The sequence below is a fragment of the Photobacterium gaetbulicola genome, assembly GCF_003025515.1.
GTDB lineage: Bacteria > Pseudomonadota > Gammaproteobacteria > Enterobacterales > Vibrionaceae > Photobacterium > Photobacterium gaetbulicola.
The window spans coordinates 115,344-230,686 of sequence record NZ_PYME01000005.1; the positions used below are offsets into that span (position 1 = coordinate 115,344).

The following is a 115,343-nucleotide window of genomic DNA, read 5'->3' on the forward strand; positions in this document are numbered from 1 at the left end:
TTACCGCGGTACAAGCCGCCGCAAGGGCATTCTGCCCAGCATTGGGCTCAATCCCAGCGTGAGCGGGTTTGCCCGTAAAATGAAGATCAAACTTTGAACTACAGAGGAAATGCTGGGGGTCACAGACTAAGGTCCCGCTTGGCACATTCATGCCAATATGGGCCGCAAAGAAATAATCCACATCGTCGAGCCAGCCACTCTCGGCAATGGCCTTACCCGCGCGGCACCCTTCTTCTGCCGGCTGAAACAGTAATTTTATCTTACCGTTGAGCTGATCTTTGTTTTGTGCCAATACTTCGGCAATACCCAAGCCGATCGAAGCGTGAGCATCGTGTCCACAGGCATGCGCCACACCCGGTGCCAGTGAAGCAAAACCCAGGAACCGAGGGCGGTGGGCGTCCTCTTCGCTTTCCATCACTTCAACGGCATCGATATCAAAACGCAACGCAATAACAGGGCCTGGCCGCCCCGTATCGAGCACCGCGCCAACACCGGTGATACCATCCATGTGGGCCAGATAGGTAATATCCGCTCCCCAACTGATCGCTCGCTCTTGAGCCTGTGCAACCAGCACTTCATCGCGCCCCATAATCGAGGAGCGAAGGATGATCTCATCGCTGAAATGCAGCGAGTAGCCTAAGTTTTCAAGATGGCTAGCGATACGGCTCGTGGTAAAAAATTCCCGCCACGCGGCTTCCGGGTAGCGATGAAACTCCCGGCGATGATTCATTAAGCGCTGAGACAGCGTCTGTTCATCGAAATGCAAGTTACTTAACACCTATTGTTCCTAATAATCTTTTACAGGGCGCGGCTTCAATAGCCTGTCAGCTCCATAAATCCTTGTCCTGTATGGCTTCCTGTAACCCTTATCGGCCCTTCCCAATAAGAGAAGATGAACGGGAGCCACTGCTCCTTCCGGACCACATCCACTTTAAGTTTTATCCCTTTTGACGGCACATCTATCTGCCATGCAACAGGATGCGTTTTTCCCCCTTGGGTTGAGAATGTAACCGGCAGCAACTGAATATCTTCAGCTTCCAGTACATCAATACGGCCATCGGCCCAACTTAGCGAGCCAAAATAATACGGACGGGTATCTTTTTCTCTGATCTGATACAGCATTAATGCACTTCCATCATCAAGATGGATAGCGAACCAGTCCCAACCCAGCTGATTATCAGCCAGTCCGCGGCTACTCCACTCACGGTCAAACCAGGCCTCACCGGTGACCTCAAAACGCTGTCCGTCTAATTCGATTCGCCCGTCAATTTGCAAGAAGGGGGCACTGAAATAGTAAGATGCAATATCTTTGGTCGCATGCTTCTTACTATAGCCCTGCTCGCCTTGCAGCACGATATTACCGGTTTGCTGGATCGCCAGCTTGCCGGCCATACCGCTGTCATCGGCGAACGACAACACTCCTGGGAATGGGGAGTCAGAGAAAGATCGCCACTCCCAGTTATCCAGCCATGCCCGGAAGGGTTGGCCTAACACACCCGCTTGGCCGATCCCGCCCCGGGCAAAGCGCTCGGCAGACCACACTTTATCTTCTCCAGTCACCACTAAGTGGGCCATATACCGTTGCGGGTTCTCCCAACCGTGCCCCTCGCCAGACAACGAACGGGAACGGAACAAGGTCCATTGAAAGCCAAACTCTTCGCCATCTTCTGCTTTAAGGTTAGCCGTCAGGTACCACCATTCTGTTCTGAATTCTGGGTGGGGTAAATGATCACGCGGAAACTCAAACTGATAACCAGGCACGACCTGGGCAAATTGGTCACTGTCTGGCCCCACCATCATGGAGACGGAACGGTTTACCTGGGCTTCTTCTGGCTCGCAGCTCAACAGTCCCAGCACCGCAACAATAGCGACAAGAGAGACTATCAAATACCCGCGCAGGAAATTTCTCCCCTTCATCAGAACGACTCCCTTAATGACATGATTGCAGACTGCTTCACCAGCCGCCATACCGGCCACGCCCCGGCCAGCAGCAACACGACCAATGCCGAGCCCAGGGAGAACAGATAGTTGGTTGGGAAATACTCGATTGGCATTGTCCAGCCGAAGGAGTACTTCAAGACAACATCAATAAGTAACTGAGCCAAAACAAGGCCAAGCGGCAAAGCTATCAATGCCGTGAGCAAACCAATCAAGAGCAATTGCCCTCCCCCCAGCAACGCCAGCTCCCGACCGGTCATGCCCATACAGCGCAACAAGGCAAACTGGCGTAGGCGTGACGTTTCCCCTGCCACGGTGGCAAAGAACAACCCGCACACGGCCACCACCAAGGTCAGCTTGCCCAGTGTTGCCGTGACGATAAATGTACGATCGAACACATTCATTGCCTGGAGCATCAAGTCATTGTTGTTGCGGATTCTTTCCGGCGGCAACCGGAATGTTTCACCAAGAGAGCGGATAATAGTCTCTGCCTGGGTATGATCATTAAGGTGTACCGCAAGGCTCACTTGCCCCTTGTGAGGCCAAATCGCCTTCCAGCGCTTCTGGGACATAATGACTTGTCCATAGGGATTGCCGTAGTCATAAAACACACCGGCGACAAGCCACTGCTTGTTTAATGGCGGAGGCAGGTCGAGTACCTGCCCCGGCTTGATATTTTGTTTCAGGGCCATCGACTCACTCACTAGTATGGCCCGCTCATGATGCAATTTCTGCCAGTATTCTGGCATTGCGACTTTAACCGCAAGAGCTTGTTTTTCGTCATCGGTTCCGCCAACGCTGACAACCTGCAAGGTGCCAGACTCGGATGGTAACATCTTGCGCCACTGCCACCACACTTGTTTCACTTCATCTTGGTTTTCTAGCCACTGGGTCATCCTCGGAGCCATATTGACCGCCGGGCGAATATAGATATCAGCAGCCAGACGCTGTTCTAACCAGGTTTGAGTGGTATTCCTAAAACTGCCGACCATGGTTTCCATGCCGATGTTCGATGCCAGTGCCAGCATGAATGCCATTGCGGCAACGCCTCGATAACTCAGACTGGCCGCCGCGTCGGAAAAGAACCAGCGCAGGCGAGCTGAGCGAACCACAATCCCCAGCACACGGAACAGCTGCCACAACAAGAAAGGCATCGCCAGTGCCGAGGCAATCAGTATGCAAGCGATTAGGACAAAACCGGCTTTTTGACCATGTGGCAATTGATAGGCCGCAATAGCCGCCCCGACGAACATGCACGAGAACACCGCCTGAAAGGCAAACTCTCGCCCGCTGAACCTAACCAGCGACATGCGAGTGGCCAAACGCGCAGGCTGACTGTTAATCAGCCGCACCAAAGGCCAGCCACAGGCTAACAGACACCCGCCGACAGCGATCAGGATAGAGGCCGCTCCCCACTCCCATTGCCAACGAACGGCCAAGCTCACATTGGCCCCGTAGAGATCGTTCAAGGTTTGGGCCACCGATGGCAGCAGTTTCTCTGCCAGCAGCAGACCCAACAGGTTCCCCCCGATCAAACCGACGACAATCCACACCACCAGCTCCAGGCTCAGTGCCTTTATCAATTGCCCCGAAGAAACCCCCGCTTGGCGCATCAACCCAACCAATGGCTGCCGCTGGGAAAAGGACAGTGACATTGCCTGATAGAAAATAAACAGGCCGACCACAAAAGCCAACATGCCCATAGCCAGCAAGTTCAAGTGGAACGCATCCGTGAGCGGCTCTAGGCCAGCAGTCTCTTGTTTTTCCAGCTTGAGCGCGGTGGGCAGCTTGTCTTCTAGGCTGCTGACCGTTTTCGGATCCAAGTCGCCACAAAGAATCGAGCTAAGCCCTGAGCTAGGCTGCAATTGCCTGAGCAAGGCCATATCTGCAATTAACCGCGGTCCCTTGATACGCTCTTCACTGACGACTTGGAGCGGGCCGATGGACTTTCCAGACTCCAGTTGCAAAATCTGGCCATCCTTGAATCCCATATAGTTGGCGAGCTGCTCACCCACCAGCACCGGATAAGGCGGCTGCATCAGGGACAGGATCTGTTGCTGGTTCTCGCTGCCCGGTACGGTATTGTGGCGGAAGCTGGAAAACAACGCGATAGGATCGAGGCCGACAAGCTCTAGACTGCGCCCGTTGTCAAGCGTAATTCGCAGCTCATCCATCGGCACGCACTGGCTAAAACCGTCACGACGAAGTTGAACATAAAACCCCTGCGGGACTTTTAACGCCGGCTGGCTGTGACGGATGCGATAGGGAAAAGGATTGGAAAAAAGGAGTTCACCATCGCGGTAGCTTTCACGCGCTTGCTGATTGACGCCCATGACCCCAACCAAGAGGGCAATACCTAATGTCAGTCCCAACCAAACCAGGACAATTTGAAGAGGGTGACGCTTATAATGCCCCCAAAGCGCTTTAGCTACGGGGCTTGACATGTAACAGTCCTCCCTGCAGGCGAATGCAGCCGTTCATATGTGCGGCCACCTGTTTACTGTGGGTAACCAGCAGCAAAGTACAATCCAATTGTTTGGTCAGGTTGATAAGCAAATTAATCACCGCAGCGGCATTTCGCTCATCCAGGCTACCGGTCGGTTCATCCGCCAATAGAATTTGTGGCTCCATGTAAAGCGCCCGGGCAATCGCCGCGCGCTGTTGCTGGCCTCCCGACATTTCTTCCGGGTAACGCCCCAGCAGCGGCATCAAATCCAAGGCGGCGATAATTTGTCGCCACAGCGCAGGGTTTTCTTCCAGCCCCTTGAGCTGGCGGCAGAAACGAATATTGTCTGCCGTCGTGAGGGTCGGTAGCAAATTGAATTGCTGAAAAACTAACCCTATATTGTTACGACGGAAAGCCGTTCTCTCTCGCTCCGAGATAGTATGGATAGGCTTATCACCAAGCCATACCTCGCCGGAATCAACACTATCTAGCCCAGCAATCAGGTTAAGCAGGGTACTTTTTCCCGAGCCACTCTCACCCATCAGCGCCAGTTGCTCACCTTGCTTTAATTCCAGCTCAGCACCTTGCAAAACCGAATGGTATTCATCACCATCCATATATCCTTTGCAAAGGTTGACCAGTCGTAACATTATAATCCCCAGTTATAGGAAGTGTTTGCCCTGAAATTTACAGCAAACCAATTGTTCTATAAAGGCCTTTAATGAACATAGAGATAAAACACACCTATTACGTTACATCCGCTCTACATTTCCTTTAAAGCCCCTACATGCCCCTCACAAAATAGCGCCGCACAACCGCGATTGCTGTTGTATATTTTTATTGTATACCTTTGTTTGATAGCCAGTCTTTGATTCCACCTCATTTAACTGGCCAATTACCCGCTACACGGAGCAGTAGTATATGGATAAAACAATTTTAGTTGTTGGCGCATCGGGTTACATCGGCAGTCACCTTGTGCCCGAACTGGCCTGTGCAGGCTATAGGGTCAAAGCCACATGCCGCAACTTGAAATTGTTAGAAAAGCGCGGCTGGCAAAATCTTGATAATGTCAGTTTACACCAACTCGATCTCACCGAGCCAGCTGACCTAGCCCCCCTGCTGGAAGGAGTCGAAAGTGTTTTCTTTCTCGTCCATGGCATGAACCACGGCCACGACTTTATTGACATTGAACTGCAGGCTGCGAAAAATTTCAGCGCCGCCCTTAAACAATCAGATGTCGAGCGAGTGATCTATTTGGGCGCTTTGCAACCTTCAGACGGCAAACCTTCCGAACACCTTTTAGCCCGCAAGGCGACAGGAGAAATTCTAAGAGAAAGCGGTAAACCAATTACCGAGCTGCGTGCGGGGATCATCGTTGGCCCCGGCTCTGCTGCCTTTGAAGTGATGCGCGATTTTGCCTTGCATTTCCCCATCCTTGTTACCCCAAAATGGGTCTACTCCAAGAGCTCACCGATCGCACTGCGCAACCTGCTGCATTACCTGATTGAGCTACTCAACTTCCAGCCGACCCGCCACCAAATAATGGATGTCGCTGGCCCGAAAAATATCAGCTATGCCAAACAGCTTCGTACGATTGGCTTTCAGGCCGGGAGAAAAGTCAGGATCTTGCCCCTGCCCTTTCTGACCCCAAGGTTCGCCGCCCGCTGGCTTCGCTTGGTAACATCCGTACCCACCAATATCGCAAAAGCCTTAATCGGCGGACTAGGCCATGATTTAAGGGCCAACGGCTCTGCGCTGCAATCGCTGATCCCCCAGCATCTGCTGAGCTATGACGAAGCCGTGGAAGAAAGCCTGGCGCACGAGAACGAAGTTGTCCGTAGTGATATCTGGGGGTTTGACCCAGACGCGCTCGCTCGCTGGCAACCCGGTTTTGGTTATTACCCCAAACAAGCTGGATACCATTTGAAAACCAACGCCACTGCCGAACAACTCTGGCGGCAAATTCTGCGGATGGGCGGGAAAGAGGGCTATTTTTATGCCAATTATCTGTGGTGGATCAGAGAGTGGATGGATTGGGTTATCGGTGGCGAAGGGCTGAACCGCTACCGCCGGGATCCCGACCATCTGAAGCTGGGAGATAAAATTGACTCCTGGAAGGTGATCAGTATCGAGCCTAACCGCTTTTTGTCGCTGCTATTTGGTATGAAGGCTCCGGGACTTGGCCGCTTGGAATTTACCATTGAAGATAAGGGGGATCACCGCGAAATCGACATTCGCGCCTGGTGGCACCCAGCAGGTTTCTCCGGCTTGCTCTACTGGTTTGCGATGATGCCCGCTCACCTCTTTATCTTCCGGGGGATGACCCATGCCTTAGTGGAACGCTGCCATGCAAAGGCACAGGAAGGGAAAACCGAGACGATATAATCAAACCTGTGGCTATAGCAAAGACAAAAACGGGAACCATTCGGTTCCCGTTTTCTCGTGTAAATCAAGCTGATTACTGCTGGGCTGGCAACTCAGGCAAATGCGTGCCGGCATTTCGTGGAAACAGCTTGTACTCGCCATGGTATTTCACTATCGATTTGTAATCTGTCACTTTGTACAGCAACAGACCTTGAGCATACGCCAGATCAATAAACTGACGGGTATCGCCACGAACAAACAGTGACAGCGGCTTAACCATTTCCCCGCTATCATCAAAGGCGGCAGCGTACTGGGCCGAGCAGACCACCAACGAGGCCTGGCCATCAGTATGGTGGGTCACCTTGCGGTTCACTTCATATTCAGTCGTCACCAGCCAATCATGCTCCTCCAGCAGCCCATAAAGAGCTTTGAGCTGAGAGTCATGCAGCGTGTGGGCATGTAGTGTACCCGTTACTTCGCCGTCTTGAGGGATCCCCTCGTAGCAGGATTTGATCTGTTCAAACTGGCTCTTGAGCTGAGCGTTCTTGCCCATACTGCGCGCCTGCTTCTGCCAATCAACCAGCGTTTTGGCAACCACATGATCATAACGCTGCTGCTTGATGACCTTAGTCACCCAGGCATTAAGATACAGCGTCTCGCTCACTGGGTTCTTCGGCGTCTTCCCGGCTTGCTGAGAATCCATCAGCTCTTGTAGCCCCTGCGAGACAACCTTATAAATTTCTTGATAAAACGTAGCCATCGATAACCTTTATGCTTCTCGTGAAAGGAACCAATAAAACAAAGCTGAAAGCACTGCACAGGCAGCCATTGTCAGTGCCATAGGCCACGGCGTGTTGTTGTGCATCAGGGCAACCAGTCCGCCAACCACGGTACCGGTACCAAAGCGCAAGGTTCCCGCCAGTGATGACGCCGTGCCCGCCATATGCGGATAGCGAGCAAGCAGACATGCCATGGTATTACTGCCGATAATTGAGATGGTTCCTACAAACAGCATGACAGGGATCACTACCCCCCACAAGCCCAAGCCGAGCAGCTGGCCACAAACCAAGCCAATACCGGCGATTAACTGTACAGTCAGGCCAAAACGTAACATCCAGTGCGAGCCGCGTTTTTTCACCAAGCGGCCATTGATGCTGGTCATCAGAATCAAGCACACCACATTGAGGCCGAACAATAGACCGAAGTACTCGGTGCTGACTTGGTAGATATCAATATAGACAAACGAGCCAACGGTCAGGAAGGTGAACATACCGGCAAATGAAAAACCGCTACAGAAAACCAGACCGACCACCACAGGGTTGATCAGCATTTTTGCATAATTACGTAGGGTCGAACCAAGATGAAACGGCAGCCGTTTTTCCTTGGGTAAGGTCTCAGGGATCCTGGCCGTTACGGCAAAACCGATCACAACCGCAAACAGGGCCAGAACCCAGAAAATCGAGCGCCAGCCAAACCATACCGCCAGAAAGCCACCCAGCATCGGGGCGATCAAAGGTGCCACCGTCATCACCAGGGTAATGAACGACATCATGCGAGCAAAATCTTCACGCTCGAACATATCCCGCACCAAGGCTTGGATAATAACCGCCGCCGCGGCACCAGCGAAACCTTGCGCAGCGCGGATCCATGTCAGTTCTAGAATATCCGCTGACACCGCACAGAATACAGCAGCAATGGCGAAAGAAATAATGCCAACAATCAAAATGGGTTTTCGACCAAAGCTATCTGCTAGTGGGCCATGAATAAGCTGACCAAAGGCAAAGCCAGCCGTATAGGCCGTCAAGGTCGCCTGTACCAAGCCAGGATTGACCATAAGATCTTTTGCAATTGTCGGCATCGCTGGGAGATACATGTCTATCGCCAACGGTGTCAGTGCGCCAATTGCCCCCAGAATAAGAATGAGTTGAATACTTAGTTTTTGGCTGTCTGTCGCAGTCATGTGTTCTCAATGTGCTGGAAAAAGTCAAAGACTTTTATTGTACGATGAATTAACTGAATACACTCTTTCCCTCCAGGAAAGAGTGCGTTTCTATCATGTCTTTTTGCAGTTAATGCGGGAAAAGTAGAAAAAGGAAACAGAGGGATATCTCGCATAGCCCTCTTGTAACAGGCGTGAGTAGAAGCGTTACTTGGTAAAAGAGGCCACTTCTTCCGGCGTCAGTGCCCGGTATTCACCCGGCGCAAGCTCCTCATCCAGCTCCACGCTACCAATCTGCTCACGGTGCAAGGCCTCAACCTTATTGCCTACCGCAGCAAACATACGCTTCACCTGATGGTACTTGCCTTCAGAAATCGTGATCAATGCCGCTTTCTCATCCAAGATCTCCAGCTTAGCCGGACGGGTCAGCTCTTTCTCACCGCGTAATTGCACACCTTGGGCAAATTGCTCGACCGTTTCAGGCGCGATAGGGTCGGCCGTTTCAACATAGTATATCTTCTCGCAGACATGACGAGGAGAAGTAATACGATGAGACCACTGGCCATCGTCGGTCAATAGGACCAAACCGGTTGTATCACCATCGAGCCGGCCAGCGACATGCAGCTTTTCTGGACTCACGACATCCAGCAGAATAAACACCGTTGGATTAAAATCATCGACATGGGAGCAAACAAAACCCGACGGTTTGTTCAGCATAAAGTAACGCGGACCATCAAAACACAATGAACGACCGTCGAACTGAACATCGCAATCATCGCTGACTTTCTGGGCGCCGTTCTTAACAACCTCACCGTTAACTTCAATTAGTTTGTTTTTTAATAGTTTACCGGCTTCTTTACGGGTAATTCCAAGTGTTGTGCTAAGAAACTTATCAAGCCTCATGGTTGGCTCCAGATGGTACAAAAACGCGTATCATACCAAGTCTGGCGCCCTTGGGCATTATCCCTTTCATGATATGGGCTAAAATAGAAGCAACTGAGCAACGAATCCATGAAGACTCCCCTTCGTGGTAAACAATTTCCCAAAAGTTCAGTGCAAAATCCCAGAACGTAACTAACCTCAAAGTCTCAAACATTTTTCAATGTATCTTTTAAAATCAGTAGACGTATTCAGGCAATAGTTACGTATAACAAGTATCATCTACGCATTGGTTATACCGATTAGCTGTAAAGGTTACGATATGAACATCTCACTTGTTGCGCCAAGTATTTCATCAATGGACATGCTGCTTACATTGGTTGAGGAGCTTTTTGAATATGAAGTACTGCCGAAAAAAAAAGAACAAACTCAGCAGGCTATCCAACACCTGCTCACGAATCCTGAGTTAGGTCAGGCTTGGTTTATCGAAGTCGACATCGATGGCGAAAAGCTCATCGCCGGCCACATCATTATCAGCTATAGCTTCAGCTTAGAGCACGGCGGACGCATCGGCTTGATCGACCAGTTCTACCTCAGACCTGAATGGCGCCAGCAAGGGATCGGTACTGCCTTGATCCCGCAAATTGAAGCCCATGCGGCTTCCGCCGGTGTGCATGCCCTTTCGCTTGAAGTGAATATCGGTAACAAGGGAGCACGCAAGTTCTATGAAAAACATGACTTTGTACCGCGCCGACAGTTCTGCATGATGACCAAGATCATCTCCCCTGAAGCAGTGCCGCTCAACATCGCTTCATAGCCAACTGCCCATTTCTACCCGCACCCGCTGACAAGGCTTTTGTCAGCGGGTGTTTTCATTGCCCCTACACACCTGTAAACTTATACAGTTACCCATAGCATCCCTGATATTTTCGCCTATATGTATACGCTTCGCCCATACCAGCAAGACAGTGTCAATGCGACCATCCACTACTTTAGAAAGAACAGCACACCAGCCGTGCTGGCCCTTCCCACAGGGGCAGGCAAGAGCTTGGTGGTGGCAGAGCTAGCTCGCATCGCCCGCGGCCGAGTACTGGTACTGACCCATGTCAAAGAGCTGGTTGAGCAAAACCACAGTAAGTATGAAAGCTATGGCCTCAAAGCTTCCATTTTCTCAGCCGGCCTAGGACGAAAAGAAACCGACCGGCAAGTCGTGTTTGCCTCTGTTCAGTCAATGGTCAACAGCCTTGACCAATTTGCCAATGAGTTTTCATTGCTGGTCATTGACGAGTGCCACCGTGTCCCTGACGACGAAAACAGTGCCTATCGCCGGGTGATTTCACACGTGCAAAAAATCAACCCCGGCATAAAAATCCTCGGGCTGACCGCCACCCCCTATCGCCTGGGGATGGGCTGGATTTACAAATACCACACCCGAGGGCAAGTCCGCACCGAGCAAGAACGTTTTTTCCGAGACTGTATTTTCGAGTTACCTATCCGCTACTTGCTGGATGAAGGCTTTCTGACTGAACCGAAAATGATGGATATGGCGGTAATGGGCTATGATTTCTCGCAGCTGAAACCTGGCAATAACGGCCGCTATAAAGAAGCCGACCTCGATAGCGTGATTGAGCAGTCCGGCCGCGCGACACCAATGATCATCAGTCAAGTCATTGACTACGCTAAAGACCGTCGCGGAGTGATGATCTTTGCCTCCACCGTCAACCATGCCAAGGAAATCATGGGCTACCTTGAAGGTGAAAACGCCGCATTGGTTATTGGTGACACGCCGCTTGATGAACGTGACCGGATTATCGAACAGTTCAAGAAACAAGAAATAAAGTACCTGGTCAACGTATCGGTGTTAACCACCGGTTTTGACGCACCGCATGTCGACCTAATTGCAATTCTGCGCCCGACAGAATCGATCAGCCTCTACCAACAGATTGTCGGCCGGGGGCTGCGCCTGTTCGAAGGCAAGAAAGACTGCCTGGTGCTGGAGTATGCAGGCAATTGTTATGATCTCTACCAACCGGAAGTCGGCGATCCCAAACCCAACAGCGACAGTGAAGTCATTATGGTGCCCTGTCCTGCATGTGGTTTCAAAAATAGCTTTTGGGGTAAGCTCGATCCGGCCGGTTTCCTGATCGAACACTATGGCCGCCGTTGCCAAGGCTATTTTGAAGACGATGACTCCGGCGAGCGAGAAGAATGCGGTTATCGCTTTCGAGCCAAGTACTGTGAAGAATGCGGTGCCGATAATGACATCGCAGCAAGGCGCTGCAATGTCTGCGATGCGGTAATGGTTGATCCTGACAAGAAACTGCGCGATGCCTTAAAGCTCAAGGATGCAATGATCATGAACTGCCATGACCTGCGCCTTGAGCCGGGCAAGAACAAATTTGGCAAACCTCAGCTCAAGGTGGTTTACATCAGTGATGAGGGAGCCGAGATCAGTGAAGTATGGCCGCTATCAACCAAGGGGCAAAAAGACAGCTTCATGAAGAAATTCGTCAATCCTCATCTGGCTGATCGTCACCGTCCTTTCACCGAGACCGCTCCGACCAAAGTGGCCAACAACGAGCACCGCTTCCGGCCACCAGAAATCGTTATTGCCCGCAAGAGCGGACGCTTCTGGGCAATACGCGACAAACTGTTCGATTTAGAACAGTACCAAAAGGACTAATTGCTTTACGTACCACAGTAGAAAAGCCGCACGACAACAAAGCTGTATGCGGCTATTTATATCAAATCAGCCTCGCTTAGAACGCGTAATCGAGGTTAATACCCCAGTTACGGCCCGGCTGTGTACGGCGATCGATGCCCTGTGTGGATGCCGTCGCACCTTCAAGATCCTGGTACTGCCAGTACTTCTCATCAAAGGCGTTGAACAGGCCAGCGCGTAACGTGAGATCCTGGGTCGGACGGTAGTAACCGGTCAAATCAACAACCGTATAGCTTGGTGCTTTCAGGTTATCAGCCTCTTCCCACTCATCTTTTGCCGCAACGGCAGTGACCGTTAATGCGGTCCCCCAAGCATCAGATGGTGCGTCATAACCAACGCCTACAACCGTGGTAAATGGCGCGATAGTATCCAGCGTGTTGCCAGTCTCACGATCTTCACCGTCAAGGTATGCCATCGACAAACGGGCATAGGAGCCCATCGGCGCACCAAAGGCCTCATCTAGCCATAAGCTACCTTTAAATTCCGAACCGTAGATGCGCGCTTTGCCGATATTTTCATTACGGGTAACTTCAACACTGCCATCCATCGTTGTTTTGCTCGAAATAAAGTTTTTGTAGTCGTTGTAGAAAACAGCCAACTCTACAGAGCCCAGATGATTATTGGCACGGATACCAACTTCATAGGACTGGCTCTCTTCCGGTTTCAGATCTGGGTTTGCCTCGATCCGATAGCCAAACATCGAATTATCTTTGTCATAATACATTTCGTAGATAGTTGGCGAGCGAAAGCCCTCGCTGTACTGGGCGTAAGTGCTCAGATTGTTATTCCAGTGATAAACTGCGCCCAAGCGCGATGTTAGAGCATCACTGTTATGCTGCTCTAGACCCGATGAACTATCCGGTGTCGCTTTGTAGTCGTCGTAACGCAGGCCTGCAGTCACAACCATGCGGTCGTCCATAAAGAACATTTGGTCTTGAACGAACACCGCGCGCTGTTCTGATTCGGAGCTTGGTACTTCTTCACTTCCCGGTGTGCTCACACCGGTATCCAAGTTGTAGTCAGTGTAGGACAACTTGAACTTGTCATTTGAGGCTGTCGCTCCGTAAGTGAACTCATGGCGACTCGTTGCTAGCTCAATCGCTTTTTGCATCTGCAAATCAAACTGCAGGCTTTCGTCCTTACCAGAACGGGCGCGATTTCGGTTACCCTTTGCCTCTGTATGATCGAAGCTATTGTGCTCGGACTCACTTTCCGTCCAGTTCAGGCTCCACCCAAGCGTTTCGAAAGCGGTAAAATCAGCCTGCCACTCATGTTCAAAACCTAAACGGTAGCGATTGTCTTTATCCTTACCATGAACATTGGTGTAGATATAACCCGGCATGCCACCGTCACGGCCTTCGCCAGATAAAATATCGCCTTTTGCATCACGAGTGTAATACTCGCCAGTCACGCCGATACGGTGGGCAGCGTTGATTTGGTAAAACACCTTCGCCAATATATTGTGAGATTCAATCTTGTATGGATCGGCAGCCCCACGCTCAGGACCAAGAATATCAGCACCATCACCATGGGTTTCAGTTTCATTACCGTCGCGGTAGGTATAAATCAGCATGGTGTCGAGGTCGCCGGTACGATTGGCTACTTCAACCGTTGCTTTGTACTCGTCATTCGCGCTGGCATAGCCCGTTTTCAAACCAACATGGGTATCATCACCCGCCCCGAGTAAATCCTCTGGATTCTTGGTACGCATCAGCACGGTGCCGCCGAGGGCATCACTACCATAAAGTGTCGAGGTCGGGCCTTTGTTCACCTCTATCGCCGTGAGCGTATCAACTTCAAAGGTATTGGCGTTTTTGCGCATTACATCCGCTCCAGGGTTGTAAGAGGACGGTTGCTCGACCCCATCGACTAACACCTTCACTCGACTACCGCTCATCCCCCGGACAGTAAAATCCTCCATGCCAAAGCGGCCCTGGCCGTTGACCTGGACACCAGGCTCATATTTCAACGCCTGCTTAATGTCCGTTGACAAATTCTGCTCGATATCCTCGGAAGAGACCTTAGATACTGATGATGGAATATTTTTGATGCTTTGTTCTGAACGCGTACCAGAAACCACGACCTCATCAAAAACGGAAAAGTCATCTTGAGCATGAAGAGAAGGTGAAAGCGCAAGAACCACTGAACTTGCCACTAAAGTAAGCTTATAACTCATATTCCCTGCTTATTATTTTCTAGGTGGTAATGAAACTGGCAGGGATTATTACAAATACAAACGATAATTACTATCATTATCATATAAATTTTTCCTAGGGTTGCTTCTCAGTCTCACCATATTGCTTTTTATCATTAAAACGATGCTTTATCATTCATGTCTGACTTATAAGCAAGGCAGCGTCTTTTCAGGCTAATTGCCTAATTTTTAAGTCATTGATTGAAAGCTGTGTTTTTTCACTTGCCGCTTGATTGGAACGCTGCTAATATTCGCGCTCGTTTTTACGACATTGAGTAAGGTCGCATTACTCAGTGAATTTAATTGAAAGAGTATTTAAGATGAAATTTGAAGCAGTAGTACGTACTGACCTAGGTAAAGGTGCGAGCCGCCGCCTACGTCACGCAGGTAAATTCCCAGCAATCGTTTACGGTGGTGAAGCAGCTCCAGTATCTATCGAGCTAAACCACGATGAAGTGATCAACCAGATGGACAAGCCTGAGTTCTACGAAGGTATCGTTCTAGTGATCGACGGTCAAGAAGTTGCTGTTAAGCCTCAAGACATCCAGCGTCACGCGTTCAAGCCAAAAGTTGAGCACATGGACTTCAAACGCGTTTAATCGCATTTGATTCATACTCAATGAAATAAAGCGCCTTTATGGCGCTTTTTTTGTATCTGGAGGATTATTGGATATGACACAGCGCGTTAGCAAAACTCAACAAACTGGGAGAAAGTCACCTAAAACAACTCCTGCTGCGGCGATGCACCTGAACCGCGATCGTCTTGACGATTTTGCTGGGCTTTAGCACGCATTACCCTTCGGTAACGCTGCTTACAAAGTCTGATCACATTGCGCTTTTGTTCATTGGTCAGTTGCTGCCAATAAAACCGTTCATCCCTGCTGCGAAAGCAACCTTTGCAATAACCGCGGTTATTGGCCTGACAGACCCCGACACATGGACTGGGAATGGTAAAAAAGTCTAATTGTTCCATCCTCTTCCCATCGCTGACAAACACTATCTATTAATGATAATAATCCCTTGTACTCATTTTCCCAAATTGATGGCCAAGCGACCAAATAGCAAACCAGCGAGATTTCCCACCAATAATGAATAGTCATTCAATGGCTTGTACTTTTGATAATAATTTTGCTAGTCTTTTGTGGTTATCCGGATCGATAACATCACATTATTTGCAGTCACCACTCTTTTCCACGACTGCTGTTCAACCAGGAGGGAACCATGGATTTCTTTGTACCATCGGCAACTAGCCCGCAGCAAGCAGAAGCAGTATTCAACTCGATTGCCAACCACGTTTCAGCACCAGAGCAAGACCAACGCGTTTACAAGCTTGTTTGGCAACATGAAGGGGCTGAATGTTCTTGTGAAATCGGTAAGCCGCTTCCCGACGTGTTCAGAACGGATGAGACTGTTCTGGCTATTTTTGAATGTGACGACATGTATAAGATCTGCACCCCGAACCGAGGCGCGATCAAGTTTGATCCTATCCACGCCATGAAGTCTTCTGTTTCTAGTGTTGAATACTTCAGCTGATCCCAGCGTTCACCAAGTACAAGCATAAAAAAACCGCATCAATATGCGGTTTTTTGTTTGTGCTATACCGTTACCCCGGCTTCAGTAAAACTGGCCATGTTGTTGTAAAACTCGGCAGCAGCCCGAAGCAGCGGCACCGCTAATACCGCTCCAGTCCCCTCCCCTAGCCGAAGAGACAGATCAAGCAGCGGCTCTGCATCTAGATGCTCAAGCGCAATACGATGCCCCGACTCATGGGATTGGTGGGCAAAAATCAAATAATCACGGCAATTGGGATCAATCTTTGTAGCCACTAATGCTGCCACCGTCACGATGAAGCCGTCAACCAGTACAGGGGTACGATGCTTTGCCGCGGCGAGGAAACCACCGACCATTTGCACGATTTCAAAGCCCCCCAGCTCAGCGAGGAGATCAAGCGGCTGCGACGAGTCGCATCGAGCGACGCCCTGGCTGACCAAGCGCTTTTTCTTTTCCAGTTGCCCTGTTGTTACGCCGGTACCAAAACCAACACAGCGTTCTGCAGGCTCACCGGTAACCGCGGCTAATAGCGCCGATGCGCTGCTGGTATTACCGATGCCCATTTCCCCAAACATAACCAGGTTGCAACCCTGATTGATCACATCCTCGACTAGGTTTTGCCCCCACACTATTCCTTCCTGTACTTGCTGCTGCGTCATCGCTGGCTCAGTGGCCAAATTACCCGTCCTTTCCCCAAGCCGGCGCTGAATCAATAGCGGAGATCCCAACTCAACAGGTAGCAAGATGCCACAGTCGATCACCTTTATTGCCACCTCATTGGCACGGCAAAAACAATTGACCGCCGCACCACCAGCCAAAAAGTTCAACACCATTTGCTGGGTGACAGCACTCGGGGCGATACTCACCCCTTCCTCCGCAATGCCATGATCGCCGGCAAACACCAGAACCGTCGGCTTTTCTAGCGTAATTTCAACCAACGCATCCGCTTTGCCCTGGCTTTGGATAAGCGCTAACTGGTGAGCGAGCTTCTCCAACTGCCCCAGAGCCCCCAATGGCTTGGTTTTCTGATCGATACGCTCTTGGATCTGTGCGCTGAAACGGGTGTCAAACATGTGCTCTATCCTTGCTGTAAATCTAAAATAGTCCCAACTGCGGTGCAGTAATATCATCAAAGTGCTTGCCAATAAAAGGTAAAATACCGTCAGCGACAGGCCTTAGTTGCTTATCGATGTAATGTTCGTAATCAATTGGGCTTTGCTGTGCTTCGACAGGCTCCGGGCCATTGATGGTAATCACATATTCAATCCAACCACCGCTTTGGTATTGCAGTGGACGGCCCTGACGCTGGTTCACCTCATCGGCCATCCGCGCAGCCCTGACATGAGGGGGAACATTTTTCTGGTACTCCGACAGGTTACGCCGTAACCGCTTGCGATAAACCAATGCATTATCGTGTTTACCAGCCCGGGTTTCTTCCACGTACTGCCTGACGTACTCTTCCACTTCTTCATCATGAAACACACGGTGATAGAGCGATTGCTGGAAAATTTGGGCCAAGCGGGTCCAGTCGGTACGGACGGTTTCCAACCCTTTGTAGACCATTTCCTCTTGGCCATTGTTAATCACCAGACCGGCATAGCGCTTTTTGCTCCCCGTTTCCTGACCACGGATCGTCGGCATCAAAAACTTGTGGTAATGCGTTTCATATTCCAACTCTAGCGCCGATTCGACCTTATATTCACTCAGCAAGTGTTGACTCCACCACTGGTTGATATAGCCCACCAGTTCGCGGCCTATTTCATCCGCTTTCTCAGCAGAATGGGCGTGCTTGAGCGAAACAAAGGTCGAGTCGGTATCTCCGTAAATCACCTCGTAGCCCCTGTTTTCTATCAGTTCGCGGGTGGTTTTCATGATCTCGTGGCCACGCATGGTAATGGACGAGGCCAAGCGATGATCGAAGAAACGGCAGCCCGACGAACCCAAAACGCCGTAAAACGAGTTCATGATAATCTTGATGGCCTGAGAAAAGGCCTTTTCGCCCTCTCGCTTGGCTTGATCCCTCGCCGCCCACAATGACTCGATCATTTTCGGTAAAAAATGCTTGGTACGGTGAAAGCGCCCACCACGAAATCCGGCAATGGCTTGGTTATCCTGCCTGCCTTCTTCGAGCAGCAAGCCTTCTACCAATCCGAGCGGATCAATGCGAAAAGTTCGAATTATCGACGGATATAGCGACTTAAAGTCCAGCACCAGCACCGATTCGTACAAACCGGGCTTAGAGTCCATCACATAGCCGCCCGGGCTCGCTATCCAGTTTTCACTATCCAAACTCGGAGCCACATAACCTGCACGATGAAGCTGAGGCAAATAGAGGTTGGTAAACGCAGCCACCGACCCACCGACCCTGTCCAGCTCTACCCCAGTCAGGCAACTTCGCTCAATAGCAAAGTCGAGCAGGTGGGTATGGTCAAAAATGCGTGATACCAGCTTGCAGTCTTGTAAGTTGTACTTGGCTAACGAGACTTTATCCTGACGAAACATCTGGTTGATTTCCGCCATCCGATCATGGACATTGTTGATCTCTTTGCCTTCCCCCAGCAATTCACGCGACACTGACTCCAAGGACCAGGAGCGGAAGTTGTAGGTGGCGGTCTTCAGGGTGTCGATACCATCCAAAACAACGCGACCGGGTACGGTAATAAAGCCTTGATTCGGGTTCTGGGTGGATTGGCGCCAGTGAGGGGGCTGCTTTCCCCTACCCATACGCAGGGTTATCGCATTCCACTCTGCCCGCTTGAGCAGCAGACGAAAATCAAAATCAATGACATTCCAGCCAATAATAATGTCGGGATCGTATTCGAGAAACCAGGCTTCAAGGGCGAGCAGCAAAGCCTTCTCGGACTCTACCCACTGGATCCATTCATGATCATTCTCGTCACACGAGGCATCGCCCACCATGATCACCCGGCTATCTTTTTCGCAATGTAAACCAACCGAATACAACACCCCTTTCTCGGAGCACTCGATATCCAGTGAAACGACTAATAGCTGGGGTTTGTACTCCGCCGCTTTCGCTTTGACCTGATGATACTCATCAAAGCCTGCTTTCGCTGTACGTTCACCGGTAAAGGCGATACCGCCACAAATAAAGCGCTCCATCAGAAAGCGATCGGCCAAGCGAATATCAGACTCAAAGGCCTCAATGCCGACCGCAGAAAGGATCTGAGGTAACTGCAGGCTGTCTTTAATAGAGTGAGAATAACAAGCCGACATGGCTTCATGCTGAAAGTTTTTTAATGGCAGCGGTTTCCAATCAACCCGTATGCCTGCCTTATGAAGTTCAGCCTGGGCCGGTGCTTGATCTTGCTGACGAACAAAGCTCACCGGTTTATCATTGCTGATCACTAAACGGACAGGGCCAGTGTCGGTGCTTACCCAAAGCACAATCTCCGTTTGGCCGCGAACATCACGGCTCTGCCTTGTTAGTACAAAGCCTTTTGACTGAGTTTGCAAAAACACCTCGTTAATTTGCCAGGCTTAACCAATCTTACGTTCAATCTTACCAAATTCAGCAACAATCCACTGACCAAAGTCATTGATCATGAACAACACCGCTTTTTTCGGTACTTGCGTACCGGAGACAAGAAGAAACAGCCGCTCAATCGCCACCCCATGTTGCGGGTAAAAAGAAAGAAATAGCTCGGCCGCTTGCTCAAGCGATAAAGCCAGCTTTCCAGAGCGGTGGAAAACCAGCGAATAACAGGACCAAATCATTTTTTTTGCAACATCACGGCAGAAAGACAAATAGTGGGACACCACCCTTGTTGCCATTATTTTTCGGCGGTACTCGTCGAGCTGTAAAGGCAGATCATCATTCATCGATCTACCGATCTCCCAGCTAGGCTCAAAGCAACCAAACCGGCTGGAAAGATCGTCGCCAAACACACAGACACAACAGTGTTTCAGCCAAAACCCCCACTTGAAAATTGTTGAGATATCAAGCACCTCATCTTTGGTCAACACGGTGAGCTGTACGGCGGTGATTTGTGGCCACTGTTGCTCAACTCGACTGACTATGCTGCTAAGTATTGCATGCTCCGACACAGTCAAGGACTCAGCCACAACCAAAGTCACATTGAGATCCGAACGACCTGCTACCGCCTGCTTTCTTACAACACTACCGGCAACATACACACTGTGCACTGCCGTAATACTTCGACTAAGCTGGAAGACCAATTGGTCAATAATCTTAGCGAACTCAGGCTGAAAGGCCGCAGGGCAATCCAAAGCAGGTAAAGCTTTAGTCACAGATATTCCTCTTAATTTCTTCTGGCGTTGAAATTATACCAAAACGCCATCCATCATTATCTATCCCCAACACCAACTGAACAATAATCACGCAGCAAATGACAGATTATTGTCAGTCGCTAGACACTTTGCGACAACAAAATGACCAAGCATTGAAATGTGTACAATTTTGCACATTTCAATGTAATTAAACATGAAACTATTATAGTATTCGCGTACTTTTTGACTTCGACTCAACATAATGAATATAAAGAATCAATTTTTTATTTTTGTTTGTATGATAATCATAGGCTTAGTTACCTTCTTTGCCTACGTTAATGCCTATGCGCTAGAAAAGTCAGAAGACACGGCTAAAGTATTGCTGTCATCCATTACCGCTGATTTAATTGCTTTTGAAAGCCAATTATCTGTAACGGCACAATTATATCCCGACTGCAGCGAAGAGAGCCGCAATGCCCTCGAAACAATGACATTAAACTATAGTGTTATTAAAGAGGTTATTTTCATCCGAAACAATTCCACCATCTGTAGCGACCGCAGTGCAACCCTAACCAAGGAGGAGGTTGCTGACTTCGAGATTGAAAAGCTTCCCGCCGGGGAGAAATATGCTATCTATCAGATTTACGACAAGAAAAATGAAAAAACAGCCATTTTCTTTATGGTATATATAGAGTCTGGCTGGTATCAAATTCATTTTGATAAACACGTCCTCGAGTTATGGCTAAAAGAAATTGCCAGCCACCATAATGTTTATGCCTACTTGTATAACAACAAGCGCAAGTACTTATCCAATATTAACGATATAAATAGCTCTGATTCAATATTTTACAAAGCATATGAAGAGTCTACAGAATTCCCTATCGGGATCTCGGTTGGATATACCAAGGCATTATTATTCAGTCTTATCGTCACTTTTCTACCGACGGGGATTTTATTAATTCTTGCCAATGCCATTGGTGTGTGTATTCTTGCACACTACTTTTTCTTTAAACGGGTTCCGCTATATACCGAAATCCAGAGAGGGATCTATAACCGGGAGTTTTATGCCGAATACCAGCCTATTGTCTCTGCCATCTCCGGACAATGGATTGGCGCTGAGTTGCTGGTCAGATGGCTGCACCCGAAAAAACAAACAGTCATGCCTGCTGAGTTTATCCCGGCAGCAGAGCAATCCGGACAAATAAACGAGATCACCTTGCAACTTTTCGAGCAAGCGGCACAGGACAAGAAATCAATGTTAGCCATCGATAAACCGTTTTATTTATCGATCAATGTGACCGCGTCGATGATTGCCTCGCCACACTTTGTCCAAGCCATTACGGCAATCATTGAGCGCCACCCTCTGTTGCAAAGTGGAATCGTTATGGAGTTTTCTGAGCGAGAAAACTTTTCCAACACGGATGTCTCACTGCTACAAAGTGGTATGCAGGCGCTACGGGATCAAGGAATAAAGTGGGCGCTGGATGACTTTGGGACAGGATATGCCGGGCTCTCTACTCTGCAAGCACTCAGTTTTGACATCATTAAGATAGACCGCGCGTTCGTTGCCGCCTCTGCGACAGACTCTGTGACCAAGTCGATTCTGGGCAATATTGCCCAAATTGGCCACAATCTCAATTGCAATTTGATTGCAGAAGGGGTTGAAACGGTTGAACAGTCCGAGCATGTCAAAGCTCTGGGCATCCAAAGCTGCCAAGGTTTTTACTACGCTAAACCTATGCCTTTCGTACGTTTTTTGGCTAAATTCAAAATACACTCGACACTTCCTGAAGAAGTTGGTCTATCGGCTCAGGAAATTGTTGGTGTTCAGCCGTAACCGTGGTAATTTTCGGTTTTTACCAACAGAAAGATATAGTCCATGCCAAGAGCTAGTGAAATTAAGAAAGGTTTTGTCATTGTAAACGGCGGTAAAACGCTGTTGGTCAAAGACATTGAAGTAACAACACCTGGCGGCCGTGGCGGTACAAAAATCTACAAAATGCGTTGTACCGATCTGGCTACAGGCCATCGTGTCGACGAACGCCTAAAGGCTGATGATGTGGTAGACACTGTTGAGATGACTAAGCACCCAGTCGCTTATTCATACGCTGAGGGTGAGAACATCATCTTCATGGATACCGAAAACTTCGATCAGTACACCTTCAGCGCCGAAGAGATTGCTGATGAGATGCTGTTCATTACCGAAGACACCCAGGGCTTGCATGTCATTTTGGTTAATGACAAAGCCGCAGGCCTTGAACTGCCTTCAGCGGTTGAACTGGTTATCGAGGAAACAGACCCATCAATCAAGGGGGCTTCAGCCTCGGCTCGTACCAAGCCTGCTCGCTTTGCGACAGGTCTAACCGTACAAGTTCCTGAGTACATCTCTACAGGCGAGAAAGTGAAGGTCAACGTTCAAGAACGTAAGTTCATGAGCCGTGCTGATTAATCCGCACCGATATAGCGACAAGGGGAAGCTTTAGGCTTCCCCTTTTTTATTTTGCCGTCACTTCGGTCTACGGCGGGCACTTGCACCGTCAAGTCGCTTGGGTATACTGCAAATTCAATTTACAAATTACAGATAGAGTTCATGGACACACCAAACCTAATTTCTTATGACGATGTTATCGATGCCGCTTACGACATCTTCCTTGAGATGGCGTCTGATAACCTCGAGCCAGCCGACGTCTTGCTGTTCACCATGCAATTCGACGAGCGTGGTGCTGCCGAACTCGTTGAGACCAAAGATGACTGGGCAGAGCACGTTGGCTTTGACGTTGACAAAGAAGTATATGCTGAAGTGCGTGTGGGGCTGGTAAATGAAGAAAGCGACGAGTTAGACGATGTCTTCGCCCGCCTTCTTGTGAGCCGTGATCCTGACAACAAATTCTGCCACATTCTGTGGAAACGTGACTAAAGACAAATCGTCGCGAAATACAAAAAGGCGGAGCCTCGTAAGGGGCTCCGCCTTTTTCTCAAGTGCTTGTCTCGGTTTACTTACACCAAAACAGGGGTGTCATGACGGCTACTGTGACGGACCCACAACAAGCTCAGTACCACCAAGATAGCCATGACCGTCATCACCGCCCCCAAGCTGTACTGATCTTCGGCTCGCATCATAGAGGCAGCCAACGTCGCCAAGCCCGCACCAAGGTTCTGTAATCCCCCCAGCACAGCCCCTGCCGTACCGGCATGGTGGGGAAAAGGCTGGATCGCAGCGGTCGTTGCCGCAGGAAAGAGTATCCCTGCCCCAATGAAATACACAAACGCACCGCCAATCAATGAGCTAACTGTGACTAGGCCAGCCATACCCGGAATGAAGATTGCCAATGCGCCAGCAATAATTGCCAACATCCCCAGGAACATGACACGGCTATTACCAATCTGTTTGGCTAGCACTGCCGACAACCATGAACCCGCAAGGTAACCCGGCAACGGTAGAATAAACAACAGGCTCACCGTTTTCGGATCCAATTTAAGTACGCTACCCAGTAGCACACCTGCAGCTGCTTCGAATACAGCAATACCGGCGAATGTCGCAATCAGACAGAGTACATACCCTTGGAACCGGCGGTTACCCAGCACATAGCGATAGCTTACCCACACTCGCTCATTGCGGCGGTTTTCTTTCGGCAGGGTCTCGGTAAACATGAACATCATCGCAACCGTGACCAGGGCGCCGAAAACCAACAGGAACCAGTAGCTCGCCTGCCAATCGAATACTGACGAGAGGTATCCCCCCAACACCGGTGCAATAAGCGGTGAAAAGATCACCCCCATGCTGACTAGACTATTGGCCCGGTGCAGCTGTTCACCGTCAAAGCAATCTCGGGTAACAGTTCGGCACATGGCACCACTACAACCGGTGCCCATCCCCTGAACAAATGTAGCAACAAGGAACCACTCAAAGCTCGGTGCAAACAACGCCGCCATTGAACCGACAATAAAAATTGCCATGCCCGCAATGATCACTGGACGTCGTCCAACTCTGTCAGACAAAGGTCCATAGATAAACTGCGACATGCCATAAGGAATGAGATACGCCGCCATCACTGCCTGTAAATATGCCGACTTTACTGAGAAAAAATCCGACATTGCCGGGATCGATGGCACATACATTGTTTGGGTCATTTGCCCTACAGCCGCAAGAATGATTATTAGAAATAACAATCTTGCCATGCTAGAAGAAGGTAATTGCTGTTTCACAGCCAATATCCTCATTACAGAATAATATTTTGAGAAACTGCGTCATCTTTGATGAATTTCATTAACAAATAAAATTTAATGCTATTTTTTGGAGCTGACGCGATATAAAAGCTCTAGGCGTTGAGATAGATTAGATTCAACACCTGATGTGATGAACGAGATAGTATAGCTGAACACTAATCATGGCAAGCAGTTAGGGTCAGTTGAAGCACGATTGTTTATTATCAATCGCATTAGAAAAATTAATGCTTAATTAGGGTGTTTGGCATGCTTCTTTTCGCACCGCCAACAATCAGCTGATCCCACACTTTGTAATACGTGAATAAACAAGCAAGTTCAGGACAAAAAAAACCCTGCCGGAGCAGGGTTTAGTAGAAGAAGCATCAATGATTAATCAAAGTGAAATCTGTGCTTACCGTGAGCCGCTTTGGTTTTCAGGTAATTCTCATTACCGTCTTTAAGGTGTGCTTTAGTACCCACCACTTCTGTAATCACAATACCGAGAGCTTCGAGCTCGCGGATTTTTTTCGGATTATTGGTGATCAAGCGAATTTCTTTTAAGCCCAGTGCCGCAAGCATGTGGGCCGCCTCAGAGAAATCACGCAGATCATCACCAAAACCGAGGTGATTATTCGCCTCGTAAGTATTCATTCCCTGGCTTTGCAGTTCATAAGCATCGATCTTATTATAAAGACCAATCCCGCGACCTTCTTGGCGCAAATACAGCAGTACCCCGCCCTGCTCGCCCATCTTTTCAATGGTTTCATCCAGCTGTTCACCACAATCACAACGCGAAGAGTGGAAAACATCACCCGTTAGACACTCAGAATGCATACGCACAAGTGGCGGTATTGAACGCTGATCGGCATTTTGGAAAATCACAGCAACATGTTCTTTGCCTGACTCTAGTCCTCGGAAGGAAAGCAGTTCAGCAGGAATATCACTTCTTTTACCGACTTTAAAAGGCACTCGGGCCCTTACTTTAACCATGTTGTTCCTAAGTACTTCTACAGCCAAAACAGTAGCGGCAATCCAATCGATACAAACCTAACGGCAAAGGCTACAGGCATACTGTTTGACTGACTATTCTCTACACAACACCCAGCCGTTGATACTCGCAAGTACAGCTGTCGCTAGGGTATTACTCTTTTACTCGGGTAGATATACCCAAATGACTTCAAGGGACCAACTCAAACAGGTGACTTGAAGCGACTTGGGTATAATTGGTAATGATATCTAAAATTATTGCACTAAAACAGCGTAAAGGTATAGGTTGCTGCTTATCAGAGCAATATTAACCACCCCTCCAAGGAAATGTTATAACATAACAAAGGCAGTGATAAAACCACAGGTTTTCTGTGGCTTAGGCGCTGCAGGCACGATAGTAAGCTTTGAGTTTTTGTCCCTGGAAAAGACACATCGACATTAGCGTAAAGCAGACTACCGCCGCCATGATCACCAACATCCGCAGCCAGTCATCTCCCATCATCAGCCTGACAGTGATCATAGTGTACGTCACATGCAGCCACTTCAGCGCTACGAGACTCAAACTGATCGACATCATATAAGGTATCCACCGATGGCGAATACCTAACAGGATAGGGTAAACGAGTAGCAACAAGCACGGAATCCATGCTCCGTAACGCAAGAAATGTGCGCCAAGTAACCAAAAACTCAGGATTATCGGGAAAAAACGTAATATCATGAAACACCCCCACAAAGAAGTATTATATATACATCTTTAATACACCAATATAAAGGTAAATCTCAGCAGTCCACCAATTGAAATGCGGTAGCAGAGCGTCAAAGTAAATAGAAGCACTTTTTTTACCCTGCCAATGCATTTCCCCTGTTATATCCAAAAAAGTTATGTTTCAATAGCGCCCTTTTTGAGCAACTCGTTAACGCTTCGATGAACATGACTCTTTGGCTACGCTGGCGCTTTCCTTTCCTGTTCTTTCTAATGGGGGCAGTGGCTATTGCTTTTTGTTCGCAGCCCATCCGCCACTACCTGTTCAAAAGTGAAGTTGAGAAGCGACTCGAAAACATCCATAAGTTCTATCAGGAAAGATATCTGAATGTAGGGCATGAATTACAAGCGTTGATAGGCGAGCTCAACTTTACCTGCACACCGCACGATATCGCCTTACTGCGCGAAACTATCGAGCAGTCGACGGGTATCCAGCTGCTGGAGCTCCAGACAGCAGAGGGCCATTGCTCGGTATATGGCAACAATGTGCCGTTGATAAAACACTTTGATAATCCTGTCGAAGTTATCTTGCACGAAACTGTCGATTTTAGCTATGACATCGCTCCTTATCACAACCATCGCCTGAAGGTCCACTACCGGCTTCAAGAAGCCAGCCTGATCCTCATTACCGAGCCAGTGCAAAATGTTTTCACCCGCAGTGAGGTTTGCTCAAGCTGCACCGCCATCACCTTTAGCCGTGGCGGCGAAGAAATTCAGGTGTATCCGATGCAGGGCAATGAACAATACTTTCCTATTGCCAGCCAACCCTTTGGCCCGAACTATGCCATAAATGTCTATGCCACTGAGCAAGGGATCGACTATGTGACAGAGCATGACCTGTTCCTTACCCAGTTACTGCTGTTTTTTATGTTGCTGTCTGTTAGTTTGATGATCGGGCTGTACCGAACCCCCGAACGGACGTTGAAGGAAATGATATCCTTCGGCCTGCTCAAAAAGGAGTTTGTCCCTTTCTATCAACCGATTATCGATACCCGTACCGATTCGATGGCCTGCTGCGAAGTGTTGATACGTTGGCAACGCGCAGACGGGGAGCTTATTTCTCCTAATCAATTTATCCCCATCGCTGAACACAATGGTCAAATCAAGCTACTGACGCAATATATGCTTGAGCAAGTGATTGACCAATTCCAGGACGAGTTCTTTGTCAACAAGGGGTTTTACGTCAGTATTAATGTCACCCCGCAACAACTGGAGGACGACGAGTTTCTCCATACGACAATCAACTTGCTCAAACAGCGCAATGTCCCTGCCCACAGGCTGGCATTCGAGGTAACAGAGCGAATCCCATTTAAGAACCTGGCGAAAGCCAAGAGCATTATCCAGCAGCTGACAGACTTTGGCATTTCGATCAAGCTAGATGACGCTGGTACCGGTTATGGTGGGTTTAGCTACCTACAAAACCTGCCAATCGATACATTGAAGATCGATAAGATGTTTATCGACACTATCGGCACCAATGATGTTAAGTCCAACATACTTGACTCAATCATCCTGTTTGCCAAACACGCAGGCCTCAAAGTCATCGCCGAGGGTGTCGAAACAGCAGAACAGGTTGCCTACCTGCATCAACGCGATATTCATCTGATGCAAGGCTTCTATTTTGCCAAGCCCATGCCGTTCAGTGAATTTAGGCTGTATTTACAACAAGATCTGCAGAGTTCGTCGAGCTAATTTAGCTGTGATATTAATCAACCGATAACTTTTTGCGCAACTTTAATTGTTATTTTTTGCAGAAACTCTAAAATTGCTCGGTTACATTCCTATAGCACCTGTCACAGCACAGGCTAGGATAAATTAATTAGTCTTGCTGCTAACAGGCAGCAATTGACGCAGTAAAGGAAACGACATGATTCAAGTAGTTGGTCACAAAAACCCTGATAGCGATAGCATCTGTTCAGCACTTGTTGGTGCTGCTCTTCTTAAAGCTCGTGGCGTTGAAGCTAAAGCTGTTCGTCAAGGTGAAATTAACCGTGAAACACAGCACATTCTTCAGACAGCCGGTGTTGACCAGCCTGAAATGTGTACAGGTGTTGCCGGTGAGAAAGTTTGGCTTGTTGACTACACTGACTTGGCACAGGCACCTGACGACATCGCAGAAGCAGAAATCGTAGGTATTGTTGACCACCACCGTCTAGGTGACGTGATGACAGTTAACCCGCTTGAAGCATGGATCTGGCCGGTGGGTTGTACTTGTACCATCATGTTCAACCTATTCAAGATGGAAAACGTAGAAATCACTCGCGAACTTGCCACACTGATGATGTCGGCTATCCTGAGTGACACTGTTGGCTTTGCGTCTCCAACTTGCACGCAAAAAGACAAAGATGCCGTTGCTGAACTCGCTCCACTAGCGGGTGTTGAAGATCTAGACCTGTTCATCAAAGAGCTACTGATCGCTAAAACTGACATCCAGGGTTTATCTGCTGCAGAACTTGTTGAAAAAGATCTGAAAGCGTACCCGTTCAAAGAGCGTAACGTTGTTGTAGGCCAGATCGAACTTGCAACTCTTGAGCAAGTTGAAGATATGATTGCTGAGCTTGAAGCCGATCTTCAGCGTCGTTGTGACGAGGAAGGCCTGGCAATGGCTGCCCTAATGCTAACTGATATCACTACCAGCACAACGCGCTTGCTTTACAAAGGTGAGTGGAACGAGGTGCTAGATGCCTATGCTAAAGACGGCATGCTGATGATGGAAAACACCCTAAGCCGTAAGAAGCAGGGCTGGCCATGGCTTCAGCAAGTACTTGCTTGATAGCTGGTACCACTGTTATTGGAAAGGAACGCTTCGGCGTTCCTTTTTTTGATCTCAACACACTGCAAGCAAGCTATTGCCCGTTAGCGCTTCACGGCGGTGGTTTCATTCAAAATATCGGCAAAATGAGAGACAAACTCGCGGCCTATCAGCTTGCCTTCACGATAATCAATTTCCAGATCATCTTTGCTGCTAAGTAGTGCACGACTCTTCAAGCTTTTCTCAGGCGCAATCTGAATAACGTGCAGACCGTCAGGCGGTGACAACATGAACTCGTGTGCATCTTGATAGGTGATATAGTAGCGGTTTAGCATATCGATGACTTCCAGGCGCTTGCTGTTGCCTGTAAGTGAGAGAAAACGCTCAATATTGTCTGCTGAAAGTAAACTCCAGCCCTTGCCTTTGCTCGCTGGTGTTTCCGCTGCATCAGCCTCAGCTTGTTCAGGCTTGAGTAATAGCTCTTTCTCGCGCCACCCCAACTTCCAACTCTCGAACTTGGTCGTAAGCTCACCATGAAGCGCTTTCACCTTATCAATGGATTGGTTCAAGCTAAGCCGATCAATATATTCAGGCAGGGCAATTTCTACTTTTCCACGCCAATCATTAAACAGACGGCTTTCATCTTGGGGCAAGGCAACAGGTTCCGTCCTGACGACGACCACAAGTTCTGCCCCTCTCTGCCATGCCTCCCTCACTGGCACGGCGGCACTGACACCGCCATCGACCCACTCCAAATCATCGAAATTAACAGGTTGGTTGTAGATCACCGGTATGGCGCATGAAGCCCGCAACACTTCACACCAGTTTTTCTCATACATAGGCATGTAAATGTCGCATAAGGTATCCTTGCGCGTGGCACAAGCTAATGCGGTCCGGTGCTGAAGGACTTCCCGGGCAGTCACAAGATCGAGCGGAATGGACCCTTGTGCACGAACCTCATCCAAGGCCCAGTCAAGGTTCATTGATTTCTGTTGGCTTAGGTATTTATATAAGTTGAAAAATTCAGTGTCGGTCGTGAAATTGGTAATGAACTGATACCCGAAACGGGGCTGACGGCTGATAAAAGAAGAGAGGTTCAGCGCTCCAGCAGAGGTGCCGATATAAAGTTCAAACGGGTCGAAATCGCTTTCTAAAAACGCATCAAACACGCCGGCCGTAAAAATACCACGTTGCCCTCCCCCCTGAACAACTAGCGCTATCTTTTTCTTTCTTGCACTAAGCAGTTGGTGCGAAAAATTGTTAATGGAAGGTAAATCAAACGCTTTTAAGCTAAACGGTAAGTGATTTGTCATACTGCTAAACCAATCCTACTAGATTCCCTGGCAGACAGTATACCTTCCTTAGTTTGATTAAACCTTAATTATAATTTTATTCTTTTGTTTATTAACATGTTACATAGTTACAGAGACGAGACCAAAGCCTAGCAAGACTGTCATGGTAATAATTGCTGTGCATATTGCTAGTTTCAAATCAAAGTCCATAATAATCCCCTTCCCCAGAAAGCAATCTTAACAAACCATTAACCCTATTTTAGGGGGAGTTCAAGATTCTGGCTAATGAAAAAGCAATAATATAAGAAAGCTGTCACACTTATACTTGGGTTTGCGCTAATGGATAATGGTATGAAAATTGGACATTTATTGATCGCTGCTACTGGGTTGTTAACCGCATCATGGGCGGCATCGGCGAATACTATCTATGTGACACCGTATGTTGGATATACCTTTTCGAACTCGATAAAAGATGACAATGGGACAAGAATCGCTCCCGACGACGATCCCCACTACTCAATCACTATTGAGACCGATTTGGATAACGGCCGAGTTGGCTTATTTGTTAGCCACCTTCCGACTGGTTACGAGAATTTTTCCAATTCCGGCTCTTTTACCTACGTTCATTTCCAGAGTTCATTGCGTTTCAATACCTTCGAGCACTTTGATACCTATCTTGGCGCAAGCATAGGCACAACCATAGTCGATGCCGACTGGAGTGATCAAGATCTTGTTTTCTCAGGTGGTTTTCTGGGTGGTCTCGAGTATAAATTTACTTCCAATTTCTCGGTCCTTCTTGAAGGCCGCTGGCTGGCAAACCTCATGGAAAGTGATACAACAACCATCTGTCACCTGCCCCAAGGTAACGAAAGCTGCAAAATCAGCGTCGATTCTGAGTGGTTGACCCAGTTCCAGACGAACCTCGGCTTCACCTACGCGTTCTAACCTCTTCGGCTAGTTAAGCAGTAGCTCCCCCGTTAGCGCCAGCGAAAATTTTCGCTGGCGTGCTGATACCCTACTATAGGGCCATTTTTTAGACATTATCATTGTGTTTGTAAAATAATATTTCCAACCAAGCAGTTTCCCTCTTGGTAGTTTTTTACACCAGCATGAAAACAATCCCCCTCCTCTTGTCTGGCATCTCTATAAAAACCAATAATTAACAACTGGTCAATTTTACAGTTACAACACCACACTCTATTGCTTTACATATTTACTCTAGTTAATCTCGTCCCATCAGCGTGGTCTTACCTTTTAATTCTCACGCTAAGTATCGATATTAATTGGAATAATTCTCTGACTAATCCTATTTCTATAGTGATTTGCCGTACATAAGGAGATGTGTATGAAACGTGAACAATGGGGCTCGCGCGCAGGATTCATCCTTGCTGCAGTTGGCTCTGCAATCGGCCTAGGGAACATTTGGCGATTCCCATATATGGCTTACGAAAATGGTGGTGGCGCCTTTTTTGTTCCCTATCTTTTTGCCATGCTCACCGCCGGCATCCCATTTATGATTATGGAGTTTAGCCTGGGTCATAAACTTCGCGGGGCCGCTCCGAGAGCTTTTTCCAAGCTTGGGGTTAAATATGAGTGGTTAGGATGGTTTCAGGTATTTATCGCGGCCATTATCGCGGTCTACTATGTGGCAATTATCGGCTGGGCGATTTCTTACCTGAGTTACTCTTTCACCCAAAGCTGGGGGACTGATACCAATGCCTTCTTCTTTGGCGAGTACCTGCAACTGGGTGACAATACCCCAAGTCAGCTTGGTAGCCTGCAAAGCCATATTGCCATCCCTATGACAATTGCTTGGGCTATCACCTTTGCTGCCATATTCACAGGGGTAAAAGGGGGTATCGAACGCGCCAGCAAAATCATGATGCCGCTACTCTTTATCATGGTACTGGCTTTGATTGCCCGTGTCGTATTCCTGCCAGGGGCACTGGACGGCCTCAACTACCTGTTCCAGCCAGACTTTAGCAAAATCATGGATGCAAAAGTATGGTCTGCTGCCTACGGCCAAATATTCTTCACCCTGAGCGTTGGCTTCGCCATCATGATCGCTTACTCAAGCTACCTGCCAGAGAAGTCTGATATCAACAACAATGCCTTTATGACCGTGCTAATCAACTGTGGATTCTCGATTACTGCAGGGGTCTTGATCTTCGGAGTACTCGGCTACATGGCGCAAGAGCAAGCAAAACCTATTACCGAAGTTGTTTCGGCAGGTGTAGGCTTGGCATTTGTCACCATTCCGGCTGCAATTAACCTATTGCCGGCGCCGTTCATCTTAGGGCCATTGTTCTTCTTGGCCTTGGTCGTTGCTGGTCTTAGCTCGCACATTTCAATTATCGAAGCGGTAACGTCCGCCATCATCGATAAGCTCAATATCAGCCGAAAAGTGGCCGCCTCGTTGGTGTGTGGCGTGGGCTTTGTTGTTTCAATGGCATTCGCCACCAATGGCGGGCTGCTGTTACTAGACTTGGTTGACTACTTCATTAACAACGTTGCCTTGCTGGCAAGCTGTCTTGTGGAACTGGTAGTGATTGCTTGGCTGCTGAAAGTGTCTGATATACGTAGCTATGTGAATAACATTTCTGAATTCAGCATCGGCAAGTGGTTTGAAATTTGTATCCGCTTCCTCAGCCCCGCCATGCTGGCGGTTATTCTGGGCACCAACCTGGTCAATACCTTCAACGACGGTTACGGCGGTTACGCAGTCTCTGATCTGATGGTATTGGGCTGGGGACTTGTAGCAGCAATGTTTGTTGTTGCCGTCATCATCAATGCTTCATCTAAACCACAGCCACAACAGGAGGCCAAGCTATGACAACAGGCGCAATCATTATGATGCTTTTCGGTTTGGGTATCACCTGGGGTGGCGCAGCTTACTGCATTTCCGTCGCGATGAAAAAGCACCACTCGTAAAATTCTGATTAATTAACCTACAAGGAGGCGTATATGCCTCCTTTTTTTTCCGCAAAGAATGAAGCAAATGTGTTAACAATGATCCATTCTCATAAAGAATTCTTTTCCTATTTGCAATCAGATAGCTACAATCGAATCGTCTAGATAGGGCGACACATAACATATAACGCAGCATATTCGCGCTAAGTCGCCAGGTAATTGTCAGCTACAAAGCCCAATGAAAACAAATAATCAAGGAACAGAAATGAAGTTAGCAGCAGTAATTCTCTCAGCGGCCCTCATCCCCTCAGCCGTCTTGGCAGCACCCGCAAGCTGCGAAAGTGAAAAATACCATCAGTACATTGATGCTTCCCTCAACTGGTATGAAAACCTTGTGGAACTAGCGGTAGAAAAAGAGCCAAGCCTAGACGAAGTGGGCCAATGGTTTCTCGAAGGGCGCAAACACCACTTTGAACTAAACCGTGATGCCTTTGACTGGTATCTTGCAAACGACAGGGAAAAATTGGCTCTGTCTTTACCCGTAGAGTCCTGGCTCAATCTGAGCCAGAAAGATGTGAAAGCGTTATCCGAGCAAGATTCAGAGCTAGGCAAGGCGGCGAAGCTGGCCTTTGATGACAGGCAGAGTAAGCCGCACCCACAAAACTACGCATTGCGCAGTGCCTTCGCCGAACTGTTGACCCACCCAGGGAACATTGAAAAGCCCCTAAATACCTACAACGAAAAAATGACCGCGATAGCGGCTATTGAATGCCAATAGCGATAGCCTAAAGGCCCAACCACTTAGCTGGTGTTTGGGCCGTTCGCCAACAACTCAAATTGCATATTCGTCAATATTCATATACCGTGCAATATACAGCTATCACCACTGCATATTTTTTGCACCGAATTCCTGCAATTGAAAGGATCCAAGATGATAAATCGGCACTTTAACGCACTGTTCCTGTTCATTCCGGCGGTGTGCATACCTAACCAGGCCCAAGCCAATCCACCTCAACCCTGGTCGGCAGGCTTTAATGCCGATATTTCCTTGCTGATGGGGTATTCCGAGAGCCGATCGCCTTTCAATACCGATAACAACAGTGCCATTGGCGATTACGGTAAGGCCGAATCCCAAAGTGATGCCTTGATCGCTCCGCTCGGTACCATCAGCTATACCAATGATGCGCTCAACAAGCAGTTCTATTTCGGTACTAGCCGCTCGGATTTGGCATTTGGACGCTTCCATATTGAGCTGGGGTATAAACATAAACTGGACGATAACGGCACCTTGATACTGAGTTATGTCCCCGGCCTATTAACCGCCGAAACCTGGCAAGACCCGTACCTGCTTGATCAGGCACGCGCTAAAACTGACAGTAAAATCAGAGGAGTGCGATTCCAATACAACCAAATCCTCGGTAGTCATTTTTCACTCGAACTGGCGGGTGGCAACCAAGATATCGACCACGAGAACAGCGGTGCTAGCCAGTCCAAGCTAACCGATACACAAAAGCAGTCACTCGACCGCCAATCTGACATTTACTTCGCCCAGTTAAGTCACCTTTTGCCAATAAACCGGGCTCAGGCATTGCGCTCGGCTATTCGCTATACCCGTGACGATGCGCAAGGTAGTGCAATGGCCAGTGATAATTATGGTGTTGAGCTCAGTCTGGTGCACCACTTTAACAAGGCCAATTTTGCCCTGACAGCAAGCTACAACTATGTTGAGTTTGACGCAACGAATCCAATCTTCGAGCGTACTCAGCAGGATGACCGCTGGGGCGTCTTCTTGGCAGCCCAGTACAACGAGCCCATGGACTGGAAAAACTGGAACTTAGTCTCGCTGATAGGCTATAACCAAAGTAACTCCAACATCACTTTTTATGATGAAGATAGTTTATTATTCACCGTGGGTATGAACTACCGATTCTAATTTTTTTTCGACAGCAGCGGCAAATTGCATTAAATTAGCTGCAATTTGCCGAAATAGTTACAAGTTATTAATCGTTATGGCAGTAGTGGATCACAAAAAAGCCGATGCGACCCAAGAGTCGTTGCATCGCATTTTTACAGTGCCGGAAGCACCAGAGTCGACATTAGGTCGGATCGAAAAAGAGATATCAGAAAACCTGAATGTGTTTTTGCAGACGCATATTGCTGCCCGGGAGAAACCCCTGGCAGAAATCGAAAAAGACTTTTCCTCTGCGGATATCCCAGAGAGTCCTAGCTTTGTTTCTGATCATACCCATTTCCTCTTGGACAAACTGGTAGCCCAGTCGGTACATACCTCCGCACCGACGTTTATTGGCCATATGACCTCGGCCCTACCCTACTTCTTGATGCCGTTGTCCAAGATCATGATCGGCCTCAATCAAAACTTGGTGAAGATCGAGACCTCCAAGGCCTTCACGCCGTTGGAACGCCAGGTTCTGGGAATGCTGCATAACCTGATTTACCGCGAGAATGATGCCTTCTACCAGCAATGGATGCACAGTGCTAACCATTCGCTGGGAGCATTTTGCTCAGGAGGGACTATCGCCAACATCACCGCTCTGTGGGTAGCACGCAACAGTGCACTCAAACCCGATGGTGATTTTAAAGGTGTCGCACAGGAAGGCTTGTTCAAAGCCATGAAGCATTATGGCTATGAAGATCTTGTCGTACTGGTCTCTGAACGGGGTCACTACTCGCTCAAGAAAGCCGCCGATGTCCTTGGACTTGGCCGAGATTGCCTGATCCCTATCAAAACCGACGGCCACAACCGTGTTCGGGTCGATGACATGCGGGCCAAGCTCGAAGAGCTTAAACAGAACCAGGTTAAAGCCTTTGCTATTGTCGGGGTCGCTGGCACCACCGAAACAGGCAATATCGATCCGCTGGAAGAGCTCGCTGATCTCGCTCAGGAATATGGCTGCCATTTCCACGTCGATGCCGCCTGGGGGGGAGCGACCCTGATGTCCAATACTTATAGGCCGTTGCTAAAAGGGATCGAGCGGGCTGACTCCGTCACTATCGATGCCCACAAGCAACTGTACGTGCCGATGGGTGCCGGTATGGTGATCTTCAAAAACCCGGCCTTGATGACCGCCATCGAGCATCACGCAGAGTATATCCTGCGTAAAGGATCTAAAGACTTAGGTAGCCATACTCTCGAAGGGTCGCGAAGTGGCATGGCGATGTTACTGTATGCCAGCCTCAACATCATCAGCCGCCCTGGCTATGAAATGCTGATTAATACCAGCATCGAAAAAGCCCAGTACTTCGCATCGCTTATCAACCAGGATTCTGACTTTGAACTGATCTCAGAACCCGAGCTATGCCTGCTGACTTACCGTTATGCACCAGCCCGTACTCAGGAAGCACTGAAGCTTGCAGATCCAGAGCAACGCGAAGAGTTATTGGCCGCCCTGGACGATATGACCAAATTCATCCAGAAACGCCAGCGTGAATCAGGTAAGTCATTTGTCTCTCGTACCCGAATCACACCGCAAGCGTGGGGCCGCAGGCTGACAACCGTGTTCCGTGTGGTACTCGCCAATCCGCTCACTACGGAGCAGATTTTAAAAGACGTCCTCGAAGAACAAAAAGACATCGCCAAACAGAGCTTGATCAGTTTCCCTAAGATCAACACACTGACCGAGAGTATTCTCAACCAGCAAGTCACGCTCTAACCGTGCTGATGACTAGAAACCAGCCTGGCAATGGCTAGGCTGGCTTCTCCACAATCAAGGCGATGATGAAACATTTCGTCATAGCTTGTACTAAAAACAATCACTCCCCCTCCGCCAGAAGCCAACTTGGTGATTAACCGCTTGATAAGCCAACTATTACCAGTACAAATTACAACCAAACAGTCTTTTCTGATAGTCGCGATGGTCCCGTAGCACATTGCAAGCTCTAACAACGGGCAATACAAATACAACCAATTCGCAACCTTCAACCATCAAATGCAAAAAAACAAGTCAGCGCAATATTTTTATAGCCGTTTGTTCTGTTAATAACACGTAACAAAAGTTGACCTCGATCAATAGAATCGCCGAAAAATTAGCATAAAAAAAGCCGGCCCCCCTGGGATACCGGCCTAGTTATTACAAAATATTTCAGGTGTTCAATGCATATAAGCCGGATTATTAGTCACCCGCAAACATGTAACCTTCACCGTGCACTGTAACAAAAATCTGTGGGTTTTTCGGATCAACTTCCATCTTCGAACGCATGCGGCGGATTAAGACATCAATAGTACGATCATTTGGCGCTTCAACCCGATGGCTTAGCATATTCAAAATACGCTCGCGGCTTAAAACGACATTCGGATGAGAAGAAAATGCCACCAACAACTCATATTCAGCCTTGGTCAATTTGACAGGCACACCATTGTGGGTCAGGGCGCGCTTATTGATATCAAACTGCCATTCACCGAAGCGAATAATGCTGTCTTCCTGCATCTCAACCATGGTTTCATCACGTGCTTTTTCGACGAGGGAGATGCGCCACAACAGGTTTTTCACGCGCACTAGCAGTTCACGCAGCTCAAACGGCTTAGTAACGTAATCATCAGCGCCCATCTCTAAACCAACAATCCGATCAATGCTGTCTGTTCGGCCGGTGACCAAGATGATCCCCACCTCTGAGCGGCTTCTCAGCTCACGGGTCAGCATTAGGCCATCTTCACCCGGCAGGTTGATATCGAGCATGACCAAATCGATCTTTTCGCTGGCCATGATCTCACGCATTTGTGCGCCGCTTTCGGCCTGACTAACTTTATATCCCTCATTTTCAAAGTACCCGACCAGCTTGGTACGGGTAACAATTTCATCCTCAACTACAAGTACGTGATGACTCATTTTTTTCTCTTTATGTCTTATTTACTGTTCTTTAAAACGTTAGCACAGGAGGCCGCTATTCACAATTTGTCATAAACCAGCAAATTCTGTTCACTGCCACCCTTAACCTTATTCACATCGTGGAATTAAGATTACCCCATAAAAATTTATACGTCACCGTAGTTTACGGCAGGCATTCATTCTAAATTGGAATCTTCCACTATGAAAAAACTTTGGCAAATGTTGACTAAGCCTAGCAGCAAGTACTCGATTCTTGCGCTGGTCTTGGTTGGTATTGGTATCACTTTGGCGGGCGTTGTGACCGTTCATAAGAGTTTTGAATTCGCTTCTTCGACCGAATTCTGTACTTCTTGCCACACCATGCAACAGAACTACGAAGAATACAAACAAAGCATTCACTTCAAAAACGCTTCGGGTGTCCGTGCCGAGTGTGTTGACTGTCACCAGCCAAAAGACTTCCCTGGCAAGGTTCAACGTAAACTTGGTGCTTGGAAAGACGTCTACAACCATTTCATCACCAAGAAAATCGATACCCCAGAGAAACTGGAAGAGCATCGCCTCGAGCTGGCTACCATGGTTTGGGACCGGATGAAGAGCCAGAACTCAAAAACCTGTAAGAGCTGTCACTCGTACGATGCGATGGATCACACCAAGCAGTCAGCACAAGCCGCTTTCGAGATGAATAAAGCGGCAGCTGAAGACATGAACTGTATCGAATGTCACAAAGGTATCGCCCACGAGCTGCCAAACATGGCCGGTGGCTTCCAGAAAGATTTCGAAGAGCTTCAAGTGAAAGCCGATGCACAAGGTGCCGTTGCTAACAAACTTTACTCTCTGAGCGAAAAGAACATCTTTGCTGTTGCCGATGCAAACAGCTCGGTTTCAGGCAACCTGCTACCAGCATCAGAAGTCACAGTGCTTGAGCGCGATGGCGATATGCTCAAAGTGAAGATTGACGGCTGGTTAGAGAAAGAAGGCCGCGGTCGAGTGCTGACTGAGTACATGGGCAAGCGCGTATTCAAGGCAACAATCCGTGGCGATGTGAAAGCTTCCGAGCAACTCATCGAAGAGCAAACTGACGCAACGACCAACATTGTATGGCAACACGTTTCGGTTGAAGGCTGGATCACCAAAGATGACATGATTGATGACATCCAGCCGATCTGGAACTACGCCGAAGGCATGTACGGCTCAACGTGTACCGCTTGCCACGCAGCCCCGGCTCCAGGCCATTTTACTGCAAACGGTTGGATCTCAAGCCTGAACGGCATGAGCGCATACTACCGACTAAGCAAAACTGAAGAGCGCACCCTTCTGAAATACCTTCAGAACCACGGCAGTGACACCGGCGGCGCTGGCGCACATTAATTCCTGTTAGCAGAGGGGGAAGACGGCTTCCCCCTCCCATGCAAAAAAGAATTCAAATTTAAGGAATTGCTCAATGGCAACTCAAATTCTAAACAAAGGCGTATCACGCCGTCGCTTCCTTTCTGGCATGGTTGCAGCAAGTGCTGCATCTGTTGTCGGCACAAGCTTGCTGGCTCCGCGTAAGGCAATGGCAGCTACAGAAACCAAAGCTAGCTTCACGGGTGAGGTTCTATCTGGTTCTCACTGGGGGGCATTCCGGGCCAAAGTCGAAAACGGCGTGTGGGTTGATACCGTCCCGTTTGAAAAAGACAAGCACCCAACAACCATGATCAACGGCGTGCGTGAAGTGGTATACAACCCGGCACGTGTAAAATACCCAATGGTTCGTCTTGACTGGCTAAAGCACGGCTACAAGTCAGATACAACCCAGCGTGGTGACAACCGTTTTGTCCGTGTTCCTTGGTCTCAGGCATTGGACTTCTTCTACCATGAGATGGAACGAGTCCAGAACAACTACGGCCCAAGCGCTCTCTATGCTGGCCACACAGGTTGGCAGTCAGTAGGTAAGCTGCACTCTGCAGGCACCATGATGATGCGTGCTATTGGCCTGCACGGTACATTCCTGGCTAAAATGGGTGACTACTCAACCGGTGCTGCGCAGGTGATTCTGCCTTACGTCGCTGGTGCAATGGAAGTTTACGAGCAGCAAACCTCATGGCCACTTGTGCTCGAGCACTCTGATACCATCGTAATCTGGGGTTCGGATCCGGTTAAAAACCTGCAGGTAGGCTGGCTGGTTCCTGACCACAGCCCATACGCTTACTTTGAGCAGTTGGCTAAGAAAGTTAAGAACAAAGACATCAAAGTCATCTACATTGACCCAGTTGTTTCTGACACTCAGAAATTCGTTGGTGGCGAGCAGGTTAAAGTTAACCCGCAAACAGACGTGCCACTGATGCTGGCTATTGCCCATACACTTTACAGCGAAAACCTGTACAACAAAGAGTTCCTGGCTGACTACACCACAGGTTTCGACAAATTCCTGCCTTACCTGCTTGGCGAGAAAGACGGTGTTGCGAAGACACCGGAATGGGCTGAGAACATCTGTGGCGTGCAAGCCGACCAGATCCGCGAGCTGGCTCGCCAAATGGCTTCAGGCCGTACCCAGATCATCGGTGGCTGGTGTCTACAGCGCATGCAGCACGGTGAACAGTACGCGTGGATGCTAGTCGTTGTCGCTGCTATGCTAGGCCAGATCGGTCTACCTGGCGGTGGCTTCGGCTTTGGCTGGCACTACAACGATGCGGGCTCTGTGACTTCTGCTGGCCCACTGATGTCTGGTTTCTCAGGTGTGACAGGGGTTGATCCAATCCACAACGGTTCGTACAAGGGTTACTCAAACTTTATTCCTGTTGCCCGTTTTGTCGACTGTATCGAAAACCCAGGTAAAACCATTGAATGGAACGGCCATTCAGTGAAATACCCTGAAATGAAAATGGCGATCTTCTGTGGTAACAACCCGTTCCACCACCATCAAGATCGCAACAAGATGATCAAGGTATGGCGTAAACTGGAAACTGTGGTTTCAGTTGAACACCAGTGGACGGCGACCTGTCGTTTTGCCGATATCGTTCTGCCAGCGACGACAACGCACGAGCGTAACGACATCGAACAGTACGGTAACCACTCTAACGCCGGTATTATTGCCCTACCTAAAGTTGTAGAGCCAATGTATGAAGCGAAAGATGACTTCGATATCTTCCGTGAACTATGCCGTCGCTATGATCGCGAAGAAGCCTTTACCGAAGGCAAGTCACAGATGGAGTGGATTGAGCAGTTCTACAACGGTGCCCGCCTACAAGGACGTGGTATCGGTGTACGTATGCCGAACTTCAAAAAGTTCTGGGAAGAAGAAGGCTTCCTTGAGTTCCCTGCGGGTACCGAGTGGGTACGCCACGAGTCATTCCGTAAAGAACCGGATCTTGAACCACTAGGTACGGCAACCGGCCTTATTGAAATCTACTGTAAGACGATTGCCGACATGGGCTACGATGACTGTCAAGGCCACCCAATGTGGTTTGAGAAAACCGAGCGCAGCCACGGTGGTCCTCGTTCAGAGAAATTCCCTCTGAATATGCAGAGTACTCACCCGAAACACCGCCTTCACTCGCAGCTGTGTTCTTCGACTGAGCACCGCGCGACTTACGCGGTGGCTGATCGTGAACCTGTTTACATCAGTACCGAAGACGCTAAAGCCCGTGGCATCAAGTCTGGTGACATCGTACGCGTATTCAACGACCGTGGCGAAGTTTTGGCGGGTGCTGTGGTTTCCGATGACTACATGTCCGGTGTTTGTCGTATCCACGAAGGTGCATGGTACAGCCCGCTTGAAGGCGGAAAGCCGGGTACCATCTGTACTTACGGTGATCCGAACGTACTGACTCAGGATATCGGTTCTTCGAAACTGGCTCAGGCAACCATCGCAGCCTCAGCGCAGGTAGAAATCGAGAAGTACACAGGTAAAGTTCCAGCAGTGACCGGCTTCCACGGCCCGACGGCGGTGACAGACATTAACCCTCTGTTCCCAGCAATGGATCTAGAATAAGTTAATAGTCGCCAACATCTATTCAGGGGCTTCGGCCTCTGAATAGTTTTTTGCTTTTATTACAGTGTGTTTAAAAAACCTATTCACGTATAATAAATGCATCATTTATTCTATCTGAATATGTTTTCCATACGTCTAAATTTGCTAGCCGTATGCCTTGATTTGGAGTGATCATGAAAGAATTTATTGCTTTCAACGAACAACGCGCAGAAATTTATTGGTGGATGTCATCCCTCTTCGCTCGTGAACTTACCGAGCAGGACATCGAACAGTACCGTGGTGGCGAAATGGTCACTTTCCTGTCAGGTCTGGCAATGACACCTGAACTGAAACAACCCGTAGAAGCATTCCGTGCTGCTCTGAACCGTTTGGAAAGCCGTGAAGATGCCCAGTTAGAGCTGGCGGCTGATTTCTGTGGTCTGTTTCTCAGCACTCCCAAATCTGGTGCCCTACCCTATGCCTCGATGTATGTCGGCGAGAGCGGACTGATGAATGACAAGCCTGCGCAAGACATGAACAAGCTAATGGAAGAATACGGCATTGCCCAGCGCAAAGAGTTCAACGAGCCGGCCGACCACCTTGCCGTCGAGTTGGATTTCATGGGTAACCTGATCATCATGGCCAACCAGCAAGACTCCGAAGAGCAGGCCGAGCCGATGATGCAGGCGCAGTTAGACTTCATCAACACCATGCTGCTTAATTGGCTGCCAGCCTTTGCCGCAGAAGTAAAACAACGCGACCCGTTCGGCTTTTACGCCGCCGCCGCTGAAGTACTCACCGCTTTTTGTCACTTGGACGTTACGTTCCTAAAAGGCGAAGAACAATAAACCTGACTGGCGTTAGCCAGCCCATCAAAAACACTATCTCATATTTTGCCGGCACATGGATTGCCGGCTTTTTTATGCCATTGATTATGAAATAGTCCAAAAATAGATGCATCACCCTGCTTGTTCAGTTCTTATCCAGCATACATGACACAATACTGACATTCGGCTCAGGGAGCTTTTATACATTGCAGCCATAGCAATGATAACCACCAATAAAGGTTAATTTATGCACAACAGCAAAACGCGTACCCAGCAACAAGCCAATACGGTATTGAATCTAATGAAATATGCCCTCCCTTTGATGCTCGTGACTTTGTTCGCCTTCAGCCCAGCATCAAAGGCAAGCGATGCAGCAACCGACACGGTTGCCAACCAAAAAGAAGTCACGCACCGCATTAATGCCATTCAGCGTGATCTGGCCAGTATTCGCCAGCAAACTCTTCAGGCAAACCCTGAGCTAATCGAACAAGCCAAGGCGTTCGAGACAGCCTATCAGGCTAAAGCCAAAGAAATTGGTTACAACCCAGATGAGTTCATCAACCAGGCCCAAGAAATCCAGGATAAAGTTCGCAACGCCGAAACCAGCGAAGAAGAGCGCGAGGCCTTGATCAAAGAGTTTGCCGCCGCCAAACGCCAGTTGGCAGAGCAACGTGAAAGTCTTCTTGCCGATGAGTCATTAATGGCGATGCAGGAGAAACTTCAGTCAGATACCTATGCCGCGATGAAGGCCTTTGACCCAAAAACTGAACGTTTAGTTGATGAGCTCAACACTCTGCTTGAGTCACTTTAATCACCTTCTCCAGCCTACCGCAGCCCCGCGCTGCGGTAGTGTTTTATCGACCGTCAGAATAATTACTCATATCAATTCCCATCTCCTCAGCGACTTCCAACCAATAGGGTTCGGCCTCGCACACACAGCAGTCACACCAGTCCGCTACCCCTTCATGCATACTCATTTTGTCTGGTTGAATGCCGCCGTGGCTTTCTGGGCTGCCTAACTGTTTATTCGCTCCAGTCATAACACCTCCGTTTCTGAGTGTCATTGCCTAAGGCTGATACCCAAAGTATAGGGAAGACAGCGCACTTATTCGTAACGACAAGACACCTTATCAATACGTAATAGGCAAATAGAAAAAGGGCGGCATTACTGCCGCCCTTTTCACTTCGTTACTCAATATATCAAGGCTGATTGGCAGGAATCATGTCAGGTTCATCTGTCATGTTTCGGGTCACGTAAACCGCTAGCAGCAGTGCACTAAAGCCCCCCACCAACTTACCGGCTACAACCGCCGAAATCATGTCGCTATTCACAGCAGCGGTGAAACCAAGATGATCACCAAATACAAAAGAGCCACACACCGCAAAGGCGACGTTAATCACTTTCCCGCGGTTATCCATATCTTTAAAGATATTGAACATTGCAATATTGTTTGCCATCGTGGCAACAAGGCCTGCCGCTGCAGTTTCTCCCATGCCCATCGAACTACCCAGCTTGATCAGCGGTTTGTTCAAGTGCTTGGTAATAAAGTGAACCATCGGGAATGCACCGGCTAACACGATGGCAATCGCTCCGACAATTTCGATACCGTCAGAAATCGGTGCCATACCGGGGATCAACACCACGCCGGTCAAAGTTTCGACGACAATCGCAGCCAAGGCGATAGTAATCACGGCAATAACACCTTTACCAAACACTTCAAAGCCTCGGATCATCGAATCTGGTTTTAGCCACAGACCAACAGCAATCAGTCCGGCCACAATCACAATAGGCACCAAATTGCCCAAAATCATTGCCATCTCAAAACCGGCGACCAAACCACCAACAAAACAGCCGACGGGAATGGTGATCATCCCAATCAGTACACCTCGTGCTAGATATTGAGTGTCTTCCTTTTGGATGATCCCCAACGCAACAGGGATGGTGAATACCAATGTTGGCCCCATCATCGCCCCGAGGATCAGGCCAGAAAACAAGCCTGCCGCTTCGGTTTCCGCCATGCTTTGAGCCAGTGGATACCCTCCCATATCATTAGCCAGTAGCGTGCCGGCAAACATCGCCGGGTCCGCGCCAAGTGCGGTATAGAGCGGCACCACTACAGGGCTAAGCAAATTAGCCAAAACCGGTGCCAGACTGACCACACCAACCATGGCCAAGGCGAGTGCCCCCATCGCCATGAAGCCTTCATCAAATTGCTCTCCGTAGCCCCAACGGTTGCCGAGTACTTTATCTATCGCCCCCAGCACCATAAAGCCCACCATAATGTATAGAATGATGTCATTCATGATGTACCTTCCTTATCCCAAATAATGATTTACATCAGTTGCAAGTGATGGCTACTTTTTTCAAGGTGTAAGAAGCCCGCCCTGTGCAGCTGCATACGGCTAAAACGTGGAACGTAAATTTGCCTTACCCGCCTTATTTACTCAAAAGACAATAAAGCGAGCGGTTCAGTAACAACTGTTTTCAACAGCAACCAACTTTCGTGATATTTGGACTACCGCACTAAGAGATGCCACTGCTTGGTATATCGATGATTTATACTTTTCCTTCTAAGATTTCTTTGCGGGGTTGTGCAATGACGACCTTGTCAACCAATACCCCTTTGTCTCTGATTCGATCGGCGGCCGCTTCGACAGCAGCTTGCACCGCTGCGACATCACCGGTCAGAGTGACAAAACCTTTCCCGCCAATCGCCATTGCCATATGGACTTCCAGCAACTCAATGTTTGCAGCTTTCACGGCAGCGTCTGCAGCTTCCACAATAGCAGCAACCGAAAATGTCTCGACGATCCCCAATGCTGCGGTGTGTTCAACCACACGCGTGCCTGCAATGGCAGGAAATACATCAGGGTGAACATTGGCGATAATCAAATCATCAACCACTTCTCCGCCCCCCACCCGCAGCCCGGTATCCACCGCGGCGTTAATTGCAGCCACATCGCCGCTGACCATCACCATGAATTTGCCAGGGCAAATCGTCCGGTTAAACAGGATCTCAACATTCGCCGACTTGAGCATGGCATCAGCAACTAAGTAACCACGCGCTATCGAGTTCAGTTCAATACAGCCAATTGCATTTACCATTTACTATTCCAATCTATGTCTAGTTGCACAAAGCCGCCGACTCGGCAGTTGCTTGATGCTGGATTACGACTGAATCACCCACGGCAGTGACAATCCCCGAGATACTGGCATGGACGGCAGTACTCAACCCACCCTCAACCGGTTGGCCAATCATCTGCCCTTTCGTTACGATTTCGCCCTCTTTGACAATGGCTTGGGCTGGCAGGCCGATATGCTGGGCCAATGGAATTGCCACCTTCTCAGGCCTAATGCCAAAGTCATGGAAAATAGCTTTTTTTGTCATGTAATCACTGAGTTCAAGCCGTCTGGCCAGCCGCTTGGTGGGCACACCACGGTATTCGCGCAATGGGTGAACCTCGGTGGTTTGCGCCTGAAGTTCTGCTGGCGATTGCCATTGCTGCTGATCGCGTAACGCTTTTTTCGTCGTGGCACAAACCCGGCTTGGATCCAGTCCCTCAGGGCAAGACCACATAGTGCAGAGGTTGCACTCGCAACACGCTTGCGCAGCCAGTGAATAACTCAAATTATTGCTAGCGGAAACTTGTAGCGAGCGCATGGCAAGATGCGGTTTGATCGGATATCCCAGCAAATTGCGTGGACACATCGAGGTACACAGGCTGCACTGATCACACGCGGCTTTGCCTATACGGCTAAGATCCGCCTCACTTCGCAGCTTGATGCGGGCAACACGCGACGTTCGCGGTAGTACCAGCAAACCACTCGACACCTTGGTGATAGGCTTGTCGAGATCTGCAGTTACCGCCCCCATCATCGGACCACCTTCAACGACAATACAGTCCTTCGCTGTCATGCCACCCGCCAGCTCAATAGCCTCTCGATAGCTCATACCAAGAGGGAGCCATGCCGAATACGGTGCCACGACCTCACCGTGAACCGAGATCATCGTCTCTGTCACCGGTTGTCCGTTAGCAGCCCGGAAAACATTAATGAAAGATTCGATGTTGTTGACCAGCACCCCGATATCTTTTGGCAACCCACCCGCGGGGATCCGCAGGCCCGTGGCATGGTAAACTAACTCCACCTCATCGCCTGCCGGATAAACATCATCCATTAGGAGCAGTTCGATATTTTCAGGCAGCAGAGACTCTAATACCGCAATGGTGTCGGTATTCTTTTTCTTAATACCGATGACCCCACGAGATGCCCTAACTTGCTTCATGGCCAACAACATACCGCCGCAAAGCTCATGGCCCCACTGTTGCATCAAGACCTGATCCTTATAGAGCAGCGGTTCGCACTCGGCACCATTGGCCAGCACCAGGTCAACCTGGCAATCAAGCTTGACGTAAGTTGGGAAGCCAGCGCCACCGGCCCCGACTACCCCAGCTTGCTGAACCAGTTTCAATAACGGTTCCACATCCACCTCGTCTAGTTCGCTATTGGGTTACGGGCAACTTCAAGCACAGCCGCTTGAAATGCCTCGCACGCCGCCCGGCAAGCCGCTTGCGAGCCCGCCAAATGACCGCCACCAAAGTTGGTTTCAGACGGTGGAGCAAACAGGTTGACCAAGCGCACATCCGCCGATTTCAATGCGGCATCAAGGGCAAACATCGCCTCTAACGGCGGGGCAATCAGATAAGCTAAGGCCTCTCCTTGCTCCACCCCCGCTTCTGCTGATAAGTAGCTCCCTGTCGAAGAAACCAAGTGGGCGAAAAAGGCAATGTCGCCATTGTCGTCAGCGCATTGGAATGCCGCTTCATCTTCAATAAAAGCTTTGGCACGCTCAAGGCCAGCAATGACGTCTGCCGGACAAGCGCCGGCCAAAATTCCAATCACCTCACCTGACGTTGGGCCAGATGAGTGAGCAGCCCCGGCATAGAACGAGCGGGCATAAACGACATCTACATTGGCGGCCTTAGTCGCTTCATCCAGCGCGCAATAGGTCACGTCATCGCAATCGGCCGTGATCAACCCAATACTGTTATGGTGGGGTTCCAGCCCCATTTTTTCCTTATACACAGGATCGACCGATGCAATCACGCGGGTTGCCAAAACAGCAGGTTGGATCTTGTCTAATATTGCCATGCTTTGTTCCTTCTTAGCGCTTCAAGTTAATACCACTGGCTTTTTGCGCCAGCATGGTTTTCACCAAGTCGACGATGACCGCCGCCGCTTCAACCGGCGGTGTGCCACCTGCGTGAATGTTCGAAATCACGGTTCTGTCCGACTCTACGGTGTTTTCTGTTGGTTTATAGATGGCGTAGCAGCTCAATGATTCTGATTGTCCAAGCCCCGGACGCTCACCAATTAGCAACAAGTTAACCTCGGCACCCAGCAACATGCCGATCTCATCTTGTGCCTTTACGCGGCCATATCGCAGGAAGAAAGGCGTACCAACATCCAGGCCTGCATTCTTCAGCCCGTTGAGCAATGGCGGCAGGATTTCATCATGGTTCACGGTTACCGCATCCAAACTCAGGCCATCAGAAAGGACAACCTGTACCTGCGGTGATTTCTTGCAGTTGTCTCGAATCAGCATCTTGCCATCATCGTTGAGTTTGCGCCCTAAATCGGGGCGAGTCAGGTATTGGTCCTTATCCACCGCGCAGGACTGTACTTCCAACAGATTGCGCTCTTGCAGCCATGAAGACTCAACATTTTTGATCACCGTATCCTTGGAGCGAGAATGGTCAGCCAAGAAGCGTAGCAATGCTGTTGTTCTTGGCCGTGGGCCTGTACGCCCCGTCCCTACCCTGGCATCGGTCTGGGACATCAAGTCATCAATCACTTTGCTATCGGCGGCATCGGAAATACCGTTCCACTTCTTAAAGCACTTCTCGCCAAGATCAGGCAATGACTCGTGGTTATCGCCCAGTTGTGAGATCTTCGCATCAACCACCTTAGTCACCGCTGCCGGTGTCACATTTGTTTCACCTAACTGAGCGAGCACGGTGGCGACGATATCCTGAATCTTTTGTTCGTTCATTCCTTGCTACTCCTTATTTGAAGAAGATTGATGGGTCGCCCGCCTTGCGGGTTAAGCGGCCATTTTCCATGAGCCCCATGGTTTCCATCCAGGCTTCAAACTCCGGTGCCGGACGCAACTTCAGCAACTGCCGCACGGTAGCGGTATCATGGAATGAAGTGGTTTGATAATTCAGCATGATGTCGTCGCCAAGCGGCATACCAATCACAAAGTTAACCCCGGCGGCAGCCAGCAAGGTGACAAGGTTTTCATTGGAGTTCTGATCAGTATCAGCATGGTTGGTGTAACAAGCATCACACCCCATAGGTATACCCGACAGCTTGCCCATAAAATGGTCTTCCAAGCCGGCACGAATAATTTGTTGGTGGTTATAAAGGTACTCAGGGCCGATGAACCCAACCACGGTATTAACCAGGTGTGGCTTGTAACGCTGAGCTAGCGCATAACAACGCGCTTCCATCGTCATCTGATCGGCACCATGGTGCGCGTCTGCAGACAGCTCCGAACCCTGACCGGTTTCAAAGTACATCATGTTCTCGCCAGCCAGATTGCAATACTGCTTACCGATCTCATAGGCTTCATCAAGCATCTCAACGCTGACGCCGAACTCTGCCAGGCCTTTTTCCGACCCCGCGATACTCTGGAACAACAACCCACCCGGTGCACCACGACGTACGGCTTCCATTTGAGTACTGATATGGGCGAGCACACATGGCTGAGTAGGAATATCCCACTTGGTGATCACATCCTGAATGGCATTGAGCATCTGGGTGGTATTCTCAATGCTGTCAGTGACAGGGTTAATACCGATCACCGCATCACCACAGCCGAAGGTTAAGCCTTCATAGGTCTGGGCCAAGATAGAGTTAACATTGTCTCGGGTATCATTAGGCTGCAAACGGCAGCTAAAGTGTCCCGGCAAACCTACAGTGGCGTTGGCCTTAGTGATGACTGGCATCTTGCTGGCGCCGTACATCAAGTCGCCGTTCGAGCAAAGCTTGCCCACCGCCGACACCATTTCTGCCGTAAGACCCTTGCGAAGGCGCTGCATATCTTCATTACTGATATCGTCGCTCAACACATACTCGCGCAGCTCGCTCACCGACCAGTTCTGAATTTTCTCGAACATGGTACGATTCAGGCTGTCTTGGTTGATGCGGGTGATCATGTCACTCTCATAGCTGACCACCGGATTCTCGCGCAGATCTTTCAGCGTCATTTCCGACAATACATGCTTAGCAGCAACTCGCTCCTGCGCAGTTTGTGCCGCTACTCCCGCCAGAATATCGCCGGAGCGAAGGTCCGAAGCTTTAGCAAGTACATCTTTTACATCCCTGAATTGGTATGTTTGGCCAAACAGGTGGGTTTTTAACTTCATGTAACAACTCCTTTTAAGACGGGAAGGCGAGAGATTTCACAGTTAAGGGCACAATCTCCCCGCCGAAGTAACTGTTGCCGATATCGATATAGTCACCTTCATGGGTGATCACTTCGTCAATGACACTGACGGGCTGCGGTTGCAGTTTGGGCTGTAGCTCCATTCCTACAGCCTTTCCGATATCGTTGTGGACAATGACCAACGCTGGATCTTGGTGATTACCATGCTGCTGGTAGAAACGGGCCAATTCCTCTGCCACGTGCTGCACGGCTTGGTAGCGCACTGGCATACCGCGATCGAGGGCTATCGCGTAGCGGTCGCAACCGAGGGCAAGATCCATCCTCTCGGCAGCAATGACAATCTCATCGCATATCGACGGCCGCGGCTGCATCCAATCCACGGCGGGATGAACAACCGGGATATTCTTTAGAGGCAGCTCGTCCGAGTTCAGCCAGATTGTCGAACCCGATAAAGTCAACGAATAAGCACCAGCGCCAATCACCGTGGCTCGCAGTGTCTGATTGGGCCGGCGCACTGGATAATTTGCCAGCCGGCCATGACGGAGCAGCGAGAGTGCCAAGCTTGGCCCGACGTCGCCAAAACCTGCCGCCAGTCCCTGGCTATCTGACTGGTAGTAACACTCCCCGACACCGCCACTCAGGAAAACAGCATCTAAATCCTGATGTTCACTAAGCGCCGAGGTTTGCAATAACTGTACAGCCAAGGGGGAAAGCTGCCCTTCCATTACCTCAACAATCAAGTCGGCCATGCGTTCAACCATACGCTTGAGATGATCGGCGGTGATCTGGCGGGGATGCAACGCCTCACCAAAGAGATCCTGCATTACGGCAATGGCTGGCTTGTGGACATATACCACATCCCCGTTGTCGTTTAGCTCCACCAGACGGCCGCCAATATTGAGGCAGGCAGTTTCCAACACCCGGCCACAGTCGAACACGACATAATTGGAGGTACCGCCACCAATGTCGATATTCATCACTTTCAGGTGATTATTTTGCGCCAGCTCCTGTGCGCCGCTACCTCGCCCTGCAATAACAGATTCAAGATTCGGCCCTGCCGTCGCAACCACGAAGTCCCCCAGCCTTTGTGACAACGCCATAATGGCATCACGGGCGTTGTGAGCCTTCGCCGTTTCACCGGTAATAATGATTGCCCCGGTCTCAACCTTCTCGGCCAAGCCGGCCAACTCGATTTGCTGCTCTATAAACTGCTGCAGCCGAGCTGAATCAATGGTGCCTTCACGGTTAATTGGCGTAAAAGACACCGGGCTCTGATAAACAATTTCACGTTCGATGAACTCATACACGGGTACTTGCGACGCCGGAGCTCGGTTAACCACCGTCAGGTTGGAAAAAATAACCTGCGTCGTCGTCGTACCAATATCGATACCGACGCTATGAATGACTTTCCTGTCCATCAGCAATACCCTTCCGGCAGAGTGCCAGCTAGCATCTGCTGTAAAAGACTGGCTACTTGGCCCGGGCTAACATCGCGAGGATTTCCCTGCAGGCAGATATCCTTCATCGCCTGCTCAGCCAGCAAAGGAATATCTCGCTTGGCAATATCAACGTCGGCCAGCGAGGTCGGTAAGCCTAAATCCATGACCAATTGACGTACGGCATGCACGGCTGCCCGGCAACGCTCTCGCGATGTCATTGATTCTCGCCCCACCCCCAGCGCGTTCGCCACTTCAGCCAGCTCGGCTTCGCAACTAAGCGCGTTGAATGCCATGACATAAGGCAGCAAGATAGCGTTGGCCACGCCGTGGGCCAGGTGATAACGTGCCCCAATCTGATGCGAGATAGCATGGGTTAGCCCTAACCCAGCATTGCTGAATGCCAGGCCAGCCTTGTACGCGGCTACCGCCATGTCATAACGTTTATCAATATCCTGGCCATACCCCACGGCAATCGGCAGGGCTTTACCAATCGCCTCAATTGCGTGGTAGGCATAGGCTTTCGATAACGGGTTAGAGTGGCGCGAGATGTACGCTTCGATAGCATGGGTAAGAGCATCAATCCCCGTAGCGGCAGTGATCCCAGCGGGCACGCCAAGCATCAAGGCCGGATCGATAAGCGCCATATCAGGCACTAATGCCGGCCCCTTCACAGGCACTTTGATGCCCTGCGCCAAATCCTTGATCACGGTAATATCAGTAACCTCGGAACCGGTTCCTGCAGTGGTAGGAATCGCTCCTAGCCCGACACGCCGTGAGGCGATACCGCCGGCTCGAAAATCAGTCAGTTTTCCGGCATAGTCCCCCAGCACAGCAATGGCTTTCGCGGCATCCAGCGCCGAGCCACCGCCCACTCCGAGGACAAAGTCGGCACCGCAGCGACTAAGCGTTTCGCTACCAGCCTTAATACAATCTGAGTCCGGCTCACCGGCAATATCGGTAAATAGCGTAAGCTCTAGCCCTGATAACGCTATTGCCGCTTCACAACTCGCAGTCAGGCCAAGTTGGTGAACCTGCTTGTCGGCAACCAAAAGTACTTTGGTCGCGCCCAACTCCTTCAACACCTCCCCCAGCTGGTTGACGCAATGGCCACCCGTGACAGTGACAGCCGGAGAGCGAAAAGTGAAACCGCGGTGCGGCCTAAATTGAGTTAGCGTTTGCTGGACTATCGACGCAATATCAGCCTGTGACACATTCATCGCTTACTCCTTGCCTGCCAACCTCAAGCCATAGCTCGCGATTGCCAATGGTGTTAGATAAAGGGCTCGTGAGAATTCAACCACCTTGGTAGCAGGAAATGACTTGCGGAAAATGTCACTGAATCCCGCAATCAGGGTACCACCGCCCGTCAGGTACATAGCATTGGGCTGATACCCAGCTATGTGGCCTGCAACAATGTCGGCCATTTTTTCGATCACCGGCTTGGCCATCGCAGCAATCAAGGGATCTTCATGGCTGCGGCGCTTTTGTTGCTCGGCCTCATCCATATCGACCCCAAGCCCGCCAGCTATGGTCAAACTGACATGGCGGCCGCCCGATGGCTCGTCCAAAGAGGTCACTAATTCACCACCGGCAATAATGGCAGTCCCTGTGGTCCCGCCCCCCACATCAATCACCGCGCCTTGTCGGATCTGAAGTAGCTCGGCAACACTGCTGGGTTCGTCAATCACATGGCTAACCAACACCCCTGCAGATTCCACCACATTGATGGAAATACGCGGGTCAGTACCCGGCGGATAGGAAGTAATGGCATGCTCAACGCTAACGCCAAGTTTTTGTTCCACTTTGCGCAACTGCTCACGTGCAATACGGCAGGCACCGACATAATCGACCACCACCCCATCGCGCACAACATCCGCCCAATCAAGGAAGGCCGCAATGGGTATCCCGCAACCATCCACCACAACGGTCTGGATATCAGCAGTCCCCAAATCAATCCCGACATACCATTGTTCTGGTGCCGCAATCGGTGACTCATCGTTCACCAATTCATCGATAAGCAAAAGGTGCTGGTTAACTTGTTCGAGCAAACTAGTCATAGCTAGACAATCCTGAAGGCATCGACTGCGGTACACCGGCGCTTACGGGTAAAGGTCAATGCGTTGGTCACCCCTTCCCCGGTTGGTGTCGATATGGTCATGGTGGTCCATCCCTCGCCACCGGCACCAATGGCAGCGATTGCAGGCCCGTTTTTGGCGAGCAAACTGCAGTCCATTTCAAATGCCATGCGGGTCAGGACATCGATGTTCTTCGAGTGGATAGCAGCCGTATGACGATTGCCATTTTCCAGCTCCACCGCCCAATCAATGGCTTGATCAACATGCTTGGCCCTGATCAGCGGCAGGATCGGCATCATTTGCTCGGTAGTTGCAAAGACATGATCTTTCCCTGCATCGAAGATCAACAGTCGGGTATCGGCTGGAACTTGGATATCCGCGGCTGCGGCAATTTTGGCTGCATCACGGCCAACCCACTTGGGATCAGCCGATGGGCTCTCGCCCGGATAACCTTTAAGTACCACTCTTGCAACGGACTCAGCCTGAGCGGGTGTTAACTCATAGGCACCGTGTTGGCACATACAGGTTTTGAGCTCATCAGCTATCGATTCGACCGCAATGATTTCTTTCTCCGTGGCGCACACAATATTGTTATCAAATGATGCCCCCTGCACGATAGAGATCGCAGCACGTTCCAGATCAGCCGTTTCATCTACCACGACAGGCGGGTTCCCCGGCCCAGCGGCAATCAAGCGCTTGTCGGTCACTTTACGCGCGGCTTCCACCACGGCGTCACCGCCTGTCACCACCAACAGACCAATCCCCGGATAGCAAAACAAAGCTTGCGCATTTTCCAACGATGGATTTGCAACTGTGGTGCAGATATTGGCTGGGCCACCAACACTTTCGCTGGCCTTGTTAACTAGCTGGATGGCATGTTGGGAAACTTTCTTGGCAGCAGGGTGCGGTGCAAACACCACGGCATTCCCTGCGGCAATCATGCTGATCGCATTGTTGATGACGGTGCAAGACGGGTTAGTGCTCGGTGTTACCGACGCAATGACTCCCCAGGGGGCATTTTCCATCAGGCTCATGCCCGCATCGCCAGAAACTGCCTGGGGAGCGAGGATTTCGGTGCCCGGTGTACGTTGTGCAACCAGCAAGTGCTTGGCAATCTTGTCTTCAACACGCCCGAACCCCGTTTCCTCTACCGCCATGGTAGAAAGCGCTTCGGCATGCTTTTTAGCCATACGGCGAATGGCTAAAATCATCTCGTCGCGTAAAGCCAGCGAGCGGATTTGCTTTTGTGCCAGCTTCGCCGCGGCAACCGCCCCATCCAACGTTGGATAAATACCATAATCACCGGCTTCGTTGCCTGAAGAAGTCTTGCCATGGGCCACATCAAGTTGCATGACAACACGTCTAACAATTTCTTCAATTTGCTGCTGATCCATAATGAATCTACTCCATGCAACAGGTTAAATTTTTCGATAAAGCTGTTCACGTGACGCAGTGACTTCATCGATGATCCCCACCACGCAAAGATCAACCGGTGAACCGGTTTGCAAATCGCCGTAAGCTGCTCGGGCTGGACTGCCCGACACCACCATGACCCATTCGTCCTCTCCGGCCCCGAGCTGATCCATCGCGATATGGATCTCCCCCATGCCATTGCCTTGCTTGTCGATAAATTCCACCAAGCAAAGTTTATCCATCCGCATATGTTGACTGCGAACGGTAGCGATAACATGGCCTATGACCTTTGCGATGCGCATACGCACTCCTCATGCAATAACTCCCTCAGCCCACACTAAGGGAGAGCGTTTACTTCACTTTGATAGGGAAAACTTTCTCAAGATCCTGATGAGGACGGGGGATCACATGCACCGCAACCAATTCTCCCAGGCGCTGAGCCACGACAGAGCCAGCATCTGTTGCCGCTTTACATGACGCAACGTCACCACGGATCAGCGCTGTCACATAACCAGAACCGATTTGCTGATAGCCAACCAGCTCAACCCGAGCAGCCTTAACCATGGCATCCGATGCTTCAATTAGCGCCGTCAACCCTTTGGTTTCAAGAATTCCTAATGCGTCCATTTGCTTCTCCTTGGATTATTTTGTTGTGCGGGCCTTGGATGCCGCAGGTTTTTCTGCTTCTACTTCTGTGGTGATAGGGAAAATCGCTTCCAGATCGCCATGAGGGCGAGGAATAACATGCACGGCTACCACCTCACCTAATCGCTGCGCAGCTGCCGCACCTGCATCAGTCGCCGCCTTGCATGCAGCCACATCACCGCGCACCATTGCAGAAACGATGCCCGAGCCAATTTGCTTATACCCCACCAGCTGCACGCGAGCCGCCTTTACCATGGCATCCGACGCTTCAATCAATGCAGTTAGCCCTTTGGTTTCAATAATGCCTAACGCTTCCATTAACTATTCCTCAACATTTTTGTTTACAGTTATCGACACAGACATGAAGCCAATACCGAAATATCAACGATATCGTTCGCACTGCAGCCGCGAGATAAATCATGTACCGGAGAAGCCAAGCCTTGCAGCATTGGCCCCAACGCTATATATCCGCCTAGCCGCTGGGCAACTTTGTAGGCAATGTTGCCGGCGTTAAGCGAAGGGAAAATAAATACATTCGCCTGCCCTTCCAGAGGGCTGTTGGGCATTTTTTGGGCGGCAACCGCAGGGACTATTGCCGCGTCAAATTGCACCTCACCATCGATGATGAGGTCAGGGCACCGCCGGCGAACCATTTCTGTTGCTTCGGTCACCTTGCTCACCGTTGGATGTTCAGCACTTCCTTTGGTCGAAAATGACAGCATCGCAACTCGCGGCGTTTGCCCGGTGAGCTTTGCAAAGTTAGCTGCGGTATCGATCGCAATATCTGCCAATTGCTCTGCAGTCGGCAGTGGGATCACACCGGCATCGGAAAAAGCGTGCACAGACTCGCCGTCTGGCGACAACATCAAAAAGAAGCTTGATACCGTTTTGGAGCCCGGGGCTACGCCTACTCCGCGTATCGCTGCTCTAATGACATCCCCCGTGGTCGAGATATTGCCGCCGATACACACATCGGCATAGCCATGGGCCACCATCATCATGGCGAAATCCAATGGCTGTTTGAGCCTGGCAGCCGCATCTTCAGCGGTAATTGGCTTTCGCTGCCTTGTCACATAACTAGCGACCATTTCATCGAAGCAGCCTGCAGACTCCGGCGAGAGTAAGGTAAGGCATGGAACGGCAATGCCGCTACGGTGAGCCAAATCGCGCAACTTGAACGGATTGCCCACCAAAATAGGCTCCACCAGTCCCGCCAGTTTCATCTCGTTGGCGGCATGCAGTAGGCGAACATCCTCGGCATCGGGAAAGACAATACGTTTAGGTGCTTGGCGGCAAGCTTCACGGCACATTTCAAGCAACTTCATTGCCTAACCCCTTGAGGATGTCCCGATGGCCTTTCTCACACTGCAGCACCAAAATCATCACCACATACACCGCACTTGAAAGTCGATTCAATCCCGCTACGATATCGTTACGACTCAGCTGCATGCAGTCATCGAGATACACCTCGCTAGCGAGCAGCTCAAGTTCACGCACTAGGGCGCGCAAGTAATTCAATTGCGCAACCTGTTGGCCGTAGCTCACTTCCGGCAGGAGGTGATCATGGCCAAGATAGGCCAATGGCTTATGCGACCAGCGATGCACTTCATCGGCGTCAAACTCACCCAAGCTTGGCAACGGTAGCGGTTGTTCGGTTACTTCGGCTTGCAGTAACTGGCCCAAATAGGAACGGATGTCCGCCATAAACCCCTTGAGGATCTCCGGTTGGTTCTCCATCGCGCACTGAACCATGACACAAAAACAAATACAGCTATCAAGCTTGCCCCGCAGAGCAATTCTTGGATGGGTTTTCGGTACCAAGACCTGGTCATTCAGGTGTGTCATCAGTGCAGGCTTATCGGCAATATTCGACCCGCACATCACACACGCATTTTCTGGCCGTGCGTTATTGGTTTTTAATGGGTGAACTTGTTTGGTTGAGGTTTTCGCCTCATCTTGCTCATCGATAAAGACCCGCCCGCTGTCATCACGCCATTTCACTGTTATCTGTCGTTCGGTGATCATCTGCTGAGCCGAGGGCGTGAAACGGGTACCTGCTGGCAAAAAAATCTCACCGCCAGCACGCAATCCCACATGCTGGCGAAGGTAGTCCTCTGTAATAAATGCAGGCGTGATTTGACTGTCCATGGCTATGCCCACTCAGCCGGGTAAGTGATATAGACATAACGAACATGGGTAGGCGTGCCAAACTCCACTGTGCTTCCCTTGGGAATAAATATGACATCGCCAGGCTGGCCAATGGTGGTGCCTGAGGCTGTTTTGACGTGGAACTCACCTTCCAGTACCACATTGACTTCGTCGTAACACAAGGTCCATGGGAAGAAGGCGTTCTCCCACCCCATATATCCCACACCCATATTGCTGTTGTCCTGGGCTCCGATAACATCAGTAAGCCCGATATTCTTGCCAGGCGCCCCATCGAATTCGCCAAGCTGAACCGCACTCCCCCTGACCAGCACAATGCCATCATCATTGATTTGGCGGGCTGATGGCGGCGCTTGCACCCCAAAATCTTGCAATGCTTTATTGATCAACTCTTTGATTAGCGCGCTTTGATCACTGTCGACACCAGATAGCTTCGACTCAATTTCCGACTGGATCTTGGCAGCCAGTCGCTGCTGGCATTCCACCTCACCTGTCTGTGCGTTCTGCACGGTATCGCTACCTGCTTGCACTTCCGGTTGGGAGATGACTGATTGTTGGCTTGGCTCTTTATCCAGTAACTCTATGCCCTCGACATTAGCGACATCACGGGCTTCTGGCGTGATAATGTACTGCGCCAACGGTACGATCAGGTAACCCTTCTTATCCGCTTTTGCTTTACGTATATCTGCAGCAGAAATTAACTGTTTCATTACCGCTTCCCTTGCAAATTGAATGGACTCATTCAGCGCTTACTGGCTGAAGAGAAAGTAAATGCTCATGAAGTTGCTCAATTGAAGACCCGTCGTAAATTGAGGTTCGAAAATAGGGCCCCGCTACCCCCTCAGCCCTCAACAAATGTTCGGCCCTACCACAGTCAGCACCTTCAACATCAGACTTACTGATCACCGCTACAATATTCTTGTTCGGGTATACCCTTAACAAACCGCTCGGCGCACTGACACGTTTAGCATCCGCCGGCTGAAGAATCACAATGGTTTTTACCGTCGAAATAGTCGAAAGCAATGCACCACTCCACGAACGGTTATCGACGAACTCTCCGGGTGTATCGATAACGCTGCCTTGGTAAAAAATAGCGGCCTGTGTTTTTCCGGTATTTGTATCTGTATTTAAGAGCTTATTGATCAGTGCCGACTTACCTGCGTCCACCTCACCAATAAAGGCGATATTTGATATTTGTTGGTTATTCATATCATGTCCGTGTTATTTCACAGGTGTTATAAGATAAAGTGGTATTGAGTACAGAAATAACGGTCTTAAGCGCTTCATCGACGGATGCAACACTACCAGTGATAACCAAAGCCCCAGAGAAACGATCTAAAAAGCCAATATTTACATTTGCAGATTTCGTTGCAATATCACCGGCAATAATTGAAGTTTCGCCTGGCGTCAGGGTCAAAATCCCAATCGCACCTTTACTCTCCACCCCAACTCGCTCGCACAACTCCTCAGTAGGATTCGCTACAAGATGGGCGAGTGTCACCTGCTTGCCCGGAACAAACTCCTGAATTATCCGCTCTTTACCCGAAGATAGATCTAACATTAGTGGATACTTAGTATAAAAACACTAATCCAATCTACACCTACGCATGGAGTTTTTATGAAACATCGATCACATAACTTTTTTTTGCTTTTATTAATTATTAAAGTAGTAAATAAAACATGATCGCAGTCACCAAATATAATGGTTTTATATTTAATGAAGCCGTAAAAAAACAACCGCAACAAATATCAACAACAAAACATTAACACCAACATCAACTATTAATTAACAGGTAATAATGTTTCAATTTAGATATAAGTATCAAAATGATAATTTTGTGGTTTTATTTTATTTATAAAAATTAATTCAAAAACATTTTATATTTTTTTTAGTCAAATAAAAAAGCCGATGCATAAACACCGGCTTTCAAATATTTACTTATTTATATTCCCAAGTTTACCTCAAGATACAGGATTCTGAGGGTTGTCAGCTCACTCTCTCTGTACCAGTATCTCGGGTATAGTTTTAAAGCGCTACAGCACCATGGGCTGGTTAGCTTTAAGCAGCTTCATACCTTGGATATGCTGGATAAACCACTTCACTATCGCCAATAGGGCAATAATAAGGCCAACAACCGGAATCACTTGCAGCACTTTGTGCAAGAATGGGCTGTATACCCAATACTCCGCGCCGGCAACAATGCCGGTGGTGGTCGCAGCCGTCACACCGAGTACCACAAAGAAAGTAAAAAAATAGAAGAAGGTTCGGATAATGGTGTAGTAATGGGTATAACTCAGCTCATCAGTCCCCTTGTTCAGCTTGTAAGCCGAGTAAATCACCGCAATGATACCAGAGATCATCAGTGTCAAAGGGGTAAGGAAGCTGGCAATATAGGCAAATCGCACTTCACGGCGTGGATCAGTAGACATGACTTTATCCATTGATAATTATGTTTAGACTAATTATCACATGTATTTTTGCGCTATCAAGTTTCAATAATGCAGACGCTGATCACGATCAAGCCTATCCGCGATAGTCTGTTATAGTGACCTAGAATAACAGCCTAGGTGAGCATCCCAGGCTGTTAGCAACAATGAGGTTATCACTCTTCGTTTGGTTGAGTGACCTCACTCCCGTCATTAATGCGGCGATGGCCCTCTTGCAGATGTACAAAGTCAACCAAATCATCCCCCCCCACCTGGAATGCTTGGCCAAAGCCTTTTACAAATAACCCCTGAGTCGGCTCGAAACGGAACATTTTGAAATCTTCCAAGCCGCTTAGCCCATCAACGATATCACCGAAGCGCTGTTTCAGTTGCTCTACCGCAACCTGCCACTTTTTTGTCTCGCGCTCAACCACTACAACATTGGCTTCGAACGTCAACCGCTTGCGAGCATAAATGGTTTTAGACGCCGCTTCGTCTTCAATCATCATCAGAGAAACCCGAGGGTTTTCCAGCAGATTACGAGCATGCTTAGCTATCTGGCTTATGAGTACGTAGTAACCATCATCCAGTAGCGCAAATGGTGCGTAACTGACATTGGGTTTACCGTCGGCATCTACCGTCGCCAACTGGATGGTCTGACACGACTGACGAAAATCCTTAATTTCGGGGCCAAGGCGGTTTTGCAGGCGCTCTTGCTTAACAGCATTCATTTTAACTTTCTCCGAGTCTAGCCCGATTAATGCAATGAACTAATCGGGCTTAATTATTATGTTATTTAAATCTTGTTTTAAGCTGCTGGAATTTATCAACCTGCTCTGGGAACAACTGGCGCTTCTTGTCACGCCCCAAATACACTTTGAATACACACTCTCCACGTGACGCAAAGAAGCCAATGAAGTAACTTTCCTGCCCCATGAATGGCTTGCTGACCAGAGCAATGTCCGTCACGAGATCTAGACGTAGGTGGCCATGCAGTTCGCCTTCTTTACCCATTAGATTGTAGTAACCACGAGCCTCTTTACCTTTAGGAAAAGGCGCTTTTACTTCAAAAATTGACGCCATGGAGTGAACGATGGTTGTAACCGGCCCCCAAGTCGGTAGGTCTTCCAGAATCGCTTTTGCATGCTCGCCCGGTAGCGCTACTACCAGCTCTTCGGGAAAAGCCATCACGACTTCCCCTTCGGTAACTCCCAACGTGTCGGCAATTGCCATGGCGTGCAATTTAGGATCTGCGGCAAGCTGCTCTGCAACTTGTGTTTTTAGCGATTCAAATGTAATTTTCTCAAACACGTTTTATCTCCAGGTACTTCCATCTACGAGTTCTAATGGGTAATAGTTAATTCGTTTACGCTGCAACTTGCTTCATCGCGTTCTGCTGCAGAACTTGAATCATTGACTGGGCCAAGGTCACAGACCAAAACGTCCCAGCCAGGGTCAACGACAGGTACTGACCTTCAAGCTTCACCAAGCCATTTTTTTGCCATGCTTCAAACAGCGGCAGGCAAAGGGCAAAGATATCTTGGGAGAACTTCTGCCTAAAATCTCTCGCAGACAGGAAACCACGGTCAAAACTGGCTTTGATCTCTGCATGCAATGCCGCATGGGGGCTAGACTTGGTCATCATAGCCAATGGCAATTGTTCTGCCTTTATCGCGTCGATATATGCGTCCAGGGTTCTGTGCTGCATGAAGCCGAAACCACCAACATTACCACCAGCTCCCGCACCTAAAGGCAATACCTCGGCGGAAGTCTTAGCCAGACTATTGTAAATACTGCGTTCACGGTTATCCCGTGCCCAATGGTTTCCACTCAAACGGCGCAGGTGGTGCTGTGCCATAAAGTTTACGCCATATTCAAACATCGATGCCTTGGTCGGCGTATCGGCAGGCTCTGGCAGGCGGCCTTTCTCTATCATGCCTTTCATTGGTGTACCGCCCATTTCAATCAATTGATAAAGGTCAACACCGTGTGCTCCACTCTCTAAAAAGTCAGTTAAGTCTTGCTGCCAGACTTGCATATCTTGATAGGGAAGACCAAACAACAGGTCGATAACGATTGGTGCTGCATTGGTCGCACTCAGAGACTGGATGCGCTCCATAACAGGCTCGCGATCATCTAGCCGTTTGGCCTTGCGGCGAACTGTAGTATCGAAGCTTTGTACACCGAAGGAAAAACGGTTGAAGCCTCCTTCCAGTGCCCCTTCGAACATTCGGTCATCGAAGCGATTAATACGGCCTTCAAGGGTAATTTCGCAATCTGTAGTTAAAGGGAAATACGCTTTCACCATTTTGCCTAATCGGGTGACTTGTTCGGCGGTGAGATCAGTAGGCGTTCCCCCTCCCACATAAACAGCACGGAACGGTGCAGCTTGCGTCCATGGCATTGACGCTTTGGCTTTCAATTCGACCATCAGCGCATCAAAGTAATCGTCAATTAATGACTGGCTTGACGCATACTGAAAGAAATTGCAGTAAGTACAGCGGACACGGCAAAATGGAATATGAATATAAAGACAACGGCTATTGGGGCTTTTCGGTACCGTTGATAACGCTTTAACCGCTAGCCCTTGCCTCTCCTCCTCAGCAACCATCGCCGACATACCACCAGCATGTGCAGAGCGCTTATTGGCAAATGCATACCGAAGCGGATCGGGCGTGTGCTTTCCCACTACTGCTTCGGTCAGTAGCTCTGGCGCCAGCCCAGCAGATTGTAATGCTTGTTCTTCAATCATCTACTTCTTCGTCGAGCTAGATACCTAGCCCCTCCTAAACCATCAGAGAATGATAATTACTCTTATTTGCGGCAATCATAAGCACCCCTAAATAATATTGCAAATGATAATTGATATTATTTCGATTACATGGATAATGAGAGTCATTCTTGATTGAAAGAGCGAAGTAATAGATTGCTCTTTAAGAAATTATTCAAAACTAACAAACACATATAGCATTATTTTGCATGGTTGGAGTAGAACAGTGAACGCGAAAAGATATGCCATAGCAGGTGTTGTTTCAGTACTTGCCCACAGCCTATTGCTTTCTGCTGTACCTAACAAAATGGTGATGGCGATGCCGGTTGGCACAGACTCAACCAAGGTCTCGCTAAACCTCATTGCCGCACCCACGCCTCAGCAGGCTGAACCTGTTACTTCCGAGCCGCTATCACCAGCTTCCGTCGAAGCGCCTCAAAAAGTCGTGAAAGAAAAAACGGCGGTGAAAAAGCTAGTAAAGAAAAAACAGCCGGAGCCTAAAGCTCAACCGGAGGAAATCAATCAGCCGGTACCGGAAAAGCCTGTTGAGAAAAACGTCGAGCAGAAGATCGCTAAAAAGCCAACACCGGTTCAGAAGCCCGTTGAAGTAAACCGGCCTAAACCGGTTGAGGATAAGGTTAAAACACCGGCTCCTACTCCACCGGCTGCAGATCAAGCAGCGTCAGGGGTAAACAGTGAACCCCAGCTCATCACTAAACCAACCTTCGCAACACGTCCTAGCCCAGTGACCTACCCGCGAATTGCCAAGCGTCGCGGGATTGAAGGACAGGTGTTGGTTGAGATTTGGATTGATGAGTCTGGAAAGCAGGTCAAACAGAATTTATTGAGATCATCCGGTGCAGAAATCCTTGATGAGGCAGCCCTAGAAGCCATCAAGCGCTGGCGTTTTTCTTCCCATATTGTTGATGGTCAGGCTATTGCCCATCGCGTACAAGTTCCTGTCCGCTTTAAGCTGGACTAGTATTTTATTGGATTCACTCATGGAAATGTTTCACTCCCTACAAAATCAATTTGGCCTGATGACAGCTCCTCTACTGCTCTGCTCAGCACTGACATTGATGATCCTTATCGAGCGTTGTATTCAGGTTTTGCTATGCACTGGTGTAGGCAGAAGTAAGATTGATGCGCTACTGGCAACGCAAAGCCGTACTGACGAAGCAGGCCTGGACCAGCTTGCAAACTCTCTCAAAGAAAAGCGCCCTTTGCTTTTCAAAGGTGTCTCCATGCTTATTTCTCACCGCCATTTTTCCAAAGCTTTACGGGAAGATGCCGCAGGGATCTGGCTTCAGCAAAAGCGCTCTCAGCTACGCTCGGGGTTGCGTCTGCTTAGCCTGATTGGCGTGATCAGCCCGCTTCTTGGCCTTTTGGGTACCGTGCTCGGCTTGATTGAAATGTTCAAGGGTATTGCCATTAGCTCGGGTGCCGTCACCCCTAACGATCTTGCTGATGGCCTTGGTCTGGCCATGCGCACGACAGCGGCAGGCTTGATCATTGCCTTGCCTGCAATCACGGGGTCACAACTGCTTGGCCTTTGGGCTGATAAGGTGACAGCAAAACTCGAGCATAGCCTCAACCACTGTAACCTATGGCTAGAAGGCTTGACCCTGGATCCTAATTGCCTGCCGAAAGTAGACAATGCCAAAAAGGCTGAAGCTGAGGCGGCGTCATGATTCGTACCCATCAAGGCGTCACCGGTGATGATGATCTAAAACCCGACCTGACCCCGTTGCTCGATATCATCTTTATCGTCATGGTCTTTCTTCTACTAACTGCCAGCGTAAAGCTCCAGTCACTGGATGTCGAACTACCACAGACAGATACCCAGGCGCTACAAGAAACTCAAGCAGATCCAATCACCGTTAATATCACGGCTACAGAGCCATACTGGGCACTGCAAGGGATACAAATCGACAGCTGGGATGCCTTCAAGGCCGCACTTCTCAAAGAAGTCAAAGCCAGCCCACACAAGCCCGTGGTGATTGGTGCTGACAGGGCAGGCTCAGTTGAAAACATGCTTAAACTCCTCGCTTTTCTACAGCAGAACAAAATTAAAGCGACACAATTATTAATGGAAGAGGACAAATAATGAAGCGTTTGGCTCTGGCTACCGCATTACTCCTTACTGCCACTGCATCGTACGCCAGTGAGCGCATTATCAGTGCAGGGGCAGCAATTACGGAAATTATCAATGCCATGGGGGCACAAGATCAGCTAGTGGCTGTTGATGTCACCAGTAAGTCGCTAGTCGATGAAGGCATGCCAGTACTGGGTTACCACCGCCAACTCTCGGCCGAGAGTCTTATTTCACTGACCCCTACCCGTTTACTGGGTTCGAATGAAATGGGGCCGAAAGCGACATTGGATCTGATTCAGCAAGCCGGTATTGAAGTGAATGTAGTCAACTCTGGCGAAACCGTGGATGATCTTCTGACCCGTATTCAACAGGTCGGTAAGCTGGCCCATACAGAACAAGCCGCCCTTGCTCTTCAAGCCAAGGTACGGGCCAAAGTCGATTCCATTCACCACAACCTCAAACAGCATACCAAGCAGAAAAAAGTGCTTTTTCTGATGATCCACGAAGGTCGCCCGGCGAATGTCGCCGGCCGCAACACCACCGCAGACAGTGTGATCCGCCTTGCCGGTGCCACCAACCCTGCAGCGGATGCGGTAGAGTCCTACAAGCCTATTTCGCTCGAGGCTATGGTTGACATGCAGCCCGATATTATCTTGCTGAGCTCGCGCACCCTCAGCCAGATCGGCTCAGCCGATGAACTCCTGCAAAAAATGCCCCTGCTCTCTGCAACCCCTGCCGGGCAGAACAAAGCGGTAGTGACCATTGACGGTACCGCGCTGATTGGTGGACTTGGCCTCAAAAGCCTCAGTGAAGCCGAACGCCTGAACCAAGTGTTTTACCATCAATAACCCATTACCGTTGATCTAAGCAGAATATTAATCATGCAGCTACAACGAATCCCAACCAGCCTGATTTTTCCTGTCGGTCTGACCTTACTGGTAATAGCCGTCACTTCGTCGATCGCTGTTGGACCGATGGATATCAGCTTTGCCGACAGTTTCAAGGCACTGTTACCTTTTAACTTTGATTTACCGCCGCATATCGATATTGTTATCCACCAGATCCGCCTACCTAGAACCTTGCTTGGTATGGCTATCGGTGCGATTTTAGCCCTGTGTGGTGCCGTCATGCAGGGGCTATTCAGAAACCCTCTGGCGGATCCTGGCATCATTGGCGTTTCCGGCGGTGCAAGCCTCGGCGCGGCGCTTTCCATCGTGATCTTTGCGCCACTAGCCGCAAGCTTTCCACTGCTGCTAACATTGGGTACCGTACCTGTTTTTGCCTTTTTTGGTGGTGCTATCAGCACCTTTCTGGTGTACCAGCTCGGCACAGACAAAAACGGTACATCAGTGACCATCATGCTGCTAGCCGGTGTGGCGATAGGTGCCCTCTCAGGTGCGGCTCTGGGCCTGATGAATTACTACGCCGACGATCAAGCACTGCGCGATTTGTCGCTGTGGACTATGGGCTCGTTAGCAGGAGCAACCTGGCCGGGTATCGGCCTGGCTTATATCACTTTATTAGGACTGCTATTTGCCTTTGATCGCAATGCCAATGCCCTCAACGCCTTCTTGTTGGGTGAAGCCGAGGCCAAACATCTCGGCGTCAACGTCCAGCGCCTGAAGCGTGTGCTGATTTTGTTATGCGCCGCGGGGGTTGGCATTGCGGTCTCCCTCACTGGTGTAATTGGTTTTGTCGGCCTAATCGTCCCCCACATCAGCCGAATGCTCTCAGGACCAAACCATAAGTCCCTACTCCCGCTTTCGGCTTTGCTCGGCGCATTGATCCTGCTCATTGCTGACATGCTTGCTCGTGTTGTTGCAGCACCTGCGGAATTGCCTGTGGGTATTATCACCGCATTGCTCGGTGCCCCGTTCTTCATTTATCTATTGATCAAGCAAAAAGGCAAACTGTCATGAATCACCTGGCGACTTCAAACCCGCAAGCATTGACAGACAGTGGCATCGCCATTGAAGCGGTTAATCTTTCACTGACCCTGGGCGGAAAAAAACTGCTCGACGAATTTTCACTGCAGATCAAAAGCGGTCAGCTAACCGCGCTTTTAGGGCCCAACGGCGCGGGGAAAAGTACTCTGCTCAAAGTGCTATGCGGTGAAGTGGAGGCCGAGGGCGAGGTAAATGTCTTTGCCACTCCTCGGCAAAACTGGCCTACCTCGGAACTCGCAAAACGACTTGGCGTTCTCCCGCAACACAGCTCCCTCTCGTTTGCTTTCACGGCACAGGAAGTCGTGGAGCTGGGGGCACTCCCGCTCCAGCTTCCCAATGCGCAGACACAAAAAATCGCTCAGGAAAAAATGGCGATGCTCGGGGTGACCGAGCTCGCACCACGTCTGTATCCATCAATGTCAGGCGGTGAAAAGCAGCGCGTCCACTTCGCCAGGGTGCTGACCCAGCTCAGCCATGCCGGAGAGCAGTGTATATTAATGCTGGATGAGCCCACCTCGGCACTCGATTTGGCCCACCAGCACAACGCATTGATTGTAGCCAAGCAAATGGCAGCAGCTGGTGCCGCTGTGATCATCGTGATCCATGACCTCAATCTCGCGGCGCAATACGCCGATCGCTTGGTCATCATCAACCATGGCAAAATTCAGGCCGATGGTACACCAGAGCAAGCACTGACAGCAGATACAATCCAATCTGTGTACGGCTGGCCGGTATGCATCACTCACCACCCGATAGAGGGTTACCCGGTGGTGCTGCCTGCAACGGCTTAGCCCGGAGTCCACCCAAGATTGTCCGCAACTGCCAAACTGCATAACTAAGCAAATCACCTAAAACGGGGCCGCATCTTGGCCCTGTTGTATACCATGCAAGCAAAAAACCGATCATTAGCCACGAAATATGCAATTTGAGATAACAATCATTGCACTCTAGGCCACACTAAGTAAAATGTGAACGCAAGCGATTAAACAATGCAACACATGCGATATGGCATGTTAAGCATACAGCAGGAATAAGAAACGAAGCCGCCCATTCGTGATGCGGCCTTTTGCCGTTTCTGCGGTTCGTACCCAACAGAACAATGAACTACTCGGATAGAAAATGGTGATCTAGTTCATTTTTCTGTTGAGTAAGGTATTAATTTATAAGGTTCTCTGACCTTTATTATTAGAAGAATAACTATGGCAACGATTAAAGATGTTGCACGTATGGCTGGTGTATCGACAACCACAGTCTCTCACGTGATTAACAAAACGCGCTTTGTCGCAGAAGCAACGCAAAAGAAGGTATTGGCTGCGGTTGAAGAGTTGAATTACGCACCAAGTGCGGTTGCGCGAAGCCTGAAATGCAACACAACAAGAACCATCGGTATGCTGGTAACCAAATCGACCAACCCTTTCTTTGCCGAAGTCGTTCACGGGGTTGAAGAGTTCTGCTATGGCGCCGGTTACACTCTGATTTTGTGCAATACCGAAGGCAACCTATCGAAACAGCGTGATTACCTGCGCATGTTGGCCGAAAAGCGTGTTGATGGCTTGCTGGTGATGTGCTCGGATCTGGATGAACAGCTACTGGAGTTGCTCGAGCGTCAGAAAGAGACCCCTATGGTGATCATGGACTGGGGCCCAGAAAGTCCGCATACAGATAAAATTCAGGATAACGCCGAGCTTGGCGGGTATGTGGCGACCAAGTTCTTTATTGAGCATGGCCACAAAACGATTGGTTGCTTAACGGGCCACAGCGAAAAGACAGCTTGCCGCGAACGCCTGAAAGGCTACCGAAAAGCTATGGCTGAAGCCGGCCTTGAAGTTAAGGAAGAGTGGATCCTCGAAGGCGACTTCGAATGTGAATCTGCCGTGGCTGCAGCCAAACAGTTCATTGCCATGGAAGAACGCCCTACGGCTATCTTCTGCTTCAACGATATCATGGCTATGGCAATGATCAGTACCTTCCAGCAGGCGGGAATTAACGTACCGGAAGACATCTCTATCGTCGGCTACGACAATATCGATTTGGCCCCGTATTTCTCGCCGCCACTGACGACTATCCACCAACCGAAACGTCGTCTGGGCAAGAGTGCTGTTGAAATTCTGATGCAACGCGTAAAAGACAAAGAGCACGCACCCCAAGTGTTTGAAATGATACCTGAACTGGTGATCCGCAAATCGGTGAAGAAACTTAACTAAGTATCCGGTATCGTTTACTTTTTTGGAATTAGAACGGAGGCATTGGCCTCCGTTTTTTTATCCAATTGCACTGTGTTAAATATTGGCTTTTGGGACAAAAATATTCATTCATAAACAAAATTAGCTGTTAATTTCTGGAATCAACATCACATTTCGAAAGTTGCGATCAAGTTCAAAAATATCATATGAGATATTCTTAAAATGTCACGAACAAGGCAAACCTACCGAAAGGTAGGGACGCAAAGCTTCCGGCCTAAGAGTCGTCGGAGTTTTTATGAACTCAGTCAACTTATGGTAGCGGGGTTGCCGATGGATATAGCAGCTAACATCAGGAAAATCTTACTTTTTCCTGACAGTGTAATGTAATGATATTTGCTATTCTTGAATCCTCGCTCTGTTGTTAGGTGACCCGAGAAACTTTCACCGAGAAGAAGCATGGACAAACCAATTTTAAAAGAATCTTTACGCCTTTTTAGTTGTTTCGATAACGTTAAATCTCGTTCAATGTTTGGTGGTTTTGGGATTTTCGCGGGTGAAACAATGTTTGCACTCGTTGTAAATGACAAACTTCATCTTCGCGCCAACGCAAAAAACGAACAAGAATATAAAAAGGCAGGGCTAAAGCCTTATATTTATAAAAAACGCGGCTTTCCAGTCGTAACAAAACATTACGCCATCCCAGATGAATGGTGGAATAACACTGGAAAGATCATTGAGCAAGCAACCCGTTCTCTTGATGCAGCTAAAGTTGATAAAGAAACAAAAGAAAAATCATCACCAGATCGAATAAAAGATCTACCAAACCTTCGCCTTGCAAATGAGAGAATGCTTAAAAAGGCTGGTATTTGTACAGTCGATGATTTAATGGAAGCAGGCTCAATCAATGCCTTTAAAGCATTGCAGGACAGCCACCAAGGCACGGTCAGTATCGACTTGCTTTGGGCGCTAGAGGGAGCGATAAGCGGCCAACATTGGTCTGTAATTCCTAAAGATCGTCGCTCTGAGTTGCTAGCGAAATTAAGCTAGCACGACGAGTTTCATATATAAAAAGAGATCGTGAAGGTCTCTTTTTTTTTATTTTTTACGTCAATGACAAGTGTCAACAATCAAGCATTCCTTCGCCATTTTTTTGTCAATTTTCACTAAAAATTGAATTAACTCACAACACTGTTTATAAATTGCTCAACACCCTTTAATTGCAAACTGACACTTGTAAAATATGTTTCGAAATAACAACGGAGGGTAACTATGAACTGTTCCAAACCTTTTCCAGGACAAAGTGATCAAATGTTCAAGGATAAGTTTGGCAAGTGGCCGCGAATTATGCGCCTGCTTGTTTTGTTCAGCCTACTTCCTCCTTTGCTAGCGTTCATCCTTGTACAAAATAGCATCACTAGCTATCAATCGCTTCAGCCACTATTGATACCTATAGCCAGCTTAAATGCCCTGCTATTATTTTGGGGGTTGCTACTCAAGATCAGAGCTCGCAAGTATTGGTACCGGAATTATCACATAGGTAAAACTATGCTACTTGCCTTTATCCCTTTGATGGCAAGCGGCTATATAGTGCTCACGGAACTTGCTTCAGACAAGGTCATCAACCAACCTAAGCCCCAGGTTGTACAAATATCGGTCAACTAAACCTCTTTTTTGGTGATTGCGTGAAATAATTTGCCACTTCATTAGGTCTTTGTCTCATAACTACCTGATAATTTCAGTAATAATTACTGCCACTGATTCTATAAGCTCTAGTGGCATAACTAAGAGACAAGAGGCTACCGTGCGCATCTCCGCCAAAGAAAACTATTCGTTATTTATCAAGCCGCTGTTATGGCTGCAAAAACGCCATTACGGCAAAGTCCTTAACCCAGCTAAGCTTTGGGGGCGGCGGCCTACCCTATTCTGGCTGGTTGCCGGCTTCTTCGGCTACCTAGATCGCCGCTCTTCCCCGTTGAGTCCGACCCTTCGCTCACTGATTTGTGTACGGGTATCGCAATTGAATGATTGTGAGTTTTGTGTTGATGCCAACGGCATGAAGCTTGCCGAGCGCTGCGACTCTGTCGAGAAAATCAAAGCATTGGCTCACTGGCAGCACAGTGATCTTTTTGATCAGCAAGAACGTGCGGTACTGAATTATGTAGAAGCCATGACGATTACCGGGCAACGTGTTACGGATGAGATGCTGGCAACCCTAAAACAATGGTTCGATGATGATGCTATTGTTGACTTAACGGCCTTGGTGGCATTCCAAAACTTATCGGCGAAATTTAACACCGCGCTCGACGTACCAAAGCAAGATTTCTGCTCACTACCCATTCAACCGAGTGATATACAGCCCTCTGAGGCCCCTACGCATACGGACAAATAACAGGAGCAAGCTATGGACAGAAAAAAACTGCTGGTGATCAGCGTTGTCGTTTCCCTGATCGCTGCTTGGTTTCTCTTTGATCTTGGCCAATATTTCACGCTGGAACAAGCCAAGGCACAGCAGCTGGCGCTGACTGATACCATCCATGCCAAACCGTTTTTATCTAGCCTGGCTTACTTTGTCTTGTATATCGTAGTCACTGCACTTTCATTGCCTGGGGCTGTTATCATGACCCTGCTCGGCGCGGCTCTGTTTGGATTCTGGTGGAGCCTGCTGCTGGTCTCGTTTGCCAGCAGTATCGGCGCGACCCTGGCTTTCTTGTTCAGTCGCTATATCTTGCGCGATTGGGTTCAGGCTAACTTCGGCCACCGCTTGTCAGCGATAAACCGTGGCATCGAAAAAGACGGTGCTTTTTACCTTTTTACCTTGCGCCTGATCCCGGTGTTTCCGTTTTTCATCGTCAACCTGCTGATGGGTCTGACACCTATCACCACCCGGATGTATTACTTTGTCAGCCAGCTGGGTATGCTCGCCGGGACCGCTGTCTACATTAATGCCGGTACCCAACTGGGTCAGATTGACAGTCTGAGCGGTATTGTCTCAGCGCCAGTACTGGTATCTTTTGCCCTATTGGGTATCTTCCCGCTTATTGCCAAAACCTTCATGCAAGCGATCAACCAGCGCCGTGTTTATGCCCAATGGAATAAGCCTGCCTGCTTTGAGCAAAATATGGTGGTGATCGGTGCGGGCGCCGGTGGTTTGGTCAGTGCTTACATTGCAGCAGCCGTGAAAGCCAAAGTGACTTTGATTGAGCGCCATAAAATGGGGGGCGACTGCCTAAACACCGGTTGCGTACCATCCAAAGCCATCATCCGAGCAGCACACACTATGGCTGAAATCAGCCGTGCCAACGAATTCGGCATCCAAACCGGTGAGGCCAAGGTCGATTTTGCCAAGGTAATGAATCGGGTTCATGAAGTTATCGGCAAAATAGAGCCCCATGACAGCGTCGAGCGCTACAGTAAACTGGGCGTAAACTGTGTAGCCGGTGAAGCCACTATCCTGTCGCCTTGGGAGGTAGAGGTAAATGGCGAGCGCATAACCACCCGTAATATTATCATTGCCACCGGAGCCCGTCCGCTGGTACCGAATATTCCTGGCTTGGATAAGATCAACTACCTCACGTCCGACTCAATCTGGTCACTGACCGAACAACCTCAGCGCCTATTAGTACTGGGGGGGGGGCCAATTGGCTGTGAGCTGGCACAAAGCTTTCAGCGACTTGGCAGCGATGTCACCTTGGTGGAAATGGCCGATCAGCTGCTCATTCGTGAGGATAGTGATGCCGCCGCCTTGGTTAAGTCCAGCTTAGAACAAGATGGTGTAGACATTAGAACCGCACATAAAGCCGTTAAATTCGAGCGTGTTAGCGATGAACATGGAAAAGAGCAACAACGTGTACTGCTCGAAACCGCCAACGGTGAGTCACTAACTGTTGAGTTTGATACCGTGATGTTGGCACTAGGTCGTGTTGCCAATGTGCAAGGCTTCGGCCTTGAGAAGTTAGGCATAACCACCTCTGAGCGTGGCACTGTCGAGGTTAATGAGTACCTGCAAACCAAATACCCGAATATCTTTGCCGTTGGGGATGTCGCAGGTCCATTTCAATTAACGCATGCTGCCGCTCACCAAGCATGGTATGCCGCAGTGAATGGGTTATTCGGTCAGTTCAAGAAATTCAAGGCCGATTACTCAGTACTGCCTGCCGTGACTTATACTTCACCTGAAATCGCTCGGGTGGGTCTCAATGAAAAAGAAGCCAAGCAACAAGGTATTGATTTTGATATTGTTAACTACGGAATTGATGACCTAGACCGTGCAATTACCGATGGTGAAGATCATGGTTTCATCAAGGTGATCACACCAAAGGGCAAGGACAAAATCCTAGGGGCAACGATTGTTGGTCATAATGCTGGTGAATTGCTTGCGGAATTTACCCTTGCCATGCGCCACGGCCTTGGTTTGAACAAAATCCTAGGTACCGTACACCCTTACCCCACCATGAGCGAGGCGGCAAAATATACCGCAGGGGCTTGGAAACAGGCGAACGCACCGCAAGGACTGCTGACGCTGGTGGAAAAATACCAGCGCTGGATGCGTAAAGACAATAAGGCTCAAGCCGGCGGGCAGGTAGAAATGACCAAGGCCAAGCTTCCACTTAAAACGGTTGAAGCACCACCCAAGCGCAGCAACGAAAGCGCGCTGAGCGAAAAATAGGGATAGAACAGATCATGAAAAAAACATTCCTTGGGCTAGCACTTGCATTGGCCTCTGGCCTCAGCACGGCAGCAGTATCCAATGAACCCGAGCAAAATTGGGATGAGATTGTCAAACAAGCCAATGGGCAAACCGTCTATTTCAATGCTTGGGGAGGCAGCCAAGAAATCAATGACTATGTACGCTGGGCCGGCCGTCAGCTTCAGTCACAGTACGGGATCAGCCTCAAACACGTTAAAGTTGCCGACATTGCCGAGACCACCCAGCGCCTACTGGCAGAAAAAGCCGCAGGCAAACACCAAGGGGGGAGTGTTGATCTGGTTTGGATCAACGGTGAAAACTTCCGTTCGATGAAACACAGCAACCTACTTTATGGCCCATTTACCCAACAACTGCCGAACTGGCAATATGTCGATACCCGGCTGCCGATTGATGAAGACTTCACCGAGCCAACGGCTGGTTTGGAAGCACCGTGGGGTGTCGGCCAATTGGTCTTTATTCATGATAAAGAAACACTGAACAACCCACCGAAGAATTTTGCTGAGCTGCTGAGCTTGGCCAGAGCCTTCCCGGGCAAGGTGAGCTACCCGCAGCCGCCAGAGTTTCATGGCAGCAGCTTCCTAAAAGCCGCGCTGCTTGAGCTGACCGATGAGCCGGATTCACTCTACACCGCAATCGATAGCCAAACGCAGCGCCAGCGTTTTGAGCAAGTGACGGCACCGTTGTGGCATTACCTGGATCAGCTCCATCCCGTTGCCTGGCAACAGGGTAAACGCTTTCCGTCGGGGACCAGTGAGACTATCCAGCTACTCGATGATCAGCAGCTGCTGTTGGCCATTACGTTCAATCCCAATGCTGCCAATGCTGCGATAGAAAATGGTAACCTGGTAGACACAGCTCAAACCTACGCCTTTGAGCAAGGTGCATTGTCCAATATCCACTTCTTGGCGATCCCCTGGAATGCCCAGGCAAAAGAGGGCGCTCTGGTGACAATCAATTTCCTGATGAGCCCGGAAGCACAGGCGCGCAAGGCTGATGCCAAAATATGGGGGGACCCATCTGTTTTGAAGCCTGAATCTCTTGCAAATAGCGGTGCGCAAGGTTTTTCATTGTTCAAGTCAATTCCTGAACCACACCCAAGCTGGCTGACCGCCATTGAATTGGAATGGCAAAAACGCTACGGCAGCTAAAATTAAAAGGCTAAGCCTTACGGGTGGGAGTTCGCTCCCACCCAATGAGTAATTTATGATTCATCTATTTTTTATTTTTGCCCTTCTTCTCTGCTTTTTACCCTTATTACCAGGCATGGTAGGACTGCTGCTTCCTTCGCTATCATGGATCCCGACGCTTGGCTTTGATAGTGTCAGCATCTCGGCATTTTATGATGTGGCCACTTGGCCTAACCTCTCAGCATCAATTGCCTTAAGCTTGTCCACAGGGCTTGGCAGCACCGTACTTGCGCTTTTTTTCACCTACACCATTCTAAAGCGTTACTGGGGAACATCACGTTGGCTGAAGCTCGAACGTACCCTCTCCCCCATGTTGGCCATGCCGCATGTCGCTTTTGCCATCGGCTTTTCCTTGCTGTTTTCTCCTACCGGTTGGGTTTTCAGGCTCATCGGTGCGCTGGGCATCTCGGATGTAGCGGGGATAGACCTTATCCAAAACAATCTTATCCAGGACAACTACGGGATTGGCCTGATGTTGGCTCTTGCCATCAAAGAAACGCCGTTTTTGATTATCATGAGTATTCCTATCCTCAAGCAGCTCAATGTGGAACAACTCAGTAAAGTATCTGCCAGCTTAGGCTACAGTCATCTGGAAACGTGGCGAAAAGTGATTATACCGCAGTGGCTTCCCAAATTGCGCCTCCCCCTGTTTGCTGTGGCCGCGTATGGCTTATCGGTCGTCGACATTGCTCTGATTCTGGGCCCAACACGCCCTGCAACCTTGTCGGTGTTGGTATGGCAATGGTTTAACGACCCCGACCTTCAACAGCTTCCCCGTGCGGCTGCGGGCGCCAGCCTGCTACTTTTCATTACTGCAGCCAGCCTCGGTTTGATCCGACTGGTCGAGTGGCTTAGCTTCAAACACCAGCGCGGTTGGATAACCAAAGGTGCAAAAGCAGTCAAAAACGCCAAGCGAAATCCTATACGTCACCTAGCGTTATACAGCCCATTCATCGCTATTCCAGTTCTGATCGTGCCGCTGTTGTTCGTCTGGTCTTTTGCCCATCGATGGCGCTTTCCAGATTTGCTACCAAGTCGCTACAGTGAGCGTTTTTGGCTGCAAGAGCTGCCAACCTTGACCGACCTAATAAGTACTAGCCTGTTACTGGCGTTTGTATCCAGCGCACTCGCTTTGATCTTAGTGATTGCTTGTCTTGAGTATCGCCAGAAGTTTCAACGAGCACTCCCCGCCTGGCTAATCGCGATTCCGCTGGTTACGCCACAACTTTCGCTGCTGTTTGGGATCCAGATTGTGACGTACATCATTCCCGGCCAACACTACTGGCTGTGGGTCAGTTGGAGCCACTTGATTTTTGTCTTCCCTTATATGTATCTCGCCTTGGATGGTGCTTGGCGCAGCTATGACGTCCGTCTTGACCAATGCAGTCGCAGCCTAGGCCTAACCGCTTGGCAAACTTGGTGGCGGGTGAAGCGAGCTCAGGTTCAGCCAGCTATCATATTTGGGCTTGCTATTGGCATCAGTGTCAGTCTTGCCCAATATTTACCGACTCAAATGCTGGGTGCAGGACGGATCAGTACACTCACTACCGAGGCTGTCGCCCTTGCCAGCGGCCAAGACCGCAGGGTCATGGCGATTTATGGCTTGCTGCAGGGTATATTGCCATTCATTTTCTTTACCCTGGCGATAGTCGCAAACCGCCTGAGTTATCGCTGGCGACACTATCGTCAGTATTCGCTACAAAACACTCATATATCCAATAAATCAAAGGAGTACACTCACGGATGACTTTATCTGTGAAAAAACTAACCATCCAGCATGGTGGCAAGCCCCTATTTTCACCCGTTAGCTTTGACGTTAGCCCTGGCGAGGTATTTACCTTAATGGGCCCAAGCGGTTGCGGGAAATCAACCTTACTCAGTGCTATCGCGGGACATCTCGTTACCGACTTTTCTTTTTCCGGCGATGTAACCCTCAACGGCACAAGTGTGATGGCGCTTGCGCCGGATCAGCGCAAGATCGGCCTGCTGTTTCAAGATGACCTGCTATTCCCCCACCTGAGTGTGCTGGAAAACCTCATGTTTGGCATTCCCCGCCACTACCGTGGCAAAGCTCGAGTTGAACATGCAGAGTCGACATTAGCCATCATTGGTTTGCCTCAGCTGGCCAGCAAACAACCGAACGAGATATCTGGTGGCCAGCGTGCGAGGATCAGCTTGATGCGAATGCTGCTTTCTGAGCCCAAGGCCATACTTCTTGACGAGCCATTTAGCAAGCTGGATAAAGCCTTGCGCAATGAATTTCGTCAGTTGGTATTTGATCAGATCCAAAACCGTCAGATCCCTGCGATTATGGTCACCCATGATCATGATGATATTCCACCACAAGGCCAGGTATTGGACTGGCCATGGACAACTGCACTGCAGGAACAACAAGCATGTTAGATAGATACACGATTAAGGTGATCCGCTGGCCACTCACGACCTTTTCGGCACTACCGGATAAGCTCGGCATTACCGCCAATCAGGTGACATTAGCGGGTTTTGTCATAGGTTTATTCGCCCTGCCCGCCTTGGCGCTGGAAGCTTACAACTGGGCATTAGGATTAATTATCCTCAACCGCCTGTTCGACGGACTCGACGGGGCAGTTGCCCGCCGACAGGGGATCACTGACTGTGGCGGTTTCCTTGATATCACTTTGGATTTTCTTTTCTATTCCATGGTGCCGTTTGGTTTTGTCTTGGCCAACCCTGACGCCAATGCAGTGGCGGGGGCTTTTCTCATTTTCTCTTTTATCGGTACCGGCTCAAGCTTCCTCAGCTTTGCTATCATGGCCGGTAAGCGCAATATCGAAAGTCCGGTCTATAAACAAAAGTCGCTCTACTACATCGGCGGCTTGACCGAAGGCACTGAAACAATTGCCTGTTTTGTGCTGTTCTGCTTGTTTCCAGCTCACTTTGCTCCCATTGCTTGGGTATTCGGCACACTGTGCTGGATCACCACCACAACACGAATTTGGGCAGGCTATCAAACCCTGAAAGAGGCTTGATCACTCCCCCTAACCAAACAAATGCAAAACGAAAACAGCTACCCGAAGGTAGCTGTTTTTGGACCCACTCAAGGCTCTAGCGTTTCTGAGCAGTGATTATGCTTCGACAGGTTTAGCATTCACTGCTGCTGTTTCCACTTCATCCTTATTGAAGCCATCGTGTAGACGGTAGTAACGCTGGTAAACAAAGCCACTCACAGCCATTAGAATTGCCGGCAGACCAACCATCATAAAGTGAAGACCCATAATAGTATCTGCAGTCTGCTCGACATTCGGTACATAACCCACTACCGACAAGCCCACACCAACAATGAAACCACCCGCAGCACCGGCAAACTTCACGAGCATAGTCTGAACCGAGAAGATCACACTCTCGCTACGGCGGCCAGTTTTGTACTCACCGTAGTCGACTACATCAGCCAGCATCACAGTCTGTAGGGCGTTGGCAATACCCACACCGAACTTGATTGCCGCACCCGCTAGACCGATAAGGAAAGCATTGCCTGGGAACATCACGCCCATGACAAGTAGGACAACACAAGACAAAATTGGGAAGCCACACGCCATTTTCCATAGGTGCTTACGAGGCAGTTTAGCCGCAATGCGAGGGAACAGGAACACACCCGCAACTTCCGCCGCGCCGGCTACCATCATGTAAACAGGGAACAGTTCAGGGTTACCCAGTGCGTAAGAGAAGTAGTAGATTGCAAAGCCGCCTACGAGCAGATTAGCAATCTGGAATGACAGTACGGTGCCAATCAGCGCTTTAAGTTGGTCGTTCTTACCGATAATAACCAGTACATCTTTGAAGCTAAACTTCTCAGCCGCTTTCGCATTAGCAGGCGCGGCTTTTTCTTTAACGTTTCGGGCAATCAGGAATGCACTCATCACGAACAGAACAGCAATCAGCATGGCTACATTGAAGAAACCGTCACCTTGGTTGCCATCGCCCAACACGCCAACGATATGCAGGCCGTAAGTACCAGTGATAAACCATGCCAAGCTTGCAAACAGGCGCGGCCAAACCACCAATTTCTCACGCTCTTGACGCTCGCTTGAAAGTGCAGGGATCATTGACCAGTACGGAATATCCATAATGGTGTAAGTCAGGCCCCAAAGAATGTATGCAGCAGCAGCGTAAAGGTACAGAGCCGGGCCTTCGAACATATGGGTACTGAACAAGCCGACTAATACAATCGCGTTTAGCAATGTACCGATGACAATCCATGGGCGGAATTTACCGAACTTAGAGCGGGTGTTATCAACAATTACCCCCATCATCGGGTCGGTGACCGCATCGATAATTCGGGCAGCAAGGAAGATAGTACCTACAAAAGCAGCAGACAAGCCGGCTACGTCTGTGAAGTAGAACATCAAGAAAATGTAGATCGGTGCACATGCGAAATCTTTACCGAGTGCGCCGAGGCCATATGATAATTTGGTTTGTAGTGTAATTTTGTCAGACATTTTTTATCCTTCCGTCTGTTCCACACCCCTTCCCTAACTAAAAGGGTGCGTACAGCATTTATTTAATTTTTTGTATCCGTCAAGCTCTGGGCTCAAAGGGTATATTAAGGATCTACAGAAGGATAACTGTGATCTAAACCTCAGCCATGGAAACGTTTCCAGAGATTCCATGAATAGAAACGCAAAGTGAGATTTTGATCACTTATCGCATCGCGCCCATGTTTAGGTGCAATATGCCATACTATTAACAGATAAAAATAATGGGACCTACAAGGTCCCATTATTTTGGATTGCTTATACTCGGGCTAGTTACTCAGCAACTAGCCTGATCAGTATCGCACTCTCGGCATCGAGGATAGGCATGGCAAGCCCGACCTTTTGGCACCACTCCCCACTAAGAGATAATGGCTGTTTGGTCCATGCAGGCTGCTGGTTTACCAAGCCTTGATGGAAATTAACCGGATGATCCAGCACGGATATCTGATAGACCTTGCTGGCATCCAATTCGGGGATCCTCAAGGCACCACTGAGCGAATTGGTTGGCATCGCCAACTGGGCCACCATTACTAGTGCCTCGTTGCCATCCTGGCTGATCACCGCCTTGGCTAACTGGCTATCACAATCATCAACGGGGATACGCACAGACTTGCCACTATGAAGCAAACTACGGTATTCCTTGTGCAATTTGATATAGCGCTCGAATCCGGCCTTTTCCTCGGTCCCCTCTTTCACCGGGTCTAGCTCGATACCCATATGGCCAAACAGGGCTGTCAGGCCACGAAAACGTATATCATGGGTACGGCGGGTACTGTGACAATGGCGCGCACCGATATGGCTTCCCATCACCTCTGGCGGGAAGAAATAACTAAAGCCACGCTGGATTTGCTGTCGTTCCAATGCATCGTTATTGTCTGACGTCCAGAAGCGGTGGGTACGTTTAAGTACCTCGTAATCAATCCGGCCGCCACCAGCAGCACATGACTCGATTTCTACCTCAGGATGGCGCTCGCGGATCTTCTCGACTAATTCATAGTAACGCGTCACCTGGTTATTACCCGCAGCACGGCCCTGATGGCCCGGCTGGACAATCTCACGGTTCATGTCCCACTTGATGTAAGCGATATTAAGGGTAGACAGGAAGTGATCCAGCCTTGCCAGTAAGTAGTCAAAGGCATCGTCATTTTGCAGGTTTATCGCATACTGATTGCGGCCCGTTGGCTGGTCATATCCCTCGACAACGAGTAGCCAGTCCGGATGATTGCGGTACAGATCCGAGTCCTTGTTGATCATCTCTGGTTCGAACCAAAGGCCGAACTCCATGCCAAGCTCATTCACATGGTTAACAATACCCTCAAGGCCCTCAGGATACTTGGTTTCATCAAGGTACCAGTCACCCAATGCCGCTTTGTCGCCATTACGCCCTTTGAACCAACCATCATCGATAATAAAGCGCTCTACCCCCATTTTGGCCGACTCTGTCGCCATCTCTTTGATGTACTCAGGATCATGTTCGAAATAGATCCCCTCCCAGGTATTAAGATGGATTGGGCGGGGTTTCTCGCTGATTTGCGGAGCTAAAATTGACGCGCGCACATGACCATGGAACTGCTGGCTCATCCGGTTCAAGCCATTCGCACTGTGCGTAGCATACAGGATAGGCGTGGCCAAGCTTTCTCCCGGCTGCAGCGTCATCTCGCCCGGTAAATACAGTGCTTCCGCTTGGACGACACGGCGTCCATCGGCCTTGACATCAACGCGCATACGGTGGTTGCCACTCCACGCCAAATGGAAGCCCCAGACATCGCCGTCACACTCGCCAAAACCTTTGGTACCAGCAATCAACGCCGGATAATGTTCATGTGATGTACGGCCACGGCGGTTCTCTTGCTGGTAGCCCCCTTGCGACAAAGGCTGGCGTACCTGTTGGAACTCTTTCACCCAACGACCATAGTAAGTCAGTAGCTCATTGGCCCGCTCTGGCAAAGGTAGCGTATTGGCCAGGCGATTTACCTGATACTCACCTTCCCCGATATTGGTCAACGTCTGTTTGAGTTGGACAACATCGTTACTATCAATCTCCAGGCTTACCGTCAGTGCAAGCCCTGCAATGGAGTCCCGGCTTTCCACCACCAGGTTTCCGCCCTCATGATGAACCGCGCTGATCGTAAAAGCTGGCGACCAGTGTTGCCCATTACGGTGGCCTTCAAGAGCAGGGCTGCCGAAGAGGCCCCTCGCAAGTTCAGGATGCAATGAAACAGGCACATCATTATCTAATCGGCCATAAGGAACTGGGCGTTTCAGAGCAACATCTGCTCCTTGGGGCAGCGCGGCAAGTGCTTCCCCCCAGTAGATCACTTCAGCGACCTCTCCAACTTCAACAATCAGTTCAGAGTGTCGACCTTTCAGGCGAATGATTTGCTTATCCATTGTCATGGTTTCCTATTAAGCATGAAATTTCACCCGATCATAATGAAATATCCACTCGATACTGTGAGCAAACCCGCACACTGGAAACGTTTCCATTACAGTTCAAATAATCGAACTGCTTTTCAGTGAATTATTGCTTTCAAACGGAAGGGCTTGTCATTACAAGTAAAAGTTAGGTGATAAGCAACACAGAGCCCAACGTGACCCCGTCACTTGATACCATACAGAATTCCAGCGCCCCAGCCACTGAGGCGATGCTATGTGTCTGAAACCTGGGTCCAGTAATTTAGTATGTAGAGGACGCCTTGTTGTCGGCAGCTTCCTTCTTCATTACGTTGCACTCAGTTATCAATACATGTTTGTGAATAAGCTTGCCATCAATCACACAAGGAGGACTGGGAATGCCACCTGTGCCAGAAGACCCGCCTGCTTGTACTGAAACGCTAAACAACATGATACCTAGCAAACCAATGAGTTTTTTCATGTTCGAAACCTACAACTGTGAAAGGCATTTATAAGGATAGATGGTTTTCGCCCTCTGCTGTGGGAAGACCCGTATGAGTTGCACAAATATCGTCGTTGGATGTGTGCAGTGTCGGGCAGATCTCAGGGCTTTAGCGACAATTATCACACCTTCGCGGTTCCAATGTGCATTAACGTCATGACATTGATATTTTCTAACTTGCTAGCAATGAAGTAGGTTACGAAAATGATTTCTGTTACCTTGGTTGATGACCATATTGTGGTTCGCTCGGGGTTTGCTCAATTACTTTCCATTGAGCCTGATATTCAGGTGCATAGTGAATATAGCAATGCCAAGGATGCATTCCGCGGGCTTTCAGAGACTGTGGTCGATGTGGCTGTCATTGATATCTCGATGCCTGATGAAAGTGGCTTGGTACTGCTTGAGAAACTTCGCAAAAAAAAACCTGATTTCAAGGCGATTATCCTAAGTATTTACGACTCAGCCTCTTTTGTTGGCAAAGCCATTGATGCTGGCGCCTACGGCTATCTGTCTAAACGCTGTGGCCCGAGTGAACTGGTCACAGCGATACGTACCGTTGCAAGCGGTGACCGTTACCTCTGCGCCGATGCACTGGTTAATTTAAGCAACGCGTCTGCAGGGCCCGATGTGCTGCATGAACTCACCAAGCGCGAGCGTGAAGTGTTCGACCATTTGATACTGGGTCAGGACGTTAAAGAAATAGGCAGTGAGCTTTTTATCAGCCATAAAACGATACACGTTCACCGGGCGAATATTCTCAGCAAGCTTGGGCTATCCAATAATGTCGATTTAATTCGTTTCGCCCTACACCACAAGTTGCTCCATGATGAGCCAGTATGAGTGAAATATCGCGACGGCAACACCTGCCTAGGCTGATCCTAACCCACGCTTTTACCTACGCCTTCAGCTTGATTGTGTATACCATAAGCTGGTTCTGCTTATGGAATATCAGCCGCTACCTGGTATCAGACCTGCTTTTAGCAGGCCTGTTTCTCCCTACTGGACTGAAACTGGCGATCTATGCGCTCAGCCCCCGCCGCCTTTGGCCTTTGTTTACCATTGGAGAGATAGGGCTGATTGCCCTCATGCTGCCGGTGATCAGCGATGACAGCACACTTTACCTGCTCATGCTGTTTTCCATCTTCAGCCATGGCTTAGCCATTGCCTTTCAACCCTACTGGCGAAGGCTAGATGTATATTGGAAACAATTACTGGCTTTGTGCTGTTTTGCTTTTGCCTATGCCAATCTATGTGGTATTGCCCTTTTGATGGTTTCCAAACCCATGGGGATGACCATCGACTACGCGTTGGAAGGAGCGGTCTCAGCATTGACTGGCGGCATTCTCTTAATGCCATTTTTCTTTTTGCTTTATGACTACCTCCACCGCCAAATATGGCAACCTCTTAGCCCAACTCTGGTACACCAAGAAATTACGCTACGTAGCTCGGCACTGGTATGGTGCCTGGCCTTTTTCAGTATCGGCCTCGCAGCAGAACTCACCTTTCTCGAAGAAATGAAATCCCTTTCGCTGCTGCTTTTTCTCTTGCCTAATATCTTTATGGCCTACCGCTATGGCTGGCAAGGAGGGGTACTGGCTAGCGTGATGAACAGTATCTTACTCGCCACGGCTCGGCAGATTTCAGGCTCATTCGACACGGACCTCGAACTTCAGAGCTTCATTGCGACTCAGGCGTTAATCGGATTGGGCTTAGGCATTGCAATCAGCCGCCAGTATCTACTGTCCCAGCAGCTGAAAAAAGCCAACGAAAACCTCCAGGCCGAACTGCACAATAAGAAGCAGTTGGCCAAACAGCTTGTTCACGTAGAGGAAGATATTCGTAAGTCTGTCGCCCGAGAGCTTCACGATGAGATAGGCCAAAACATTACAGCGATACAAATTCAATCTATGTTGGCAAAAAGGCTTGCAAATAGTGAACAAGCAGAAACAATAGCCGATACCACCCATGAACTGGCGATGCGGATCCATACCTCCACCCGTCAGTTACTCAAGCAGCTACGGCCACAGGCACTGGATGAAATGGGGCTTGAGGCAGCTATACGCCAGTTAGCGACAGAAATGCGATTCAAAGAGCGACAAGTCGATTTCAAGCTTAATTTTGGCATTTTGGCTGATCGGTTAGATGAAGTCACAGCTGTAACCCTGTATCGAATCGTTCAGGAATTACTGAACAATATCTGCAAGCACGCGCAAGCGTCAGAGGTTCAACTATCCTTGATGCCCGGTAGTCAATTTAGCCTTGAGCTTCGAGATAATGGTGTTGGCCTGCCGGATGACTGGCGAAGCCGTGGGCATGGACTGCGGGGAATAGAAGAGCGTGTTCACGCCCTAAGTGGTCAAATGACGATTCGTAGCAATAAACTCGGCTGTCGTATAACTGTTAACTTACCCACAAAATCCGACACCACCTGACCTTAACTAGGAAATTTTCCTAGTCATTTATGAAACTGTCTCATTCTTTTCATTCATATTATCAATAACATCAACTTCAGCACTTAAGGAGAAGTGATGACGTGCGCAGTCGCAACTAGCCCTAGCCAAATTAACGAAAGCTACCGCTACTGGCGTCTTCATTTGATGGCCGCGATGTATATCGGTTACGGGGTGTTCTATTTCACCCGTAAAAGTCTGAGTTTTGCCATGCCTGCAATGCTGTCGGATCTCGTACTAAGCACTGCTGATTTTGGCGTACTTGGCACCCTGTTCTACATCACTTATGGCGCATCGAAATTTCTGTCCGGCATGGTCAGTGATCAGACCAAACCGAACTATTTCATGGGGCTCGGCCTCATCGCCACTGGCGTAATAAACATACTATTCGGGCTCAGTTCATCACTTTCTGCCTTCGTGATGCTATGGACACTCAACGCTTTGTTCCAAGGCTGGGGTTGGCCGCCTTGTGCAAAATTGCTGACCAGCTGGTATTCACGAGCTGAGCGCGGCTTTTGGTGGTCGATTTGGAACACTTGCCACAACTTGAGCGGTGCACTTATCCCTGTCTCGATCGGGATAATCACAATGAGTTGGGGATGGCGTTACGGATTCATCTTGCCGGGTCTACTCGCCATCATAGTGGGCACGGTACTGTGCTTTCGGCTAAGGGACAAGCCACAAACCCTAGGTTTGCCAAGCGTTGGCGAGTGGCGTGATGACGATTTGGAAAAACAGCACGAAGCAGAAGGAAAAGGACTGACATTCAAGCAGATACTGAAAACCTATGTCTTGGGCAACAAGTATATCTGGCTGCTGTGTAGCTCTTATTTACTGGTCTACGTGGTACGCATTGCAATCAATGACTGGGGAAATTTGTACCTGACTGAGCGTCACGGTTACCCGTTAATCACGGCAAACACCACTGTATCCATGTTTGAAGTAGGTGGCTTTCTCGGATCACTCTTTGGCGGATGGGGATCAGACAAATTCTTCCGTGGCAACCGAGCGCCCATGAACCTGATTTTTGCTTTGGGGATTTTCATCTCTGTCGCGGCGCTGTGGCTTACCCCGCTCGATAACGTGTTGGTGCTATCAGGTTGCTTTTTCTCCATTGGCTTTTTCGTCTTCGGGCCGCAAATGATGATAGGCATGGCCGCGGCAGAGTGTTCACACAAAGACGCAGCCGGAACCGCGACAGGATTTGTCGGACTGTTCGCCTACTTGGGGGCCGCGCTGGCCGGATATCCGCTAGCGGTGCTCATAGAGAATTTTAGCTGGGAAGGTTTCTTCGGAGTCATCACGCTGTGTGCAGCGTCGATTGGGCTGCTGATTTTACCTTTCGTCAAAGCACAGCAACGGGCAGGGATCGCCGTTAACTAAAATTATGATTCCTCTCGTTGTCACTTATCCAACCCTACACGTTGGAAACAACAAGAGGAAATAATAATGAAAGTTAGAACAAAACGCTCGCTACTCGCCGCCTGTATTCTAGGTTCAATGTTTGCAGCTCCACAAGTTATGGCTGACGGCCGATTAGTCGTATATTGCAGTGCAACCAACGCGATGTGTGAAGCGGAAACAAAAGCTTTCTCTGAAAAATACAACGTAAGAACGTCTTTTGTTCGCAACGGTTCTGGCAGCACACTGGCCAAAATCGAAGCCGAAAAGAAAAACCCTCATGCTGACGTTTGGTACGGCGGTACACTTGATCCGCAATCTCAAGCTGGCGAAATGAACCTGCTGCAAGCCTACCCTTCCCCACAGCTTGAAAACATCATGCCGGACTTCCGAGATCCCGCCAAGCGCAAAGGTAACTATTCATCTGCCGTGTATATGGGCATTCTTGGTTTTGGCGTCAACACCGAGCGCCTTGCAGAAAAAGGCCTGCCAATCCCACGTTGCTGGAATGATCTAACCAAGCCGGAATACACTGGTGAGATCCAGATTGCTGACCCTCAAAGTTCAGGCACCGCCTACACTGCCTTGGCAACCTTCATCCAACTGTGGGACGAAGACAAAGCCTTCAACTACTTTAAGGCACTGGACAAGAACGTTTCTCAGTACACCAAGTCTGGTGTAACCCCCTCTCGAAATGCAGCACGTGGCGAGATTGCTATCGGCATCGGCTTCCTGCACGACTACTCACTCGAGCAATCAAAAGGTGCACCACTTGAGTTGATCTCACCTTGTGAGGGAACCGGGTATGAAATTGGCGGTGTCAGTGTGATCAAAGGTGCCCGCAACCTTGATAACGCGAAGAAATTCGTTGATTTTGTGCTTTCAAAAGAAGGCCAGGAAACAGCGTGGCAGAAAGGCCAATCATTCCAGATCTTAACCAACATCAAGGCCGAGCAATCGCCAAACGCCTTGAATCCTGAAGATCTCACACTGATCAGCTACGACATGGACAAATACGGTTCGTCTGACGAGCGTAAACGTCTGATCAACAAGTGGGTCAATGTCGTCAAGATGGGACAATAATCTCCTTTGGGGCTGCCTAGCAGCCCCTGTCCTGCACCAACTGACAAGACCAACACCGCTCTACATTTCAGGTACAGACAATGAACGAACTTGCCGCACAAATCACGCCAAGTGCCATAAAGCGCGACCCTGTTTTCTATTGGGTATTAAGCCTGCTGGCAGCTTTTATTTTGCTGCCGGTCTTTGCTCTCGATTGGGGCCTATTTGAATCCACCCCAGAAGAATTCAGAGCAGCGATGGGCTGGAGTAGCATGAATATTTCATGGCTATGGTTCGCCCTCCCAGCTGTTTTATTGATCCGCCCTGCCCAAGTGCAGGATAAATACGCCAAAAGCCGTCACTACTTCGATATCGGCTACAGTGCTTTTTGCATGTTGTTTGTGGTGATTTCTTCTTGGTATACCGCGCAAGGAATGGGTTACGCAACCATCGCCCTATTTGTTGTCCTTGGCGCAGTCATGACCTTGGCTTTCTCAAGGCTTGAATACCTAGGCGGCGATACGTTTGTTATTGGCTCGCTCATCGCAATCGTGTTACTGATCACCACCTTTATTATTTTCCCGAGCATCGCCATCTTTGTCCCTATGTTCAAAGATGACATGGGGAATTTTGTCGCTTGGCAATTCCTAGATATTCTTGGCCGCGCCCAAATCATCCAGATCATCATGAACTCAGTCATGCTGGGCATATCTGTGGGGATCGGGGCAACCTTCTTCGGTTTGGTCTTTGCCATCTATACAACCCGCATCGCCAAGCGCAGTGCTTTTATTGCCCGAATCTTCTCTATTTTGCCTATCGTCACCCCGCCATTCGTAGTCGGCTTGGGTGTTACCCTGATGCTGGGGCGCTCTGGCTATATCACTGAATTGATGGTGGATTGGTTCGGCCTTACCCAAACCAACTGGCTGTATGGCTTTACCGGCATATGGATGGCACAGGTACTGGCGTTCGCGCCGATGTCGTTCATGATCCTTGACGGTGCGATGAAATCGCTGCATCCCTCACTGGAAGAAGCGTCTTATACCCTACGGGCCAATCGCTACCAGACCTTCTTTAAAATCGTCATGCCGCTGCTCAAACCGGCATTGGCAAACAGCTTTTTGATTATCTTCGTCCAGTCTTTGGCAGACTTCAGTAACCCACTGGTGCTCGGCGGCAGCTTCGACGTACTGGCCACTCAGATCTACTTCTACATTGCTGGCGCTCAGTTAGATTACGCTTCAGCAAGTACCCTTGGTGCAGTATTGCTTCTGTTCTCACTGGCTATTTTCGTCGTGCAGTATATTTGGATAGGCAAACGCTCTTACGTCACCATCTCCGGTAAGTCTTACCGCGGCGATGTTCAGCCACTTCCTGCCACATTGAAACACAGCGTTTCCGGCCTGTTGTATTTCTGGATGGCATTCAACATTCTGCTCTACGGCAGCATTATCTACGGCAGCTTTACCGTCAACTGGGGGGTTGATTACAGCCTGACATTCGCCAACTACATCAACCTGTTTGGTATGGGGATGAGCGAAGGGGCTTGGCCATCACTGATCACCACCATGACTTATGCCGGTATTGCCGCGCCACTAACCGCGCTATTCGGACTATTGATTGCTTACATCGTCGTCCGTCAGCAGTTCCACGGCAAAAAAGTGATCGAATTCGCCACTATGCTCTGTTTTGCCGTACCGGGAACCGTTGCCGGTGTGTCCTATATCCTTGCGTTTAACGATGCCCCTGTATACCTGACTGGTACTGCCGCTATCGTAGTGATCTCTATGGTGATGCGAAACGTTCCGGTAGGGATCCGCTCTGGTGTCGCCGGATTGGGTCAGTTGGACAAATCATTGGATGAAGCCTCACTGAGCCTGCGTGCCAACTCGCTGAAAACCATCACCCATATTTTGTTGCCACTGCTGCGTCCAGCGATTCTATCCACATTGGTATACAGTTTTGTACGGGCAATGACCACAGTCAGCGCCATTATCTTCCTGGTAACACCGGAAACCCGAGTGGCGACCTCTTACATCCTAAACCGGGTAGAAGACGGTGAATACGGTATCGCCATTGCCTACGGCTCCATCCTGATCGTTGTGATGCTGAGCATCATCCTTATTTTTGATTTCCTTGTCGGTGAAGCGCGTATTTCGCGTTCCAAAGCCAAAAACGACGCGTCCTAACTGGAGAATATATTCATGGCAACTGAAAACTTTGTGGTGCTCAAAAACGTCTGTAAGCGCTTTGGCGACAAACCCGTTATCGGCAACCTCGATTTAGAAATTAAGAAAGGCAGTCTGGTGACCTTGCTGGGCCCATCAGGCTGCGGCAAGACCACGGTGCTCCGCCTTGTCGCTGGCCTGGAAAAACCCACCAGCGGCCAGATTTTCATTGATGGCGAGGATGTCACCAACACTTCTATCCAGCATCGCGATATCTGTATGGTATTCCAGTCTTATGCCCTGTTTCCCCATATGTCGCTACACGAAAACGTGGGGTATGGCTTGAAGATGCTCGGCCTTGATAAAGCCGAGATCAAAAAGCGGGTCGATGATGCCCTCAAGCTGGTTGATCTGGAAGGTTTTGGTGAGCGCTTCGTCGACCAGATCTCCGGCGGGCAGCAACAGCGGGTTGCCCTGGCGCGGGCACTTGTGCTCAAGCCCAAGGTACTGCTGTTTGATGAGCCGTTGAGTAACCTTGATGCGAATTTACGCAGGAATATGCGTGAGACCATCCGTGATTTGCAGCAGCGCTTCAATATCACGTCACTTTACGTTACCCACGACCAGTCCGAAGCCTTTGCAGTTTCTGACACCGTTATCGTCATGAAAGAGGGTGACATCATGCAACAGGGCAGCCCGACAGATTTGTACAAGCACCCTGCTTCAATGTTTATGGCCAACTTCATGGGTGAGGCTAATATGTTTGAAGGCCACTTCGACGGAGAAACCATAGACATCCATGGCTACAGCCTCTCGGCAGCCCAAGACAATGTTTCAGGTATCAGCCCTGGCAACTATCAGATTGGCGTGCGCCCTGAAGCCATTTTACTGGCCGAACATGGTGAGCCTTGCCAGCAATGCCGGGTAACCAGTGCTGCTTATATGGGCTCTATGTATGAAGTCGTGGTGGAGTGGCAAGGCCATGAGCTACTGCTGCAGCTCAACTCTACGCAATTTGATACCAGCTTCACCGACCATGCGTACCTAACGATTAACCCTAACGGTGTGTTCCTATTACCCCCAGAAACAAACTAAGGTTTTTCGTCTAGTGAAGCCGCTCAATTGAGCGGCTTTTTTCATTAGGCGGGCGCTGTAATAGTAGCAAGAGCTAGTGCGTGTTAGGCACAAATCTGAGTGGGTACGTCAGCATCACTGTACTGACGAATGGAAAGGCCGTTTTCATTAAACAGGTGCAAGTTATGGTTATCCATATACACCTTTACAATATTACCGGTAACGACCGGCTCGTCGGTCGGTAGGTGTATTTTAAAGCCATCGATATCGGCATATTGGCCAAACAGATAAGTACTGTTACCCAACCTTTCAACCACATCAGACTGGAACTCAATACCAATCGTTTGTTCATCACGGCTTTGTGGTTTAAGGAAGATATGTTCAGGACGGATCCCCACTTTGACCGCCTGGCCGACGTCAACACCATCAGCATGGGCAGCAATAGAAACAGATTGTCCATCAGGCAAGGTCAGCATCAGTGATTGTGGCTCTTTCTTGGCAATTGTGGCCGGAATGAAATTCATTTTCGGCGAGCCGATAAAGCCCGCGACAAACTCATTGGCTGGCTGATAATACAGCTGCAGCGGTGAGCCCACCTGCTCTACCCTACCATCACGCAATACCACAATCTTGTCGGCCAATGTCATCGCCTCGACCTGATCATGGGTCACATACACCATGGTATTACCCAGCTGTTTGTGCAGCCTGGCGATTTGGATCCGCATTTCGACCCGCAGTTCGGCGTCAAGGTTGGACAGCGGCTCATCGAACAGGAAGACTTCTGGATCGCGAACAATCGCACGGCCAATAGCCACACGCTGCCGTTGCCCGCCCGATAATTCCTTCGGCTTGCGCTTGAGCAGCGCTTCAAGCTGGAGGATATCGCTGGCATGTTTTACCCGCTGCCTGATCACCTCCGGTTTCTCCCCCACCATCTTGAGACCGAAGCCCATATTCTCTTTCACCGTCATATGTGGATATAAGGCATAAGACTGAAACACCATCGCGACACCACGCTCAGAAGGTTCAACATCATTCATATTGACCCCGCCGATGCAGATATCGCCTTCAGTAATGTCTTCCAAGCCGGCAATGAGCCTAAGCAAGGTGGATTTACCACAGCCAGACGGACCAACGAAGACAGTAAACTCACCATCTTCAATCGTCAGATCGATACCGTGGATAGTTTGTACTTTTCCAAATCGTTTCACTGCGCGATTTAGGGATATACCAGCCATATAATTTCATCCTCTGAGATTACGGGGCGTCATCAAGGCAATTTATCAAACAACTAGAACGTTATTCACGCTACCCGATTGTAACGCCACAGTAAACGTTTCCAGAGCAATAAGACTAAAATTTTTAACATAGTGTGAGCTAGGTACCCCTTGCAGTATTCGCACAGAACAATAGTGAAAGAGCACACAATTCAACTCGATATAACCGTATATTAGGTTGAAATATCTACAGATAAGGCTTATACGCGAGAGGCTTAGCCGTCGTAAAATCACTCTCTCCATCCAGATCCATGTCACACATTGCGAGTAATATCACCATCATTTATGGAAACGTTTCCTTGATCACGTTTTATTAACACCATTGTCGATATCGTAACCACGCAAATCACTTTGCGTCATCAAACAACTATCAAAACAATACCTAGAACATACAGAACACTTTGGTAAACATGCTTACCAATGAACCGAGATCTCTGCATACATGAAATCGGAGCCTAGTATGATTCATTCATCAGCAGAAGCGACATTAAATAGAGCCAATGACGCTAAACCAAAAAGGAAGCGGATTATTCCTATTTCTTTAGTACCGTGGGTTTTTCTCGCCCCGGCATTAGTGCTATTTGCGATTTATGTCCTTTACCCCATTATTAATAGTTTCAACCTCAGCCTGTACCAATGGGACGGTATGGGCGATAAAGTCTGGGTCGGTTTTGAAAACTACATCGAGTTATTTGATTCAGAAACCTTTTATACTGCACTGACCAATAATTTGTTGTGGTTGCTGCTTTTTATGCTTGCGCCGCCAATTGGTCTGGCTATCGCACTATTTTTGAATCAGGAAGTAAAAGGAATTCGCTTGATTAAAGCGTTATTCTTTTTCCCATTTGTTATATCGCAAGTGATTGTCGGCTTGGTGTTTACTTGGTTTTATGACCCTAGTTTGGGTTTGTTAAACAGTATTCTTGCCTTTTTCGGTGCCGAGCCTATTGCACTGCTATCAAGCGATCAATACGTCACCTACGGCATTATTGCAGCGGGCCTATGGCCGCAAATTGCCTATTGCATGATCCTCTACCTCACCGGCCTCAACAACCTAAACCCGGAGCTGATTGAAGCCGCCCGGCTCGATAACGCCAGAGGATTAAAACTCCTTCGGCACATTATTCTGCCCCAGCTATCACCGGCGACATTCATTGCTGTAGTCGTGACGGTAATTGGTGCCCTGCGCTCATTCGATCTGGTTGCAACCATGACCGCTGGCGGCCCTTGGGGAAGCTCGACCGTACTGGCTTATATGATGTACGAACAGTCAATATTTAACTACCGGATGGGGTACGGTGCCGCTATTGCCGTCGTGCTTTTCCTGATCATGGCTCTCTATATCGCCTTTTTCTTAACTCGCATGTTAAGGAGTGAGAAATAATGTTTCCGACACCTATTAATAAATCATCACGGGCAATCAATATTGCCTATCGGGTCGCACTGCCGTTTTCAATTCTTTTATGGCTACTGCCACTTCTGGCTATATTACTGACATCTGTCCGCTCTATTGAAGATATCAACCAAGGAAACTATTGGGGCTGGCCCACCAGCTTTAATTTAATCGAAAACTATCAGATGGTTTTTCAAACCACCGATATGGGGCAATATCTTCTTAGCTCTTTGATTATTACTCTGCCAGCGGTAGCCGGTGCCGTTGCGCTTTCAACTCTTGCGGGTTTTGCACTAGCTAAATATAAATTCAAAGGCAATATTTGGCTGCTAGCAATATTTATTGCCGGTAACTTTGTTCCGTTTCAGATCTTGATGATCCCTGTGCGCGACCTCACCATCAGTGCCGGTTTATATGACACCCATCTAGGGTTAATTATTTTCCATATCGCTTTTCAGACCGGGTTCTGCACCTTGTTCATGCGCAACTTCATCGTCAGCTTACCCAATGAATTGCTTGAGGCTGCACGTGTTGAAGGTGTCAGTGAATTCAAGATTTTCTGGCATATCATCTTGCCACTGGTTCGTCCTGCCTTAGCAGCGCTATCGGTGCTGGTCTTTACCTTCATTTGGAACGACTACTTCTGGGCACTGGTACTGGTGCAAAGCGAAGAAGTTCGCCCAGTGACCGCAGGGATCAGCGCTCTACGTGGACAATGGCTGGCTTCTTGGAACTTGATCTCCGCCGGCGCCGTACTGGCCGCACTTCCGCCTGTCGCTTTATTCTTCGCGATGCAAAAACACTTCATTGCCGGGCTAACCCTGGGCGCGACCAAAGGTTAAACGGAAATACAACTCCCCTACTAATAAGGATAAATGATGAAAAAACTACATAAAATCATCACCGCTACCACGCTGGCGATGAGCATGGCATCGGCTGCTTTCGCCTCGGAGCTGATTATCAACTCAGATCAAGCCGACCCGGCGCCAAAGGCTGTCTTTGACAGTATGGTTGCCCAGTTTAAGCAGGAAAACCCAGATATTACCGTTAAATACAACCTGTATGACAAAGAAGCGTATAAAACGACGCTGCGCAACTGGTTGGTCACCTCCCCCCCCGATGTCGTGTTCTGGCATGCCGGTAACCGGATGAAGACCTTTGTCGACCGTGGTTTACTTGAAGATGTCAGTGACGTGTGGCAAGCCAACAACATGTACGAAGACTTCACCAGCACCATACCCGCCATGACGGTGAACGACAAGCAGTGGGGGGTGCCATTTACTTACTACCAATGGGGGATTTACTACCGTAAAGATATCTTCGACAAATACGACATCAGCGAGCCCAAAACATGGGATGAATTCCTTACAGCGTCGGAAACGCTCAAACAAAACAACATTGCCCCTATCGCCATTGGAACGAAATACCTTTGGACCGCTGCCGGTTGGTTTGACTATATCAACCTGCGCGTCAACGGGTTGGACTTCCATCTTGATCTAATGGATGGCAAAGTCCCTTACACTGATGAGCGGGTTCGCAATACCTTCAATACTTGGCGTGAGCTGATCGACAAAGGCTATTTCCTGGAAAACCATGCGGGTTACTCTTGGCAGGAAGCTCAGCCATTCTTGTACCGCGGCGAAGCAGCCATGTACTTGATTGGTAATTTCATCACCCCTAACTTCCCAGAAGAGCTGGAAGGTAAAATGGGCTTTATGCAATTCCCAGCCATTGACCCAGAAATTGCAATGGCCGAAGAAGCCCCGATTGATACCATTCACATCCCAAGCAAGGCGAAGAACAAAGACAATGCTCGTAAGTTTCTAGCGTTTATCGCACGCGCTGAGAATCAAACAAAGATGAACGAGGCACTGCTGCAGATCCCGACCAACAATAAGTCTACGGTCACTGACGATGTGTTCCTCAACAAAGGGATTGCCATGCTAAACAGCGCATCCGGTACGTCACAGTTCTACGACCGCGATACCGATCCGGCGATGGCCCAGGAAGGGATGAAAGCGTTCCAGGAGTTCATGGTTCACCCTGACCGCCTGGACCGAATCCTCAAGCGCCTGGAGCGAACCCGTGCTCGTACTTTCAACAAGTAACTGATAGTGGTGAAATCGATACCACTCCAGTAAAAATGCGGTGTTTTGGTTTTTGATTCCATTCAAGGAGTTTCACATATTACTTGAATTCACACCAATAGCTGACGTATTCTGTGACTATTGTGATTCAAAGTGAAACGTTATCCTTGGGTTCCTAACTCAAAACACTCATAGATAGCTTCTTTGCTTGGCTTACCGAGCAATCTGTACTGCTTGGGAAAGAAGTTTGTTTCCATTGATCAAAAAAGCCCAACCCATTGTTTTGTTGGGCTTTTTATTTCTCTCCATTTGCGTCCGCCCCTTCTATGTAATCGTTTCCGGATCATAAATGCCACCCTGTGTGCATTTTCCCAGCAAAAACCGCCAAAAAACACCGTTAATGTGAGCTAAATTACAATTTCATTAATTGCCTTGCCTTTTATGAACAAAATACGCCACACCTCACTGTAAACGTTTCCAGAGCGATGCTAGGATCGCTCTTGAGTTAGGACCCATACATAAAAAAACAAAATGATGGAGACGTTTCATGAAACAGAAGATGCTAGCAAAAGCAGTCGGCATAGCACTGGTAATGGCCCCACTAGCCAGCCAAGCGGCAGTAGAGAACATTCAATATTTTGGCTATGCCAAATGGGGGAATATCTATACAGACAATGATGACCATAATAATGGCAAAGGGGAACGTAACGACGTGATCCGCGCCAGCGAGGGTTATGGTAACTACCGCTTGGGTAACGAGCTTAACTGGTGGGAAGCTGGCCTAAAGGCCGATGTGTGGCAAGACGGTGATGCTTACTTCGATACCACCCTCTACCTGGGGAGTGGCGAGAGCTGGGGTGATGTCAGCATCATCCAGATGTGGTCAGCCGGTCACGGCCTATTCGCATCACAGCCAAATGCCAAAGTGTGGGCCGGTGAGCGCTTTTACCGCCGTCACGAAGTGCACATGATTGATATCAAGTACTGGGATACATCAAGCACCGGTATTGGTATCGAGGATTGGGATCTTGGCTTCGGTAGCGGCCACATTGCCTGGATGGCACCGAACTCCAGTGCTGATGGCCGCAGTTTGCATAACATCGATGCCCGTATCAGTGACATTGCTATCAGCGACACCGCCGATCTGACCTTCGGCTTGAACTACATTTTCACCCAAAACTCTAGCTATGAAGAATCAGATATCACCACCTCTGGTGCCATGCTATCCGCGCTTTACCGCCAAGCTTGGGATTACGGCTCGAATACCTTTGCCTTCCAGTATGGTACCAATGCCCTTGCCGGTGGCCTGATGAGCGCCGAGGGTGGCTCCAACCGCAAATACAGCACAGGTGTTGAGCATGACGGTTATAGCTGGCGAGTCTTCAACTCTGGCGATCTGAACGTCAACGAAGATTTCCAAGTAATGTACTCCATCGCCTATCAGGACAAGAACCTAGATAACAACGATGGTGAGAAGTGGTTCAGTGTCGGTGCCCGTCCTCAGTACAGCTGGACAGATTACATGGCAACCGCTTTGGAAGTCGGTTACGAAACCGTCGAAGCACAAAACGGCGCCGGTACTAATGACATGTACAAAGTCACTGTTGCCCAGATGTTCCAGGCCGGTAAAGGCGTATGGGCTCGCCCTTCACTGCGTATTTTCGCCACCTACTCCGAGAAGAACGACGAGTGGAACCGTGGTGGCGATACCTACGGCACAGCTATGCGTAACGCCAGCGGCAAGGACAGCGTTGACGAAGTGACCTTCGGCTTCAACGTCGAGACTTGGTGGTAATAGCCCACTCTTGGGATTCTGACTAGAAACGGTACAGGCCTGTTTGGGCCTGTACCCTAAGGAAAAAGCATGAAGAAGAATCAGTTAGCGACCATTCTGCTTGGCCTGAGCCTAACCGCTTGCAGCAGTATTCCAGACACGGCACTCAATACCGTTCTTAACCAATCGGCTTGCTGTGAATCTTTTGCTACGCTATCAATCCAACCGTTGACAATAAATAGCCAACAGTATGTGATTCTCGATGGCAATGGCCAGACCCTCCCTATTGCCAATAATGGCAATGAGGGATCAGACCGCTCGCCTGCCAAAGCTTATGGCTTGCCGCAAACGGCTGCTCCTTTCATGCTGACAGTCAGTGCCCCGATTAACAACAACCAAGTCATCGCCCCGGCAATAGCCATCTATGACGATCAATGGCAGCTGGTCGAGCAGCACACCACTGAAGATTTTCATTACTTCACCGGTAGCCTGGGCGGTCTCGAGCGCATTGAAGGTAAGTTTATCCTCAGCACTCAACTTAACAACATGGCTTACATGGTGATCCAGCACGATCCTCAGCAAATTGGTAATCAGCTAGAACGGATCCACCCAGAACAGGAATTTGCCGAGTCACAGAACATTATCGGCAATAAACGTCTTCCGCTTTATGCCACCTTGGCGCCAGTTGGCGTGGTTGAAATTACCACACAGCAGCATTTCGGCAATCCTGTGGTAGACCTACTTTCAAGCCTAACGGCGAAACAGGCCTCGGCGGCTGCAGTATCAAAGACTGCACCTAGCAATGCATCCAATACTGCACCAGAGCCGATTTCAGCAACACCCAAACAGACTGCATCCGCTGACACACAGAGCTGGCACTATTTCAAGCAGCAAATTGATGAAGCCATGAACAGCGGAAAACTCAAACACGCCGTTGATTGGGCGAACAAAGCCGAATCAGCCGGCCATCAACAGGCCAAAGATTATCTGTTGGACACCTTGGCCCAATAATCGTCCAGGGTGAATTAACCAGAAAGACACAAAGAATAACTCGCCGCAGGGCCAACCTATCGCCGTGCGGCACAGCCACTACAATTTTCAAGATTACGTAAGATCACTATAAGTAGGATAACGATGACGGCATTTTCAAACATTATTCAGCGCCGAGACTGGGAAAACCCTCAGTCAGTGAACATCCATTGTTTGTCTGCGCACAGCCCACTGGCCAGCTACCGTGACATTGAAAGTGCACGCGACGCAAAAAATGCCCAGCGCCAGTCATTGAACGGCGAATGGAAATTCAAGCTATTCGATGCCCCGGAGCAAGTGGACGGCGAGTTCGTGACGCCTAGCTTCAATGATCAGGCTTGGGACAATACTCCGGTACCGTCTAACTGGCAGCTACAAGGCTATGACAAGCCGATTTATGCCAACGTCAAATACCCGTTTGAAGTGAATCCGCCTTTCGTCCCGAAAGACAACCCAACAGGCTGCTACCGTACCAGCTTTGAGCTTCAAGAAAGCCAGCTCACAGAAACCCACCGTATTATCTTCGATGGTGTTAACTCTGCTTTTCATTTGTGGTGTAACGGCCATTGGGTCGGTTACAGCCAAGACAGCCGCTTGCCTGCAGAATTCGATCTTTCCCAGTACCTTGTGGCTGGCGACAATACCCTCGCGGTGATGGTGATCCGCTGGAGTGACGGCAGCTACCTCGAAGATCAGGACATGTGGTGGCTTAGCGGCATCTTCCGTGATGTTACCCTGCTGACCAAACCTTCGCAGTGCATTGAAGATGTCTTTATCACACCGGATCTGGATGCCTGCTATCGTGACGGCAGCTTGACGGTTGTTACCCATATCAATGCCACTGCTGAGCATCAGGTGCAGATCCAACTGTTTGATGGTGAGCAGACAATCACCGAGCCCGTGATTGACCGTCCGAATAACCGCCGTATCGACGAGCGCGGTAGCTACAACGATGTCGTATTCCAAACACTGTCGGTACGTGAGCCGAAGCTCTGGAGTGCCGAGACACCCAACCTATACCGCTGCGTCGTCTCTTTGCTTGATGCCGATGGCAACCACATTGAAAGTGAAGCTTATCAAGTTGGTTTCCGTAAAGTCGAAACCATCGGCGGCCAGCTTTGCCTCAACGGCAGGCCTCTGCTGATCCGGGGCGTCAACCGCCACGAGCACCACCCAGAGCTTGGCCATGTGATGACTGAAGCAGATATGATCAAAGATATCTGCCTGATGAAACAGTATAACTTTAATGCCGTCCGTACCGCCCACTACCCGAATCACCCGCGTTGGTACGAGCTGTGTGACCAGTACGGTTTGTATGTGTGTGACGAAGCCAACATCGAAACCCACGGCATGGAGCCGATGAACCGCCTGTCTGCCGACCCGATGTGGGCACACGCTTACATGAGCCGCTACACCCAAATGGTACAGCGCGACAAAAACCACCCTTCCATCATCATCTGGTCACTGGGCAATGAATCCGGCCACGGCAGCAACCACAATGCCATGTATGCCTGGTCGAAGAATTATGACCCGTCTCGTCCGGTACAGTATGAGGGCGGCGGCTCCGATACGACCGCAACCGATATCATTGCCCCTATGTATGCCCGAGTAAACACCACGATTGCTGATGAAGCGGTGCCAAAGTGGTCAATCAAGAAGTGGGTATCCCTACCTAATGAGAACCGCCCATTGATTTTGTGTGAGTATGCCCACGCCATGGGTAACAGCCTAGGCAGTTTCAACGATTACTGGGACGCTTTCCGAGACTACCCTCGCCTGCAAGGCGGCTTTATCTGGGATTGGGTTGATCAGGGGATCAGCAAGTTTGATGACAAAGGCGAGCACTTCTGGGCCTATGGCGGCGATTTTGGCGATACCATCAATGACCGCCAGTTCTGTATCAACGGGTTGGTGTTCCCAGACAGAACCCCGCACCCAACGCTGGAAGAAGCCAAACACTGCCAACGCATGATCACCGTCAAGCTAGATAGCGAGGAGCAACTGGCCAACTGTGTCGCGTATACCCTGACAGTGACCAACGAGAATTTGTTCCGTGCCACCGACAACGAGCAATTGAAATGGTCACTGCTTGAAGATGGCCGTATCATTGCTTCTGGTGAGCAGCAACTGGCTGTTCCAGCAGATAGCCAGAAGACCCTCTGCATCGATATTGACATCAAACCTCGTGCTGGTGCGGTATACCACCTCAATATCGATATTGCACTGCGTGAGTCAACACCATGGGCAGAAGCCGGACACACTGTCGCCAGCGAACAGTTTGCTGTGACTAACCGCAACTCCCTGGCCTACCCAAGCTTCAATCAAAGCCAAGTGCCTGTTGCAACTGAGAACGACTGCAGCATTTTGGTCAGCAGTGACGATGGCAAGCACCACTGGCGCTGGGACAAAACCAGCGGCCTGCTGGAACAATGGACAGTCGAAGGTAAAGAACAGCTTGTATCTTCACCTGTGGATAATTTCTTCCGCGCCCCGCTAGATAATGACATTGGTGTGAGTGAGGTTGATTTCGTTGACCCTAATGCCTGGGTATGCCGCTGGGATGCAGCCGGAATCGGCCAATGGGACCGCGAATGTGTCGATTGCCATGTCAATACCCTTAGCGACCACGTCGTCGTCACTGCAACGTTCGTGTATACCTTCAACGGCAATGTACAAGCAATCACCGTTTGGACTTACACCTTGGACAGCCAAGGCCAAACCCTGTTGGATGTTTCAGTTAAACTGGCTGATGAGCTTCCGCCTATGCCCCGTATTGGTCTAGAGCTAGCACTGCCGCTACAGCAAGAGCAGCAATACATTGAGTGGCGCGGATTGGGTCCATTCGAAAACTACCCAGACAGATTGTCGGGGGCACGTTTTGGTCAATACACCGAAACCCTGAGCGATATGCACACCCCATATATCTTCCCAACAGATAATGGGCTGCGCTGTGGCTGTAACTCGCTGTCTATCGGTAGTTTGAATATCACTGGTGAGTTCCAGTTCAGCGTCAGCCGTTACAGCCAGCAGCAACTGGCTGAAGCGAAACACACCAACGAGCTCGAGGCCGAGCAGCAAATCTACCTTCGCGTAGACCACCAGCATATGGGCGTCGGCGGTGACGATTCCTGGAGCCCGAGTGTTCATGAGGAATTCAAGTTGACCGGCAAGCAATATGCCTACAGCCTGGCTCTTGTGATTGCTGATTAAGCGATTCTTATATTCTCGCGATTAACTAACCCGTGCCGCCTTGGCTCCCCCTCAAGGTGGCATTTTTCCACCTACAATTGCCAATACAGCGTTATTCTTCATGGCACACCAGCCTCATCCTGACTGACCTGCCTATAAATTAGCCGCCTGCCTTTTCGTTAAGTGACTCACCTTACAATAATTAATTCAGCCCATGAAAAAACATTGGCGGGATTTGTTTTATTCCTCCAACCATTGTTTAATGAGCCAGCAGTAAAGAAAGAGGGCTCTATGGCTACCATCAAGGATGTCGCGAAAGAAGCGGGCGTTTCCGTCGCCACGACTTCACGGGTGATCAACAACGCACCACACACCAGTGAGACGGCAATCAAGGCCGTGAAAGCCGCAATGGCAAAACTCGGCTACCGGCCAAACGCCAACGCAAGGGCTCTTGTCAGTAAGTCGACCAACACCATCGGCGTTTTGGTCAATGATGTTTCCGCGCCCTTCTTCGGTACCATGGTCAAAGCCATCGATACCATTGCCAATCAGCATGAGAAACAACTACTTATCGGTAGCGGCTACCACGACGCCGTGAAAGAGCGCAACGCCATTAACCTGCTGATCAACAGCCGCTGTGAATCCTTAGTGATCCACAGTAAAGGATTGGACGATCAAGAACTCATCGGCTTAGCCAACGAAATACCAGGGCTGGTCATTATTAACCGCATCGTACCGCAAATCGCCTCGCGCTGTATTGCGCTCGATAACCGCAAGGGCTCCTACCTTGCCACCGAATACCTTATTCGCCATGGTCATAAGCACATCGGTTACCTCTGCTCTAGCCATGACATTGAAGATGCCAGGGATCGTAAGGCCGGCTACCTTGAAGCGCTGAAAGATCATGGTTTGGAAGCTAACGAGGAATACATTGAGTACGGTGAGCCGGATGAACTGGGCGGCGAGTATGCCATGACCAACCTGCTGTCCAAGAACCTCCCCGTAACAGCTGTGGCCACCTACAACGACTACATGGCGGCAGGCTGTTTGGCCGTACTGCACGAGAATAACTTGCGTATTCCGGAAGATATTTCGGTGATCGGTTTTGATGATGGCGATATTGCCCGTTATGTTCATCCAAAGCTCACTACCATCCGCTACCCTATCCAGGTTATGGCTGAGCAAGCAGCAAAATTATCACTGCAGCTTGCCAATGAAAAAAAAGATGCCACGCAAGCGAGGATGTACATGCCGACATTGGTGCGTCGTCTGTCCGTCGGGACCGCCCCTCTATAGCCCCATTGGCGGGGAGCCAATTCAGTATTGGTCTATATTGATACCCAGGTAACTTCAAGCTACTAGGGTATCCCCCCTTCACATTCCCTGCGATTCCCCCTAGAATTGCCAGCCAATTTTGATTTGGTATGTAGACATGAACCGCAAGAAAAAAGTCATTGAGACGCAAAAGGCAAAAATCAAAAAGAAAAACGCCAAGATGCACCGCAGCAACAAGCCTCGCTACATCTCTAAAGCCGAGCGAGCCAAGATGGAAGCCGAAGAAGCCCAGCAGGCCGAGCAATCAGCAGAGCAGAATCAAACCGTAGCGGTTGCTGAGAGCGAGAAGCCGACAGAGTAAGCCTTCAATAATAGAGGCTACCGCATCCATTCGCGATGAAGCTGCTCGCTATCCCCCAGATAATCGAGCAGCCAATCAATCGCGGGGTTTTGGCTCTCTTTATTCCACGCCAAACAACACGGGCTCACCGGCGGTTTCACCGCAAGTTCTTTTTCCACCAATTCGCCGCTTTCAATCAGTGGCAGGGCCTTATGCTCGGGCACCACGCAAATCCCAAGGCCCGACTTCAAACACGACATCGCACTGTGCCAGTTGGGCACCATAATCCGGCGCTGGTTGTCCATCAGCCAGGTTACCCGCTTCGGCAATACCCGCGAAGTATCTTCAAGACAGATGGCCGGATACTCGATAAGCTCCTCTGCCTCGAGTGGATATTCTGTTCCTGCCAGGGGGTGATCGGGACTGATCACAAAACGCCACTCCAGCACCCCCATATCACGGTAATCGAAGTGGCCGCTTACTGGCACCGCTGCCGTTGCACCAATGGCAATATCAGCCCGGCCATCCGACAGGGCGTCCCATACCCCATTGAATACTTCCATCGTCAGGTGCAGCTCCATATCGGGAAATTGACGGTAGAAATCGCGTACCAAGGTATTTACCCGGCTCTCGCGCACCACCGTATCCAGCGCCACCGATACACTTTGCGACCAACCATTTGCGACCCGTTGGGTTTGCATTTTTAGTTGCTCCATTTGCTTAAGTAGCGCCCTGGCTTCTTCCACAAAGAACTCTCCGGCAGGGGTTAACTGGACTTGGCGGTGGAGCCTAACAAATAAATCGACAGCCAACCGCTCCTCGATCACCCTGACTGTATAGCTTATTGCACTCGGCACTTTGTGCAATTCTTCAGCAGCTGCGGAAAAACTTCCTCGCCGGGCAACAACATCTATCACTTGTAAATCATTATAAGAAAACATTGGGCTCTTCCTTTTCACCGCTACCAACCAGGCCTTAGCCCAGTTAATTCGGTTGTTTTTTACAGCAAAAATGCAACAGATTGCTGCTAATTGGCGCCATTCGGCTGATATTCAACCTTGCTCACTGCGCAAGATAAAAACGTGCGACCTAGGTGCAAAATTGTTCACATCAATTTTTTTGAAAGCAATGTTTAAATTTTACCGTTTCACACTATGAAAAACCATGTATAGACTTGCCGCAAAGTACAAAACAGTTAAATGAAATAAAGCTATGACAAATCAACCTTCAAAAATGACCATCCTATGGTTTGCATGTTTAAGTATGCTGGGCTTCTTGGCAACTGACATGTATCTCCCTGCTTTCGAAGTTATTCGAGAGGATTTTGATACATCACAATCACTTATTGGCCTGACATTAAGTATTTTCCTGTTGGGTATGGCACTCGGCCAGCTAATTTATGGCCCACTGTCTGATCGTATTGGCCGTATCAAAGTGCTAATGGGCGGTATGACGCTATTCAGTATCGCTTCGGTTTTCTGTGCCTTTGCACCAAATGTTGAGCTAATGCTAGTCGCTCGCTTTGCACAGGCGCTAGGCGCATGTAGCGCAACGGTTATCTGGCAGGCTGTTGTGGTTGACCGCTACGAAGGCAAGGTCTCTGAGCGTGTTTTCGCGACCATTATGCCGTTGGTTGCCCTATCCCCAGCCCTGGCACCGCTGGCTGGCGCCATGCTTGAGCATCAGTTCGGCTGGCGCAGTATCTTTGTTGCTCTTGTTGGTTTTGGTGCCGTTTTGTCCATCATGACACTAAAAGAAACTGAAAGTGCCAATTTGGACAAAAAACAGGAAAAGGTCTCGGTGCAGTTACGCCGCGATTATGCCCAAATCCTTAGTTCAAAAAAATTCGTTGGTAATATGATTATCTTCGCTGCCTGTTCTGCTGCATTCTTTGCTTACCTAACCGGTTCACCATTCGTGATGGCCGCGATGGGGTACTCTGGCGCAGATATCGGCCTGAGCTATGCACCTCAGACGGTCGCGTTTATTGTTGGTGGTTACGGCTGCCGTACTCTGCTCAACAAATATGACAGCCAGCAGTTGCTACCTTGGATCCTGAAGCTGTTCTTTGCCAGCGTAACGATCATGTTCATGATCTCACTGCAAACTGAGCCAACCACTATTTGGCCTATTCTGGCACCATTCTGCTTGCTGGCGGTGGCCAACGGTGCCATCTACCCGATCATCATCAGTAAAGCATTGGAAGATTTCAAAAACTGTAGTGCCACTGCTGCCGGCCTGCTGAACTTCCTTCAGACAATGGTTTGCTTCGCCGCAAGCGGTCTGGTATCGGCCTTTGCCATGCACGGCCTGATGACGGTAACGACAGCGATGTTTATCACCGGCTTTGTTGCTCTATTCGGTTACGCTCTGGTTGTTAAAGCCCGCCGTGAGACAACGGAAATAGCTCAAACCGCATAATTCCCTGTCAGGCAAAAAGCATATCAAGGCCACTTACAAAGTGGCCTTTTTTACGCCTGGCTTCATGGCCAGTCTTCTTTCCCTTATGTCCAGCCCTGGAAATAAAACCCTTCAATATCCGTGGGGGGTCAAATCGCCCCTGCCTCTAAAATGCTTAAATATCCCACACCGAGAGTGCGACTTTTTTTATCATTTTCACATCTGCCACTCCACCCACTAAATTACAGTGGTTTAAATGGATAAAAGGGCAGAAGTTAGAACAAAAATCAAACAAAAATATAACCTCTGGAATTTTTTATACATTTTTCTTGCATAAGATCTCACTCTGGGTAATATAACCCTCAAGTGACGATTAATGCAGTAAGTCAGCATGAGTATTCAAGTAAATAGTGTTAATAAGTTCTATGGTGATACCCAGGTGCTTCATGATGTTGAATTCACCTGCGGTAAAGGGGATACCTTGGTATTGCTTGGCCCGAGTGGCGCTGGCAAAAGCTCTTTGCTAAGGGTGCTTAACTTGCTGGAAAATGCCACCAGCGGCCAGCTTCAGGTTGCCAACGAAGCCTATGACTTCTCCCAGTCTATCTGCGAAAGAGAGGCACTGAAACTGAGACGTAAAGTCGGCATGGTTTTTCAGCAGTACAACCTATGGCCCCACCTCACGGTGATCGAAAACCTTATCGAAGCACCGGTTAAAGTGGCCGGTATCTCCAAACAGCAAGCCACAGACGAAGCCATGGCCTTATTAACACGGTTACAGCTTGCCGACAAAGCCGATGCTTGGCCGCTGCAACTTTCTGGCGGCCAGCAGCAGCGAGTCGCGATTGCCCGCGCGCTGATGATGAAACCTGAAGTGCTGCTGTTTGACGAGCCCACTGCTGCACTCGACCCAGAAATTACCAACCAGGTTGTCAAAATCATTAATGACCTGAGCGAAACTGGCATTACCCAAGTTGTGGTGACCCACGAGGTAGACTTTGCCAAAAAAATCGCCAGCCACGTACTGTACCTTGAAAAAGGCCGCATGGTGGAACACGGCACCAAAGAGGCCTTCACAACCCCGACCACCCCGGAGTTTGCAGAATACCTCACGCACTGAGTTTCAGTGATATACGCACATTATATATATCAGCATCACTATCACGTGATGCTGCAGCTAACGACGCACGGAGTATCGCGATGAAAAAGATTGTATTGGCAACATTGATTGGTTTGGCTTCAGCTAACGCAGCCGCTCAGGAAGAAATTAAGTTTGCGATGGAAGCAACTTACGCCCCATTCGAATACGTTGACGAAAATAACGAAATTCAAGGCTTCGATGTTGACCTGGCAAACGCTCTGTGCGATGTGATTGAAGCTAAGTGTACTTTCCACAACCAACCGTTCGATAGCCTGATCCCTGCGCTGAAGTTCCGTCGTTACGATGCAGCTATCTCGGGTATTGATATTACTGAGCAGCGTCAGCAAGTGGTTAACTTCACCGACGCATACTACGACAACTCTGCTGCTTTTGTTGCACTTGATGGCAAAGTGGCCGATCAAACCGCGCTTAAAGGCAAGCGTGTTGGCGTGCAGAACGGTTCAACCCACCAGAGCTACCTAACCGAGCAGCTTGACGGTGTTACCGCTGTACCGTACGCCAGCTACCAGGACGCATTCATCGACATGCAAAATGGCCGGATCGATTCGGTATTCGGTGATACTGCCGTGGTTGCCGAATGGTTCAAAAAGAACGACAACCTTGTGTACGTCGGTGAGCAGGTTACCAATGCCCAATACTTCGGTAACGGCTTTGGTATCGCCGTCAACAAAAGCAACCAAGAGCTACTGGACAAGCTGAACACAGCCCTGAAAACCGTTAAGGCGAACGGCCAGTACGACGAAATCTTCAACAAGTACTTCGGTGAATAAATTATGGCGTTATCAGGTTATGCTCTGACGCTACTTGAGGCTAGCTGGGTCACCATCCAGCTAAGCCTGGCCAGCGTCGCTGTTGGATTGGTCTTGGCTGTTCTATTTGCCAGTGGTGAAATGTCACGCTTTCGTGCCATTGCCTGGCCAACGACTACAATGGTCACGGTGCTTCGGGGCTTACCTGAAATATTGGTTGTACTGTTTATCTTCTTCGGTTCAACGCAAGTGCTGTTCTTGCTGACTGGAGATTTTATTGAGGTCAGCCCTTTTCTGTCAGGGGTCATCGCCCTGTCTCTTATCTTTGCCGCTTATGCCTCGCAAACGCTGCGAGGCGCCCTCAAGGCTGTGCCCAACGGTCAGAGGGAGGCAGCCAGTGCTCTGGGGATCAGCAAGTCACGGGCATTCTTCAAGATTGTTTTGCCGCAAGCCGTTCGCCATGCCCTACCCGGCCTGACCAACCAATGGCTGGTACTGCTTAAAGATACCGCTTTAGTCTCCTTGATTGGGGTGACCGATTTGCTCAAGCAGGCTCAGTTGACCGCTGCGGCTACCCACGAAAGCTTTACCTGGTATGCCTGTGCTGCGGCTGTCTACTTAGTTATTACTTTGGTCACCCAGCAAGTAGTAAAACAGCTCGACAAAAAATACAGCCTCCAGGATGGGCAAACAGTATCGAAAAAATCATCAGTCAAAAAGTCAGCCAAAACTAACGCATTAGAAGGAGCAAACGCATGAATGAACAGCACGTTTGGCAACTGCTCGAAGGCTTGATCGTCAGCCTTGAACTGACCGCGGTATCCCTGCTGGTTGGTTGTACTCTTGCGTTATTGATGACATTGACGCTGGTTCTAAAGACACCGGGACTCCATTGGCTTAGCCGGGGTATCATCACCCTATTTACCGGTACACCGCTCCTAGTACAGATTTTTTTGATTTACTACGGTCCTGGTCAATTCGAGTGGGTACGCGAGAGTATTCTCTGGCACTGGCTGAGCCAACCTTGGTTCTGTGCCATGCTGGCACTGGCGCTAAATACCGCGGCATACAGCACCCAGTTGTTCAAAGGCGCATTCAATGCCATCCCTCGGGGCCAATGGCAGGCGTGTAAAGCCTTGGGCATGGATACCAAAGCCACATTGGGTGTATTGCTACCATATGCGATCCGCCGGGCAGTTCCAGCCTACTCCAATGAAGTAATTTTGGTTTTCAAAGGCACCTCTCTCGCCAGCACCATCACCATTATGGATATCATGGGCTATGCACAACGAATCAACGCCCAAACCTACGATACGCTCATGGTCTTCAGTATCGCTGGTGCCTTCTACTTGATGGTAAATGGCATTCTTACCCTGCTTTTCCGTCAGGTCGAGAAAAAAGCCCTCGCGTTCGAGATGGCCAGATAAAAAAGCCCCTCAACTCATCACAACGTCATATTTGAAAAGCTGGTAAACGCCAGCTTTTTTATTATGCAAAACCAACATCTGTAATAAATCATTTCTAATTAAACTCGCAGTGAAACAGTTTTTATATGTATTTTTTTAGCCACAAAACCAGCTATTAATTGTGTACAGAATTACCCTTCGGCTTACATAGTTAATATTTATACAGATCCAGATCACACTTTTCATCGTTCGTTTTATCACCAACCAGCTAAAAATCACCTTTATTTCGCTATACCTCGATCACCAACGCAACCAAAAACAAACCATTTTAACAAAAAACAAACACAGCACCCTATTAATAAATTTTCATAACCACCCATAAATAGTTATATAAAATCTCATCTCATTCATCTTTCCGTTACAGATCAAAAAAGAATTAACTAGGTAAAACGAATAGCTTTTGTCCGATTGAAACACCCCAAAAATATACCTTAAGATCCCTTTAAAACATTTGTTAACACTTTTCCTTTTAGCTCAATTAACAAAGTAGAACGGGTAGAACTATGACTAATGGAATCAGCACAGTTGCTAAGGATGAAAAGCAACGTGAATGGCGTGCTTTCTTTTTCATCACGGTATTTCTCTTTCCCATCCTTAGTGTTGCCGCCGTTGGTGGCTACGGTTTTTTCGTTTGGATGATGCAAATCTTCTTCTTGGGGCCTCCCGGCCATATGGGATAAAGCCAACATAACAACAATCAAATAACCACACACTGAGTACACAACATGAAAGCATTTCTCATTAAAGCTTGGCAGACCTTCTCTCGGCCAAGTGTTCATATCAGCCTTGGGGTTTTAACCCTCGGTGGCTTTATCGCAGGAGTTATTTTCTGGGGTGGTTTCAACACTGCGTTGGAAGCGACCAATACCGAAGAGTTCTGTATTGGCTGTCACACAATGGAAAATAACGTTTACCAAGAACTACAAGAAACCGTGCACTGGAAAAACACCTCGGGTGTTCGTGCCACCTGCCCTGACTGTCATGTCCCGCACAATTGGACTGACAAGATCGCCCGGAAAATGCAAGCCAGCAAAGAAGTGTTCGCCCAAGTATTCGGTGACTTAGACACCAAAGAAAAATTCGAAGAACGCCGTGTAGCACTGGCCCAGCATGAGTGGGATCGCTTCTCAGCCAACAAGTCATTGGAATGCAAAAACTGCCATGACTACGACAGCATGGATTTCGACAACATGCGCCCAACTGCCCGTATCCAGATGAAACAAGCGGCTGAGCGTGATCAAAGCTGCGTGGATTGCCACAAAGGCATTGCCCACAACCTGCCGAAAAACATGGACAGCTCCGGTGGCATGATCGGTGAGCTTGAGCAGTTGGCATCGAACACCAAGTTCGAAACAGGCCAAGAATATGTAAGCGTGCGCCACCTGCCGCTATACGAAGAAAAAGAGCTAACCACGGAAGCTGGTCTGCTAAACCCTGCATCATCAGTCAAAGTTATCGGCCAAACGGCAGATGCGATTGAAGTGGAAGTATCCGGTTGGCGTAAAGACAAAGGCTTTGGTCGTGTTATCCAGGAAGATTTCGGCATGAACATCGCCGTGGCTTCACTGCTTAAAGAGTCAGCAACCAACGATCAGGTTGTCGAGAAATTCGAGCGCAAAGAAGATGACCTAACCGGCCTTCCTTGGCAGCGTGTTACCGCCAAAGTGTGGATGAAGAAAGAGGCGCTGATGGCCGATGTCCAGCCTATCTGGGAAAAAGCAAAGCAGTCTTACAACACCAACTGCTCTGTGTGTCACACCCAACCGGATGAAGCACACTTTGATGCCAACACTTGGCCAGGCATGTTCAACGGCATGATGGCATTCGTTAACTTCGATACCGACAGCAAAGCCTTGGTGCTGAAGTACCTACAGAAACACTCATCTGATTTTGCAGATGGCCACCACTAAGCGATTGATGGAGTAATTGAATATGTCTGTAAGCAGAAGACGTTTCCTACAGGGTATGGTAGCCACTAGCGCCGCATCAGTGATTGGTCCAAGCCTGTTGGGTATGAACAAAGCCATGGCGGCTGAAACCGTAGGAACCTGGAAGGTATCAGGCTCTCACTGGGGCGCATTCCGCGCCCACATCTACGGTGGCAAGCTACAAGAAATCAAACCGCTGGAGCTGGATAAGCACCCAACCGAGATGCTCAACGGCATCAAGGGAATTCTTTACAGCCCGTCACGTGTGCGCTACCCGATGGTTCGCCTCGACTGGCTGAAGAAGCATAAATACAGTGCAGCGACCCGTGGTAACAACCGCTTTGTCCGCGTAACCTGGGATGAAGCCATCGATCTGTTCTACCGCGAACTGGAACGCATTCAGAAAGATTACGGTCCATGGGCCCTGCACGCCGGCCAAACGGGTTGGCGTCAAACCGGCCAGTTCCACAGCTGTGGTAACCACATGCAGCGTGTTGTCGGCATGCACGGTAACTACATCAAGAAAGTCGGTGACTACTCGACGGGTGCAGGTCAAACCATCTTGCCATACGTACTAGGCTCCACCGAAGTGTATGCGCAGGGTACTTCTTGGTCTGAAATCTTGGAGAACAGTGACAACATTGTACTTTGGGCCAATGATCCGGTGAAAAACCTTCAGGTTGGCTGGAACTGTGAAACCCATGAATCCTTCGCGTACCTGGAGCAGCTGAAAGAGAAAGTCGCCAAAGGCGAAATCAATGTGCTTTCCGTTGACCCGGTGAAAAACAAGACCCAGCGCTACCTGAACAACGACCACCTCTACATCAACCCGCAAACCGATGTGGCGTTTATGCTGGGTGTTGCGCACACGCTCTACACCGAAGAGCTTTACAACAAAGACTTCATCAAGACTTACTGCCTGGGCTTCGATGACTTCATCCAGTATGTGATGGGTGAAACCAAAGACAAGATCGAGAAAGATCCGGAATGGGCTGCCGAGATCTGTGGTGTATCCGCCGATAAGATCCGCGAGTTTGCCCGCATGCTGGTTAACGGCCGTACCCAGATGCTGTTTGGCTGGTGTATCCAGCGTCAGGAACACGGTGAGCAGCCATACTGGATGGGGGCGGTTATTGCAGCAATGGTGGGACAAATTGGCCTGCCAGGCGGTGGTATTTCTTACGGTCACCACTACAGCTCGATCGGCGTACCATCGACAGGCTTCGCTGCACCGGGTGGTTTCCCACGTAACCCAGATGAAGGCCAGAAGCCTAAATGGGATAACAACGATTTCAACGGCTACAGCAGCACTATTCCGGTAGCCCGCTGGATTGACTGTCTACTCGAGCCAGGCAAACAGATCCGCTACAACGGTTCTAAAGTGACCCTGCCTGATTACAAGATGATGGTGATCAGTGGCTGTAACCCTTGGCACCACCACCAGGATCGCAACAAGATGAAGAAAGCCTTCAAGGCACTTCAAACCGTTGTCACCATTGACTTTGCCTGGACAGCCAGCTGTCGCTTCTCGGATATCGTGCTACCGGCTTGTACCCAGTGGGAACGTAACGATATCGATGTTTATGGCTCATACAGTGGCCGTGGCCTAATTGCGATGCAGAAGCTGGTTGACCCACTGTTCCAGTCAAAAACAGACTTCGAAATCATGACGGAAGTTGCGCGTCGTTTCGGTCGCCACAAAGAATACACCCGTGGTATGGATGAGATGGAATGGGTTCGCCAGCTTTACAGCGAATGCCGTGATGCCAACAAGGCAAAATTCGACATGCCAGAGTTCGATGAGTTCTGGGAAAAAGGCTACTTCGACGCCGGTACAGGTAAGCCTTGGGTTCGCCATGCTGATTTCCGTGAAGATCCAGAGATCAACCCATTGGGTACGCCATCGGGCTTTATCGAAATCACCAGCCGTAAGATTGATCGCTTTGGTTACGAGCACTGTCAGGGCCACCCAATGTGGTTCGAGAAGAGCGAGCGTTCACACGGTGGTCCGGGCTCAGACAAACACCCTTACTGGCTGCAGTCTTGTCACCCAGACAAACGCTTACACTCGCAAATGTGTGAATCGGAAGAGTTCCGTGCCACCTACGCGGTACAGGGCCGTGAGCCAATCTACATCAACCCGCAAGATGCCGCTGCCAAGGGCATCCAAAACGGCGACTTGGTCCGCGTTTACAACGACCGTGGTCAACTGCTAGCCGGTGCTGTACTGACAGACAGCTACGCACCGGGCGTGGTTCGTATCGAAGAAGGGGCATGGTATGGTCCTCTGAACGAGAAAGAAGGCGCGATGGATACCTATGGCGATCCAAATACCCTGACTCAGGATATTCCGTCTTCTGAACTGGCTCAGGCAACCAGTGCCAACACCTGTCTGGTTGAGTTCGAGAAGTTCACCGGTAGCGTTCCGCCAGTAACGTCATTCGGCGGGCCGATTGAAGTAAGTTAATTCTCGCTGGTAGAAAACGAAGGGGAGTAGTCTGTGACTGCTCCCTTTTTTATTTATTTTGGTAACGGTTACACCACCTTTTCCCGTTGATTTTATTGAGCATGTTAAATATGTCTTATCTTTTTAATGCATTAATATTGCACCCGTTACACTGTCGGTGTTTAATAGTGACCAAGCTTAATTCGAACTAGGATGTGTAGCCATGGCTACGATTAAGGATGTGGCCAAACTGGCCGGTGTTTCCGTTGCGACGGTATCACGCGTTATCAATAAATCTCCCAAAGCCAGTCAAGCCTCAATTGCATCAGTAACACAAGCGATGAAAGAGCTGGGCTACCGCCCCAATGCCAATGCCAGGGCCTTGGTCAGCCAATCAACCAATACTATCGGTGTGGTGGTCGGCGATGTATCTGATCCTTTTTTCGGTTCGATGCTAAAAGCCATCGATCAGATCGCACGACAAAATGGCAAACAAATTCTTATCGGCAATGGTTATCACAATGCCACCACCGAAAGAGAGGCCATCGAACTGCTCATCAACAGTCGCTGTGAGTCTTTGATCATCCACAGCAAAGGACTGAGTAACCAAGAGCTGATCGATTTTGCCAATGAGGTACCGGGCATGGTGGTCATTAACCGCTTTATTCCGGAAATTGCCCATCGCTGTATCGCACTTGATAACCACAAAGGCTCCTACCTGGCAACAGAGTACCTGATCAAAAATGGCCACCAGCATATCGGCTATGTGTGCTCGAACCACGACATCGAAGATACCGAGCAGCGCCTTGCTGGATACCTAGATGCGCTGCGCGCCTATAACTTGCCGGCCGATGACAACTACATCGAATACAGCTCCCCGGATGAAGCCGGTGGTGAGCATGCGATGATGAACCTGCTATCCAAAAACCTACCGATCACAGCGATTGCCGCCTATAACGACAACATGGCCGCAGGCTGTTTATCGGTGTTGGAAGAAAATGGGATTACCCCGCCGCAAGATATCTCTCTGATCGGTTTCGATGATGGTATCATCGCCAAGTATTTGAGCCCGAAACTGACCACGGTGCGCTACCCGATCAACATCATGGCGGAGCAAGCAGCAAACCTTTCGCTCGCTCTCGCCAAAGGTGATGAGAACAAGACATGTACCCGGATGTTTGTCCCTACCCTAGTACGTCGCTTGTCCGTCGCTCAAAAATAAAAAGCAATAAGAGGAATGTATGCTTAATCTCGAAAAACAGTTGGCCTTTATCAACGAACTGGATCGCCTGAAAGCGGTATACCGCAAAACCATGGTCAAGCCTGATAACAACCGCCAGGAAAACAGTGCAGAGCATAGCTGGCACATTGCGCTTATGGCTCAAGTGCTGAAAGACTACATTGAAGAGCCAGTTGATGTGAATCGTGCCATCATGATGCTGCTCATTCATGACATTGTCGAGATCGATGCCGGTGACACTTTTGCTTTTGCCGAACAACACGAGCTAGACGGTCAGGAAGAAAAAGAAATCGAAGCCGCCAATCGCCTGTTCGGTTTATTGCCTGACGAACAGTTCGCTGAAATGAAATCGTTGTGGATAGAGTTTGAGCAGGCTGAAACCGCAGATGCCCGCTTTGCCAAAGCCATGGACCGTATTTTGCCGCTGATCCAGAACATGTCCAATGAGGGTGGCAGCTGGGTTAAGCACACCGTGAGCAAGCAACAGGTGCTTAAGCGTAACGAGTACCTGGAAAAAGTCACGCCGAAACTTTGGCAATATGCCTGTGAGCAAATTGATTTAGCTGTTGAGAAGGGCTGGTTAACCAACAACTAATACCGGCATCATAAAGGCCGTGCAGATTAGAGCAATCTTCACGGCCTTTTGTTGACTAGGTCACTGACACATTTTTCGCTGCCATGACTAATGAGAAATTCCTTTTCTCTAC

Annotated in this window: 105 protein-coding genes and 1 riboswitch (1 of these 106 only partly in view); of the genes, 59 read left to right on the forward strand and 46 right to left on the reverse strand. The window is 49.4% G+C overall.

The genetic code is table 11. The annotated features are described in order from the left end of the window. The 4 genes in view from C9J03_RS05945 to C9J03_RS05960 are tightly spaced (at most 35 nt apart) and all read right to left on the reverse strand, a layout consistent with a single transcriptional unit that may run on beyond the window. Positions 1–778: the 5' portion of an amidohydrolase gene (locus tag C9J03_RS05945; protein WP_044623502.1), read on the reverse strand. It extends 560 nt beyond the left edge of the window; the window shows 778 of its 1,338 coding nt (coding positions 1–778); the start codon lies at positions 776–778; its stop codon lies off the left edge, out of view. A gap of 35 nt (positions 779–813) precedes the next feature. Continuing rightward, positions 814–1,917 (reverse strand): lipocalin-like domain-containing protein, encoded by a 1,104-nt coding sequence (locus C9J03_RS05950; protein ID WP_044623503.1) that lies wholly within the window; start codon positions 1,915–1,917, stop codon positions 814–816. Continuing rightward, positions 1,917–4,382, reverse strand: coding sequence for an ABC transporter permease (locus C9J03_RS05955; RefSeq protein ID WP_044623504.1), 2,466 nt, complete (start codon positions 4,380–4,382; stop codon positions 1,917–1,919). The genes C9J03_RS05950 and C9J03_RS05955 overlap by 1 nt, the downstream gene beginning before the upstream one ends. Then, positions 4,363–5,034, reverse strand: coding sequence for an ABC transporter ATP-binding protein (locus tag C9J03_RS05960; protein WP_044623505.1), 672 nt, complete (start codon positions 5,032–5,034; stop codon positions 4,363–4,365). The genes C9J03_RS05955 and C9J03_RS05960 overlap by 20 nt, the downstream gene beginning before the upstream one ends. 271 nt (positions 5,035–5,305) lie before the next feature. Here C9J03_RS05960 and C9J03_RS05965 point away from each other — a divergent pair, with 271 nt between their 5' ends. Further along, positions 5,306–6,769, forward strand: coding sequence for an SDR family oxidoreductase (locus C9J03_RS05965; RefSeq protein WP_044623506.1), 1,464 nt, complete (start codon positions 5,306–5,308; stop codon positions 6,767–6,769). A gap of 73 nt (positions 6,770–6,842) precedes the next feature. On the opposite strand, the gene C9J03_RS05970 is transcribed toward C9J03_RS05965, so the two are convergent. The 3 genes from C9J03_RS05970 to rsuA form a co-directional block, all read right to left on the reverse strand. Then, a complete protein-coding gene (locus C9J03_RS05970; RefSeq protein WP_044623507.1) occupies positions 6,843–7,508 on the reverse strand; it encodes a DUF2913 family protein in 666 nt (221 codons plus the stop codon). A 9-nt stretch (positions 7,509–7,517) separates the two neighbouring features. Further along, positions 7,518–8,708, reverse strand: a complete 1,191-nt coding sequence (locus C9J03_RS05975; protein WP_044623508.1) for a Bcr/CflA family multidrug efflux MFS transporter — start codon at positions 8,706–8,708, stop codon at positions 7,518–7,520. Positions 8,709–8,894: 186 nt separating this feature from the next. Continuing rightward, positions 8,895–9,590 carry a 16S rRNA pseudouridine(516) synthase RsuA gene (rsuA, locus tag C9J03_RS05980; RefSeq protein WP_044623509.1) on the reverse strand — a complete coding sequence of 232 codons (696 nt, stop codon included), beginning with the start codon at positions 9,588–9,590 and terminating at the stop codon, positions 8,895–8,897. Positions 9,591–9,888: 298 nt separating this feature from the next. Here rsuA and C9J03_RS05990 point away from each other — a divergent pair, with 298 nt between their 5' ends. Then, positions 9,889–10,383, forward strand: coding sequence for a GNAT family N-acetyltransferase (locus tag C9J03_RS05990; protein WP_044623511.1), 495 nt, complete (start codon positions 9,889–9,891; stop codon positions 10,381–10,383). Between the two features lie 120 nt (positions 10,384–10,503). Continuing rightward, entirely contained in the window at positions 10,504–12,249 is a 1,746-nt protein-coding gene (gene radD, locus C9J03_RS05995; protein ID WP_044623512.1) for a DNA repair helicase RadD, read from the forward strand. A 76-nt stretch (positions 12,250–12,325) separates the two neighbouring features. Here radD and C9J03_RS06000 read toward each other — a convergent pair whose 3' ends face one another. Next, positions 12,326–14,464 (reverse strand): TonB-dependent hemoglobin/transferrin/lactoferrin family receptor, encoded by a 2,139-nt coding sequence (locus C9J03_RS06000; RefSeq protein WP_044623513.1) that lies wholly within the window; start codon positions 14,462–14,464, stop codon positions 12,326–12,328. A 338-nt stretch (positions 14,465–14,802) separates the two neighbouring features. Between C9J03_RS06000 and rplY the strand changes: the two genes are divergently transcribed. Then, positions 14,803–15,081: a 50S ribosomal protein L25 gene (gene rplY, locus C9J03_RS06005; protein ID WP_039463116.1), complete on the forward strand. Its 279-nt coding sequence runs from the start codon at positions 14,803–14,805 to the stop codon at positions 15,079–15,081. 119 nt (positions 15,082–15,200) lie between these two features. Here the strand turns inward: rplY and C9J03_RS06010 are convergent, their stop codons facing one another. Further along, positions 15,201–15,455, reverse strand: coding sequence for a DUF1289 domain-containing protein (locus C9J03_RS06010; RefSeq protein ID WP_044623514.1), 255 nt, complete (start codon positions 15,453–15,455; stop codon positions 15,201–15,203). Between the two features lie 248 nt (positions 15,456–15,703). On the opposite strand from C9J03_RS06010, the gene C9J03_RS06015 reads away from it, so the two are divergent. Beyond that, positions 15,704–16,015, forward strand: coding sequence for a hypothetical protein (locus C9J03_RS06015; RefSeq protein ID WP_044623515.1), 312 nt, complete (start codon positions 15,704–15,706; stop codon positions 16,013–16,015). 62 nt (positions 16,016–16,077) lie between these two features. On the opposite strand, the gene cobT is transcribed toward C9J03_RS06015, so the two are convergent. Genes cobT through C9J03_RS06030 form a run of 3 tightly spaced genes read right to left on the reverse strand, consistent with a single transcriptional unit; the run spans position 16,078 to position 20,302 of the window. Continuing rightward, a complete protein-coding gene (gene cobT, locus C9J03_RS06020) occupies positions 16,078–17,106 on the reverse strand; it encodes a nicotinate-nucleotide--dimethylbenzimidazole phosphoribosyltransferase (RefSeq protein WP_044623516.1) in 1,029 nt (342 codons plus the stop codon). 22 nt (positions 17,107–17,128) lie between these two features. Next, entirely contained in the window at positions 17,129–19,507 is a 2,379-nt protein-coding gene (locus C9J03_RS06025; protein WP_044624523.1) for a DNA polymerase II, read from the reverse strand. 24 nt (positions 19,508–19,531) lie between these two features. After that, positions 19,532–20,302: a hypothetical protein gene (locus tag C9J03_RS06030; RefSeq protein WP_044623517.1), complete on the reverse strand. Its 771-nt coding sequence runs from the start codon at positions 20,300–20,302 to the stop codon at positions 19,532–19,534. Positions 20,303–20,543: 241 nt separating this feature from the next. Here C9J03_RS06030 and C9J03_RS06035 point away from each other — a divergent pair, with 241 nt between their 5' ends. From C9J03_RS06035 to C9J03_RS06045, 3 genes are all read left to right on the forward strand, one after another. Further along, the gene (locus C9J03_RS06035) at positions 20,544–22,118 is read left to right on the forward strand and encodes an EAL domain-containing protein (protein WP_044623518.1); all 1,575 of its coding nucleotides are present in this window, start codon (positions 20,544–20,546) and stop codon (positions 22,116–22,118) included. Positions 22,119–22,160: 42 nt separating this feature from the next. Then, positions 22,161–22,730, forward strand: coding sequence for an elongation factor P-like protein EfpL (gene efpL, locus C9J03_RS06040; RefSeq protein WP_039463129.1), 570 nt, complete (start codon positions 22,161–22,163; stop codon positions 22,728–22,730). 141 nt (positions 22,731–22,871) lie between these two features. Then, a complete protein-coding gene (locus C9J03_RS06045) occupies positions 22,872–23,198 on the forward strand; it encodes an HI1450 family dsDNA-mimic protein (protein ID WP_044623519.1) in 327 nt (108 codons plus the stop codon). 80 nt (positions 23,199–23,278) lie between these two features. On the opposite strand, the gene emrD is transcribed toward C9J03_RS06045, so the two are convergent. The 3 genes from emrD to C9J03_RS27000 form a co-directional block, all read right to left on the reverse strand. Then, positions 23,279–24,460 carry a multidrug efflux MFS transporter EmrD gene (gene emrD / locus C9J03_RS06050; RefSeq protein ID WP_197078635.1) on the reverse strand — a complete coding sequence of 394 codons (1,182 nt, stop codon included), beginning with the start codon at positions 24,458–24,460 and terminating at the stop codon, positions 23,279–23,281. 417 nt (positions 24,461–24,877) lie between these two features. Next, positions 24,878–25,477 (reverse strand): GTP cyclohydrolase II, encoded by a 600-nt coding sequence (locus tag C9J03_RS06055; RefSeq protein WP_044623521.1) that lies wholly within the window; start codon positions 25,475–25,477, stop codon positions 24,878–24,880. A gap of 373 nt (positions 25,478–25,850) precedes the next feature. Next, entirely contained in the window at positions 25,851–26,051 is a 201-nt protein-coding gene (locus C9J03_RS27000; protein WP_231580671.1) for a hypothetical protein, read from the reverse strand. A 354-nt stretch (positions 26,052–26,405) separates the two neighbouring features. On the opposite strand from C9J03_RS27000, the gene C9J03_RS06065 reads away from it, so the two are divergent. Continuing rightward, positions 26,406–27,929: an EAL domain-containing protein gene (locus C9J03_RS06065; RefSeq protein ID WP_162845546.1), complete on the forward strand. Its 1,524-nt coding sequence runs from the start codon at positions 26,406–26,408 to the stop codon at positions 27,927–27,929. A gap of 175 nt (positions 27,930–28,104) precedes the next feature. Then, positions 28,105–29,010 carry a manganese-dependent inorganic pyrophosphatase gene (locus C9J03_RS06070; protein WP_044623524.1) on the forward strand — a complete coding sequence of 302 codons (906 nt, stop codon included), beginning with the start codon at positions 28,105–28,107 and terminating at the stop codon, positions 29,008–29,010. An 83-nt stretch (positions 29,011–29,093) separates the two neighbouring features. Here the strand turns inward: C9J03_RS06070 and C9J03_RS06075 are convergent, their stop codons facing one another. After that, positions 29,094–30,302, reverse strand: a complete 1,209-nt coding sequence (locus C9J03_RS06075) for a patatin-like phospholipase family protein (protein WP_044623525.1) — start codon at positions 30,300–30,302, stop codon at positions 29,094–29,096. Between the two features lie 99 nt (positions 30,303–30,401). Beyond that, positions 30,402–30,491 (reverse strand): cytochrome bd-I oxidase subunit CydH, encoded by a 90-nt coding sequence (gene cydH, locus C9J03_RS27275; protein WP_107291673.1) that lies wholly within the window; start codon positions 30,489–30,491, stop codon positions 30,402–30,404. 141 nt (positions 30,492–30,632) lie between these two features. Between cydH and C9J03_RS06085 the strand changes: the two genes are divergently transcribed. From C9J03_RS06085 to panP, 6 genes are all read left to right on the forward strand, one after another. Next, positions 30,633–31,226: an outer membrane beta-barrel protein gene (locus tag C9J03_RS06085; protein WP_044623526.1), complete on the forward strand. Its 594-nt coding sequence runs from the start codon at positions 30,633–30,635 to the stop codon at positions 31,224–31,226. A 400-nt stretch (positions 31,227–31,626) separates the two neighbouring features. Further along, positions 31,627–33,114: a sodium-dependent transporter gene (locus C9J03_RS06090; protein ID WP_044623527.1), complete on the forward strand. Its 1,488-nt coding sequence runs from the start codon at positions 31,627–31,629 to the stop codon at positions 33,112–33,114. Continuing rightward, complete coding sequence (locus C9J03_RS06095; RefSeq protein WP_107291674.1) at positions 33,111–33,212, forward strand: MetS family NSS transporter small subunit; 102 nt, start codon at positions 33,111–33,113, stop codon at positions 33,210–33,212. The genes C9J03_RS06090 and C9J03_RS06095 overlap by 4 nt, the downstream gene beginning before the upstream one ends. A gap of 244 nt (positions 33,213–33,456) precedes the next feature. Continuing rightward, positions 33,457–33,969 (forward strand): hypothetical protein, encoded by a 513-nt coding sequence (locus C9J03_RS06100; protein ID WP_044623528.1) that lies wholly within the window; start codon positions 33,457–33,459, stop codon positions 33,967–33,969. A gap of 153 nt (positions 33,970–34,122) precedes the next feature. Further along, a complete protein-coding gene (locus tag C9J03_RS06105; protein ID WP_082060629.1) occupies positions 34,123–35,124 on the forward strand; it encodes a DUF2860 domain-containing protein in 1,002 nt (333 codons plus the stop codon). Between the two features lie 76 nt (positions 35,125–35,200). Continuing rightward, entirely contained in the window at positions 35,201–36,862 is a 1,662-nt protein-coding gene (panP, locus tag C9J03_RS06110; protein WP_044623529.1) for a pyridoxal-dependent aspartate 1-decarboxylase PanP, read from the forward strand. A gap of 459 nt (positions 36,863–37,321) precedes the next feature. Here panP and torR read toward each other — a convergent pair whose 3' ends face one another. Beyond that, on the reverse strand, positions 37,322–38,035 hold the full coding sequence (torR, locus tag C9J03_RS06115) for a two-component system response regulator TorR (protein WP_039456600.1): 714 nt from the start codon (positions 38,033–38,035) through the stop codon (positions 37,322–37,324). 201 nt (positions 38,036–38,236) lie between these two features. On the opposite strand from torR, the gene torC (C9J03_RS06120) reads away from it, so the two are divergent. The 4 genes from torC (C9J03_RS06120) (at position 38,237) to C9J03_RS06135 (ending at position 43,625) form a co-directional block, all read left to right on the forward strand. Next, positions 38,237–39,403: a pentaheme c-type cytochrome TorC gene (gene torC / locus C9J03_RS06120; RefSeq protein WP_039456602.1), complete on the forward strand. Its 1,167-nt coding sequence runs from the start codon at positions 38,237–38,239 to the stop codon at positions 39,401–39,403. A 73-nt stretch (positions 39,404–39,476) separates the two neighbouring features. Beyond that, positions 39,477–42,008, forward strand: a complete 2,532-nt coding sequence (torA, locus tag C9J03_RS06125) for a trimethylamine-N-oxide reductase TorA (protein WP_044623531.1) — start codon at positions 39,477–39,479, stop codon at positions 42,006–42,008. 173 nt (positions 42,009–42,181) lie between these two features. After that, positions 42,182–42,835 (forward strand): molecular chaperone TorD, encoded by a 654-nt coding sequence (torD, locus tag C9J03_RS06130; protein ID WP_044623532.1) that lies wholly within the window; start codon positions 42,182–42,184, stop codon positions 42,833–42,835. A 226-nt stretch (positions 42,836–43,061) separates the two neighbouring features. Then, positions 43,062–43,625, forward strand: coding sequence for a hypothetical protein (locus C9J03_RS06135; RefSeq protein ID WP_044623533.1), 564 nt, complete (start codon positions 43,062–43,064; stop codon positions 43,623–43,625). A 43-nt stretch (positions 43,626–43,668) separates the two neighbouring features. Here the strand turns inward: C9J03_RS06135 and C9J03_RS06140 are convergent, their stop codons facing one another. The 23 genes from C9J03_RS06140 to hutW form a co-directional block, all read right to left on the reverse strand. Beyond that, entirely contained in the window at positions 43,669–43,854 is a 186-nt protein-coding gene (locus tag C9J03_RS06140; protein ID WP_044623534.1) for a hypothetical protein, read from the reverse strand. A gap of 160 nt (positions 43,855–44,014) precedes the next feature. Beyond that, positions 44,015–45,118, reverse strand: coding sequence for an ethanolamine utilization protein EutH (eutH, locus tag C9J03_RS06145; protein WP_044623535.1), 1,104 nt, complete (start codon positions 45,116–45,118; stop codon positions 44,015–44,017). A 253-nt stretch (positions 45,119–45,371) separates the two neighbouring features. Further along, entirely contained in the window at positions 45,372–45,920 is a 549-nt protein-coding gene (locus tag C9J03_RS06150; protein ID WP_044623536.1) for a BMC domain-containing protein, read from the reverse strand. Between the two features lie 19 nt (positions 45,921–45,939). Then, positions 45,940–47,298 (reverse strand): 4Fe-4S dicluster domain-containing protein, encoded by a 1,359-nt coding sequence (locus C9J03_RS06155; RefSeq protein ID WP_044623537.1) that lies wholly within the window; start codon positions 47,296–47,298, stop codon positions 45,940–45,942. Between the two features lie 11 nt (positions 47,299–47,309). Then, a complete protein-coding gene (gene eutL / locus C9J03_RS06160; protein ID WP_044623538.1) occupies positions 47,310–47,966 on the reverse strand; it encodes an ethanolamine utilization microcompartment protein EutL in 657 nt (218 codons plus the stop codon). A gap of 13 nt (positions 47,967–47,979) precedes the next feature. After that, positions 47,980–48,867 carry an ethanolamine ammonia-lyase subunit EutC gene (gene eutC, locus C9J03_RS06165; protein ID WP_044623539.1) on the reverse strand — a complete coding sequence of 296 codons (888 nt, stop codon included), beginning with the start codon at positions 48,865–48,867 and terminating at the stop codon, positions 47,980–47,982. Positions 48,868–48,880: 13 nt separating this feature from the next. Further along, entirely contained in the window at positions 48,881–50,245 is a 1,365-nt protein-coding gene (locus C9J03_RS06170) for an ethanolamine ammonia-lyase subunit EutB (RefSeq protein ID WP_044623540.1), read from the reverse strand. 13 nt (positions 50,246–50,258) lie between these two features. Further along, positions 50,259–51,683 (reverse strand): ethanolamine ammonia-lyase reactivating factor EutA, encoded by a 1,425-nt coding sequence (locus C9J03_RS06175; protein WP_044623541.1) that lies wholly within the window; start codon positions 51,681–51,683, stop codon positions 50,259–50,261. Next, positions 51,683–52,921 (reverse strand): iron-containing alcohol dehydrogenase, encoded by a 1,239-nt coding sequence (locus C9J03_RS06180; RefSeq protein ID WP_044623542.1) that lies wholly within the window; start codon positions 52,919–52,921, stop codon positions 51,683–51,685. The genes C9J03_RS06175 and C9J03_RS06180 overlap by 1 nt, the downstream gene beginning before the upstream one ends. A gap of 3 nt (positions 52,922–52,924) precedes the next feature. Further along, positions 52,925–53,761, reverse strand: coding sequence for an ethanolamine utilization protein EutJ (gene eutJ / locus C9J03_RS06185; protein ID WP_044623543.1), 837 nt, complete (start codon positions 53,759–53,761; stop codon positions 52,925–52,927). Between the two features lie 2 nt (positions 53,762–53,763). Then, positions 53,764–55,173 carry an aldehyde dehydrogenase family protein gene (locus tag C9J03_RS06190; protein WP_044623544.1) on the reverse strand — a complete coding sequence of 470 codons (1,410 nt, stop codon included), beginning with the start codon at positions 55,171–55,173 and terminating at the stop codon, positions 53,764–53,766. A 24-nt stretch (positions 55,174–55,197) separates the two neighbouring features. Further along, on the reverse strand, positions 55,198–55,494 hold the full coding sequence (locus tag C9J03_RS06195; protein ID WP_044623545.1) for a EutN/CcmL family microcompartment protein: 297 nt from the start codon (positions 55,492–55,494) through the stop codon (positions 55,198–55,200). A 49-nt stretch (positions 55,495–55,543) separates the two neighbouring features. After that, positions 55,544–55,819: an ethanolamine utilization microcompartment protein EutM gene (gene eutM / locus C9J03_RS06200; protein ID WP_039461512.1), complete on the reverse strand. Its 276-nt coding sequence runs from the start codon at positions 55,817–55,819 to the stop codon at positions 55,544–55,546. A gap of 15 nt (positions 55,820–55,834) precedes the next feature. Next, a complete protein-coding gene (gene eutM / locus C9J03_RS06205) occupies positions 55,835–56,155 on the reverse strand; it encodes an ethanolamine utilization microcompartment protein EutM (protein WP_039461513.1) in 321 nt (106 codons plus the stop codon). Positions 56,156–56,184: 29 nt separating this feature from the next. Continuing rightward, complete coding sequence (gene pta, locus C9J03_RS06210; protein ID WP_039461514.1) at positions 56,185–57,162, reverse strand: phosphate acetyltransferase; 978 nt, start codon at positions 57,160–57,162, stop codon at positions 56,185–56,187. Continuing rightward, positions 57,149–57,985 (reverse strand): ethanolamine utilization cob(I)yrinic acid a,c-diamide adenosyltransferase EutT, encoded by an 837-nt coding sequence (gene eutT / locus C9J03_RS06215; RefSeq protein ID WP_044623546.1) that lies wholly within the window; start codon positions 57,983–57,985, stop codon positions 57,149–57,151. The genes pta and eutT overlap by 14 nt, the downstream gene beginning before the upstream one ends. A 2-nt stretch (positions 57,986–57,987) precedes the next feature. Next, positions 57,988–58,713 carry an ethanolamine utilization acetate kinase EutQ gene (gene eutQ, locus C9J03_RS06220; RefSeq protein ID WP_039461518.1) on the reverse strand — a complete coding sequence of 242 codons (726 nt, stop codon included), beginning with the start codon at positions 58,711–58,713 and terminating at the stop codon, positions 57,988–57,990. A 28-nt stretch (positions 58,714–58,741) separates the two neighbouring features. Further along, positions 58,742–59,212: a EutP/PduV family microcompartment system protein gene (locus C9J03_RS06225; RefSeq protein WP_044623547.1), complete on the reverse strand. Its 471-nt coding sequence runs from the start codon at positions 59,210–59,212 to the stop codon at positions 58,742–58,744. Position 59,213: 1 nt separating this feature from the next. Continuing rightward, positions 59,214–59,564: an ethanolamine utilization microcompartment protein EutS gene (eutS, locus tag C9J03_RS06230; protein ID WP_039461521.1), complete on the reverse strand. Its 351-nt coding sequence runs from the start codon at positions 59,562–59,564 to the stop codon at positions 59,214–59,216. Positions 59,565–60,037: 473 nt separating this feature from the next. After that, complete coding sequence (locus tag C9J03_RS06235; protein ID WP_039461523.1) at positions 60,038–60,433, reverse strand: hypothetical protein; 396 nt, start codon at positions 60,431–60,433, stop codon at positions 60,038–60,040. Positions 60,434–60,606: 173 nt separating this feature from the next. Further along, positions 60,607–61,161, reverse strand: coding sequence for a heme utilization protein HutZ (gene hutZ, locus C9J03_RS06240; protein ID WP_039461525.1), 555 nt, complete (start codon positions 61,159–61,161; stop codon positions 60,607–60,609). Between the two features lie 61 nt (positions 61,162–61,222). Next, positions 61,223–61,741 (reverse strand): heme utilization cystosolic carrier protein HutX, encoded by a 519-nt coding sequence (gene hutX / locus C9J03_RS06245; RefSeq protein ID WP_039461526.1) that lies wholly within the window; start codon positions 61,739–61,741, stop codon positions 61,223–61,225. 55 nt (positions 61,742–61,796) lie between these two features. Further along, entirely contained in the window at positions 61,797–63,182 is a 1,386-nt protein-coding gene (gene hutW, locus C9J03_RS06250; protein WP_044623548.1) for a heme anaerobic degradation radical SAM methyltransferase ChuW/HutW, read from the reverse strand. A gap of 244 nt (positions 63,183–63,426) precedes the next feature. Between hutW and C9J03_RS06255 the strand changes: the two genes are divergently transcribed. From C9J03_RS06255 to C9J03_RS06325, 15 genes are all read left to right on the forward strand, one after another. Then, entirely contained in the window at positions 63,427–64,182 is a 756-nt protein-coding gene (locus C9J03_RS06255; RefSeq protein WP_044623549.1) for an energy transducer TonB, read from the forward strand. A 19-nt stretch (positions 64,183–64,201) separates the two neighbouring features. Beyond that, complete coding sequence (locus C9J03_RS06260) at positions 64,202–64,891, forward strand: MotA/TolQ/ExbB proton channel family protein (protein ID WP_039461530.1); 690 nt, start codon at positions 64,202–64,204, stop codon at positions 64,889–64,891. Beyond that, positions 64,888–65,307, forward strand: a complete 420-nt coding sequence (locus C9J03_RS06265; protein ID WP_044623550.1) for an ExbD/TolR family protein — start codon at positions 64,888–64,890, stop codon at positions 65,305–65,307. Before C9J03_RS06260 ends, C9J03_RS06265 begins: the two co-directional genes overlap by 4 nt. Next, a complete protein-coding gene (locus tag C9J03_RS06270) occupies positions 65,307–66,143 on the forward strand; it encodes a heme/hemin ABC transporter substrate-binding protein (RefSeq protein WP_052829793.1) in 837 nt (278 codons plus the stop codon). Before C9J03_RS06265 ends, C9J03_RS06270 begins: the two co-directional genes overlap by 1 nt. A 33-nt stretch (positions 66,144–66,176) precedes the next feature. Then, positions 66,177–67,214 carry a FecCD family ABC transporter permease gene (locus tag C9J03_RS06275; protein ID WP_044623551.1) on the forward strand — a complete coding sequence of 346 codons (1,038 nt, stop codon included), beginning with the start codon at positions 66,177–66,179 and terminating at the stop codon, positions 67,212–67,214. Next, on the forward strand, positions 67,211–68,032 hold the full coding sequence (locus C9J03_RS06280; RefSeq protein WP_044623552.1) for a heme ABC transporter ATP-binding protein: 822 nt from the start codon (positions 67,211–67,213) through the stop codon (positions 68,030–68,032). Before C9J03_RS06275 ends, C9J03_RS06280 begins: the two co-directional genes overlap by 4 nt. Before the next feature lie 408 nt (positions 68,033–68,440). After that, positions 68,441–69,445, forward strand: coding sequence for a substrate-binding domain-containing protein (locus tag C9J03_RS06285; protein ID WP_044623553.1), 1,005 nt, complete (start codon positions 68,441–68,443; stop codon positions 69,443–69,445). A 204-nt stretch (positions 69,446–69,649) separates the two neighbouring features. After that, positions 69,650–69,756, forward strand: a riboswitch (cyclic di-GMP riboswitch). A 124-nt stretch (positions 69,757–69,880) separates the two neighbouring features. Continuing rightward, positions 69,881–70,471 carry a TfoX/Sxy family DNA transformation protein gene (locus tag C9J03_RS06290; RefSeq protein WP_039461542.1) on the forward strand — a complete coding sequence of 197 codons (591 nt, stop codon included), beginning with the start codon at positions 69,881–69,883 and terminating at the stop codon, positions 70,469–70,471. Positions 70,472–70,693: 222 nt separating this feature from the next. Then, a complete protein-coding gene (locus tag C9J03_RS06295; RefSeq protein WP_231569020.1) occupies positions 70,694–71,086 on the forward strand; it encodes a DUF3624 family protein in 393 nt (130 codons plus the stop codon). A 139-nt stretch (positions 71,087–71,225) separates the two neighbouring features. Then, positions 71,226–71,813, forward strand: coding sequence for a carboxymuconolactone decarboxylase family protein (locus C9J03_RS06300; protein ID WP_044623554.1), 588 nt, complete (start codon positions 71,226–71,228; stop codon positions 71,811–71,813). A 12-nt stretch (positions 71,814–71,825) separates the two neighbouring features. Continuing rightward, complete coding sequence (lpdA, locus tag C9J03_RS06305; RefSeq protein WP_082060630.1) at positions 71,826–74,090, forward strand: dihydrolipoyl dehydrogenase; 2,265 nt, start codon at positions 71,826–71,828, stop codon at positions 74,088–74,090. A gap of 14 nt (positions 74,091–74,104) precedes the next feature. Next, positions 74,105–75,280: an ABC transporter substrate-binding protein gene (locus tag C9J03_RS06310; RefSeq protein WP_044623555.1), complete on the forward strand. Its 1,176-nt coding sequence runs from the start codon at positions 74,105–74,107 to the stop codon at positions 75,278–75,280. A 55-nt stretch (positions 75,281–75,335) separates the two neighbouring features. Further along, positions 75,336–77,066, forward strand: coding sequence for an ABC transporter permease (locus C9J03_RS06315; RefSeq protein ID WP_044623556.1), 1,731 nt, complete (start codon positions 75,336–75,338; stop codon positions 77,064–77,066). Next, positions 77,063–77,722 carry an ATP-binding cassette domain-containing protein gene (locus C9J03_RS06320; protein ID WP_044623557.1) on the forward strand — a complete coding sequence of 220 codons (660 nt, stop codon included), beginning with the start codon at positions 77,063–77,065 and terminating at the stop codon, positions 77,720–77,722. The genes C9J03_RS06315 and C9J03_RS06320 overlap by 4 nt, the downstream gene beginning before the upstream one ends. After that, the gene (locus C9J03_RS06325) at positions 77,716–78,327 is read left to right on the forward strand and encodes a CDP-alcohol phosphatidyltransferase family protein (RefSeq protein ID WP_044623558.1); all 612 of its coding nucleotides are present in this window, start codon (positions 77,716–77,718) and stop codon (positions 78,325–78,327) included. The genes C9J03_RS06320 and C9J03_RS06325 overlap by 7 nt, the downstream gene beginning before the upstream one ends. 96 nt (positions 78,328–78,423) lie before the next feature. Here C9J03_RS06325 and melB read toward each other — a convergent pair whose 3' ends face one another. From melB to C9J03_RS06340, 3 genes are all read right to left on the reverse strand, one after another. Beyond that, positions 78,424–79,794 carry a melibiose:sodium transporter MelB gene (melB, locus tag C9J03_RS06330; protein WP_044623559.1) on the reverse strand — a complete coding sequence of 457 codons (1,371 nt, stop codon included), beginning with the start codon at positions 79,792–79,794 and terminating at the stop codon, positions 78,424–78,426. 309 nt (positions 79,795–80,103) lie between these two features. After that, positions 80,104–82,227, reverse strand: coding sequence for an alpha-galactosidase (locus C9J03_RS06335; protein ID WP_044623560.1), 2,124 nt, complete (start codon positions 82,225–82,227; stop codon positions 80,104–80,106). A gap of 280 nt (positions 82,228–82,507) precedes the next feature. Then, complete coding sequence (locus C9J03_RS06340) at positions 82,508–82,705, reverse strand: hypothetical protein (protein WP_044623561.1); 198 nt, start codon at positions 82,703–82,705, stop codon at positions 82,508–82,510. A gap of 225 nt (positions 82,706–82,930) precedes the next feature. Here C9J03_RS06340 and C9J03_RS06345 point away from each other — a divergent pair, with 225 nt between their 5' ends. From C9J03_RS06345 to fbpC, 6 genes are all read left to right on the forward strand, one after another. After that, positions 82,931–83,566 carry a response regulator gene (locus C9J03_RS06345; RefSeq protein ID WP_044623562.1) on the forward strand — a complete coding sequence of 212 codons (636 nt, stop codon included), beginning with the start codon at positions 82,931–82,933 and terminating at the stop codon, positions 83,564–83,566. Then, complete coding sequence (uhpB, locus tag C9J03_RS06350) at positions 83,563–85,158, forward strand: signal transduction histidine-protein kinase/phosphatase UhpB (RefSeq protein ID WP_082060631.1); 1,596 nt, start codon at positions 83,563–83,565, stop codon at positions 85,156–85,158. Before C9J03_RS06345 ends, uhpB begins: the two co-directional genes overlap by 4 nt. Positions 85,159–85,254: 96 nt before the next feature. Further along, on the forward strand, positions 85,255–86,559 hold the full coding sequence (gene uhpC / locus C9J03_RS06355) for an MFS transporter family glucose-6-phosphate receptor UhpC (protein WP_044623563.1): 1,305 nt from the start codon (positions 85,255–85,257) through the stop codon (positions 86,557–86,559). A gap of 66 nt (positions 86,560–86,625) precedes the next feature. Beyond that, positions 86,626–87,660: an ABC transporter substrate-binding protein gene (locus C9J03_RS06360; protein ID WP_044623564.1), complete on the forward strand. Its 1,035-nt coding sequence runs from the start codon at positions 86,626–86,628 to the stop codon at positions 87,658–87,660. Between the two features lie 80 nt (positions 87,661–87,740). Next, a complete protein-coding gene (locus tag C9J03_RS06365; protein WP_044623565.1) occupies positions 87,741–89,828 on the forward strand; it encodes an ABC transporter permease in 2,088 nt (695 codons plus the stop codon). A 15-nt stretch (positions 89,829–89,843) separates the two neighbouring features. Next, positions 89,844–90,902 carry a ferric ABC transporter ATP-binding protein gene (fbpC, locus tag C9J03_RS06370; RefSeq protein WP_044623566.1) on the forward strand — a complete coding sequence of 353 codons (1,059 nt, stop codon included), beginning with the start codon at positions 89,844–89,846 and terminating at the stop codon, positions 90,900–90,902. A gap of 83 nt (positions 90,903–90,985) precedes the next feature. Here fbpC and C9J03_RS06375 read toward each other — a convergent pair whose 3' ends face one another. Then, a complete protein-coding gene (locus tag C9J03_RS06375) occupies positions 90,986–92,119 on the reverse strand; it encodes an ABC transporter ATP-binding protein (RefSeq protein WP_044623567.1) in 1,134 nt (377 codons plus the stop codon). Positions 92,120–92,618: 499 nt separating this feature from the next. Here C9J03_RS06375 and C9J03_RS06380 point away from each other — a divergent pair, with 499 nt between their 5' ends. The 8 genes from C9J03_RS06380 to C9J03_RS06415 all read left to right on the forward strand — a co-directional run bounded on the left by C9J03_RS06380 (position 92,619) and on the right by C9J03_RS06415 (position 103,266). Further along, positions 92,619–93,542 carry a carbohydrate ABC transporter permease gene (locus C9J03_RS06380; RefSeq protein ID WP_044623568.1) on the forward strand — a complete coding sequence of 308 codons (924 nt, stop codon included), beginning with the start codon at positions 92,619–92,621 and terminating at the stop codon, positions 93,540–93,542. Beyond that, on the forward strand, positions 93,542–94,393 hold the full coding sequence (locus tag C9J03_RS06385) for a carbohydrate ABC transporter permease (protein WP_044623569.1): 852 nt from the start codon (positions 93,542–93,544) through the stop codon (positions 94,391–94,393). The genes C9J03_RS06380 and C9J03_RS06385 overlap by 1 nt, the downstream gene beginning before the upstream one ends. 36 nt (positions 94,394–94,429) lie before the next feature. Further along, positions 94,430–95,659, forward strand: a complete 1,230-nt coding sequence (locus C9J03_RS06390) for an ABC transporter substrate-binding protein (protein ID WP_044623570.1) — start codon at positions 94,430–94,432, stop codon at positions 95,657–95,659. A 526-nt stretch (positions 95,660–96,185) separates the two neighbouring features. Beyond that, positions 96,186–97,433: a carbohydrate porin gene (locus C9J03_RS06395; RefSeq protein WP_044623571.1), complete on the forward strand. Its 1,248-nt coding sequence runs from the start codon at positions 96,186–96,188 to the stop codon at positions 97,431–97,433. Positions 97,434–97,502: 69 nt separating this feature from the next. Next, entirely contained in the window at positions 97,503–98,423 is a 921-nt protein-coding gene (locus C9J03_RS06400) for a MalM family protein (RefSeq protein ID WP_044623572.1), read from the forward strand. A 123-nt stretch (positions 98,424–98,546) separates the two neighbouring features. After that, positions 98,547–101,651, forward strand: coding sequence for a beta-galactosidase (locus tag C9J03_RS06405; protein WP_044623573.1), 3,105 nt, complete (start codon positions 98,547–98,549; stop codon positions 101,649–101,651). Between the two features lie 270 nt (positions 101,652–101,921). Next, positions 101,922–102,926 (forward strand): substrate-binding domain-containing protein, encoded by a 1,005-nt coding sequence (locus tag C9J03_RS06410; protein ID WP_044623574.1) that lies wholly within the window; start codon positions 101,922–101,924, stop codon positions 102,924–102,926. 136 nt (positions 102,927–103,062) lie between these two features. Then, complete coding sequence (locus C9J03_RS06415) at positions 103,063–103,266, forward strand: DUF2986 domain-containing protein (RefSeq protein WP_044623575.1); 204 nt, start codon at positions 103,063–103,065, stop codon at positions 103,264–103,266. 17 nt (positions 103,267–103,283) lie between these two features. Here the strand turns inward: C9J03_RS06415 and punR are convergent, their stop codons facing one another. Next, positions 103,284–104,186, reverse strand: coding sequence for a DNA-binding transcriptional activator PunR (punR, locus tag C9J03_RS06420; protein WP_044623576.1), 903 nt, complete (start codon positions 104,184–104,186; stop codon positions 103,284–103,286). Positions 104,187–104,457: 271 nt separating this feature from the next. Between punR and punC the strand changes: the two genes are divergently transcribed. The 10 genes from punC to C9J03_RS06470 all read left to right on the forward strand — a co-directional run bounded on the left by punC (position 104,458) and on the right by C9J03_RS06470 (position 115,231). Beyond that, on the forward strand, positions 104,458–105,666 hold the full coding sequence (gene punC / locus C9J03_RS06425) for a purine nucleoside transporter PunC (protein WP_044623577.1): 1,209 nt from the start codon (positions 104,458–104,460) through the stop codon (positions 105,664–105,666). A gap of 370 nt (positions 105,667–106,036) precedes the next feature. Beyond that, positions 106,037–106,765, forward strand: a complete 729-nt coding sequence (gene artP / locus C9J03_RS06430; RefSeq protein WP_044623578.1) for an arginine ABC transporter ATP-binding protein ArtP — start codon at positions 106,037–106,039, stop codon at positions 106,763–106,765. 80 nt (positions 106,766–106,845) lie between these two features. After that, positions 106,846–107,577 carry a lysine/arginine/ornithine ABC transporter substrate-binding protein gene (locus tag C9J03_RS06435; RefSeq protein WP_044623579.1) on the forward strand — a complete coding sequence of 244 codons (732 nt, stop codon included), beginning with the start codon at positions 106,846–106,848 and terminating at the stop codon, positions 107,575–107,577. 3 nt (positions 107,578–107,580) lie between these two features. Then, entirely contained in the window at positions 107,581–108,315 is a 735-nt protein-coding gene (gene artQ, locus C9J03_RS06440) for an arginine ABC transporter permease ArtQ (protein WP_044623580.1), read from the forward strand. Continuing rightward, complete coding sequence (gene artM / locus C9J03_RS06445; protein WP_044623581.1) at positions 108,312–108,983, forward strand: arginine ABC transporter permease ArtM; 672 nt, start codon at positions 108,312–108,314, stop codon at positions 108,981–108,983. Before artQ ends, artM begins: the two co-directional genes overlap by 4 nt. A gap of 542 nt (positions 108,984–109,525) precedes the next feature. Continuing rightward, positions 109,526–109,702, forward strand: a complete 177-nt coding sequence (gene torE, locus C9J03_RS06450) for a trimethylamine N-oxide reductase system protein TorE (protein WP_082060632.1) — start codon at positions 109,526–109,528, stop codon at positions 109,700–109,702. Positions 109,703–109,747: 45 nt separating this feature from the next. Next, a complete protein-coding gene (gene torC, locus C9J03_RS06455) occupies positions 109,748–110,932 on the forward strand; it encodes a pentaheme c-type cytochrome TorC (RefSeq protein ID WP_044623582.1) in 1,185 nt (394 codons plus the stop codon). A 22-nt stretch (positions 110,933–110,954) separates the two neighbouring features. Continuing rightward, a complete protein-coding gene (gene torA / locus C9J03_RS06460; protein WP_044623583.1) occupies positions 110,955–113,417 on the forward strand; it encodes a trimethylamine-N-oxide reductase TorA in 2,463 nt (820 codons plus the stop codon). A gap of 202 nt (positions 113,418–113,619) precedes the next feature. After that, a complete protein-coding gene (locus C9J03_RS06465; protein ID WP_044623584.1) occupies positions 113,620–114,618 on the forward strand; it encodes a substrate-binding domain-containing protein in 999 nt (332 codons plus the stop codon). A gap of 19 nt (positions 114,619–114,637) precedes the next feature. Next, positions 114,638–115,231, forward strand: coding sequence for an HD domain-containing protein (locus C9J03_RS06470; RefSeq protein ID WP_044623585.1), 594 nt, complete (start codon positions 114,638–114,640; stop codon positions 115,229–115,231). Positions 115,232–115,343: the final 112 nt, after the last annotated feature.

Coding starts and splice junctions, on each gene's coding strand:
- C9J03_RS06380 (WP_044623568.1), top strand. CDS start 92,619: ATGATTCATTCATCAGCAGAAGCGACATTAAATAGAGCCAATGACGCT.
- C9J03_RS06065 (WP_162845546.1), top strand. CDS start 26,406: ATGACTCTTTGGCTACGCTGGCGCTTTCCTTTCCTGTTCTTTCTAATG.
- eutJ (WP_044623543.1), bottom strand. CDS start 53,761: ATGACTAGTTTGCTCGAACAAGTTAACCAGCACCTTTTGCTTATCGAT.
- efpL (WP_039463129.1), top strand. CDS start 22,161: ATGCCAAGAGCTAGTGAAATTAAGAAAGGTTTTGTCATTGTAAACGGC.
- cydH (WP_107291673.1), bottom strand. CDS start 30,491: ATGGACTTTGATTTGAAACTAGCAATATGCACAGCAATTATTACCATG.
- C9J03_RS06410 (WP_044623574.1), top strand. CDS start 101,922: ATGGCTACCATCAAGGATGTCGCGAAAGAAGCGGGCGTTTCCGTCGCC.
- C9J03_RS06310 (WP_044623555.1), top strand. CDS start 74,105: ATGAAAAAAACATTCCTTGGGCTAGCACTTGCATTGGCCTCTGGCCTC.
- C9J03_RS05970 (WP_044623507.1), bottom strand. CDS start 7,508: ATGGCTACGTTTTATCAAGAAATTTATAAGGTTGTCTCGCAGGGGCTA.
- C9J03_RS06375 (WP_044623567.1), bottom strand. CDS start 92,119: ATGGCTGGTATATCCCTAAATCGCGCAGTGAAACGATTTGGAAAAGTA.
- C9J03_RS06085 (WP_044623526.1), top strand. CDS start 30,633: ATGAAAATTGGACATTTATTGATCGCTGCTACTGGGTTGTTAACCGCA.
- eutM (WP_039461512.1), bottom strand. CDS start 55,819: ATGGACGCATTAGGAATTCTTGAAACCAAAGGGTTGACGGCGCTAATT.
- panP (WP_044623529.1), top strand. CDS start 35,201: ATGGCAGTAGTGGATCACAAAAAAGCCGATGCGACCCAAGAGTCGTTG.
- cobT (WP_044623516.1), bottom strand. CDS start 17,106: ATGTTTGACACCCGTTTCAGCGCACAGATCCAAGAGCGTATCGATCAG.
- C9J03_RS06090 (WP_044623527.1), top strand. CDS start 31,627: ATGAAACGTGAACAATGGGGCTCGCGCGCAGGATTCATCCTTGCTGCA.
- radD (WP_044623512.1), top strand. CDS start 10,504: ATGTATACGCTTCGCCCATACCAGCAAGACAGTGTCAATGCGACCATC.
- C9J03_RS06385 (WP_044623569.1), top strand. CDS start 93,542: ATGTTTCCGACACCTATTAATAAATCATCACGGGCAATCAATATTGCC.
- rplY (WP_039463116.1), top strand. CDS start 14,803: ATGAAATTTGAAGCAGTAGTACGTACTGACCTAGGTAAAGGTGCGAGC.
- C9J03_RS06360 (WP_044623564.1), top strand. CDS start 86,626: ATGAAAGTTAGAACAAAACGCTCGCTACTCGCCGCCTGTATTCTAGGT.
- artP (WP_044623578.1), top strand. CDS start 106,037: ATGAGTATTCAAGTAAATAGTGTTAATAAGTTCTATGGTGATACCCAG.
- C9J03_RS05950 (WP_044623503.1), bottom strand. CDS start 1,917: ATGAAGGGGAGAAATTTCCTGCGCGGGTATTTGATAGTCTCTCTTGTC.
- C9J03_RS06015 (WP_044623515.1), top strand. CDS start 15,704: ATGGATTTCTTTGTACCATCGGCAACTAGCCCGCAGCAAGCAGAAGCA.
- eutC (WP_044623539.1), bottom strand. CDS start 48,867: ATGAACGAACAAAAGATTCAGGATATCGTCGCCACCGTGCTCGCTCAG.
- C9J03_RS06435 (WP_044623579.1), top strand. CDS start 106,846: ATGAAAAAGATTGTATTGGCAACATTGATTGGTTTGGCTTCAGCTAAC.
- C9J03_RS06320 (WP_044623557.1), top strand. CDS start 77,063: ATGACTTTATCTGTGAAAAAACTAACCATCCAGCATGGTGGCAAGCCC.
- rsuA (WP_044623509.1), bottom strand. CDS start 9,590: ATGAGGCTTGATAAGTTTCTTAGCACAACACTTGGAATTACCCGTAAA.
- lpdA (WP_082060630.1), top strand. CDS start 71,826: ATGGACAGAAAAAAACTGCTGGTGATCAGCGTTGTCGTTTCCCTGATC.
- eutQ (WP_039461518.1), bottom strand. CDS start 58,713: ATGAAACAGTTAATTTCTGCTGCAGATATACGTAAAGCAAAAGCGGAT.
- C9J03_RS06395 (WP_044623571.1), top strand. CDS start 96,186: ATGAAACAGAAGATGCTAGCAAAAGCAGTCGGCATAGCACTGGTAATG.
- C9J03_RS06470 (WP_044623585.1), top strand. CDS start 114,638: ATGCTTAATCTCGAAAAACAGTTGGCCTTTATCAACGAACTGGATCGC.
- C9J03_RS06225 (WP_044623547.1), bottom strand. CDS start 59,212: ATGAATAACCAACAAATATCAAATATCGCCTTTATTGGTGAGGTGGAC.
- C9J03_RS06465 (WP_044623584.1), top strand. CDS start 113,620: ATGGCTACGATTAAGGATGTGGCCAAACTGGCCGGTGTTTCCGTTGCG.
- C9J03_RS06290 (WP_039461542.1), top strand. CDS start 69,881: ATGGACAAACCAATTTTAAAAGAATCTTTACGCCTTTTTAGTTGTTTC.
- C9J03_RS06100 (WP_044623528.1), top strand. CDS start 33,457: ATGAAGTTAGCAGCAGTAATTCTCTCAGCGGCCCTCATCCCCTCAGCC.
- C9J03_RS05955 (WP_044623504.1), bottom strand. CDS start 4,382: ATGTCAAGCCCCGTAGCTAAAGCGCTTTGGGGGCATTATAAGCGTCAC.
- torC (WP_039456602.1), top strand. CDS start 38,237: ATGAAAAAACTTTGGCAAATGTTGACTAAGCCTAGCAGCAAGTACTCG.
- hutZ (WP_039461525.1), bottom strand. CDS start 61,161: ATGAATGCTGTTAAGCAAGAGCGCCTGCAAAACCGCCTTGGCCCCGAA.
- C9J03_RS06285 (WP_044623553.1), top strand. CDS start 68,441: ATGGCAACGATTAAAGATGTTGCACGTATGGCTGGTGTATCGACAACC.
- C9J03_RS06010 (WP_044623514.1), bottom strand. CDS start 15,455: ATGGAACAATTAGACTTTTTTACCATTCCCAGTCCATGTGTCGGGGTC.
- C9J03_RS06260 (WP_039461530.1), top strand. CDS start 64,202: ATGGAAATGTTTCACTCCCTACAAAATCAATTTGGCCTGATGACAGCT.
- C9J03_RS06135 (WP_044623533.1), top strand. CDS start 43,062: ATGCACAACAGCAAAACGCGTACCCAGCAACAAGCCAATACGGTATTG.
- eutH (WP_044623535.1), bottom strand. CDS start 45,118: ATGAATGACATCATTCTATACATTATGGTGGGCTTTATGGTGCTGGGG.
- C9J03_RS06270 (WP_052829793.1), top strand. CDS start 65,307: ATGAAGCGTTTGGCTCTGGCTACCGCATTACTCCTTACTGCCACTGCA.
- C9J03_RS06335 (WP_044623560.1), bottom strand. CDS start 82,227: ATGACAATGGATAAGCAAATCATTCGCCTGAAAGGTCGACACTCTGAA.
- C9J03_RS05965 (WP_044623506.1), top strand. CDS start 5,306: ATGGATAAAACAATTTTAGTTGTTGGCGCATCGGGTTACATCGGCAGT.
- C9J03_RS27000 (WP_231580671.1), bottom strand. CDS start 26,051: ATGATGTCGATCAGTTTGAGTCTCGTAGCGCTGAAGTGGCTGCATGTG.
- C9J03_RS06055 (WP_044623521.1), bottom strand. CDS start 25,477: ATGGTTAAAGTAAGGGCCCGAGTGCCTTTTAAAGTCGGTAAAAGAAGT.
- C9J03_RS06045 (WP_044623519.1), top strand. CDS start 22,872: ATGGACACACCAAACCTAATTTCTTATGACGATGTTATCGATGCCGCT.
- torA (WP_044623531.1), top strand. CDS start 39,477: ATGGCAACTCAAATTCTAAACAAAGGCGTATCACGCCGTCGCTTCCTT.
- eutS (WP_039461521.1), bottom strand. CDS start 59,564: ATGTTAGATCTATCTTCGGGTAAAGAGCGGATAATTCAGGAGTTTGTT.
- melB (WP_044623559.1), bottom strand. CDS start 79,794: ATGTCTGACAAAATTACACTACAAACCAAATTATCATATGGCCTCGGC.
- C9J03_RS06190 (WP_044623544.1), bottom strand. CDS start 55,173: ATGGATCAGCAGCAAATTGAAGAAATTGTTAGACGTGTTGTCATGCAA.
- C9J03_RS06000 (WP_044623513.1), bottom strand. CDS start 14,464: ATGAGTTATAAGCTTACTTTAGTGGCAAGTTCAGTGGTTCTTGCGCTT.
- fbpC (WP_044623566.1), top strand. CDS start 89,844: ATGGCAACTGAAAACTTTGTGGTGCTCAAAAACGTCTGTAAGCGCTTT.
- uhpC (WP_044623563.1), top strand. CDS start 85,255: ATGACGTGCGCAGTCGCAACTAGCCCTAGCCAAATTAACGAAAGCTAC.
- eutT (WP_044623546.1), bottom strand. CDS start 57,985: ATGGACAGTCAAATCACGCCTGCATTTATTACAGAGGACTACCTTCGC.
- torA (WP_044623583.1), top strand. CDS start 110,955: ATGTCTGTAAGCAGAAGACGTTTCCTACAGGGTATGGTAGCCACTAGC.
- C9J03_RS06175 (WP_044623541.1), bottom strand. CDS start 51,683: ATGGACAGGAAAGTCATTCATAGCGTCGGTATCGATATTGGTACGACG.
- torC (WP_044623582.1), top strand. CDS start 109,748: ATGAAAGCATTTCTCATTAAAGCTTGGCAGACCTTCTCTCGGCCAAGT.
- C9J03_RS06340 (WP_044623561.1), bottom strand. CDS start 82,705: ATGAAAAAACTCATTGGTTTGCTAGGTATCATGTTGTTTAGCGTTTCA.
- artQ (WP_044623580.1), top strand. CDS start 107,581: ATGGCGTTATCAGGTTATGCTCTGACGCTACTTGAGGCTAGCTGGGTC.
- C9J03_RS06280 (WP_044623552.1), top strand. CDS start 67,211: ATGAATCACCTGGCGACTTCAAACCCGCAAGCATTGACAGACAGTGGC.
- C9J03_RS06140 (WP_044623534.1), bottom strand. CDS start 43,854: ATGACTGGAGCGAATAAACAGTTAGGCAGCCCAGAAAGCCACGGCGGC.
- C9J03_RS06235 (WP_039461523.1), bottom strand. CDS start 60,433: ATGTCTACTGATCCACGCCGTGAAGTGCGATTTGCCTATATTGCCAGC.
- C9J03_RS05960 (WP_044623505.1), bottom strand. CDS start 5,034: ATGTTACGACTGGTCAACCTTTGCAAAGGATATATGGATGGTGATGAA.
- eutL (WP_044623538.1), bottom strand. CDS start 47,966: ATGGCAATATTAGACAAGATCCAACCTGCTGTTTTGGCAACCCGCGTG.
- C9J03_RS06265 (WP_044623550.1), top strand. CDS start 64,888: ATGATTCGTACCCATCAAGGCGTCACCGGTGATGATGATCTAAAACCC.
- torD (WP_044623532.1), top strand. CDS start 42,182: ATGAAAGAATTTATTGCTTTCAACGAACAACGCGCAGAAATTTATTGG.
- eutM (WP_039461513.1), bottom strand. CDS start 56,155: ATGGAAGCGTTAGGCATTATTGAAACCAAAGGGCTAACTGCATTGATT.
- punR (WP_044623576.1), bottom strand. CDS start 104,186: ATGTTTTCTTATAATGATTTACAAGTGATAGATGTTGTTGCCCGGCGA.
- C9J03_RS06345 (WP_044623562.1), top strand. CDS start 82,931: ATGATTTCTGTTACCTTGGTTGATGACCATATTGTGGTTCGCTCGGGG.
- C9J03_RS06150 (WP_044623536.1), bottom strand. CDS start 45,920: ATGGTAAATGCAATTGGCTGTATTGAACTGAACTCGATAGCGCGTGGT.
- artM (WP_044623581.1), top strand. CDS start 108,312: ATGAATGAACAGCACGTTTGGCAACTGCTCGAAGGCTTGATCGTCAGC.
- C9J03_RS06295 (WP_231569020.1), top strand. CDS start 70,694: ATGAACTGTTCCAAACCTTTTCCAGGACAAAGTGATCAAATGTTCAAG.
- C9J03_RS06105 (WP_082060629.1), top strand. CDS start 34,123: ATGATAAATCGGCACTTTAACGCACTGTTCCTGTTCATTCCGGCGGTG.
- pta (WP_039461514.1), bottom strand. CDS start 57,162: ATGAAGTTGCTTGAAATGTGCCGTGAAGCTTGCCGCCAAGCACCTAAA.
- C9J03_RS06095 (WP_107291674.1), top strand. CDS start 33,111: ATGACAACAGGCGCAATCATTATGATGCTTTTCGGTTTGGGTATCACC.
- torR (WP_039456600.1), bottom strand. CDS start 38,035: ATGAGTCATCACGTACTTGTAGTTGAGGATGAAATTGTTACCCGTACC.
- torE (WP_082060632.1), top strand. CDS start 109,526: ATGACTAATGGAATCAGCACAGTTGCTAAGGATGAAAAGCAACGTGAA.
- C9J03_RS06035 (WP_044623518.1), top strand. CDS start 20,544: ATGAATATAAAGAATCAATTTTTTATTTTTGTTTGTATGATAATCATA.
- C9J03_RS06070 (WP_044623524.1), top strand. CDS start 28,105: ATGATTCAAGTAGTTGGTCACAAAAACCCTGATAGCGATAGCATCTGT.
- uhpB (WP_082060631.1), top strand. CDS start 83,563: ATGAGTGAAATATCGCGACGGCAACACCTGCCTAGGCTGATCCTAACC.
- C9J03_RS06405 (WP_044623573.1), top strand. CDS start 98,547: ATGACGGCATTTTCAAACATTATTCAGCGCCGAGACTGGGAAAACCCT.
- emrD (WP_197078635.1), bottom strand. CDS start 24,460: ATGGCAAGATTGTTATTTCTAATAATCATTCTTGCGGCTGTAGGGCAA.
- C9J03_RS06180 (WP_044623542.1), bottom strand. CDS start 52,921: ATGAATGTGTCACAGGCTGATATTGCGTCGATAGTCCAGCAAACGCTA.
- C9J03_RS05990 (WP_044623511.1), top strand. CDS start 9,889: ATGAACATCTCACTTGTTGCGCCAAGTATTTCATCAATGGACATGCTG.
- C9J03_RS06400 (WP_044623572.1), top strand. CDS start 97,503: ATGAAGAAGAATCAGTTAGCGACCATTCTGCTTGGCCTGAGCCTAACC.
- C9J03_RS06075 (WP_044623525.1), bottom strand. CDS start 30,302: ATGACAAATCACTTACCGTTTAGCTTAAAAGCGTTTGATTTACCTTCC.
- C9J03_RS06315 (WP_044623556.1), top strand. CDS start 75,336: ATGATTCATCTATTTTTTATTTTTGCCCTTCTTCTCTGCTTTTTACCC.
- hutW (WP_044623548.1), bottom strand. CDS start 63,182: ATGATTGAAGAACAAGCATTACAATCTGCTGGGCTGGCGCCAGAGCTA.
- C9J03_RS06415 (WP_044623575.1), top strand. CDS start 103,063: ATGAACCGCAAGAAAAAAGTCATTGAGACGCAAAAGGCAAAAATCAAA.
- C9J03_RS06195 (WP_044623545.1), bottom strand. CDS start 55,494: ATGCGCATCGCAAAGGTCATAGGCCATGTTATCGCTACCGTTCGCAGT.
- C9J03_RS06275 (WP_044623551.1), top strand. CDS start 66,177: ATGCAGCTACAACGAATCCCAACCAGCCTGATTTTTCCTGTCGGTCTG.
- C9J03_RS06170 (WP_044623540.1), bottom strand. CDS start 50,245: ATGAAGTTAAAAACCCACCTGTTTGGCCAAACATACCAATTCAGGGAT.
- punC (WP_044623577.1), top strand. CDS start 104,458: ATGACAAATCAACCTTCAAAAATGACCATCCTATGGTTTGCATGTTTA.
- C9J03_RS05975 (WP_044623508.1), bottom strand. CDS start 8,708: ATGACTGCGACAGACAGCCAAAAACTAAGTATTCAACTCATTCTTATT.
- C9J03_RS06365 (WP_044623565.1), top strand. CDS start 87,741: ATGAACGAACTTGCCGCACAAATCACGCCAAGTGCCATAAAGCGCGAC.
- C9J03_RS06390 (WP_044623570.1), top strand. CDS start 94,430: ATGAAAAAACTACATAAAATCATCACCGCTACCACGCTGGCGATGAGC.
- C9J03_RS06325 (WP_044623558.1), top strand. CDS start 77,716: ATGTTAGATAGATACACGATTAAGGTGATCCGCTGGCCACTCACGACC.